The sequence below is a fragment of the Deltaproteobacteria bacterium HGW-Deltaproteobacteria-4 genome (assembly GCA_002841765.1).
Lineage (GTDB): Bacteria > Desulfobacterota > Desulfuromonadia > Desulfuromonadales > UBA2197 > UBA2197.
This window is the reverse complement of sequence record PHAV01000008.1, coordinates 1-115,343: the sequence shown is the minus strand read 5'-3', so window position 1 is coordinate 115,343 and position 115,343 is coordinate 1. Positions and strand designations below refer to the sequence as shown.

The 115,343-nt window shown below is 57.8% G+C and carries 98 protein-coding genes, 3 tRNA genes, 1 pseudogene and 2 riboswitches (1 of these 104 running past the window's edge); of the genes and pseudogenes, 70 read left to right on the top strand and 32 right to left on the bottom strand.

Annotation, left to right across the window (positions count from 1 at the left end):
• The 3 genes in view from CVU69_07150 to CVU69_07140 are tightly spaced (at most 28 nt apart) and all read left to right on the top strand, a layout consistent with a single transcriptional unit that may run on beyond the window.
• On the top strand, positions 1 to 252 hold the 3' portion of the coding sequence (locus CVU69_07150; GenBank protein PKN12547.1) for a twin-arginine translocase subunit TatB. The gene continues 120 nt to the left of window position 1, outside the view; 252 of the gene's 372 nt are visible here — the last part of the coding sequence; its start codon lies off the left edge, out of view; its stop codon occupies positions 250 to 252.
• Between the two features lie 23 nt (positions 253 to 275).
• Complete coding sequence (gene tatC, locus CVU69_07145; protein ID PKN12572.1) at positions 276 to 1,022, top strand: twin-arginine translocase subunit TatC; 747 nt, start codon at positions 276 to 278, stop codon at positions 1,020 to 1,022.
• A gap of 28 nt (positions 1,023 to 1,050) precedes the next feature.
• Entirely contained in the window at positions 1,051 to 1,242 is a 192-nt protein-coding gene (locus CVU69_07140) for a hypothetical protein (GenBank protein PKN12546.1), read from the top strand.
• A gap of 160 nt (positions 1,243 to 1,402) precedes the next feature.
• Here the strand turns inward: CVU69_07140 and CVU69_07135 are convergent, their stop codons facing one another.
• A complete protein-coding gene (locus tag CVU69_07135; GenBank protein ID PKN12571.1) occupies positions 1,403 to 2,539 on the bottom strand; it encodes a homoserine O-acetyltransferase in 1,137 nt (378 codons plus the stop codon).
• Positions 2,540 to 2,619: 80 nt separating this feature from the next.
• Positions 2,620 to 2,728, bottom strand: a riboswitch (SAM riboswitch).
• Positions 2,729 to 2,861: 133 nt separating this feature from the next.
• Here CVU69_07135 and CVU69_07130 point away from each other — a divergent pair.
• On the top strand, positions 2,862 to 3,314 hold the full coding sequence (locus CVU69_07130) for a universal stress protein (GenBank protein PKN12545.1): 453 nt from the start codon (positions 2,862 to 2,864) through the stop codon (positions 3,312 to 3,314).
• Positions 3,315 to 3,376: 62 nt separating this feature from the next.
• On the opposite strand, the gene CVU69_07125 is transcribed toward CVU69_07130, so the two are convergent.
• From CVU69_07125 to CVU69_07050, 16 genes are all read right to left on the bottom strand, one after another.
• On the bottom strand, positions 3,377 to 3,817 hold the full coding sequence (locus CVU69_07125; protein ID PKN12570.1) for a hypothetical protein: 441 nt from the start codon (positions 3,815 to 3,817) through the stop codon (positions 3,377 to 3,379).
• A 185-nt stretch (positions 3,818 to 4,002) separates the two neighbouring features.
• The gene (locus CVU69_07120) at positions 4,003 to 4,419 is read right to left on the bottom strand and encodes a hypothetical protein (protein PKN12569.1); all 417 of its coding nucleotides are present in this window, start codon (positions 4,417 to 4,419) and stop codon (positions 4,003 to 4,005) included.
• 29 nt (positions 4,420 to 4,448) lie between these two features.
• On the bottom strand, positions 4,449 to 5,186 hold the full coding sequence (locus CVU69_07115) for a 3-hydroxyacyl-ACP dehydratase (GenBank protein ID PKN12544.1): 738 nt from the start codon (positions 5,184 to 5,186) through the stop codon (positions 4,449 to 4,451).
• Between the two features lie 6 nt (positions 5,187 to 5,192).
• Positions 5,193 to 6,488 carry a 3-hydroxyacyl-ACP dehydratase gene (locus CVU69_07110; GenBank protein ID PKN12543.1) on the bottom strand — a complete coding sequence of 432 codons (1,296 nt, stop codon included), beginning with the start codon at positions 6,486 to 6,488 and terminating at the stop codon, positions 5,193 to 5,195.
• Positions 6,489 to 6,600: 112 nt separating this feature from the next.
• Positions 6,601 to 7,077 carry a hypothetical protein gene (locus tag CVU69_07105; GenBank protein PKN12542.1) on the bottom strand — a complete coding sequence of 159 codons (477 nt, stop codon included), beginning with the start codon at positions 7,075 to 7,077 and terminating at the stop codon, positions 6,601 to 6,603.
• Between the two features lie 57 nt (positions 7,078 to 7,134).
• Positions 7,135 to 7,590 carry a hypothetical protein gene (locus CVU69_07100; GenBank protein PKN12541.1) on the bottom strand — a complete coding sequence of 152 codons (456 nt, stop codon included), beginning with the start codon at positions 7,588 to 7,590 and terminating at the stop codon, positions 7,135 to 7,137.
• Positions 7,591 to 7,652: 62 nt separating this feature from the next.
• Positions 7,653 to 8,156, bottom strand: coding sequence for a sulfurtransferase (locus CVU69_07095; GenBank protein PKN12540.1), 504 nt, complete (start codon positions 8,154 to 8,156; stop codon positions 7,653 to 7,655).
• A 246-nt stretch (positions 8,157 to 8,402) separates the two neighbouring features.
• Positions 8,403 to 10,775: a hypothetical protein gene (locus CVU69_07090; protein ID PKN12539.1), complete on the bottom strand. Its 2,373-nt coding sequence runs from the start codon at positions 10,773 to 10,775 to the stop codon at positions 8,403 to 8,405.
• 201 nt (positions 10,776 to 10,976) lie between these two features.
• Positions 10,977 to 11,492 carry a GNAT family N-acetyltransferase gene (locus CVU69_07085; protein ID PKN12538.1) on the bottom strand — a complete coding sequence of 172 codons (516 nt, stop codon included), beginning with the start codon at positions 11,490 to 11,492 and terminating at the stop codon, positions 10,977 to 10,979.
• 20 nt (positions 11,493 to 11,512) lie between these two features.
• Entirely contained in the window at positions 11,513 to 12,934 is a 1,422-nt protein-coding gene (locus tag CVU69_07080) for a ribonuclease HI (protein ID PKN12537.1), read from the bottom strand.
• A 204-nt stretch (positions 12,935 to 13,138) separates the two neighbouring features.
• On the bottom strand, positions 13,139 to 16,714 hold the full coding sequence (nifJ, locus tag CVU69_07075; GenBank protein PKN12536.1) for a pyruvate:ferredoxin (flavodoxin) oxidoreductase: 3,576 nt from the start codon (positions 16,712 to 16,714) through the stop codon (positions 13,139 to 13,141).
• A gap of 109 nt (positions 16,715 to 16,823) precedes the next feature.
• A complete protein-coding gene (locus CVU69_07070) occupies positions 16,824 to 19,076 on the bottom strand; it encodes an NADP-dependent malic enzyme (GenBank protein PKN12535.1) in 2,253 nt (750 codons plus the stop codon).
• 18 nt (positions 19,077 to 19,094) lie between these two features.
• Positions 19,095 to 19,271: a CopG family transcriptional regulator gene (locus CVU69_07065; GenBank protein PKN12534.1), complete on the bottom strand. Its 177-nt coding sequence runs from the start codon at positions 19,269 to 19,271 to the stop codon at positions 19,095 to 19,097.
• Positions 19,272 to 19,389: 118 nt separating this feature from the next.
• A complete protein-coding gene (locus CVU69_07060) occupies positions 19,390 to 20,262 on the bottom strand; it encodes a succinate--CoA ligase subunit alpha (GenBank protein ID PKN12533.1) in 873 nt (290 codons plus the stop codon).
• Positions 20,259 to 21,440 carry an ADP-forming succinate--CoA ligase subunit beta gene (locus tag CVU69_07055; GenBank protein ID PKN12532.1) on the bottom strand — a complete coding sequence of 394 codons (1,182 nt, stop codon included), beginning with the start codon at positions 21,438 to 21,440 and terminating at the stop codon, positions 20,259 to 20,261. The genes CVU69_07060 and CVU69_07055 overlap by 4 nt, the downstream gene beginning before the upstream one ends.
• Before the next feature lie 174 nt (positions 21,441 to 21,614).
• Positions 21,615 to 22,178, bottom strand: a complete 564-nt coding sequence (locus CVU69_07050) for a Cro/Cl family transcriptional regulator (GenBank protein PKN12531.1) — start codon at positions 22,176 to 22,178, stop codon at positions 21,615 to 21,617.
• Positions 22,179 to 22,439: 261 nt separating this feature from the next.
• On the opposite strand from CVU69_07050, the gene CVU69_07045 reads away from it, so the two are divergent.
• From CVU69_07045 to CVU69_07035, 3 genes are read left to right on the top strand one after another with little or no spacing between them, the layout of a single operon-like run.
• The gene (locus tag CVU69_07045) at positions 22,440 to 22,787 is read left to right on the top strand and encodes a DUF4212 domain-containing protein (protein ID PKN12530.1); all 348 of its coding nucleotides are present in this window, start codon (positions 22,440 to 22,442) and stop codon (positions 22,785 to 22,787) included.
• Positions 22,777 to 24,456 carry a cation acetate symporter gene (locus CVU69_07040; protein PKN12529.1) on the top strand — a complete coding sequence of 560 codons (1,680 nt, stop codon included), beginning with the start codon at positions 22,777 to 22,779 and terminating at the stop codon, positions 24,454 to 24,456. Before CVU69_07045 ends, CVU69_07040 begins: the two co-directional genes overlap by 11 nt.
• A 26-nt stretch (positions 24,457 to 24,482) precedes the next feature.
• Positions 24,483 to 26,396: a cyclic nucleotide-binding protein gene (locus CVU69_07035; GenBank protein ID PKN12528.1), complete on the top strand. Its 1,914-nt coding sequence runs from the start codon at positions 24,483 to 24,485 to the stop codon at positions 26,394 to 26,396.
• Between the two features lie 56 nt (positions 26,397 to 26,452).
• Here CVU69_07035 and CVU69_07030 read toward each other — a convergent pair whose 3' ends face one another.
• On the bottom strand, positions 26,453 to 27,301 hold the full coding sequence (locus CVU69_07030) for a hypothetical protein (GenBank protein PKN12527.1): 849 nt from the start codon (positions 27,299 to 27,301) through the stop codon (positions 26,453 to 26,455).
• Positions 27,302 to 27,426: 125 nt separating this feature from the next.
• Here CVU69_07030 and CVU69_07025 point away from each other — a divergent pair, with 125 nt between their 5' ends.
• On the top strand, positions 27,427 to 28,701 hold the full coding sequence (locus tag CVU69_07025) for a serine--tRNA ligase (GenBank protein PKN12526.1): 1,275 nt from the start codon (positions 27,427 to 27,429) through the stop codon (positions 28,699 to 28,701).
• Between the two features lie 4 nt (positions 28,702 to 28,705).
• Positions 28,706 to 28,793, top strand: a tRNA-Ser gene (locus CVU69_07020).
• 42 nt (positions 28,794 to 28,835) lie between these two features.
• On the opposite strand, the gene CVU69_07015 is transcribed toward CVU69_07020, so the two are convergent.
• Entirely contained in the window at positions 28,836 to 30,359 is a 1,524-nt protein-coding gene (locus CVU69_07015) for a cell filamentation protein Fic (protein PKN12525.1), read from the bottom strand.
• A 1,549-nt stretch (positions 30,360 to 31,908) separates the two neighbouring features.
• On the opposite strand from CVU69_07015, the gene CVU69_07010 reads away from it, so the two are divergent.
• Positions 31,909 to 32,142, top strand: a complete 234-nt coding sequence (locus CVU69_07010) for a hypothetical protein (GenBank protein PKN12524.1) — start codon at positions 31,909 to 31,911, stop codon at positions 32,140 to 32,142.
• Here CVU69_07010 and CVU69_07005 read toward each other — a convergent pair.
• On the bottom strand, positions 32,126 to 33,103 hold the full coding sequence (locus CVU69_07005) for a calcium/sodium antiporter (protein ID PKN12523.1): 978 nt from the start codon (positions 33,101 to 33,103) through the stop codon (positions 32,126 to 32,128). The genes CVU69_07010 and CVU69_07005 overlap by 17 nt on opposite strands.
• Before the next feature lie 314 nt (positions 33,104 to 33,417).
• Positions 33,418 to 33,505, top strand: a riboswitch (cyclic di-GMP riboswitch).
• 1 nt (position 33,506) lies between these two features.
• Between CVU69_07005 and CVU69_07000 the strand changes: the two genes are divergently transcribed.
• The gene (locus tag CVU69_07000; GenBank protein ID PKN12522.1) at positions 33,507 to 34,466 is read left to right on the top strand and encodes a hypothetical protein; all 960 of its coding nucleotides are present in this window, start codon (positions 33,507 to 33,509) and stop codon (positions 34,464 to 34,466) included.
• 69 nt (positions 34,467 to 34,535) lie between these two features.
• On the opposite strand, the gene CVU69_06995 is transcribed toward CVU69_07000, so the two are convergent.
• On the bottom strand, positions 34,536 to 35,033 hold the full coding sequence (locus CVU69_06995) for a hypothetical protein (protein ID PKN12521.1): 498 nt from the start codon (positions 35,031 to 35,033) through the stop codon (positions 34,536 to 34,538).
• A gap of 380 nt (positions 35,034 to 35,413) precedes the next feature.
• Here CVU69_06995 and hrcA point away from each other — a divergent pair, with 380 nt between their 5' ends.
• From hrcA to CVU69_06830, 33 genes and pseudogenes are all read left to right on the top strand, one after another.
• Positions 35,414 to 36,457 carry a heat-inducible transcription repressor HrcA gene (gene hrcA / locus CVU69_06990; protein ID PKN12520.1) on the top strand — a complete coding sequence of 348 codons (1,044 nt, stop codon included), beginning with the start codon at positions 35,414 to 35,416 and terminating at the stop codon, positions 36,455 to 36,457.
• The gene (locus CVU69_06985; protein ID PKN12519.1) at positions 36,384 to 37,073 is read left to right on the top strand and encodes a nucleotide exchange factor GrpE; all 690 of its coding nucleotides are present in this window, start codon (positions 36,384 to 36,386) and stop codon (positions 37,071 to 37,073) included. The genes hrcA and CVU69_06985 overlap by 74 nt, the downstream gene beginning before the upstream one ends.
• A 52-nt stretch (positions 37,074 to 37,125) precedes the next feature.
• Positions 37,126 to 39,024, top strand: a complete 1,899-nt coding sequence (locus tag CVU69_06980) for a molecular chaperone DnaK (protein ID PKN12518.1) — start codon at positions 37,126 to 37,128, stop codon at positions 39,022 to 39,024.
• A gap of 81 nt (positions 39,025 to 39,105) precedes the next feature.
• A complete protein-coding gene (dnaJ, locus tag CVU69_06975; GenBank protein ID PKN12517.1) occupies positions 39,106 to 40,221 on the top strand; it encodes a molecular chaperone DnaJ in 1,116 nt (371 codons plus the stop codon).
• 15 nt (positions 40,222 to 40,236) lie between these two features.
• Positions 40,237 to 42,030, top strand: coding sequence for a hypothetical protein (locus tag CVU69_06970; GenBank protein PKN12516.1), 1,794 nt, complete (start codon positions 40,237 to 40,239; stop codon positions 42,028 to 42,030).
• A 94-nt stretch (positions 42,031 to 42,124) separates the two neighbouring features.
• Positions 42,125 to 43,411, top strand: a complete 1,287-nt coding sequence (gene hisZ / locus CVU69_06965) for an ATP phosphoribosyltransferase regulatory subunit (protein PKN12515.1) — start codon at positions 42,125 to 42,127, stop codon at positions 43,409 to 43,411.
• Positions 43,412 to 43,591: 180 nt separating this feature from the next.
• Positions 43,592 to 44,884, top strand: a complete 1,293-nt coding sequence (locus CVU69_06960; GenBank protein PKN12514.1) for an adenylosuccinate synthase — start codon at positions 43,592 to 43,594, stop codon at positions 44,882 to 44,884.
• 65 nt (positions 44,885 to 44,949) lie between these two features.
• A tRNA-Lys gene (locus CVU69_06955) sits at positions 44,950 to 45,025 on the top strand.
• 13 nt (positions 45,026 to 45,038) lie between these two features.
• Positions 45,039 to 45,115: transfer RNA gene (locus CVU69_06950), tRNA-Glu, on the top strand.
• Positions 45,116 to 45,348: 233 nt separating this feature from the next.
• A complete protein-coding gene (locus tag CVU69_06945) occupies positions 45,349 to 46,254 on the top strand; it encodes a sulfate adenylyltransferase subunit CysD (protein PKN12513.1) in 906 nt (301 codons plus the stop codon).
• A complete protein-coding gene (locus CVU69_06940; protein PKN12512.1) occupies positions 46,254 to 48,113 on the top strand; it encodes an adenylyl-sulfate kinase in 1,860 nt (619 codons plus the stop codon). The genes CVU69_06945 and CVU69_06940 overlap by 1 nt, the downstream gene beginning before the upstream one ends.
• Before the next feature lie 2 nt (positions 48,114 to 48,115).
• Complete coding sequence (locus tag CVU69_06935; GenBank protein ID PKN12511.1) at positions 48,116 to 48,904, top strand: hypothetical protein; 789 nt, start codon at positions 48,116 to 48,118, stop codon at positions 48,902 to 48,904.
• 133 nt (positions 48,905 to 49,037) lie between these two features.
• Positions 49,038 to 50,093, top strand: a complete 1,056-nt coding sequence (gene rfbB, locus CVU69_06930) for a dTDP-glucose 4,6-dehydratase (GenBank protein ID PKN12510.1) — start codon at positions 49,038 to 49,040, stop codon at positions 50,091 to 50,093.
• 1 nt (position 50,094) lies between these two features.
• Entirely contained in the window at positions 50,095 to 50,994 is a 900-nt protein-coding gene (rfbD, locus tag CVU69_06925; GenBank protein ID PKN12509.1) for a dTDP-4-dehydrorhamnose reductase, read from the top strand.
• Complete coding sequence (gene rfbA, locus CVU69_06920) at positions 50,988 to 51,875, top strand: glucose-1-phosphate thymidylyltransferase (protein PKN12508.1); 888 nt, start codon at positions 50,988 to 50,990, stop codon at positions 51,873 to 51,875. The genes rfbD and rfbA overlap by 7 nt, the downstream gene beginning before the upstream one ends.
• Positions 51,872 to 52,420 (top strand): dTDP-4-dehydrorhamnose 3,5-epimerase, encoded by a 549-nt coding sequence (rfbC, locus tag CVU69_06915; GenBank protein PKN12507.1) that lies wholly within the window; start codon positions 51,872 to 51,874, stop codon positions 52,418 to 52,420. Before rfbA ends, rfbC begins: the two co-directional genes overlap by 4 nt.
• Before the next feature lie 101 nt (positions 52,421 to 52,521).
• Complete coding sequence (gene rfbF / locus CVU69_06910; protein ID PKN12506.1) at positions 52,522 to 53,298, top strand: glucose-1-phosphate cytidylyltransferase; 777 nt, start codon at positions 52,522 to 52,524, stop codon at positions 53,296 to 53,298.
• Positions 53,295 to 54,386, top strand: a complete 1,092-nt coding sequence (gene rfbG, locus CVU69_06905; GenBank protein ID PKN12505.1) for a CDP-glucose 4,6-dehydratase — start codon at positions 53,295 to 53,297, stop codon at positions 54,384 to 54,386. Before rfbF ends, rfbG begins: the two co-directional genes overlap by 4 nt.
• Positions 54,383 to 55,723 (top strand): lipopolysaccharide biosynthesis protein RfbH, encoded by a 1,341-nt coding sequence (locus tag CVU69_06900; protein ID PKN12504.1) that lies wholly within the window; start codon positions 54,383 to 54,385, stop codon positions 55,721 to 55,723. The genes rfbG and CVU69_06900 overlap by 4 nt, the downstream gene beginning before the upstream one ends.
• A gap of 92 nt (positions 55,724 to 55,815) precedes the next feature.
• Complete coding sequence (locus CVU69_06895; GenBank protein PKN12503.1) at positions 55,816 to 56,733, top strand: NAD-dependent dehydratase; 918 nt, start codon at positions 55,816 to 55,818, stop codon at positions 56,731 to 56,733.
• Between the two features lie 54 nt (positions 56,734 to 56,787).
• Positions 56,788 to 57,888 (top strand): hypothetical protein, encoded by a 1,101-nt coding sequence (locus CVU69_06890; GenBank protein PKN12502.1) that lies wholly within the window; start codon positions 56,788 to 56,790, stop codon positions 57,886 to 57,888.
• Positions 57,836 to 58,095 (top strand): annotated as a pseudogene (locus tag CVU69_06885) (hypothetical protein). Before CVU69_06890 ends, CVU69_06885 begins: the two are co-directional and overlap by 53 nt.
• Positions 58,096 to 58,110: 15 nt before the next feature.
• A complete protein-coding gene (locus tag CVU69_06880; GenBank protein ID PKN12501.1) occupies positions 58,111 to 59,025 on the top strand; it encodes a glycosyltransferase family 2 protein in 915 nt (304 codons plus the stop codon).
• A gap of 2 nt (positions 59,026 to 59,027) precedes the next feature.
• Positions 59,028 to 60,146, top strand: a complete 1,119-nt coding sequence (locus tag CVU69_06875) for a glycosyl transferase (protein PKN12500.1) — start codon at positions 59,028 to 59,030, stop codon at positions 60,144 to 60,146.
• A 16-nt stretch (positions 60,147 to 60,162) separates the two neighbouring features.
• The gene (locus tag CVU69_06870; protein PKN12499.1) at positions 60,163 to 61,275 is read left to right on the top strand and encodes a glycosyl transferase; all 1,113 of its coding nucleotides are present in this window, start codon (positions 60,163 to 60,165) and stop codon (positions 61,273 to 61,275) included.
• Between the two features lie 46 nt (positions 61,276 to 61,321).
• Entirely contained in the window at positions 61,322 to 63,136 is a 1,815-nt protein-coding gene (asnB, locus tag CVU69_06865) for an asparagine synthase (glutamine-hydrolyzing) (GenBank protein PKN12498.1), read from the top strand.
• A gap of 7 nt (positions 63,137 to 63,143) precedes the next feature.
• Positions 63,144 to 64,262 carry a glycosyl transferase gene (locus CVU69_06860; protein ID PKN12497.1) on the top strand — a complete coding sequence of 373 codons (1,119 nt, stop codon included), beginning with the start codon at positions 63,144 to 63,146 and terminating at the stop codon, positions 64,260 to 64,262.
• A 14-nt stretch (positions 64,263 to 64,276) separates the two neighbouring features.
• Positions 64,277 to 64,927 (top strand): sulfotransferase, encoded by a 651-nt coding sequence (locus tag CVU69_06855; GenBank protein PKN12496.1) that lies wholly within the window; start codon positions 64,277 to 64,279, stop codon positions 64,925 to 64,927.
• A 22-nt stretch (positions 64,928 to 64,949) separates the two neighbouring features.
• Positions 64,950 to 66,050: an efflux RND transporter periplasmic adaptor subunit gene (locus CVU69_06850; GenBank protein PKN12495.1), complete on the top strand. Its 1,101-nt coding sequence runs from the start codon at positions 64,950 to 64,952 to the stop codon at positions 66,048 to 66,050.
• The gene (locus tag CVU69_06845) at positions 66,047 to 69,148 is read left to right on the top strand and encodes an AcrB/AcrD/AcrF family protein (protein PKN12494.1); all 3,102 of its coding nucleotides are present in this window, start codon (positions 66,047 to 66,049) and stop codon (positions 69,146 to 69,148) included. The genes CVU69_06850 and CVU69_06845 overlap by 4 nt, the downstream gene beginning before the upstream one ends.
• Before the next feature lie 97 nt (positions 69,149 to 69,245).
• Positions 69,246 to 70,055 carry an FdhC protein gene (locus CVU69_06840; GenBank protein ID PKN12493.1) on the top strand — a complete coding sequence of 270 codons (810 nt, stop codon included), beginning with the start codon at positions 69,246 to 69,248 and terminating at the stop codon, positions 70,053 to 70,055.
• A gap of 124 nt (positions 70,056 to 70,179) precedes the next feature.
• Complete coding sequence (locus tag CVU69_06835; protein ID PKN12492.1) at positions 70,180 to 71,466, top strand: TolC family protein; 1,287 nt, start codon at positions 70,180 to 70,182, stop codon at positions 71,464 to 71,466.
• A 100-nt stretch (positions 71,467 to 71,566) separates the two neighbouring features.
• A complete protein-coding gene (locus CVU69_06830) occupies positions 71,567 to 71,761 on the top strand; it encodes a hypothetical protein (protein ID PKN12491.1) in 195 nt (64 codons plus the stop codon).
• A gap of 185 nt (positions 71,762 to 71,946) precedes the next feature.
• Here the strand turns inward: CVU69_06830 and CVU69_06825 are convergent, their stop codons facing one another.
• A complete protein-coding gene (locus CVU69_06825; GenBank protein ID PKN12568.1) occupies positions 71,947 to 73,947 on the bottom strand; it encodes an excinuclease ABC subunit B in 2,001 nt (666 codons plus the stop codon).
• Between the two features lie 97 nt (positions 73,948 to 74,044).
• Positions 74,045 to 75,718 carry a B12-binding domain-containing radical SAM protein gene (locus tag CVU69_06820; GenBank protein ID PKN12490.1) on the bottom strand — a complete coding sequence of 558 codons (1,674 nt, stop codon included), beginning with the start codon at positions 75,716 to 75,718 and terminating at the stop codon, positions 74,045 to 74,047.
• A 156-nt stretch (positions 75,719 to 75,874) separates the two neighbouring features.
• Here CVU69_06820 and CVU69_06815 point away from each other — a divergent pair, with 156 nt between their 5' ends.
• The 3 genes from CVU69_06815 to CVU69_06805 all read left to right on the top strand — a co-directional run bounded on the left by CVU69_06815 (position 75,875) and on the right by CVU69_06805 (position 78,432).
• Positions 75,875 to 76,810 carry a nucleoside recognition family protein gene (locus CVU69_06815; protein ID PKN12489.1) on the top strand — a complete coding sequence of 312 codons (936 nt, stop codon included), beginning with the start codon at positions 75,875 to 75,877 and terminating at the stop codon, positions 76,808 to 76,810.
• 62 nt (positions 76,811 to 76,872) lie between these two features.
• Positions 76,873 to 77,538 carry a hypothetical protein gene (locus CVU69_06810; protein ID PKN12488.1) on the top strand — a complete coding sequence of 222 codons (666 nt, stop codon included), beginning with the start codon at positions 76,873 to 76,875 and terminating at the stop codon, positions 77,536 to 77,538.
• Positions 77,539 to 77,550: 12 nt separating this feature from the next.
• Positions 77,551 to 78,432, top strand: a complete 882-nt coding sequence (locus CVU69_06805) for a pseudouridine synthase (protein PKN12487.1) — start codon at positions 77,551 to 77,553, stop codon at positions 78,430 to 78,432.
• Between the two features lie 28 nt (positions 78,433 to 78,460).
• Here CVU69_06805 and CVU69_06800 read toward each other — a convergent pair whose 3' ends face one another.
• Together CVU69_06800 and CVU69_06795 are read right to left on the bottom strand one after the other, a co-directional pair.
• On the bottom strand, positions 78,461 to 79,126 hold the full coding sequence (locus CVU69_06800) for a two-component system response regulator BaeR (GenBank protein PKN12486.1): 666 nt from the start codon (positions 79,124 to 79,126) through the stop codon (positions 78,461 to 78,463).
• A complete protein-coding gene (locus CVU69_06795; protein ID PKN12485.1) occupies positions 79,123 to 80,565 on the bottom strand; it encodes a two-component sensor histidine kinase in 1,443 nt (480 codons plus the stop codon). Before CVU69_06795 ends, CVU69_06800 begins: the two co-directional genes overlap by 4 nt.
• 327 nt (positions 80,566 to 80,892) lie before the next feature.
• On the opposite strand from CVU69_06795, the gene CVU69_06790 reads away from it, so the two are divergent.
• From CVU69_06790 to CVU69_06770, 5 genes are all read left to right on the top strand, one after another.
• Positions 80,893 to 81,384 carry a hypothetical protein gene (locus CVU69_06790; GenBank protein ID PKN12484.1) on the top strand — a complete coding sequence of 164 codons (492 nt, stop codon included), beginning with the start codon at positions 80,893 to 80,895 and terminating at the stop codon, positions 81,382 to 81,384.
• Positions 81,385 to 81,463: 79 nt separating this feature from the next.
• Positions 81,464 to 82,804 (top strand): hypothetical protein, encoded by a 1,341-nt coding sequence (locus tag CVU69_06785; protein ID PKN12483.1) that lies wholly within the window; start codon positions 81,464 to 81,466, stop codon positions 82,802 to 82,804.
• On the top strand, positions 82,789 to 83,994 hold the full coding sequence (locus CVU69_06780; GenBank protein ID PKN12482.1) for an efflux RND transporter periplasmic adaptor subunit: 1,206 nt from the start codon (positions 82,789 to 82,791) through the stop codon (positions 83,992 to 83,994). Before CVU69_06785 ends, CVU69_06780 begins: the two co-directional genes overlap by 16 nt.
• Positions 83,995 to 83,996: 2 nt before the next feature.
• Positions 83,997 to 84,761 (top strand): macrolide ABC transporter ATP-binding protein, encoded by a 765-nt coding sequence (locus CVU69_06775; protein ID PKN12481.1) that lies wholly within the window; start codon positions 83,997 to 83,999, stop codon positions 84,759 to 84,761.
• The gene (locus CVU69_06770; GenBank protein ID PKN12480.1) at positions 84,748 to 85,965 is read left to right on the top strand and encodes a multidrug ABC transporter substrate-binding protein; all 1,218 of its coding nucleotides are present in this window, start codon (positions 84,748 to 84,750) and stop codon (positions 85,963 to 85,965) included. The genes CVU69_06775 and CVU69_06770 overlap by 14 nt, the downstream gene beginning before the upstream one ends.
• A gap of 189 nt (positions 85,966 to 86,154) precedes the next feature.
• On the opposite strand, the gene CVU69_06765 is transcribed toward CVU69_06770, so the two are convergent.
• From CVU69_06765 to CVU69_06755, 3 genes are all read right to left on the bottom strand, one after another.
• Positions 86,155 to 87,417: a DUF445 domain-containing protein gene (locus CVU69_06765; protein PKN12479.1), complete on the bottom strand. Its 1,263-nt coding sequence runs from the start codon at positions 87,415 to 87,417 to the stop codon at positions 86,155 to 86,157.
• 141 nt (positions 87,418 to 87,558) lie between these two features.
• The gene (locus tag CVU69_06760; GenBank protein PKN12478.1) at positions 87,559 to 88,566 is read right to left on the bottom strand and encodes an aldo/keto reductase; all 1,008 of its coding nucleotides are present in this window, start codon (positions 88,564 to 88,566) and stop codon (positions 87,559 to 87,561) included.
• 58 nt (positions 88,567 to 88,624) lie between these two features.
• Entirely contained in the window at positions 88,625 to 88,957 is a 333-nt protein-coding gene (locus CVU69_06755; GenBank protein PKN12477.1) for a hypothetical protein, read from the bottom strand.
• A 183-nt stretch (positions 88,958 to 89,140) separates the two neighbouring features.
• Between CVU69_06755 and CVU69_06750 the strand changes: the two genes are divergently transcribed.
• Entirely contained in the window at positions 89,141 to 90,469 is a 1,329-nt protein-coding gene (locus CVU69_06750; GenBank protein PKN12476.1) for a radical SAM protein, read from the top strand.
• A 140-nt stretch (positions 90,470 to 90,609) separates the two neighbouring features.
• The gene (locus tag CVU69_06745; GenBank protein ID PKN12475.1) at positions 90,610 to 91,128 is read left to right on the top strand and encodes a hypothetical protein; all 519 of its coding nucleotides are present in this window, start codon (positions 90,610 to 90,612) and stop codon (positions 91,126 to 91,128) included.
• Between the two features lie 62 nt (positions 91,129 to 91,190).
• Here CVU69_06745 and CVU69_06740 read toward each other — a convergent pair whose 3' ends face one another.
• On the bottom strand, positions 91,191 to 93,692 hold the full coding sequence (locus tag CVU69_06740) for a glycogen phosphorylase (protein ID PKN12474.1): 2,502 nt from the start codon (positions 93,690 to 93,692) through the stop codon (positions 91,191 to 91,193).
• Between the two features lie 6 nt (positions 93,693 to 93,698).
• Positions 93,699 to 94,694, bottom strand: coding sequence for a nucleotidyltransferase (locus CVU69_06735; protein PKN12473.1), 996 nt, complete (start codon positions 94,692 to 94,694; stop codon positions 93,699 to 93,701).
• Positions 94,695 to 94,799: 105 nt separating this feature from the next.
• On the opposite strand from CVU69_06735, the gene CVU69_06730 reads away from it, so the two are divergent.
• The 15 genes from CVU69_06730 (at position 94,800) to CVU69_06660 (ending at position 111,716) form a co-directional block, all read left to right on the top strand.
• The gene (locus tag CVU69_06730; protein PKN12472.1) at positions 94,800 to 95,660 is read left to right on the top strand and encodes an Hsp33 family molecular chaperone HslO; all 861 of its coding nucleotides are present in this window, start codon (positions 94,800 to 94,802) and stop codon (positions 95,658 to 95,660) included.
• 138 nt (positions 95,661 to 95,798) lie between these two features.
• Positions 95,799 to 97,061 carry a hypothetical protein gene (locus tag CVU69_06725; protein ID PKN12471.1) on the top strand — a complete coding sequence of 421 codons (1,263 nt, stop codon included), beginning with the start codon at positions 95,799 to 95,801 and terminating at the stop codon, positions 97,059 to 97,061.
• A complete protein-coding gene (locus CVU69_06720; protein PKN12470.1) occupies positions 97,058 to 99,235 on the top strand; it encodes a copper-translocating P-type ATPase in 2,178 nt (725 codons plus the stop codon). The genes CVU69_06725 and CVU69_06720 overlap by 4 nt, the downstream gene beginning before the upstream one ends.
• An 8-nt stretch (positions 99,236 to 99,243) precedes the next feature.
• Positions 99,244 to 99,450 carry a DUF2905 domain-containing protein gene (locus tag CVU69_06715; GenBank protein ID PKN12469.1) on the top strand — a complete coding sequence of 69 codons (207 nt, stop codon included), beginning with the start codon at positions 99,244 to 99,246 and terminating at the stop codon, positions 99,448 to 99,450.
• A gap of 103 nt (positions 99,451 to 99,553) precedes the next feature.
• Positions 99,554 to 99,844 carry a zinc/iron-chelating domain-containing protein gene (locus CVU69_06710; protein ID PKN12468.1) on the top strand — a complete coding sequence of 97 codons (291 nt, stop codon included), beginning with the start codon at positions 99,554 to 99,556 and terminating at the stop codon, positions 99,842 to 99,844.
• Positions 99,845 to 99,972: 128 nt separating this feature from the next.
• Complete coding sequence (locus tag CVU69_06705) at positions 99,973 to 101,124, top strand: MFS transporter (protein PKN12567.1); 1,152 nt, start codon at positions 99,973 to 99,975, stop codon at positions 101,122 to 101,124.
• A gap of 85 nt (positions 101,125 to 101,209) precedes the next feature.
• Positions 101,210 to 101,770, top strand: coding sequence for a hypothetical protein (locus CVU69_06700; protein PKN12467.1), 561 nt, complete (start codon positions 101,210 to 101,212; stop codon positions 101,768 to 101,770).
• Positions 101,771 to 101,811: 41 nt separating this feature from the next.
• Entirely contained in the window at positions 101,812 to 103,404 is a 1,593-nt protein-coding gene (locus CVU69_06695) for a peptidoglycan-binding protein (GenBank protein ID PKN12466.1), read from the top strand.
• A gap of 118 nt (positions 103,405 to 103,522) precedes the next feature.
• Positions 103,523 to 103,723: a hypothetical protein gene (locus CVU69_06690; GenBank protein PKN12566.1), complete on the top strand. Its 201-nt coding sequence runs from the start codon at positions 103,523 to 103,525 to the stop codon at positions 103,721 to 103,723.
• 29 nt (positions 103,724 to 103,752) lie between these two features.
• Positions 103,753 to 103,971 (top strand): dodecin flavoprotein, encoded by a 219-nt coding sequence (locus CVU69_06685; protein PKN12465.1) that lies wholly within the window; start codon positions 103,753 to 103,755, stop codon positions 103,969 to 103,971.
• Between the two features lie 240 nt (positions 103,972 to 104,211).
• The gene (locus CVU69_06680; protein PKN12464.1) at positions 104,212 to 104,580 is read left to right on the top strand and encodes a hypothetical protein; all 369 of its coding nucleotides are present in this window, start codon (positions 104,212 to 104,214) and stop codon (positions 104,578 to 104,580) included.
• Positions 104,570 to 105,733 carry a hypothetical protein gene (locus CVU69_06675; protein ID PKN12463.1) on the top strand — a complete coding sequence of 388 codons (1,164 nt, stop codon included), beginning with the start codon at positions 104,570 to 104,572 and terminating at the stop codon, positions 105,731 to 105,733. Before CVU69_06680 ends, CVU69_06675 begins: the two co-directional genes overlap by 11 nt.
• A gap of 189 nt (positions 105,734 to 105,922) precedes the next feature.
• Positions 105,923 to 107,494 carry a hypothetical protein gene (locus tag CVU69_06670; GenBank protein PKN12462.1) on the top strand — a complete coding sequence of 524 codons (1,572 nt, stop codon included), beginning with the start codon at positions 105,923 to 105,925 and terminating at the stop codon, positions 107,492 to 107,494.
• Positions 107,481 to 108,593: a hypothetical protein gene (locus CVU69_06665; GenBank protein ID PKN12461.1), complete on the top strand. Its 1,113-nt coding sequence runs from the start codon at positions 107,481 to 107,483 to the stop codon at positions 108,591 to 108,593. Before CVU69_06670 ends, CVU69_06665 begins: the two co-directional genes overlap by 14 nt.
• A 3-nt stretch (positions 108,594 to 108,596) precedes the next feature.
• Positions 108,597 to 111,716: an AcrB/AcrD/AcrF family protein gene (locus CVU69_06660; GenBank protein ID PKN12460.1), complete on the top strand. Its 3,120-nt coding sequence runs from the start codon at positions 108,597 to 108,599 to the stop codon at positions 111,714 to 111,716.
• Positions 111,717 to 112,245: 529 nt separating this feature from the next.
• Here the strand turns inward: CVU69_06660 and CVU69_06655 are convergent.
• Positions 112,246 to 112,986 (bottom strand): ATPase, encoded by a 741-nt coding sequence (locus CVU69_06655; protein ID PKN12459.1) that lies wholly within the window; start codon positions 112,984 to 112,986, stop codon positions 112,246 to 112,248.
• Positions 112,976 to 114,490, bottom strand: coding sequence for an IS21 family transposase (locus CVU69_06650; protein PKN12458.1), 1,515 nt, complete (start codon positions 114,488 to 114,490; stop codon positions 112,976 to 112,978). The genes CVU69_06655 and CVU69_06650 overlap by 11 nt, the downstream gene beginning before the upstream one ends.
• Positions 114,491 to 115,089: 599 nt before the next feature.
• Here CVU69_06650 and CVU69_06645 point away from each other — a divergent pair.
• Entirely contained in the window at positions 115,090 to 115,269 is a 180-nt protein-coding gene (locus CVU69_06645; protein ID PKN12457.1) for a hypothetical protein, read from the top strand.
• Positions 115,270 to 115,343 lie beyond the last annotated feature (74 nt).

The following is a 115,343-nucleotide window of genomic DNA, read 5'->3' as shown; positions in this document are numbered from 1 at the left end:
CGGTCCTATGACGAAGTGAAGAATAGCATCGAAAAAGATATGCGCTCTCTCAATGTGGAAGAGCATTTACGGCAGGGAAAGCGCAATCTTGAAGACATCTACAAAACCCCATGGGAGCAGGAACCGGGAAAACTCACCCCGCCTAATGCCGTCAAGGTCGAGGAGGCCGAAGTCACGACAGCTCCGCCCGAGCCGGTGCCCGAGAATAGTGTCGCAGAGAAGAAAACGGATGCGACGGAGCAGCAAAAATGAGCGTTGAGCAGCAGCTCCCTTTCATGGCCCACCTCTTCGAGCTGCGCCGCCGTCTGACCATTGCCGCCAGTAGTTGGCTGGTCGCCTTTGTTGTTTGCTACTACTTTTCTGAACCCCTTTACCTCTTTATCTCCAAGCCGCTCCGCGCTGTTCTGCCGGCCGGGAGCAAGATGGTCTTTCTCAGCCCGACGGAACCGCTATTTACCTACATGAAGATTGCTGCCGTTGCCGCGGTCCTCGTCGCTTTGCCGGTTATCCTGTGGCAGATCTGGGGTTTTATCGCCCCGGGGCTCTATAAAAATGAGAAACGCTTTGCTCTCCCCTTCGTGGCCTCCGCCTACTGCTCCTTCCTTGGCGGCGCCTACCTCGGTTTCACCTGGATCTTTCCTCTGGTCTTCAGTGTCCTGCTGTCAATGGGTCTTGCCGGTGGCGAAGTAACGGCGATGATCTCGATGGGGGAATACTTCTCCATCGCCTGGAAGCTCCTGCTCGCCTTTGGCGCCATCTTTGAAACCCCCATCGTTATCCTTATCTTTGCCCGTATGGGCGTGGTCGATGCCAAGTGGCTGTCGCAGAAGCGTAAATACTTTATTATTATCGCCTTTATTTTCGCCGGGATAGCCACCCCGGGCCCGGATGTTTTTTCGCAGACAGCTTTGGCTATCCCTTTTATCCTCCTGTTCGAAGTCGGGATTATTCTCGCCCGCTGCTTCGGCAAGAAGATGGCGGAGAAAATCCCGGTCGATGATGACGATGATGCAGCAACCTAACGTTCCTCACCATTAGCGGAGAACCGGTATGTCCAGGTCGGAGCCCCTTCTATCCCGTCAGGATGCCAATCCTCTCTGTAGCAAATGTGTGCGCCGCTGTCGCCAGCCGGCCACTGTCCTCCTCCTCGAATGTCCCCGTTTCCGCCCCTTCCCCTTCAAGATCCAGATCCGTCGCTATGAGCAACTCGACCTTTTCACCGAGGAAAACGAGCCTTCCTGATTTAAATCAAAACTATCGCGCTAAAACCTTACCACCCCTAACCCCTCCTACCAGAAGTAGGCGCTTTTAAGCGAAATAGGAGGGGGATTATAAGCTTTAAACTCCCCTCCTTTGTTAAGGAGGGGGCGGGGGTGGTGATTTTATTGCCGATTGCGAGTGTTCAGGTTTCAAGACGATCGAGAAAAGCGACGATATGGTGGGTGAACTTCTCCGGTTCAACGAGGAAGGAGTCATGACCGTAGTCGGAGTCGACGAGATGATACTCGACGTTCTTGCCGAGTTTCTGCAGAATGGTGACACACTCTTCGGTGTCGGCGGGGACGTAGAGCCAGTCGGAGGTAAAGGCGAACCACAGCGATGGACAGTCGAGCTGCGAGAAGGCTTCTTCTCGGCTGTCGAAGTTCCAGGCAACATCGTAAAGGTCAAGGGCTTTGGCGAGGTAGAGGAAGGAGTTGGTGTCGAAGCGCTCGACAAAATTCTTGCCGTTGTATTCAAGATAGCGCTCGATTTCGAACTGGCCGAAGAAGTCGAAAAGGCCATCGCGCAGCGAAAATTTGCGGTTGAATTTCATCCGCATCGAGACGTCGGAGAGGAAGGAGATATGGCCGACCGCCCGCGCCAGCGCCAAACCATCCGCAGGTGGGTGCTCGGGCTTGTAGTTCCCCTTCTTCCACATCGGATCGCTGAAGATCGCCTGCCGCGCCAGCGCGTTGAGGGCGATCGCCATCGGCGAGGTCCGCCCCGTCCCGGCAATCGGCACGATCGACTGCACCATCTGCGGATAATGGATCCCCCATTCGATTGCCTGCATCGCCCCCATGCTGCCGCCGATGACGCAGCGCAGGGTCGGGATGGCGAGACAGTCGAGCAGCAGCTTTTGCGCCCGCACCATATCGCGCACCATCAGCACCGGGAAGGTGAGATTGTAGGGTTTGCCGGTGCGGGGATTAATACTGGTCGGCCCGGTCGAACCTTTGCAGGAACCGATGACGTTGGAACAGATGACGAAATAACGATCGGTGTCGAGAACTTTTCCCGGTCCGATCATATCATCCCACCACCCCCCCTTGCGGTCCTCGGCGCGGTGCTTGCCGGCGGCGTGCGCGTCGCCGGTCCAGGCGTGGCAGACGAGAATGGTATTCGAGCGCGCCGGGTTGAGGGTGCCGTAGGTTTCGTAGGCCAGGCGCAGGGAACCGAGGAGACGACCGCTTTCAAGCTGCAGTTCGCCGTCAAAATCGGCAAATTCTGTGGTAACAATCCCGATCGCTTCGCTCACCCGTGGACCCCGTTCTTTCATCAGCGCCAAGTAAAAAGCCCCTTCTCCGGGGATGAGAAGGGGCCAAAGATAACGTTTGAGAGCGGTATCGTCCGGCTCCGTCCTCATTTTCCCCTGCAAGCAGGGAAGGAATTAGCACCTGACGTCCGCACAATGGACCGGTTGCTGTGGTTTCGTCGGGCCTTGTCCCTCCACCACTCTGAATAAAGACGATGCTGTCTTAAATTGTGTCGATAAATTTAATGGAATCGACCGGTAATGTCAAACAGTTTGATCCCTGTCGTTGACAGCCGCCACTTCATCGGCTAGATTGCGAATATTCTTAAGAAGAAAGGATCAGACGATGCTCAGTGTCGGCAAGAAGATTCTCGTACCGATCGACGGTTCTCCCCAGTCCGACAAAGCGGCGGAAGAAGCTGTGCGTCTGGCCCTGTCCGGTGACTCCACTTTCAAAAGCACCCTGCACGCTATCCTGGTGTTGCCGGGGATGCGCGCCCCCTCTTTTACCGATTTCTTCCCGTCCCTGCCGGCGACAGAACGCCCGGATTGGGAAGAGAATCGCAAACGGATCTTTTATGTTGTCGAGAAGGCGGCGGTGGAGACCTCTGTGCCGATCATCAGTCAGGTGGTTTACGGTGATGCCGCCGAAGAGATCCTTGCCTACGCTGATCAGGAAGAGATCGACGTCATCGTCATCGGTTCCTCCGGCGCCGGCCGGGTCAAGCGCACTCTTCTCGGCAGTGTCTCTACCAAGGTCGCCCTCCATGCCAGGCAGTCGGTTTATATCGTGCGGTGAGGTTGGTGAGGGGAAGAAGAATGATAGAGGACCGGGCAATATTCCCGGCCCTCTGTTTATTGTTAGCGTAGTCCCAGACGAGTCAGCAGGACCCCCAGGTAGCGGTTGACCGGGTTGCTGCGGGCAAGTATCGAGAGAGGCGGTCGGTTGCGTTTCCCCAGACGTTCCAACTGTTGCCGCAATTCCGGACATTCGCCCTTCGCCAACCCCTCACGCCAAATCTGCAACGCTTTGGTCTTATCTCCCTTGTTCAGATGAACTCTCCCCAGATTGAGGAAATGCATCGGATTGTCCGGCTCCACCGCCAGCGAGGCCTGACAAAGTTCCAGCCCTTTACGGTGCTGCCCGCGCTGTCTGGCGATGCAATAGCCAAGATAAGAATACCATTCCGGAGTGTCCCGCAACCGCAGCGCCTTCTCAATAAAGGCGAGTGCCGACTGGGTGTCCTCGGCTGCCAGGGCCGCCCGCGCCTGGGCAAACTCTTTTTCCGCACTCTTTTCCATACGATCCTGTTCCATCGATCCTCCCGTTTACAGGGCGCTCGCATCGGTTCTCTGTTTCCCGAACGGTCGGCAAATTAATTCAAGACGCGACTATACACAGTTTATCGTCAAAAACAAATATTGCGAGCAGGGAAGAGCGCCCAGGGGTTTGTCGTGGACAGGTCAAAAAGTTTCCATTGCCTTCTCTACCGCCCGGTGATGTACATCTCCGGGTGAGGCCATCCTTCCATCCCCTTTTCGAGGATAAAGAGCCGGTTTTCTTCGATACCTTTCTCTTTTAGATAATCATAGGTACTTTTTGCGCCGCCACCACCGCGCGGGCAGACAATAACCACGTCGTCCGTGCTGGCGTTGATCTGCGCCAGAGTCGTATTCAGGCGTTGCCGTTCCTCATCACTCTTGACCGGATAGGCGTTGGTTTCCAGGGCGCCTTTGAAGTGATGTTTGGCAAATCCGTTGGGGACCTGGATGTCGACGATAACGGTACTTTTTCCCTGCTCCTGCCACTCCTTGAACGTCTCCGTACCCACATACTGGTAATCGGCGGCAGCCGCCGCCGCGGCGACCACCAGCATCAACAGAACAGCGATAATCCTTTTCAACATAAATAATTCCTCCTCGACAATGAAGTCTATTGTTTGTGGAGCGCGGCACCAAGGGCGCCGATGATGGTCGGAGTTTGCGGCACAAGCACCGCCACACCGAGTTTTCGGGCCAGCGCCTGCACGATAAAGGGGTTATTGGCAACTCCGCCGGTAAAAATGATCTGATCGCCATGCCCGAGCCGTTGGAGCATTGCCGCCAGGCGGTCGACAACGGCAAGATGAATGGCCCGGGCGATGTCTTGAACAGGGACTCCCCGGTTTTTCAGCGAGATGACCTCACTTTCGGCAAAGACCGCGCACATGCTGTTGATCGGTACGTCCTGATCCGATTGGCCTGCGGCCGCACCAAATTCATCGAGGCGAAAGCCGAGGGTTGTTGCCATCATCTCCAGAAAGCGGCCGGTGCCAGCGGCACACTTGTCGTTCATCTGAAAGGTGGCGACCCGTCCCTGCTGTGTCAGAGCAATAACCTTGGAATCCTGCCCCCCCACATCGAGGATGGTTCGACACTCCGGAAAGTAGTGACGCGCACCCAAGGCATGGGCCTTTATTTCGGTGATGACTTCGTCGGCGAAGTGTTTGTGCGCCAGGTGCCGGCCGTAGCCGGTGGCGATAATGCGGGACGGGGTGAAGCGGGCGATCAGTTCGCACGATTGGGCATGCGGTTCAAAACCACTCTCTGCCACGGTATGATCGAGCAGCACCCCGTCCTTGACCACAACAACCTTGATGGTCCGTGACCCAAGGTCGATTCCGAGCTGCATAACTTGTTACCCCTGAATCTGTTCGATGAAGGCCTCGACCCGGGTCTGGAGTTGCCCCACATCCTCGGGGGAGTAATCCGACTCAATGGCCAGAAAGGGAATCCCCTCCTTTTCGCAGATCTGGCGCAGCTTCACCGCCTCGATATTATAGGTATGGCAGAACTGCAGGCAGTAATCGATAATCCCCTGTGCTCCGGACTCCCGGTATTCCTTGACCACCTGGGTCATCCGTTCATCGTTGGGGGTGAAGCAGGAGCAGTCGATCTGCATATAGCGGTCGGTGAGGTGCTCCAGTTGTTGTTCGACCGTTGTCGACGACTCATCGATCAGATCCTTGTAGTAGCGGGTGCCGATACAGCTCTCTTCGTTGACAACAATGGCGCCGGACTTCTCGATGATGTTGTGCAGCTTCCAGTTGGGGAGCGCCATGGGGGTGCCGGAAACCATGATGCGCGGGGTCGCAGCCGGGGCGACGGCCACACCACTGCTGATCCGCTTCTCCAGTTCGTCACACAGTTCGTTGACCTTCCCGGCGAAGCGGCCCGGTTCATCGTAAAAGGCGATCTGCTCGATCAGGAGCATGTCCAGACCGCTGATCGGGGCAGGATTGTGATGGCGGAGATTGTTGAGTCGCTGCAGGGCGCGGCGTTTGGCGTTGATCAGCTTGATGGCGCCGGCAATCTCGTCAAGGCCGGTTGCGTTGCCGGTAACCTTCTCGACCGCAGTCTTGAAGTCCTTGACCTCCTCCAGCCAGAGAACTCTGTCGCGTGGCCCTTTTTTCTGGGGAATCTCCATGACGTGGGTCGGCACATAATCGTTCAGAAGTTCCCATGTCTTCTTTTTGGCATCGCAGGTGGTCTCGCCGTAAACGAAATCGACGACTTGAAAATAGGGGCAGATGCGGCCGACCTTGAAGCCAAAGGCTGACTTGACCATCGGGCAGATATTGCGCGGAAGAATCTTCTCCGCGTCAGCAATGGAGCCCTGGGCGCCGCCGCACAGGCCGACGCAGACCCCGCCGGCCGCAACCACCAGTTCTTCCGGCACATAGACGCAGAAGGTGCCGATAACCGGCTTCCCCGCATCCTTGGCCGCCATCAGTTCATCGATACGACCGGTATGGATATTGACCATGCAGTCATTGAAGTAGGTCATCCCGTCAGGGCGGTTTTTCTGGCTCAAAAAAATACTGGTGTACGCCTGGGTCAACATCGACGGCATGTTTTTGAACCGTTCGACATCCATGTTCAGCCGGGCCCAGAGTTCCGGGTCCGATTTTACCGCAAATTGTTCTGTCTCCATTTGTCTCTCCTTGATCGGTTGGTTTGCCGTTATTTGTTTGGAAGTTTCCTGCCCAAGGTGAGAGCCAGCCGGCACGGGGCTTTGCCGCGCAAAATAAGCGGCGATGAACACCCTACCTGCTGCACAACCCCCGGAAGATGATCCGCAATTCCTTTTGTGAGAGCTCTTCGTGGTCATCCTCTGTCATTCTGTCCTCCGGAAAATCATCGTCGGCAGCAACGTTTGTGGCGGTTTCCGGCGCGGAGGGAACAATTGCCATCATTCCCTCCATCGCAAATGACGCCCCCCGGTTCCTTTCGAGCCAGCGGTCACAGTCGTCGTGGGTGCCGGCATGGAGGAGGAGTATCTTCTGCCCCTGCTTGATGCAGATCAGCCGATAACGCCGGCCAATACAGAATTTTCGGCAGCCCTCGATCCGCGCCTCTCCGTTTTTGGTCTTCCAGCGCTGTTCTAGACGGGACGAATTGTCCCGGGAAATATCCCGAATGAACTGTTCCGCCTTCTCGACGGCTATGACTGCTTCACCACCCCCTTGCCGCAACTCGTCAAGACAGCGATCGAAGCGATCAGTCCGATGGATGACTATCATTTTTCGCTCCTTTGATCATGAGCGGTAGGTGGTCGGCGGTAAGTGTCAGTATAAACCTCAGTCAATGCTTTCAAGGGTCAGGCCAAAGATGGTTGCGTTGCCATCAACCAGAAATTTGAGCGTATAGCCGTTTGCTTTGTATTTGAAGGGAGGGACATCTTCACGGAAACCGGCCTGCAGGATCTTCTCCTTGCCTTCTTGATAAGGTATTCCTGGCGTTATGCCAAAAAGGCTGGTGCTGGCATTTCGTGTGGTGATTTTTCGTATGGTTTTGTCAAAGCCGTAGCCAATGCTGACGTCCAGGGCATCAAAGCTCCGCTCGTAGCCTTTGAGGCAGGGCTCCTCAGTTGCGGCAACGCCATGGATCTGTCGATAGTCAACATCGCTAAAAAGCTCAACACCAAAGACATTTAATTGCCCGTTCAATTTGTTAACTACGCCCTGCTTGCCCAGGCATCCCGTTAAAAAAAGGCTCAAAAGAAGAATGCTCAGGAGTGATTTTTGAAATCTCATTGGCCCACAATTAAACGGGCCAGCCGCAGTGGCCGGCCCGTTTATCCGGTAAAATGACGCGATTATTTTGTCAGGGGCAGGCCGGCTTCCTGCCAGGCGGTTGTTCCGCCGGGATAGCGGTAGACATTCTTGAAGCCGTTTTCAACAAGGACTTTAGCGCCAAGATGGCTTCTTCTGCAGGCAACAAAGCCGCAATAGATAACGATCGGCTTTTCTTTGTCGACTCCGGCCACTTTCAGCAGGTTCTCCTTGTCGGACGGGGTCAGGTCTTTTTCCGACTTCGGCATGACACCGTTGATGGCGCCGGGGAGGGTGCCAATCTGCTTGTCATCATCAGCTGTAAGGGCGCTGATGATGGTTATTTCCTTGCCCTCAGCAAGCCATTTTTTTAATTCGTCGGTGCTGACAATGTTATAGCCCCCGTCTTTCACGTCAGTCACAAATTTCACTGCCGCCTTTTCAATGGGGATTTCCAACCCTTTGGACGAGGTTCCCGGGACTGCCGCACAACCGGCAAAGGCAAGGGACATGATGGCCGTAACCGTGAGCACAACGAATGATTTCATTTTCTTCCTCCTGTTGAGTTAATTGCGGGCGATGGTAGTAAAAGAAAAGATTAATGTCAAATGAGTAATTTCGATAGTTTTAATGATTTCGATCGTTTTTTTAAATATCTGATTAGAACTTCTTTGTGTTTCCTCTTCTTTCTCCAGAAAAGAAAAAGCCGTCCGGGAAATCTTCCCGGACGGCTTTTTATCAATCGCTAACCTACTGAAAACAGCTTGTTCCTCCACTGTCTCCCGCTTTTTGGCTCAGGCCTTGAAGGCGCCGACCTCTTCTTCGAGCGCGGCGGTCTGTTTCGTCAGAATCTCCACGACCTGATCGAGTTCGGTGGTGCGTGCCGCCGTGGCAACGGAGATCTCTCGTACGCTGGAGAAGGTTTCCACCATCTGACTGGTGCGCTGTGTCTGTTCGCGGGTCGCTTCGTCAATCCGCTCGATCATCGAGCGAATCCGCTCCATACTCAGACTGATCTGACGGCTCCCCTTGGTCTGTTCGCCGGTCGACAGTTTCCCTTGCGCCGCGACCTCCTTCATTGACTCGGAAGCACGGGCAACCTGACGAATTCCTTCGCTCTGCTGCTTGATTGCCGCAGCGATCTGTTCGAGCATCGAAGAGACCTGGTTGATCGAGTTGGTGATCTGGCGGCTGCCGCGGGACTGTTCCTGGGTGGCGCGAACAATGCCGGAGACCTGCTCCCGCGCCATCATGGTGCTGGTGCGAATCTTGTCGAGGGCATCACCGGCGCTCTTGGAGCGCTCGACTTCAAGGTGGACGCGCTCGCTTCCGGCGGCCATCGCCCGGACCGCATCACGGGTGCCATCCTGGAGATTGGTGATGATCGCGCCGATTTCACGGGTCGAGACCGCGGTGCGCTCAGCCAGTTCGCGGATCTCGTTGGCGACCACCGCAAAGCCCTTGCCGTGCTCGCCAGCCTGGGCGGCGATGATCGCGGCATTGAGGGAGAGGAGGCTGGTCTGGTCGGCGACTTCGTCGATGACGGTGAGGATCTTGCCGATGGCGCTGGACTTGTTGCCAAGATCCTGGATGACCAGGCTCGCCTTGTCGACCGATTCGCGGATAGCGATAATCCCCTGAATCGTTTCGTCGACCGCTTCCTTCCCTTTCTGGGCATCGACCGTCGCTTCTTCGGAGAGACGACTGGTCTTCCCGGCGTTCTCTTCGATCTCTTTGATCGAAGCATCGAGCTCGGTGATCGCGGAAGCGGTCACGTCTGTCGAGGAAGCGAGGATTTCGACATTCTCGGCGATCTGCTGGCTGGAGACCGACATCTCGCTGATCGAACTGGAGACGTCCTCGACAGTGGAAAAGAGCCTCTCCATCTGACTGGCGATCTCCTCGATGGTCGCGCCGAGTTCGAGGGTCGCCGAAGAACTCTCCTCGGCAGCTTCAACCAGCGAACCGGTACTCTCGGCGATCCCCGAAATCGAGTCTTCGATCGCCAGAACGGCGTGGTATGATTCCTCCAGCGACTGCGATTGCTGCACGGCTCCGGCATTGACCTCGCAAGAAGCGTGACGCAGCCGTTCGGTCGCTTCGGTCAGGTCGGTTGAGGCATCGCGCGTGCGCCGCACCATTTCACGTAAGCGTCCCACGAATTTATTGAAGTTTTCTGCCAGTTCACCGATTTCGTCCTGGGATTGAACTGGAATCACCCGTGTCAAATCCCCGTCCCCGGCGGCAATCTCCCTGAAATTATCCACCATCTGGTTGAGGGGCCGGGTCATTTTGGCGACGAGGACCAGCCCGATAGCAACTGCGATGACGCCGACGCCGAGCGTCAGCCACAACAGGAGTTTGCGCGTGGCGGCACTGGCGGCGAGAAGTTCCGACTGGTCAAAGGCGATGATCATCCCGCTGCCGGAGTGCTGGATCGCTTTGAAGTAGGCAATATAACTGATCCCTTCGAGCTCTATTTCCAGGGTCTTTCCCTGACGGAGTTCTCCGAGATCAAAGTTGCTGAGGTCCGGATGGGTCGTGGCGATGATCTCGTCTTCATGCACAAAGGCAATCTGAGCACCGCTCCCTGACTTGACAATGTTGGCGAAGCGCTCATTGAAGCGACTGATACCGACCACGTGGCCGATGATGCTGTCAGCGGAACGAACCGGATAAGCGGTGACGATCGAAAGCTGGCCGTCGAAAAGATCAACCTCATAGTAAGGGTCGTCATCCAGACTCGAACGAATGACCGGATGTTCCTTCCCGGAACGCATGAGGGGGGGCTCGTCTCTGGTGGCAATCGACAGCTGATCGCCGGCCGGAGTCAGCAATTCAAGGGTGTCGAAACGATAGTCGTGACGCAACGTTTCCAGTCTGGCGGTGAGTGCTGCCATCTCTCCCCCGGAAGCGACCGCAGCGAGGTCGTTCACCAACCCGGCATTCTGGGCGATTGATCGGAGATAGTTGAACTTTTCTGATTGGGTGTAGGTGGTGTTACGCTCGACGAAATTGCTGATATCAGTTTTGCGCATCTGCATCGATTTCTCGATTTGATTCTGGCTGAGCCGGGAGATGACAAACATCGTTAAGATGAGTGGGATCAGGGACAAACAGAGAAGAGGCAGAAGGATCTTGGTCCGGATTCGGATGTGGCTAAACATCGGGGGCCTCCTGGGGGGTAAGAGCGGCTAATTATAATCCCTCAATACGTCACTTTGTCAATCTTTAAAATAACTGGAAAAATAATTAGATAACTGCGGTTCCCCGGGAAAAGACCGCGTATTCCTGTGGGGATGAATGCAGCCACTGAAACAAAAAGAGGACAGGTCCGTAAGGAGGCGGATGCCCGGGGAGTGACAGTTTTAACGCCGCTTCTTCCCCTTGGGGCGTGCCGGTTTCCCCACGGTCATGAACTCCGCTTCATAGCCGACCGTGAAGGGCGTGGCGGCGCCATTGCGCAGGCTCAGGAAGTGGGCATTGTTCTTGTCAAAGGGGCAGATCGGTTGCGTACAGGGCTCAAAACCAAATTTTTTGTAATAACCGGGTTCGCCGAGGACAAAGAGGGGCTGGCTGCTGATCTCCTCCTGCCGCAGAGCAAAGCGGAGGAGTTCGCTGCCCACTCCCTGCTGTTGAAATTCGGGGGTGACCGCCATTGGCGCCAAGTGCAGGCCGCAGGCGTTCTTGCCGTGATAGGCGGGGGTAAAGGCAATGTAGGCGATGATCTTGTTGCGGTGCACCGAAACCCACTCATGCACGGTCTTGCCGTTTTTGTGGAGATTCTCCATCAAACTCGCTTCGTATTCGCTCTCGGGAAAGGCGAGGCGCAGCAGCGCGTAGACCCGGGGGCGGTTCTCTGCGGTTAATCTCTGGATTTTCATCGTTCGTATCCTTGTCGTGGTTAGCAGAGCTGAAGCTGGCCGTCCGCATCAGTAGGGAATTCCGAGTCGAGCCGGATTGCCACTGGCGCATGATAGACCGGAGCGGGCGGCAAAGGAACAATTTCCTCGCGCGCGCCGGCTGCTGTTTCCTGGATCCCCGCTTCCGCCGCCCGCTTCGCCAGCTTGTCGCAGCGCTCATTAAAGGGGTGGCCGGCATGGCCGCGTACCCATTCCCAGTGGACCTGATGCCTGGCAGCGAGGGCCGCCAGTTGCTGCCAAAGATCCTGATTGGCGAGGGCGTCGGGAGTCTCGAGGCGGCCGCTGCGCACCCAGCCCGCCAGCCATTCGCTCATCCCCCGCACCAGATACTGCGAATCGCTGTAAAGCCGCACCCGCTTGCGACCGTTCAGCGCTTCGAGGCCGCGGATCGCCGCGATCAACTCCATGCGCTGCGAGGTGGTACTCGGCTCGAAGCCGCTCAGCTCCTTCTCTGCGTCGCCGAAGCGCAGGATCGCTCCGTAGCCCCCTGGCCCGGAATCCCGCCCCGAGCCGTCACTGTAGATCTCGACGATCCCGGCTGGCGGCGGGGTGAAGGCGAGTTCGAGAGCGCTGAATTCCAGCTCGCGCAGGAGGGCGATGAGCTCGGGGAGGTACGGCGTCTGCCGTGTCAACCCGGTCAGGGGGATCTCCAGCGGGACGTCATAACGGACCGTGGCGAGGAGTTTCGAAAGCCGTGCCTGCTCTTCGTAGGCTGACAAAGCCTCGCGACGCTTCTTGCTGCCGACCAGGCTCTTCCACTTGAGGACCTCTTCCAGGGAACCGAAGCGCTGCACCAGACCGATGGCGGTCTTCTCGCCGATGCCGGGGACGCCGGGGATATTGTCGGAGGTGTCGCCGGCCAGGCCGAGGACATCTGCGACCAGTTCGGGGGGAACGCCGAAACGGTCGCGGACCTCCGGCAATCCGGAACGCTTCCCCTTCATGGTGTCGAGAAGGCTGATCCGGTCGCTGACAATCTGCAGGAGATCCTTGTCGCCGGTGACGATCGTGACATCGATCCCATCGGCGGCATAGGTGCGGGCGAGGGTGGCAATGACGTCATCGGCCTCAAAGCCGGGCGCTTCCAGGGTCGGGATGTTGAGGGCCGCGAGAATTTGGCGGATGTAAGGGAGCTGGGGGATGAGATCCGCCGGGACGGCGTCACGCTGCGCCTTGTAGGCAGGATAAAGGGCGCGGCGGAAAGTCTCCTCGCGCGGGCCATCAAGGACGACGGCGAGATAATCGGGGCGATGCTCCTGGAGGAGATCAAGGAGCAGCTTGGTGAAGCCGAGGATCGCATTGGTCGGCATGCCGCCGCTGGTGGCGAGCTCACGGATACCAAAATAGGCGCGGTAGATGTAACTGGAGCCATCGAGTAGATAGAGTTGGGGTGACGATTTCAACAGGTTCTCCTGAGAGGTTATTTTGTGGGGTAGAATTGCACATCTGAAAGATTCCGTAAAAAGAAAACGCCCGACGCGGTTGAAAACACCGGGTCGGGCATCTTTTTGCTCAGGACTTTTTATGGTTATGGTAGGGGCGGGTCTCGTGCCCGCCCGGTTCACGATCGAAAGCGGGCACCCACAAGGGGTGCCCCTACCTGCAATCTACTTTTCGTACTTCAGCGCCGCCAGCTTCTGGTAGTACTCGAAGCGGTTGGTCGTCCAGGCGCTCGCCTTCTTCATCAGCTCGGCGGCCACCTCGGGGTTCATCTTTTTCAGTACTTTGTAGCGATTCTCGCCGTAAGCAAAGTCCTCGAAGGAGGTGGTCGGTGCCTTGCTGTCGAGCTGCAGGGGGTTCTTCCCTTCGGCAGCGAGGGTCGGGTTGTAGCGGTACAGGGGCCAGTAGCCGGAGGAGACAACCTTCTTCTGCTCGTCGACGGCGGTGGTCATGTTGATGCCGTGGGCGATGCAGTGGGCGTAGGCGATAATGATCGAGGGGCCGTCATAAGCTTCGGCTTCAATAAAGGCCTTGACCACCTGGCCGGGGTTGGAAAGGGAGACGTTGGCAACATAGACGTAGCCGTAGGACATCGCCATCATCCCGAGGTCCTTCTTGGCCATGATCTTGCCACCGGCGGCGAACTGGGCGACAGCACCGATCGGCGTTGACTTCGAGGCCTGGCCGCCGGTGTTGGAGTAGACCTCGGTGTCGAGGACGAGGATGTTGACGTTCTTGCCTGAAGCGATGACATGGTCGAGGCCGCCGTAGCCGATGTCATAAGCCCAGCCGTCGCCGCCGACACACCACACCGACTTCTTGACCAGGTAATCGGTGAGGGGGAGGAGTTGAACCGCTGCCGGTTCGTTGCAGCCTTTGAGAGCGGCTTTCAAGGTGGCGACGCGCTGGCGCTGTGCTTCGATGCCACATTGGTCGGACTGATCCGCATCAAGAATCTCCTGCATCACCGGCAAGATGGCGGCGCAGGAAGGGCAGGCACAACTGTTGACCAGTCCAGTAAGGAGCTCGCGGGCCGATTCGGTGAACTTGTCGACCGCCAGGCGCATGCCGAAACCGAATTCGGCGTTGTCCTCGAAGAGGGAGTTCGACCACGCTGGTCCGCGGCCGTCGGCGCGTTGTGCCCAGGGGGTGGTCGGCAGGTTGCCGCCGTAGATCGAGGTGCAGCCGGTGGCGTTGGCGACGAGCATGCGGTCGCCGAAGAGCTGGGAAAGGAGCTTGAGGTAGGGCGTTTCACCGCAGCCGGCACAGGCGCCGGAGAATTCAAAGATCGGCCGCACCAGCTGGCTGCCACGCAGGGTGTCGAGTTTGACCGCGGTCGGATCGACGTCGGGGAGCCCGAGGAAGAAGTCAAAGTTGGCTGCTTCCGTGGCCCGCAGCGGCTGCTGGAACTGCATGTTGATCGCTTTGTGGCTCGGATCATCCTTGCTCTTGGCCGGACAGTTATGGACGCAGGCGCCGCAACCGGTGCAGTCTTCGGGCGCGACCTGCAGGGTGTACTTCAGTCCTTTGAATTCCGGGAGCTTGCAGTCCGTCGACTTGAAGGTGGCCGGAGCGTCTTTGAGTAGACTGCCGTCGTAGGCCTTCATGCGGATGGTAGCATGCGGGCAGACAAAGGAGCAGATCGCGCACTGGATACACAGGGTTTCGTCCCAGACCGGGATATCGACGGCAATGTTACGCTTTTCGTACTGCGAGGTCGCGGTGGGGAAGGTGCCGTCGATCGGCATCTTCGAGACCGGCAGGTCGTCGCCGAAGCCGGCGATAATCTTGCCGGTGACCTCCTGGACGAACTGCGGGGCATTTTTGGCGACGGCCGGCGGCATGGTGATAACGCTCATCGCCGTGGTCGGCACCACAACTTCGTAGATATTCTTCAACGCTTCGTCGACAGCGGCGTTGTTCATCGCCACGACTTTGTCGCCAGCCTTGCCGTAACTCTTTTTGATCGCGTCCTTGATCTCGCTGATCGCCTGCTTCAGGGGGATTATCCCGGAGATCTTGAAGAAAGCGGTCTGCATGATGACGTTGATGCGGGCGCCGAGTCCCAACTCTTCACCGAGCTTGATAGCGTCGATGACGTAGAACTTGAGCTTCTTGGCGATGATCTGCTGCTGCACTTCGATCGGCATCTTGTCCCAGACTTCATCCGCGGTAAAGGGAGAACAAAGGAGGAAGGTACCGCCCTGTTTGGCTTTGCTGACCATGTCGTACTTCTCCAAAAAAGTGAAGTTGTGACAGGCGATGAAGTCGGCGTTGTCGATGAGGTAGGGGGCATTGATGGCATTCTTGCCGAAGCGCAGGTGCGAGGTGGTGATGGTGCCGGCCTTCTTGGAGTCGTAGACAAAGTAGGCCTGGGCATTGTTGTCGGTGGTTTCGCCGATGATCTTGATGGTGTTCTTGTTGGCGCCGACCGTGCCGTCGGAACCGAGGCCGTAGAACATCGCTTCGTAGGTTCCGGCCATCGCGGTACGGAAGGAAGGATCGAAGTCGAGACTGGAATTCATGACATCATCGTTGATGCCGACAACAAAGTTCTTCTTCGGCTGCACGGTCTTGAGGTTGTCGAAGACCGCTTTGGCCATAGCCGGAGTGAACTCCTTGGAGCCGAGGCCGTAGCGGCCGCCGACGATGATCGGATATCCATCGATCTTGCAAGTGCCGTCCGACATGGCTTCGCCGATAGCAGTGCGCACATCCATGTACAACGGTTCGCCGAGGGCACCGGGCTCTTTGGTGCGGTCGAGGACGGCGATGCTCTTGACGGTCTTGGGCAGGGCCTTGATAAAGGCGGCCAGCGGGAAGGGGCGGTAAAGGTGAATCTTGACGACGCCGACCTTCTCCCCCTTGGCGATGAGGCTGTGGACGGTCTCCTGCACGGTGTCGGCGCCGGAGCCCATGACCACAACGATGCGTTCGGCATCGACATCACCGACGTAGTCGACGAGGCCATAGCTGCGGCCGGTGAGTTTGGCAAACTTCGCCATCTCTTCCGCAACAATGTCGACACAGGCCGGATAGAACTGGTTGACGGTCTCACGCCCCTGGAAGTAGACATCTGGATTCTGGGCGGTGCCGCGCATCACCGGGCGGTCCGGGGAAAGGCCGCGCGCCCGGTGGGCGTTGACCAATTGGTCATCGATCATCGCCCGCATGTCGGCAAAGGTCAGTTCCTCGACCTTCTGGACTTCGTGCGAGGTGCGGAAGCCGTCGAAGAAGTGCAGGAAGGGGATGCGGCTGCGCAGCGTCGCGGCCTGGGCAATCAGGGCGAAGTCCATGACTTCCTGGACGTTGTTGGAGCAGAGCATTGCCCAGCCGGTGGAACGGCAGGACATGACGTCGGAGTGGTCGCCGAAGATGGAGAGGGCCTGGGTGGCCAGGGCGCGGGCCGAGACATGGAAGACCGTTGAGGTGAGTTCACCGGCGATCTTGTACATGTTGGGGATCATCAACAACAGACCTTGGCTGGCGGTAAAGGTGGTGGTCAGGGCGCCGGCCTGCAGAGCGCCATGCACGGTGCCGGCGGCGCCGCCTTCGGATTGGAGTTCAGAGACCAGGGGGATCGTCCCCCAGATGTTCTTCTCACCGGCGGCGCTCTTGATATCGGAGATCTCCCCCATTACGGACGACGGGGTGATCGGGTAGATGGCGATGACTTCGTTGGTGGCATGTGCCACATGGGCGGCGGCGGTGTTGCCGTCGATCGTTACCATGTTTCTGTTCACTATGAGGCTCCTGTCCGAATATTTGGTAGGGGCGGTTCATGAACCGCCCGATTTTGGATCGGTCAAACGCAAGGGCGGTTCGTGAACCGCCCCTACAGTTTTATCCGCTTTAAAGATTCTGCACATCAACGACGGCAATCGCTGCCATCTTGACGATGTCCTCGACGCTGTCGCCGCGCTGCAGGACATGCACCGGTTTGTTCATGCCCATCAGGATCGGTCCGACCGCTTCAGCGCCGCCGAGGTGATGGAGGAGCTTGTAGCAGATGTTCCCGGAGTTGAGGTCGGGGAAGATCAGCACGTTGGCGGTCTGCTTGAGCTTGGAGAAGGTGAAGTCGCTGAGGAGCTCCTGGACGACAGCGGTGTCGGCCTGCATCTCCCCTTCAATGATCAGCTCCGGCGCCTGCGCTTTGACGATCTCCACCGCCCGTTTGATCTTCTTGGTCTGGACGTGATCGACGGAACCAAAGTTGGAGAAGGAGAGCATGGCAACGCGCGGCTCGATATCGAGCATGCGGACTTTGGCCGCCGCCAGGATCGCCGTCTCTGCCAGCTCTTCCGCGGTCGGGTCGATGGTGACGGTGGTGTCGGCGAGGAAATAGGCTCCCCCCTTCTCGAAGACCATCATGTAGAGGCCGTGGACGCTGGAGAGCCCTTCCTTCTTGCGAATGACCTCCAGTGCCGGCCTGATCGTCTCCGGGTAGTGGGTGTCGATGCCGCCGAGGAGGGAGTCGGCATCACCCATGCGCACCATCATCGAAGCAAAATGAACCCGCGATTTGCGGCGGAGGATGCGCTGACATTCGGAGATGGTCAATCCCTTGCGCTGGCGCAGGGCATAGAGTTCCTCTGCATAGCCGTCGGTCAAATCCGAAGTCGCCGGATCGATGATCGGGATGTTGAGGTCGATGTTGAGCTCGGCCAATTTTGAGCGGATGATTTGCGCATTGCCGATGAGGATCGGATGGGCAATCCCTTCCTCGATCAGGGTCTGGGCGGCGCGGAGGATCTTTTCGTTATCCCCTTCCGGGAAGACGATCTTGCGGGGGTCGCTCTTAGCCTTGTTGATGATCATGCGCATGATCTCTTTTGACCGGCCCTGGGTCGATTCGAGATGCTCGATATATTTGGCCATATCGGCAATCGGCTGGCGGGCGACACCGGTCTCCATCGCCGCTTGGGCAATCGCCGGAGCAACATGCAGGAGGACGCGGGGATCGAAAGGTTTGGGGATGATGTAGTTGGGACCGAAGGAGAATTTCTGGTTACCGTAGGCCTTGCAGACCGAGTCGGGACACTCCTCGCGGGCGAGTCTGGCGAGGGCGTGGACGGCAGCCAGCTTCATCTCTTCATTGATGCAGGTGGCACGCACGTCGAGGGCGCCGCGGAAGATGAAGGGAAAGCCGAGGACGTTATTGACCTGATTGGGGTAGTCAGAGCGGCCGGTAGCGATCATCACGTCAGGGCGGACCGCTTGAGCATCTTCCGGGGTAATCTCCGGGTCGGGGTTGGCCATGGCGAAGATGATCGGATTCGGCGCGAGGCTGGCGACCATCTCCTGGGTGAAGGCCCCTTTGGCAGAGAGGCCGAAGAGGACATCGGCGCCGTTAGCCGCTTCTTCCAGGGTGCGGAAATGGGTCTCGGCGGCAAAGAGTTCCTTGTAGGGGTTCATCCCTTCGACCCGCCCTTTGTAGATGACCCCTTTGGTATCGCACATAATCATGTTGTTCGGCTGGACACCAAGGGCGATGGCGAGCTTGGCGCAGGAGTTGGCCGAGGCGCCGGCGCCGTTGACGACGATGCGGATATCCTCGATCTTCTTGCCGACGAGGAAGAGGGCATTGAGCAGCGCTGCCGAGGAGATGATGGCGGTGCCGTGCTGGTCATCGTGGAAGACCGGGATGTTCATGGTCTTCTTGAGTTCCTCCTCGATGTAGAAGCACTCGGGAGCCTTGATGTCTTCGAGGTTGATGCCGCCGAAGGTCGGTTCCAGGAGCTGGCAGGCCTTGATGATTTCGTCCGGATCTTCGGTCTTGAGTTCGATATCGAAGACATCGATGTCGGCAAAACGTTTGAAGAGGATCCCTTTCCCCTCCATGACCGGCTTGCTCGCCAGCGCCCCGAGATTGCCGAGGCCGAGAACGGCGGTGCCGTTGGAGACGACCGCCACCAGGTTCCCCTTGGCGGTGTAGAGATAAGCATCATCCGGATTTTTCTCGATCGCCAGGCAGGGCTCGGCAACGCCGGGGGAATAGGCGAGGGAGAGGTCTTCCGCGGTCTGGCACGGTTTGGTCGAGGTAACCTGAATCTTTCCTTTGCGCCCCATGGAGTGATATTCGAGGGCTCCTAATTTATTGCTCATAATCTTTCCTTCGCTCTTTTAGCTGTTGGGGTAGCTGGTTTCGGGCGGGGCGATGGCGTGCAAAGCTTCGCGCAGCAAATCGGAAATACTCTTGTTGCTGCTGCGCGACTTCATCTCCAGACGCTGCAGTTCGTCACCGCTGATCCGGGTGGAGATGATGTGGTCCTTGCGGGGTTTTTTCTTCTCTTTTTTCATCGGAAACGATCTCACGGCATGAACAAATATCATGAATCGTAGGGGCGGTTCACGAACCGCCCTGGTCTCTGGGCAATTCATGAATTGCCCCTACAGCAATCAATAAATGCCATACATTTTAAGGCTTGTAGATCTTCAAAAGTGCCTGCGCCATCTCGGCCGGGCTGTCAGCGACACTGATGCCGCATTCGCGGAGAATCGCCACCTTCTCGGTGGCCGTCCCTTTGCCGCCGGAAATGATGGCGCCGGCATGCCCCATGCGCTTGCCGGGGGGGGCGGTCACGCCGGCGATGTAGGCGGCGACCGGTTTGGTCATGTGTTCGCGAACAAAGTAGGCCCCCTCTTCTTCCGAGGTGCCACCGATCTCGCCGATCATAATCACTGCTTCGGTCTCGGGATCGGCTTCGAAGAGGCGCAACACATCGAGATGGTTGGTGCCGTTGACCGGATCACCGCCGATGCCGACGCAGGTCGATTGACCGAGCCCCAGGCAGGTGAGCTGCCAGACCGCTTCGTAGGTGAGGGTGCCGGAACGGGAGACGACCCCGACCTTGCCGGGTTTGTGGATGTATCCGGGCATGATGCCGATCTTGCACTGGCCGGGGGTAATGACACCGGGGCAGTTGGGGCCGACGAGGCGACTCTTCTTCCCCTTCATGTAGTGCTTGACCTTGACCATATCGAGGACCGGAATCCCCTCGGTGATGCAGCAGATCAGATCGATCCCGGCATCGACCGCTTCCATGATTGAATCCGCCGCAAAAGGGGGCGGAACATAGATGACACTGGCGGTGGCGCCGGTCTGTTCCATCGCTTCCTTGACCGTATCGTAGACCGGAAAACCGTCGATGGAGCTGCCTCCCTTGCCGGGGGTGACGCCGCCGACCATCTGCGTGCCGTAGTCTCTGGCGCCCTGGGCATGAAAGAGGCCGGTGGCGCCGGTGATCCCCTGGGTGATAACTTTGGTGTTTCTATCGATCAGAATACTCATTGGATACTCCCTTCGGCGGCCGCAACCGCCGCTACGATCTTCTTCGCAGCATCGGCCATGCCGTCGGCGGCGACGATATTCAGCCCGCTCTCGGCCAGCATCTTTTTGCCGATCTCGACATTGGTCCCCTCAAGCCGGACGACGAGGGGGACCTGAAGCGAAACGATCTTGGCGGCTTCGATGACGCCGGTGGCGATAATGTCGCACTTCATGATGCCGCCGAAGATGTTGACGAGGATCCCTTTGACGTTGCTGTCGGAAAGGATGATCTTGAAAGCCTCGGTGACGCGTTCGATGGTCGCTCCCCCCCCGACGTCGAGGAAGTTGGCAGGATCGCCGCCGTAATGTTTGATGATGTCCATGGTCGCCATCGCCAGGCCGGCGCCGTTGACCAAGCAGCCGATATTGCCGGTGAGGGAGATGTAGGAAAGGTCGTGTTGCGACGCTTCGATCTCGTTGGGATCTTCTTCGTCGTAATCGCGCATGTCGCCGATCTGGAGGTGGCGGAAGATGGCGTTGTCGTCAAAGCCGAATTTGGCGTCGAGCGCGAGGAGGTTCCTTTCGGCGGTGATCACCAGCGGGTTGATCTCCAGCATCGAACAGTCGCAGCCGATAAAGGTGTTGTAGAGCCCTTGCAGGACCGTGACGGCTTTATTGACGAGCTTGCCGGTGAGACCGAGATTGAAGGCGATCTTGCGGCACTGAAAGCCGGTGAGGCCGACCAGCGGGTCGATCGCTTCGCTGAAGATCTTCTCCGGCGTTTTGGCGGCGACCTCTTCAATATCCATCCCCCCTTCGGTCGAAGCCATGACCGTCACCTTGGAGGTGGCGCGATCGACCAGTAAGCTGACGTAGAGTTCGCTGGCGATATTGCAGCCGTTCTCGACGAGGACACGGGTGACGACCTTCCCTTCCGGACCGGTCTGGTGGGTGCGCAGGGTCATGCCGAGCATGGCGCGGGCGGTATCGCGGACTTCATCGGCGCTGCGGGCGAGTTTGACGCCCCCCCCTTTGCCGCGGCCGCCGGCATGGATCTGGGCCTTGACCACCCACGGCCCTTCACCAAGGCGCTTGGCCCATTCGCGGGCGCTGGCGCCATTGTAACAGACGTGACCGTCCGGGACCGGGACGCCAAATTTACGCAGAATTGCTTTGGCCTGGTACTCATGAATGTTCATTTACAGCTCCTTGGGTAAAGGTTGATGCTGATATCTGGTCATGGATGTGTGGCCAGTCGGGGTTGTTATCGGCACGAAAATCGATCACCCCCAGCCCCTCCTTAACAAAGGAGGCGCGCTTAAAGCTTATAGTCCCCCTCCTTTGTTAAGGAGGGGTTAGGGGTGGTAAGGGGTCTAGCGCATGACCACGGCCATGACTTTCACTTCTTCGCCATCCCTGGAAAGGAGCCGGTGCTTGAGTTTGGCATCGAAATAAACGCCATCCCCTTCATTCAAAACGAGGCACTGCTCGTCAAGGAGGAGTTCGGCCGTCCCCTGCATGATAAACAGGAACTCCTCGCCGTCATGGCTGTAGGTGCTGGTATCCATGACCTTTTCGTTGAGGGTGAGGATAAAGGGCTCCATCTTCTTGTTGTATTTGCGCCGGGACAGAGATTCATAAAAGTAGCCGTGATTGGTGCCGTCCTGCGCCACCACCCGGGGGATGATCGTCCGCTCGTTGCGGCGGACGAGATCGAAACGGCATTCCTCTTCGTTTTCACTGAAAAAAATCCCGATCTTGACGCCAAAATAATCAGCGAGTCGGGAGAGGGTGGCGATTGGCGGGGAGATGTTGTTATTTTCAATCTGTGAGATCAGGGCCGTGGAGAAGCCGGTTTCATTGGCGACAGCCTGAAGGGTTAACTTCTTCGCCCGGCGTAACTCTTTGATTTTGGCGCCGATATTGTAATCAACCATGCGGGAGGTTCCTTTTGACTTGACGAACGGGCCAGGTGGCGAGGTGATTTTTATTTACCAATGATAAATACAATTTATTTAAAATAAATGTCAATGATATATTTATTTTTGGTAAATGTTATTTATCTAAAATGAAATATGGTAATTTATACCCGTTCAGGAGAAGATTATAGTTAATGCGTCGGAACATCGTCTTGATTTTGCACCTCCCCTCCCTTAAGATGCCCACACTTTTCCATCATTTTTCTAAAGGCTGTTGTCATGTCCGAACGGGTCACAATCAATCTGTTTCGTCCCGAAGGGGAGCGATTGCGCCAAGAGGTTGCCATCATCCGCATCGTCCTTCTCCTCTGGGCCCTGATCGCCTTTGGCCTCCCTCTCATCATCTGGCTCTGCGGCCTCGGCGATCCGCAGGGCTTCGGTGCTTCCTGGCTGACCCGAACGCGAATTTTCGGGGGCTTCCCGCTGCATTACTGGCTGGTTGCTCAGGGGGGGACGATCGCCTTTGTCCTCCTTTGCAAGCTTTATACGGAGCTGCTGGCGCGGGCCCTGCGCAAGATCGCACCGCCATGGCATGCAAATTCCGGGCAAGGAGGGGATGATGTTTAAGCTCCTAACCGCCAGCGTCCTGCTGCTGCCGACCACCCTCTTTGCCGCCGTCGGTCCGGAAGACTTCAGTGTCAGCTACAGCTTCAAGTTGATCCCGGCTCTGATTGTTCTCGGCACTTTTGTCCTTTATCTCCTCATCGGCCTGCTGAGCCGGGCCACCTCCCCCTCTGACTACTGGGTGGCCGGGCGGGGAATCGGCCCGATCGGCAATGGCGCGGCGATTGCTTCTGACTGGATGTCGGCGGCGTCCTTCATGGGGGTGGCCGGTCTCCTTTATCTGCGCGGCTGGTTCGGCCTCGGTTATATCCTCGGCTGGACCGGCGGCTATGTCCTTCTCCTCTGTCTCTTCGCCGCCCCGCTGCGTCGCTTCGGTAAGTTCACCATTGCCGAATTTCTCGGTGATCGTTACGACTCACACGGTGTCCGACTGGTCACGGCCACTGTCACGATTATTATCGCTGTCACCTACGCCGTGGCGCAGTTCAAGGGGATGGGACTGGTCTGCGGCTGGGTCTTCGGCATCGAGTACAAGCACAGTGTCTTCTTTGCCGCCGGCATTACCCTGGTCTACCTCCTCTTCTCGGGGATGACCGGCGTCACCCGCAACCAGCAGCTACAGTACGTCATCCTGATCACCGCTTTTGCTGTCCCCTTGTGGTTCCTGATCCGCAACGCCGGTGGCAGCGGCCTCTTTCCTCCCCTTGAATACGGTTCGATCCTTTCCGGGCTGATGGAGGGGAAGGTCAGCCCGACCGCCGGCGGCCAGCTCCTCGGCGAAGAGCTGGAAGGGTTGCGTCGTCTCTTCCTCCCATGGGGGAGCGGCGGTGATATCTATTCCTTTCTTGCCCTGGTCTTTACCCTGATGGTCGGCACTGCCGGGTTGCCGCATATTCTTGTCCGTTTCTATACCGTCCAGAATGAAAGTGTCGCCCGTTCGTCGGTCGTTTGGGGCCTTCTCTTTATCGGCCTCCTTTACTGGGCATCGCCGGTCTATGCGGTGATCGGTCGCTACTGGAATCCCCTCGGCGGCCAGGCGGTGGCGGATATGATCATCCTTTCCGCCCCGGAACAGGCGCAACTCGGCCCGATCTTCCTCGGTTATCTCGCCGCCGGTGCCCTGGCCGCAGGGATTTCGACGGTAGCGGCCCTGCTCATGGCGGCGGCTTCGGCGGTGGCCCACGATTGGTACAGTACCGTCCTCCACCCCGGCTGTTCGGAGAAGGAACAGTTGATTATCGGCCGGGTCTTTACCGTCGTCGTCTGTATTTTCGTTGTCGTCGTCGCCCTTAATCCGCCGGCGCTGATTGCCCAGATTGTCGCCATGGCCTTTGCTGTTGCCGGTGCGACGATCTTCCCGGCTCTGGTTCTGGCGATCTGGGACAGCGGCTCCAACCGTTATGGAGCCTTGGCCGGCATGATCTGGGGGCTGAGCATGACTTTGGTCGCTATGGTTGGCTGGATGGCCCGCATCCCCCTCTTTGCCGAAGGGGGGCTGCTCAGTGCCACCTCGTCCGCGTTAGTCATTACCCCGCTGGCGCTGCTCATCAATATTGTCGTGTCGCGCTTGACCAGTGATAAGGTGAGCGAGGCCTGTCTCGATCACAGTGACAGCATCCTGCGTCGTCTGCATCGTCTGCCGGAACGGGTCAGTGCTGCCAGGATCGATTGAATCTACTTCCGCCAAAGGCCCAGACCATGCCCCTGAAAAAACATCTACGCGAAACCGAACCCTTTGACCGCCTGTCGGAAGAGGGTTTTAGCGAGCTGGCGAGCACTGCCCGCAGCGAGGTCTATCCGGCCGGGACCTTTATTTTTCACCAGAAGGACCCCCCGACCGGCTGGCTTTATGTCATTCGCAGCGGACTGGTCGAGATCGTCGTCAATTCTCCCGGTGGCGGCGATATGGTCGTTGACTACCGCAAAGAAGGACAGTTCTTCGGCGGAACACCGATCTTCAGCGGCGAGACCTACACCGGCGGGGCCCGGGCAGCTCTGCGCACCGAATGCTGGTTGATCCCCGCAGCGACTTTGAAGGCGGTGGCGGCGCGGCATCCCCGCGTCGGCGCCTACTTTACCCGCATCGTCCTGTCCCGTATCCGCCAGCTTTACAGCCAGATTGTGACCACGCCGACGCAAGGGAGACCAGCGCAACTCGAAGCCTATCCCTTCAAGAAGCGCCTCTCCGAGATTATGACCACCCCGGTGTTCAGTGTGCCGATGACGCTGCCGGCCCTGGAGATCGCGCCGCTTTTGGCAACACACGGCTTCGGGCTGCTGGCCGTCGTCGATGCGCAGAATCGTCCGGTCGGATTAGTCAGTGAACGGGAGCTGGTCAACCATTTTCTGGTTGAGCAGCAAGACCCGCGGCAATGCACAGCCGGCGATCTCATGCAGGCCGTCCCCGCTCTTTTGCCGCCCAACGCCTATATGTTTGAAGCGATGGCCCTGATGCAGAGCCGCCGTCTCAAGGCGCTCTTCGTCGTCACCGATGGCGAACTGGCCGGCATCGTCACGCCACGCGATCTCTTGCATTATCGTAGCCAGAAGGAGATGCTCCTTTTGGGCAATGTCCGGGAAGAAGCGAGCCTGGCTGGTCTGGCGCTGATTCGCAACAGTCTCCCCACGCTGGTCCGCTCCTTCCTGGCCGAACATCGCGGTACGCCGGAGATTCTGGAAGTCCTGACTTATATCCATCACGGCATCATTCGCCGCACTTGCGAATTGACCCTGGCGCAGTTGGCGGCAAACGGGGAGGAGCCGCCGGCAGTGCGTTGGTCGCTGCTGGTCATGGGGAGCGCGGGACGGCGCGAGATGCTCCTCGCCCCGGATCAGGATCACGGCTTGATCTGGGAAGATCTCCCGGCCGGAGCCACGGCCCGCGCCGCCGAGGAGTTCTTTGCCCGCTTCGGTACTGCACTGACCGAGAATCTCCTGGCGGTCGGCTATCCCCTCTGCGAAGGGGGGGTGATGGCGAGTAACCCGCCCTGGCGCGGCACACTCCGCACCTGGAGGCGCCGGATTCAGGATTGGGTGAACGATCCCGAGCCGATGAAGATTCGCTCTTCCTCTATTTTTTTCGACTTTCTCCCCCTGTATGGTGAAGTTGACCTCGCCCATGATCTGCGCGTCGCCATTGCCAGTGAGATCGAGTCCTTCGAGGGGTTTTTGTATCAGATGATGACCCTCGATCTTCGGCACAAGGTCCCCTTGAGTCTCCTTGGGGGCTTTGTCCTGGAGAAGAGCGGCGAGCATCAGGGCGAGATTTCGATCAAGCAAGGCGGGCTGATCTATCTGGTCGATTGCATTCGCATCTTTGCCCTGGAGCGGCGGCTGCCGGTGACCCGCACCCTCGACCGGTTGAGCGGTCTGGAAGGGCTGAATGTCTTCGATAACGAGACCGCCGAACATGTGCGCGCGGCCTTTGAAGCCCTGAGTTATCTGCGCCTGCGCAATGAACTGGCCCAGGTCGATGTCGGCCAGTATCCCTCTTCTTATCTCAATCCCCTGAGTCTGGCCAAGCCGGAACGGGAACTCCTCAAGGAAGCGTTGCAAGCGGTCAGTAAGCTGCAGGACGCCACCCGCCGGCACTTTTCGCGCAGCGCTTTTTGAATCCACCACCCCCCAGCCCCCTCCTTTGTTAAGGAGGGGGCTGGGGGGTGGTCGGTTCAGCGTGAAAAACAGGTCAACAGGATCAAGAGTCCGGCAACCGCCAGATTGAGGGTGAGGGCAAAGAGGAGCAGAACCGTGAGGAGCGCGCCGAAGTGGGCGATGTTGAGACAGGCAGCAAGGGCGAAGTTGCCGAGCCAGAGGGTGGCGAGGTTAAAGACGAAGACGAGGATGGTCAGGGTGACAAGTCCGGAGCCGGCGCCTTGCAGATCGGCGGAGCTGAGGGTGACATGGCTGCCGATGCAGAAGAGGAGGTAGAGGCCGAGATAGAAATGCCAGTCGTTATAGAGACGGGCAACGTGGATCTGCGCGAAGAGGGCGAGGAGCGCCTGCCAGAACTCGCTGCCGAGGCGGAGTTGGCCGCGCCAGGTGACAAAGTCGGTCGGTACGGAGTGGATGGCGCGCAACGGTTGCCAGAGTTCGGTGCCGAAGAGGGCGAAGGAGACGAGAACGATCAGCGCCGAACCAAGCCAGATCGGGCCGCTACCGATAAAGAAGTTGCCGATATTGTGGTAAAGATTTTTCCGGTTCCAGCTGTGTTTGACATAGCCGAGGACACCGTTAGCGCGGGGACGAAAGAGAGATATGTCGCGGATTTTGTGGCCGAAGAGGACGCAGAAGAGGGCGTGGCCGAGTTCATGCACCACTGTCCCCGGAGCGGTCAGCCAGATATGAACCTTCTCGCCCATGAGCTTTGCGGCGCGGACACGAATCGTCGCCGCCAAAAGGTGCATCGCCGCGGCGATAAGCAGGATCGGGCCGAAGAGGAGCAGCAGCTGTTCAGCGCTGACCACGAGGGCCTGGCCGCTGTAGAAGAGTGCTGATTGTACGGAGGGAGGAATGGTCATGAATCTTGATAAACCGGATCGGTTTTTCTGTCAATCCTCCAGAGCGGGGAACGATTACACGGTTGACCTCCCAGCTCACAAGTGATAAAAAAGCGACTTCATCAGCCCGACCTCAGGATCCTTTGATGCTCGATCTAAAATATCTCCGTGAAAATCTTGATCAGGCCGAAGCGCGCCTTGCCACCCGCGGTGCTGCGGTCAATCTCTCCGCTTTTCGCGGTCTCGATCTGCGCCGTCGTGAACTCCTCGGCGAGTCTGAAACCCTCAAGGCTGAAAAGAATCGGGTCTCGGCCCTGATCGGCCAAAGCAAGGACAAGAGTGCCGTGCAGGGGGAGATCGCCCGCTCGAAGGAGGTCTCCAACTCCATCAAAGTCCTCGATGACGAACTGCGTGAAGTTGAGGCGGCCCTCGAAACGTTGATGCTGACAATCCCCAACCTGCCGCATGAAGCAACACCGGTCGGTCACTGCGAAGAGCAGAACTGTGAAATTAACCGGGTCGGCACGCCGCGTACTTTCTCTTTTCAAGCGAAACCGCACTGGGAAGTCGGCGAAGAGCTCGGGATCCTCGATTTCGAACGTGCCACCAAGATCGCCGGAACCCGTTTTTCGGTGCTGCGCGGCGCCGGAGCGCGTCTGGAGCGGGCGCTAGCTACCTATATGCTCGATCTGCACACCGAGCGGCACGGCTACACCGAGATCCTCCCCCCCTATATTGTCAATCGCGAAACGATGACCGGCACCGGCCAGCTGCCGAAATTTGAAGCGGATCTTTTTCACTTCGATGATCCCGACTTCTTCCTGATCCCCACGGCTGAAGTCCCGGTGACCAATCTCCATCGCGATGAAATCCTTTCCGGTGACGAGCTGCCGATTCGTTACGTGGCTCATACTCCCTGTTTTCGCAAGGAGGCCGGCTCCTACGGTAAAGATACCCGCGGTCTGATTCGCCAGCATCAGTTCAACAAGGTGGAGTTGGTCAAATTCGTCCGTCCCGAGGAGTCGGACGCCGAACTTGCCTCCCTCCTCGCTGATGCCGAGGCCGTGCTGCAGGGGCTGAATCTCCCTTACCGGATTGTCGATCTTTGCACTGCCGATATCGGTTTTTCGGCGGCACGCACCTTTGATCTCGAAGTCTGGCTCCCCGGCCAGGAAACTTATCGAGAAATCTCCTCCTGTTCCAATTTCCGTGACTTTCAGGCGCGGCGTGCTAATATTCGTTTCCGGCGCGAAGAAGGCGTCAAGCCGGAATTTGTTCATACCATCAACGGCTCGGGATTAGCGGTCGGCCGTACTCTCGTCGCTGTTCTCGAAAATTATCAGGAAGCCGACGGGTCCCTGACCATTCCTGCGGCCCTCCGTCCCTACATGGGCGGGCTGGAGCGGATCACCAAAAGTTAAGCAAGGAGAAGTGGCCGAGTGGTTTAAGGCAACGGTCTTGAAAACCGTCGTACCGAGAGGTACCGTGGGTTCGAATCCCACCTTCTCCTCCAGTAAAAGAAAAGGCTTAGTCAATAATGGCTAGGCCTTTTCTTTTACCTAATTGATTTAGCAATGAACGCTGCAAAAGGTTTTATATCATTACCCGAGCTGGCAGACTCCAGCGCCGTCATGTATTCATCTCGATGTTCGATTCGAATGATAGTCCAGTGGAATCCACCTGACGCCAGCATGGCATTCATGAGAAAACGGCCCAGTCGGCCGTTCCCATCAAAGTACGGGTGGATGAATACAAACAAAAAGTGACCAAGAACTGCGCGTACGGCCGCGCTTGGTTCAGCCTCTAACAGGGAACAGAGTTCTGGCATCATGTCGCGCACCGCTTCTTGTGACGGTGGTACATGCGACGCATTGCGAATGAATACTTTGTCAGCCCTGTATCCTGCCAGATCTGCTGGCTTCAGGAAGCCGGCATCAACATTCGGAGCAAAGAGATGCCGATACCAGGAACCGTGGTCGTCACGAAAAGCGGCACCGGGGTTCTTTCCTGCCAAGATATCTCTTATCGTTGTCTGCACTTCATTATGTGCCAGCCAGTACCCATGCGCCGACAAAGCGTTTTTCGCATCAGCATCTGATGCGTTTTGATCGGGGCTCCAGTCACCAGATGCAACTTTTTCAATAAGTTCCGCAGTGACACGATACCCCTCAATCGAGAGAGAGTGGTACGCATCGGATTTATAGCTTTCTTCGACGGCGTTCATGAACCTGTCAATGTCGGTCGGAATGCCAGGCTCTGGAGGAAAATAAGATATGACGTCTTCTCTCATCGCGTTCCACATTAGGCGCATGCGCAGGACGTAGGGCGACTGCACGCGATTAAATTGCATTGGTTTAGGTTCGGCGCTAAAGGGGTTTGTCTCGATGACTTGATATCCGGCGGAGCGCATCGTTGCGATCACGTCATTCGCTAAATTTTTACGGCCGGATGCTCTTAAGGCACCGGCAAGACGTCCGGCGACAACGCTGTGATTGCCAGCCAGGAGTTCTCGATTGAGATCTGACGCATCTCTGAGTTGGTGTAATGCAATTTGCGCATCTTGGGAAAAATTGACGTAAAACGATTCTGGTACGCGGATGAGCGCTAGCGGCAGACTGAGAGATCTTATGCCATCGATAATTTCAATTTTATCCCCTGGCGGAAGCTCCTTAACCTTATAGTCAATAACGGAACAGCCATTAGGCAGACTCAGCATGCCATTCTTGCCAAGGGGAGAGTGAACGATCATTTGTTTTGGTGTAAGCGTTGTCCTTGCATGCAAAAGGACCGAATAATCTGCCGACATGTGCCATTGTTCGCCAAACCGCTCATTGCAATATCCAGTAACAAAGTCTTTTATTGCGGCGAACCATGAGGTGCTGTCACCTGAACTTTCGCCAGGCTTCGATGGCATATACCAACCCTTAATAATTGGCCGCAGGAATCCATTCGAGACAAGGCTCTCGCGATGCTTCCTACTCAGGTCGCTTGATTTGATCACAGCCTTTTTGCTGTCCTGCAATTTTTTTAATGCGATGAGTGCTTCGGCGAGATAGCGCTGCGCAGGTGTCTGTTTCATGAGGAGTCCTTTTCATTTATCGATTATTATGAACGATGATATATAGATTTTTATGGTTAGTCAATTATAGATTATCATGTGTTGCTATTCTTAGACTATTGTGCGATTGCGAGGAACAGATCAAGGTCACGAGGACTGATCGAATGCAGTAATCTATTTTGGTAAATTATTGATTGACAATGAGAGCGGATTAAGGTGAATCTGTCGTGTCATTTATGCCATGTGGGGATCAGCGGAGGGTAGGCGATTAGTTGGAGCAAAGAGGCAGAAAGAGGATAATTTTTACGACGTCGTTGTGATCGGTGGTTAGTTTGCCGATTGTGACGGCGTTTTCTTGTTGATGTCTGCAACGTTAGGTTTTGATCGGTGCCGGCAAGGAGTTTCGCGGGTTGGTGGCAAGGGCTTTGGCGATTTGGCAATTGATCACTAGTGATGGGTAAAGACTTTTGACGAATTCAGGTAAAGTTCTAGGCTCGTGTCAATCGGCATTGAAAAATAACCAAAAATATGGGGATGTCCCTAATTTCATTTGGGGGAAGAGGTTGCGGACAGCTTGTAAAGAGGGTTAAGCTGGTCCGACCCAAGTTTCCAGGTTTCGATCAATGGGGTCGGATTGATGGTAGACGAACCGTCACGACACGGCAATGGCCGGCGTGGGGTGGCTTGACTTGTTTCTTTTTTAAAAGGAGTAACTATCATGCATAAACTACTGAAAATTTTCATCTTTTCCGGGATAGGCGCGGTTGCCGGCGCCGGCCTCGGTTATCTGGGGCAGTGCGCGGGCGGGACGTGAGGCGCGCTGGCCGGCCCCTGGTCAGGGGCCTTGCTTGGTTGTATTGTCGGTCTCGTGCTTGGCGCCATTCCGGGGGAGTCGCCGCCAGGTTCGTAGCCTGTTTTGTCCGTTCACATGTGTTAACCAGAAAAAAGTTTGACCCATTCATAGTCCATATCGGTGTCGAATTGTGACCCACCCCACTTTTATCCACACAATCTCTTAAGGGATCCGGGGAAGGTCAGGGACAGAGGTTTGGAGGAACGCCTTTTGTGGCGTCCTTACGGACAATTAACGTCAAAGCCCTTCGCTTTAGCCCCGTGAGATGGGATGAATAAGGGGCGACCGTACACCAGTCAACACCCGAATCGAATCCCGCATAACCTATCTGTCCAAATGCACAATCTACCATTGGTTATGCGGCTTCGAATTTTTACGTGAGAGCACGTGGCAGAAGTTTCCCCGCCGCAGTATAGTCCGAACCATCAAAGACACGCTGTGGCAGGCGGGCCAGAGATACTTCCTCTTCCTCCTTGTTTCACGACAAAGCCGGCAAGGGCCACTCCTCCCTGAGCCGGTTTTGTTGCGTTCAGTTCACACCTCTCGTCAGCCCCCTTATCAATCACACCCGAACAATCCCCCGCCTGTCTCTCAGAGTGTCCACACGTTGGTGCCGCCAGTGCCGCCGCTTATTACGACAGCTCCTACCGTATCCTCCCCCTGCTCGCCCTGATCCTCGCCACCCCCGGTCTCCCCTGGAAGCGTCGTCTTTCGGTCATGGCCATGGGTGTCGGCGTCTACCTGGCGATGGATTTTGTCAGCACCCTCATCTGGGGTGCTCCGCCGCCGAAGACTGCCTGGCCATCCACCGCCTCCCAGCCGCACCTGATCTACAGCTTGGTGTGGGAACTACTCGGTCACTGGATCCTCCCCTTTGTTCTGTGGATCGTTCCGGCGCACCGGGAGATCTTGGCAATGCTGCCAGAGTCGGGGTTCAGGTCGCCTGGCTGAAGACCGTCATCACCAGATAAGCTGTGTAGCCGATGTAGCAGGAGAGGAGGACCGCGCCTTCAAGGCGGTTGATCCGTCCCGGTCCGCGAAAGCCATAACTGAAGAGAAAGAGGAGGATGGTCAGCGCTGCCATGACCGTCATATCCCGGGATAAGACAGCTTGCTCCACCTTCAAGGGATGAATCACGCCGGCGATCCCGACCACGGCCAGGGTGTTGAAGAGGTTGGAGCCGATGACGTTGCCGAGGGCAATGTCATGCTCTTTCTTGCGGACGGCAACAAGTGAGGACGCCAACTCCGGGAGGGAGGTTCCCACCGCGATCACCGTCAGGCCGATGATCAGATCGCTCACACCGAGTTCCCGGGCAATGTTCACGGCACCCCAGACGAGAATCTGTGAACTGACGATGAGCAGTATCAGGCCGGCACCCAGCCAGAAGAGCGCCCTTCCCAGCGGCATATCCTGAACTCCCAGTTCCTTTTCAATCTCTCCCCCGAGCGTATCGGTCCGCTGCCGCAGTCCCTGGCGGACGGTCCAGACCATGAGACCGGCAAAGACCAGCAGATGCAGCCAGCCATCGAGTCGGGTCAATTCATGATCCCACAACAGAAAGAGAGCAAAACCGGTGACCGCCATCAGGATTGGCAATTCTTTGCGCAGCACCTGAGAGTGGACGGCAATGGGACTGAGCAGAGCGGTCAACCCGAGAATCAAGGCGATGTTGGTGACATTCGAGCCGTAGGCGTTGCCGAGGGCAATGCCGGGATTCCCCTGCCAGGAAGCCAGGGCCGAGACGACCATCTCCGGTGCCGAGGTGCCGAAACCGACAATCACCATGCCGATCAGCAGCGGCGGCATGCCAAAGTGGCGGGCGGTCACGGCCGCGCCCTCGACAAAACGATCGGCACCCCAGACCAGCAACACCAGGCCGAATACAACAGCGATAATTGAAAGAGTCATCAGCGAGACCTTTGTGATTCACTGCCTGGATGGGTGACAGCAAAAAAAGAGGTGAGGGGAGGCAAAAAAAGCAGCCCGCCCGGAAAAGATAAAGGCGATATTGTAGCCGGTTGCGTACGGATTTTGAAATCATTTACATAAAATCCAGTCAATAAATATGGTCAGTTTGGATTCATTTCAGCGTAGAGGAGTTTTTATTAATCATAAGTTGCTGAAAAATAATAAGAAATAATTCTACAGGGCATTGACTCGCACGAAAGTTTTCGGGCATATTAGATACGAAGTTTAAGGAAAAGAACAGACTTCCGATATGAATCTGAAAAAGGCAAATCCATCGAAAGGTGGAGGCGCAAAGTCACCGGTCTAAAGGGTTAGTACCCCCATGGCGGCGGGATTACCAGAGATGCTACCTGACATTTTTACCAATCTCCAGTTCTCCCGGACCAGTTCCGGGTCGAATAGCGACGTAAAGCTCAACACTTCCCCTCTCTCCATGATCGTTTCGACTCTTTTCGTCCTGCTGGCTATCCACTTTTGGGGGGGCGGAACTTCCTGGGCAGCTTCCTCCTCCCTGAAGGCGGCCTCCGGATTTGCCGATGCCGCCGGACTCCCCGGCGAACTCGGGAAAATCGTTTATCAAAAAAATACCGCGAGTAACATTCAGCTTTTTATCATCGGCAACAGCCATCGCAGCTCCGCCTCCGGGGAGAATGGCAGCCATACCGTTCCAGCTCAGATCCAGACTTACCGGATAGCGGAATGGCTCATCCGGCAACATCAGGTCGAACTCCTCCTTCCCGAAGGGTTCTTCGGCCGGCAGGAGCGGACGGGAATCCCCGATGCGATCGTCCGGCACGACGATCCGACTTTGGAAGAGGCCCTGGCCGATACATCGACTTTTATCAATGCTGATCTGCTGCTGCACAGGAATTACGGAATTGCCCTGCACCAGGTCGAGGACAGGGATTTGTATCGTAATGTCAGGGAGTTCCTCCTCTCCAACCTGAAAAGTGGCAACCGTTTCCTTGCTCCCTTTGGCCTGGAGCTTGGATACCTGCAGGAGCGTCGTTCCGCAGCCATCCTGCAAAAGATTCCCGCCGTCATCAATGCTGAGTATCGCCAAGGCCATATCGCGCAACCCCGGGCGATTCTGACCATCGGAGTGACGCACCTTGATGAGATGATAAAATTTCTCAAGACGGAAAGAATAGAGGTCTACGCTCCGCCCCTCGGCGCCAGCGGTTTTCAGGATTATCGTGAAGATTTGGACCTGATGGCCCAAGAGGTCGGAGTGACGGTCATCGTCCCCCGGGTCATACTCGCGGACCGGGAGATGATGTCTCTGGCCAATCTTCAGCCGTAATTGGACAGAAAAAAGCCAGGAGTATTTCATCCTGGCAAAATTTAATGGGTGGTCTGTCTGGTTTCCGGGTTATTTGTTTTCCGTGGCGCCGGGGCTCTGCGGCTCTTGCTCCATCCGCTCCATTGGCTTCATTGGCTTCATTGGCATTCTCTCAGGTTGATACTGTTGCTGTCTCTCTTCGCCGAATTCCGGCGACACTCCCATGAATTCCTGCTGTCCTACTTCGAGACCAAGAGCCTTGAGTGTCTGCTGGTCAGGCTGACCCGTTGCTGTCAAGCCTTCATGACTCTGGAAGTTGCGGATGGCGCCCATGGTCCTTGGGCCGATAATGCCGTCCACCGCTCCCACCGCGAAGCCCTTTTCATTTAAAGCTTTTTGCAGTTCACTGACCTTTTTTTCGTCCAGATTCAGGGCAGTTACCTGCTGGTGCGGCTGCATGGTTTCAGCGGCGCTACCGGACTGCTGCTCTTTTTCCATCTGCGAGCTCATACCCGCGGCCAATACCAGTCCTGCGGTGAAGAGGCAGCCAATGAAGGCCATGGCAGTGGTTGTGACGATATATCTCATTTATCTTTCTCCTTTTTCGATGGTTTGCGTGACCACCCAACACCCGAGAGGGGCGACTGTCTTTCAATGCTCGTCTTTACTTGTAACGCTTCGCGGGAACTTGTCAAGTTCTCGTAAGCAACTGATAAATAAATGTTCTTTAGTTTGATGACAAGTATCCTGTCTTGGTCGGTTGGTCGGTGCAAAAGGTTTCGGACCCATAGGATTTGCTCTCCTGGTCAGTAAAGTACCCATACTTTTATGCTGCATTCCTCCCCTTGACAAAGGGAAATCCCGTTGTTAAGTTGTGCCCCGTAGCACTCACCCTTGTCGAGTGCCAAGTCTTGGGCTGGAGCCACCGTCTCCGGCTTTTAAGTTTTTCAAGGGATAAGAGCCCCGCCATGACGATCGCGATGAATGAACGCAGCCGCAAGATCCTGGAAGCTATTGTCGAGGATTATATCGCTTCCGCCGAACCGGTTGGCTCGAAGTCGGTCAGCTGTCGTCATCAGATGGGTCTCTCGCCGGCCACAGTGCGCAATGTTATGGCTGATCTCGAGGGGATGGGGTATCTAGCGTCGCCGCACGCTTCGGCCGGCCGCATCCCCACGGACAAGGGCTATCGCTTTTATGTCGATACCCTGTTGCAGCTGCGGCCGCTCAAGGCGGAGGAACGGGAGCGGATCGAGCGGCAGTATGTTTCCAGCGACCGGCGCATTGATGAGGTTCTGCGTGAAGCTGTCAAGTCCCTGTCCCGGTTGTCCCGTTATGCCGGAATAGTGATGGCACCCCGCGTCGAAGCGACGGTCTTTCGTCATATCGATTTTGTCCCCCTCGCTCCCGGGCGGGTGCTGGTGATCTTTGTCAGTCGTTCCGGGGAGGTGCAGAACAAGATCATCGAGACCGGGATCAACCTGCCGGCAGCGACGCTGGAGCAGATGACCAACTACCTCAACCGGGTCATGAACGGTTTGCCACTCGATGCAGTGCGCGAAAAGATTGCGGCGGAGATGGCGCAGGCCAAGATCGAGCATGACGACCTGCAGCAGCGCGCCCTTGCCCTTTCCGGTCAGGCCCTGGCCGGGGAGGATGAAAATGACCGGGTCTATATCGAGGGGACGAGCAACATCCTGGATCAGCCCGAGTTTGCCGATGTTGAACGGATGCGGCAGCTTTACCGCGTCTTTGAACAAAAGAGTCAACTCGTCGACCTGCTTGATCGCAGTCGCCGGGCGCACGGCATTCAGATCTTTATCGGCAATGAAACCAGTCACAGCGCCATTGCCGGCTGTTCGCTGGTGACCGCCACCTACGAAACGCGGGAAGGGACGATCGGCTCCCTGGGTGTTATCGGCCCGAGCCGCATGCCCTATGGGCAGGTTATCCCGATTGTCGATTACACGGCGCGGATCGTCAGTCAGCTCCTCGAAGAAGAATATCAATAGATCCCGCCCAACACAGGAGAGTAGCGTGTTTAAAAAGAAAGAGAAGAAAGAAGAAGAGTCCACTGCTGAGACGGCCGTGGAAGGAGTGGAAGCCGCCGAGGATGCTGGTGCTGGCTCCGAGGCCTGCTGTCAGGAATTGACCGAGCAGCTTGCTGCCGCGCAGGCCGAAGCTCTGGAGAATCGCGATCACTACCTGCGCGCCCGTGCCGATCTTGATAATTATCGCAAGCGGGCACAGCGCGAGAAGGAAGATCTGTTAAAGTTTTCGAACGAGACTATCCTTCGTGAGCTTTTGCCGGTCATCGATAACCTGGAGCGAGCGTTGCAGCATACGGCGACGGACGGCGAGACCGGTCTGCTGCAAGGGGTAGAGTTGACCCTGGGACAGTTCGGCAAGGTGCTGGAGAAGTTCAATGTCGTGGCGATAGAGGCGGTCGGCGAGTCCTTCGATCCTGCACGCCATGAAGCGATGGGACAGATCGAGAGCGCCGATCAGCCGCCGAATACTGTCGTCCAACTCCTGCAAAAAGGCTACCTGCTCAATGACCGTCTGTTGCGCCCGGCAATGGTGCTGATCGCCAAAGCCCCGGCAACGCCGGCAGCGAGCGAAGAATAATATCCAAATAACCCCTTAAAAGCATCTGTTACCTCAACAAGGAGATTGAATCATGTCTAAAGTTATCGGAATCGACCTCGGCACCACCAACTCGTGTGTCTGCGTCATGGAAGGCGGCGAGCCGATCGTCATTGCCAATGCCGAAGGGGCAAGAACCACCCCGTCGATGATCGCCTTTACCGAAAGCGGCGAACGTCTCGTCGGCCAGCAGGCCAAGCGCCAGGCAGTCACCAATCCGGAAAATACCCTCTTTGCCATCAAGCGGCTGATCGGCCGCAAGTACGATACCGAAGCGGTGCAGAAGGATATCAAGATCAGCCCCTTCCATATCATCAAGGCCGACAACGGCGATGCCTGGATCGATGTGCGCGGCAAGAAGTACAGCCCGCCGGAGATCTCGGCAATGGTCCTGATGAAGATGAAGCAGACCGCTGAAGATTACCTTGGCGAGACCGTCACCGACGCGGTCATCACCGTCCCCGCCTACTTCAACGATTCGCAGCGCCAGGCGACCAAGGATGCCGGTAAGATCGCCGGTCTCAATGTTCTGCGCATCATTAACGAGCCGACTGCTGCTGCCCTCGCTTACGGTCTCGATAAGAAGAAGGAAGAGAAGATCGCGGTCTTTGACCTTGGTGGCGGCACCTTTGACGTCTCGATCCTTGAACTCGGCGACGGCGTCTTCGAGGTCAAATCGACCAACGGCGACACCTTTCTTGGTGGCGAAGACTTTGACCAGGTGATCATCGATTATGTTGCCGACGAGTTCAAGCGCGAGCAGGGGATCAATCTGCGCACCGACAAGATGGCACTGCAGCGCTTGAAAGAAGGGGCGGAGAAGGCCAAGTGCGAACTCTCTTCGTCGATGGAGACCGAAGTCAATCTCCCCTTTATCACCGCCGATGCCACCGGTCCGAAGCATTTGCTCGTCAAATTGACCCGGGCCAAACTCGAAAGTATCTGTGCCGGCCTCCTCGACCAGCTCGTCGAGCCCTGCAAGATCGCCCTGAAAGATGCCGGGCTCACTGCCTCCGAGATCGATGAAGTCATCCTCGTCGGCGGCATGACCCGTATGCCGGCCGTGCAGAAACGCGTGCAGGAAATCTTCGGTAAAGCTCCGAGCAAGGGGGTCAATCCGGATGAAGTCGTCGCTATCGGCGCGGCGATTCAGGGCGGCGTCTTGCGCGGCGATGTCAAGGATGTTCTCCTCCTCGACGTCACCCCCCTCTCCCTTGGCATCGAGACCCTCGGCGGGGTTCTGACCAAGCTGATTGAGAAGAATACCACCATCCCTTGCAAGAAGAGCCAGGTCTTCTCGACCGCCTCGGATAATCAGCCGGCAGTCTCAGTGCATGTCCTCCAGGGAGAGCGCGAGTTTGCACGTGACAACAAAACTCTCGGCAACTTTGAGCTGAGCGGCATCGTTCCGGCGCCGCGTGGGGTTCCGCAGATCGAGGTCACCTTCGATATCGATGCCAATGGTATCGTCCATGTCGGGGCCAAGGATCTCGGCACCGGCAAGGAGCAGTCGATCCGTATTACTTCTTCCTCGGGGCTGTCCAAGGAAGAAGTCGAAAAGATGGTGCGCGACGCCGAGGCGCATGCCGACGAGGACCGCAAAAAGCGGGAAGTGATCGAGGCGCGCAACCATGCCGACGGCCTGGTCTATTCGACGGAGAAGGCGCTGAAAGAGCATGGCGACAAGGTCGATGAAGCGACCCGGGCAGCGATTGAAGCGGCGATTGCCGAAGTGAAGACCGCCATGGAAGGCGAAGACGCCGAAGCGATCAAGAGCAAGAGCGAAGCCCTGGCGCAGTCGGCGCACAAACTCGCTGAAGCGATGTATGCGCAGGAGCAGGCGCAGAGCGCCGGCGCCGAGCCAGAGGCCGAGGGCGGCGACGAGAAGGTCGTGGAAGCCGAATACGAAGAAGTCGATAAAGATAAGAAGTAAGCAGAAAATCTTATGACGCTGAGGGGCGCAGCCTGCTGCGCCCCTGTTTGCATTCCATAGAACGAGAAGAGGACCCCTCCTTTGGCAGAAAAACGCGATTATTACGAAATTCTCGAGGTGAACAAAAACGCCAGCGAGACCGAGATTAAAAAGGCTTACCGCAAGCTGGCGATCAAGTACCATCCGGATAAAAACCCGGGGGATAAGGCGGCGGAAGACAAGTTCAAGGAGCTGACGGAAGCCTATTCCGTTCTCTCTGACGCTCAGAAACGGGCCGCCTACGATCAGTATGGTCATGCCGGTGTCGAGTCCCAAGGGGGCGGTTACAGCGGCGGCGCCGGGTTTGAAGATATTTTTGGTGATATTTTCGGGGATATCTTCGGCGGTGGCGGCCAGCGCGGACGGAGTAGTAATCAGCGCGGTCAGCGTGGTGATGATCTTCGCTACAACCTCAAAGTCACCTTTGACGAAGCGGCTTTTGGCACCGAAACCAAGCTGCAGATCCCGCGGCAGGAGAGCTGTGGAACCTGTAGCGGCTCCGGAGCCAAAAAAGGGACGAGCGCCAAGACCTGCAACACCTGTCGCGGCAGCGGCCAGGTTCGCTTCCAGCAGGGTTTCTTCACCATGGCCCGGCCCTGCCATGAATGTCGCGGCACCGGTAAAATTATCGAATCGCCCTGTCCCGATTGCCGGGGCACCGGTCGGGTGCGCGCCACCCACACCCTGTCGCTGAAGATTCCCGCCGGCGTCGAGACCGGCAGCCGCCTCAAACTCAGCGGCGAAGGGGAGAGTGGCGTGCAGGGCGGCCCCCCCGGTGACCTGTATGTCGTCATTGAGGTTAAGCCCCATGCCATCTTCGAGCGGCAAGGGCAGAACGTTATCTGTGAAGTGCCGATCTCCTTTCCGCAGGCGACCCTCGGTTGCGAACTGGAGGTGCCGACCCTCGATGGCAAGGTGAGGATGAAAGTCCCGGCCGGTACCCAGTCAGGCAAGACGTTGAAACTCACGGGCAAGGGTTTCCCCAGTCTGCAGGGCTATGGGCGGGGCGATCAACTCGTCGTGCTGCGCGTCGAGACCCCGACCAAGTTAACCTCCCGGCAGCGGGAGTTGCTTGAGGAGTTCTCCCGTGAAGGGGGCGAGAGCCTTTGTCCCTCGGAAAAGAGCTTCTTTGACAAGGTCAAGAAGATGTTCGATTAAAAGGAGAAATCTTTGATGCTCTCACTGCGTCTTTTCCTCGCAGGTCTCGCCTTGGGGTGCGCTCTTTTTCTCCCGGCATCAGGGCAGGCGACATCCCTTTGTGCTGAGGGTGCGGCGCAAAGCAGTGTGGCAACGGTGGCAAGTGCCGAGCTGCGCCGCATTGCAAAAATCTGTCTCAGTGAGGGACAGAAGGACGCGGCCCTCCTCCTGCTCGAACGGATTCCGCCGGCCGAGCAGTTGCCGGGTGATACCGTCGGGGTAGTGGCAACGCAGATTGCCCTCGGCCAGGCAGTCAAGGAAGGGATCGCCACCCTTTTAGTGATCGATCCAAGCACTCTCGAAGCCCCGGAGCGCGTGGAGCGATGGCAGGCTTTGCTCCAGGGGATGAAGGGGCAGGGGGAAAAATTCAACGCTTTGACGGTGATCGCACAATCTCTGCCGCTGGCGGTCGGGGCAGAGCGGGAAGAACTTTGTCATCAGGAACAAGGGTTACTGCAGGGCGCCAGTGCGGACGAACTTCGCAGCTTCGCCGGGCGCTCAGGGCCGACTGCGCTCCGCTACGACCTGCAAACGGAGCGAGCCCGTCGCGCTTTGCAAGCAGGTGAAACAGTCATGGCGCGCCAGTTTCTTGGCGAAGCGCTGAACGGGAGTCTCCCTTTTTGCCGGCGCAACGAAGCCTTGCAGATGCGCGATACGCTCGAAGGGGGGGTGTGGCTGCGGCGCGCTGTCGGTGTCATCCTTCCCTTGCAGGACAGATTCGCTTCCTTTGGCGAGGCGGTGCAGCGGGGAATCGACATGGCTCTGGCTGAACGCCCTCCCCAGGCGCAGCCGATTGCCTTTGTGGTGCGTGACGCCGGCAGCGATCCGGAAGAAAATCGTCGCGCTGTCGCCGCGCTCGTCCATGAAGAGCGGGTGATGGCGATTATCGGCCCTTTGACCGGCGGCGCCGCGGTTGCCGCTGGTGCCGAGGCGGAAAGGTTACAGATTCCCCTGCTGACTTTGGCGCAGAAGGAGGGGGTGCCGGAGATCGGCGATTACGTCTTCCGCACGGCCCTCACCAGTCACCAACAGGTCGAAACCCTGGTTCGTTACGCCAGCGCCGGCAGCAAGCGCAAGCGTTTTGCTGTCCTCGCTCCGGACAATCGTCTTGGTCAGGAGTTTGCCGATCTCTTTAGTCAGGCTGTCCGTCGCCATGGCGGGACGGTGGTCGCCCGGCAGAGTTACAGCGATAGGGACAGTGATTTCCGCACACCCATCAAGCTGCTCAAGGGGGAGAATCCTGCCATCCCCGACACTAACAGCAAGGAGTCGAGCCGATTGGTGGTGCGTAGCGCACCTCTCCCGTTTGATGTCCTCTTTATCCCCGACGTTGGCGAACGCGTCGCCCTGATCGCTTCCTATCTGGCGTATTACGGTGTTGAAAATATTCAACTCCTCGGGACCAGCGCTTGGAATAGCCCTGAACTGCTGGAACGCTCCGCTCGTTATGTCGATGGCGCTATCTTTACCGTCGGCTTTTATGCGGGGAGCGACCAGCCCCGCGTTCGCGATTTTGTGGCGCGTTATGGCGAGCGCTACGGGGAAGAACCGAGCATTCTCGAAGCCCAGGGTTATGACCTCGCCCGCCTTCTTATCGCCCTCCTCGAAGGGGGGAAGATCCGTAGTCGTAGCGAACTGCGCAGTGCCTTGGCGCAGGTGAAGAATTTTCCCGCCGTCAGCGGTGACTTGGCCTTCGATCCCCTGGGCGATGGTATGAAAAAGCCGGTACTGCTGCGTATCCAGGACGGCGCTTTGATTGCGGCCGAATAGTCTTTATGAAATAGTTCTTCTTGACAGCTCTTGCCGCTGTTGCTAGGCTGTCACCCTTGTCAACCAAGCCTGAATCAGAGCGGATTATTCGTTCATGACCCTTCCCGAGATCACTAGCGAGCCCCTTCTCCCCCGTGGCGTCAAGGATTTTCTGCCGGCCAAAGCCGCTAAAATTGCCTTCCTCGCCGAGACGGCCCTTGAACTTTTCCGCCGCTGGGGTTTCCGCCCGGTCGTCCCTCCCAGTCTTGAATATCTTGATGTTCTCGAGCGCGGCATGGGGCACGGTCTGCGCGACAAAACTTTCCGTTTTGACGATCGTCAGGATGGCAAGCTCATCGCCTTCTCTCCGGATATGACCCCGCAGGTGGCGCGGATCGTGGCAACACGGATGCACGAAATGCCGCTGCCGCTACGCCTCTGTTACAGTGGCCGGGTGCTGCGCCATGCCGAGCAGCAGTCGGGCAAGGATCGCGAAATCTTTCAGGCCGGAGTTGAGCTTATCGGTCTGCAAAGTCCCGAGGCTGATGCCGAGATGATCGCCATGGCCATCGAGTCCCTCAAGGCTTTTGGTGCCACGACCTTTACCATTGATGTCGGTCAGGTCGAATTTTATCGCGGCGTCATGGCCCAACTCGATCTCCCCGAGCCTGATCTGCGCGCTCTGCAGGCGCTGATTGCCCGCAAAGAGGTGACCGGTCTGACCCGTCTCCTTGATACCCTGACCCTGCCGGCGACTGTGCGTGAAGAAGTGCTGGTGCTGCCGCGCCTCTTTGGCGGCCGCGAAGTCCTGGAAAAAGCAGCGGCGACGGTGCATAATGAACGTTCCTGTCAAGCGCTCGTCAACCTCCGTCAGGTTCTGGCCGTTCTTGAGACCTATGGTCTTGAAGAATATGTGACCTTCGACCTCGGCGAACTGCGCGGCCTCGATTATCACAGCGGCATCACCTTTCAGGGCTTTCTCCCCGGTCTCGGCCGCGCGGTCTGTCAGGGGGGGCGTTACGATCATCTCACCGCCCGCTACGGCTATCCTGCCGCTGCCACCGGTTTTGCTTTCGATCTCCTGAATCTCCTCTCTGCCCTTGATCTTGTTCTCGAGCACGCGGCCGAGCAGACCACCGATGTCCTCCTTTTCCAGAGTGGCGCCGATAAGCAGGCGGCGCAGAAGATTGCGCAGGCTCTGCGCGAACGGGGTTATTCTGCGGCCCGGGACATCATCCCCCGCAGCCTGGAAGAATCGATTGCTTATGCGAAGCGCATGTCTTTTCGTCATGTGCTGGTGGTTGACGCACAACAACCGGAGGTGCGGGTGATCTGGGTGGATGACGGGCACGAACGCACGATTCCGTTGCAGGCGATCCTTGATGGTGATGTCGCGCTATAGAGATTAAAATCGACCACCCCCAGCCCCTCCTTAACAAAGGAGGGGAGCTTAAAGCTTGTAATCCCCCTCCTTATTCAAGGAGGGGTTAGGGGTGGTAAGGTCAGCCTGAAAGTTTATTGGAATTAATCCCCCCTCCTTGGCACTTTTGAGTAGGGATCAACCATTACCGGAGAAGAGCTCATGGCGAATGTCGTTATTGTAGGAGCCCAGTGGGGCGATGAAGGGAAGGGCAAGGTCGTTGACATCTATACCGAGCATGCCAACGCTGTGGTCCGCTACCAAGGGGGGAACAACGCCGGGCATACTCTGGTGGTCGGCAATGAAAAGACGGTTCTCCACCTCATCCCTTCCGGCATTCTTCATACCGGCAAGCGCTGTGTGATTGGCAACGGCGTTGTCCTCGATCCCAAGGTCTTCCTTGAAGAGATCGTCAAGCTCAAGGCCAAGGGCTATATGAAGGACGACAACCAGTTGGTGGTCGACGGCAATATTCACGTCATCATGCCGTATCATAAAGCCATTGACATCGCCCGGGAAAGTTCCAAGACCGAGCGCAAAATCGGCACCACCGGGCGCGGTATCGGCCCGACCTATGAAGACAAGATCGGCCGTCGCGGCATCCGTTTACGCGATCTCGTCAAGCCCGAGACCTTTGCCGCCAAAGTCCGGGAAGTTCTCCCCGAGAAGAACTTCCTCCTCGAAAAATTTCTGGGTCAGCCGCCCCTCGACGAAGCGGCTATTATCGCCGAATATACGGTTTATGCCCGCGAGCTTGAAAAATACCTCGGCTGTTCCTCGGCAATCCTTAATGATGCGATTGAGCAGAAACAGAATATTCTCTTTGAAGGGGCGCAGGGGAGCCTCCTCGATGTCGATCACGGCACCTATCCCTATGTCACCTCCTCATCGACGATGGCCGGCGGCGCCTGTACCGGTACTGGCGTCGGGCCGCGTTTTATCGATGCGGTCATCGGCATCTCCAAAGCCTATTGCACCCGCGTCGGTGAAGGCCCCTTCCCGACCGAGCTCAATGATGCCATGGGCGAGGAGCTGCGCCGCGTCGGCAGCGAATTCGGCGCCACCACCGGTCGGCCGCGTCGCACCGGCTGGTTCGATGCGGTCGCCCTGCGTGAAGCGGTGCGCGGTAACGGCATGACCGGTCTGGCGATTACCAAGCTTGACGTCCTCAACGATCTTGAAGAGATCAAGGTCTGTACCTCCTACGCTTACGGCGGGAAGGAACTGAGCGAGTTCCCGCGCGATCCGGAAGTCCTGGCGGAGTGTGTGCCGGTTTATACCTCCTTTCCCGGCTGGAAGGGGGACATCTCCGAGATCAAGACCTATGACGCCCTGCCGCAGAGCGCCCGCGATTATCTCGACAAGCTGGTGGAGTTGACCGGCTGCCCGGTGGTTCTGGTCTCGGTCGGCCCGCGTCGCGACCAGACTATTCAGCTTGCTAATCCTTTTTGCTAAAGTTTGATGTGAAGATTTTTTTCGTTGACAATCGAAGAAGCTTCCCTTATAACAGCCTCTCTTGTGAGCCGGTAGCTCAGTCGGTAGAGCATCTGACTTTTAATCAGATGGTCGTGGGTTCGACCCCCGCCCGGCTCACCATTTTAAAATTACTGTCCCCATCGTCTAGCCGGCCCAGGACATCGGCCTTTCACGTCGGTAACAGGGGTTCGAATCCCCTTGGGGACGCCAAAAATCAGCCCTCTTGCCTCCTCGGCAGGGGGCTTTTTGTCTTTGGTGCCACGACCGGGCATATTTAACAGGGATCAAGGGGATGAAGGGGATAAAACCTTTATCGATAAGAGTATTCGTACTTTGTTTTGAGTCAAAAAAACATTTTGACTTTATTCTCTGTACCCCTTTCATCCCTGTAAATGATTTGTTCTCCGGTGAGGAGATTAGTAACTTATTTACACAGCAGATTCATGCAAAGGGATGCCATGAACTTCAACCAGCTCGAAGCCGAGAGTATTGAAATCATCCGCGAGGCGGTGGCCGGGGCAAAACACCCGGTCATGCTCTACTCCATCGGCAAAGATTCCTCTGTCATGCTCCATCTGGCGCAGAAGGCTTTTTATCCGGCGCCGCCGCCCTTTCCCCTGTTGCATGTCGATACCACCTGGAAATTCCGTGAGATGTACATCCACCGCGAACGTATGGTCGCGGAAGCAGGGATGACGCTGTTGACCTATACCAACGCCGAAGGGAAGGCCGCCGGCATCACCCCCTTTACGCACGGCTCTTCCTACTACACCGATGTCATGAAGACCGAAGCCTTGAAGCAGGCCCTCGATCATTACAACTTCGATGTTATTTTCGGCGGCGCCCGCCGTGATGAAGAGAAGTCGCGGGCCAAGGAGCGGATCTTCTCCTTCCGCTCACCCGGTCATCGCTGGGATCCCAAGAAGCAGCGCCCTGAGCTCTGGAACCTGTACAATACCCACATTCGCAAAGAGGAGAGCCTGCGCGTCTTCCCCCTCTCCAATTGGACGGAGCAGGATATCTGGCAGTACATCGAAACGGAAGAGATCCCTATCGTCCCCCTTTACTTTGCCAAGGAACGGCCGGTGGTCATGCGGAACGGCACTTGGATTCTTGTCGATGACGAACGCCTCCCTCTTGAACCCGGTGAAGTGCCGGAGATGCGCTGTGTCCGTTTTCGCACGCTCGGTTGTTACCCCCTGACCGGAGCGATGGAGAGCAACGCAACGACGTTGGCGGAAGTCATCGCCGAGACCATGTGTGCCCGCGATTCGGAACGGCAGGGGCGCTTAATCGATTCGGATCAGCCCGGTTCGATGGAGAAGAAAAAGCAAGAGGGGTATTTCTGATGGGCACTGAAATTTCCGAGAATAGCGCGATCCGGCCGACCCTGCGTTTCATCACCTGCGGCAGCGTCGACGACGGCAAGTCGACCCTGATCGGCCGCCTGTTGCACGAATCGAAGTCGATCTTCGATGATCAGATGACCGCATTGGCAAGTGATTCTCGGCAGTTCGGCACTCAGGGGGAGAAGATCGATTTTGCCCTGCTGGTCGACGGTTTGCAAGCCGAGCGCGAGCAGGGGATCACTATTGACGTCGCTTATCGCTTCTTTGCCACCGATAAGCGCCGCTTTATCGTCGCCGATACCCCCGGTCACGAACAGTACACCCGCAATATGGCGACCGGCGCTTCGACTGCTGATTTGGCGATCATTCTTATTGATGCCCGCAAGGGGGTGCTGACCCAGACTCGCCGCCACAGCCGCATTGTGGCGATGATGGGGATCCGTCAGGTGGTCCTCGCCGTCAACAAGATGGATCTGGTGGCGTTCGACCCGGAGGTCTTTGCCGGGATCGTCGCCGAGTTTCACGAATTTGCCAAAAGTTTCGGCTTTACCGTTGTGCAGGCCATCCCCTTGAGTGCGCTTGACGGCGACAATATCATGACGTCGAGCCCGCAGACCCCCTGGTATGACGGCCCGAGCCTTATGGACTATCTTGATCGCGTCGATGTTGCCAGCGTTGCCAGTGCCATGACCGGAGATTTCCGTTTGCCGGTGCAGTGGGTCAATCGCCCCAATCTCGACTTTCGCGGTTTTTGCGGCCGCATCGCCCAAGGGGTGGTCCGGCCTGGCGATGCCGTACGTATCCTCCCTTCCGGGGTGACGAGTCGCGTCAAGGAGATTGTCGTCAAATCGGGAAGTCTGGAACGGGCCGGGGCCGGTGAGTCAGTCACTCTGACCCTCAGCGACGAAGTCGATGTCAGCCGCGGCGATATGATCGTCGCAGCCGTTAATCCGCCGCAGGTCTCCGACCAGTTTGAGGTGCGCCTCCTCTGGATGTCCGAGCAGTCGCTGGTGGCGGGGCGCCCTTACCTCCTCAAGATGCATACCAAGGAGGTGACAGCGACAGTGACGACGATCAAGTACCGTGAAGACGTCAACAGTGGTGCCCACCTTGCCGCCAAAACTTTGGCACTCAATGAAATTGCCGTCGTTAATCTCAGTCTCAGTCAAGCGGTGGCCTTTGAGCCTTACAGCCAGAACCGCATCCTCGGCGGATTGATTCTGATCGACAAATTCACGCACGAAACCGTCGGTGCCGGTATGATCGATTTTGCCCTGCGCCGGGCAACAAATATTCACTGGCAATCCCTCGAAGTAAATCAAGAAGCGCGGGCTGCGATCAAGCATCAGCAGCCTTCCTGCATCTGGTTTACCGGTCTCTCCGGCTCAGGGAAATCGACGATCGCTAACCTTCTCGAAAAGTGCCTCCTTTCCGAAGGGCGGCATACTTATCTTCTCGATGGTGACAATGTCCGCCATGGGCTCAATCGCGATCTCGGTTTCACTGAAGCCGACCGCGTCGAGAATATCCGTCGCATCGCCGAAGTCGCCAAGCTTATGGTCGATGCTGGGCTCATCGTCCTCGTCTCCTTCATCTCTCCTTACCGGGCAGAGCGACGGATGGCGCGGGAGCTCTTTGCCGAAGGAGAGTTTATCGAAGTCTTCGTTGATACGCCGCTGGAGGAATGCGAACGTCGCGATCCCAAGGGGCTCTACGCCAAGGCGCGCCGGGGCGAATTGCAGAACTTCACCGGCATTGACAGCAGCTATGAAGCGCCGGAAAATCCGGAAATTCATCTCCTCAGCAGTGAACTGTCAGCAGATCTCAGCATGCAGCAGATTCTCGAAAGACTGGGATAGTTATGGATTGGGCACAAGTACTCGCTGGTGCCGTGACCGGCCTGACGGTCGGCTTGACCGGCGTCGGCGGCGGCGCGCTGATGACGCCGATCCTCCTTCTGGTCTTCGGCATCGCTCCGGCGGCGGCGGTCGGGACGGACTTATGGTTTGCCGCGATCACCAAGCTGGCGGCGACGCGGATCCATCACGGGCACGGGCTCATCGACTGGCAGGTAGTCAAGCGTCTGTGGCTAGGGAGTCTCCCCGCTGTAGCGGCTACCTTGATCTTTATGAAGATGAGCGCGGTCCACGCGCAGGGTTTTCAATCGATTAAAGAGGTGATAGCTATTGCCGTCATCCTCACCGCCGGAGGATTGCTGCTGCAAAAGCGCCTGCATCGTTTCGGTACGCGCTTTCGCATCACCGATGCCGCCCACTTCAAATCGCTGCAAGCGCCTCTGACGGTGCTGGCCGGTGCCCTTCTTGGCGTTTTGGTGACTTTGACCTCTGTCGGGGCAGGCGCCTTAGGGGCCGTATTCATGGCCTACCTTTACCCTCTCCGCCTAACTCCGCCCCGCTTGGTGGCGACGGATATCGTCCACGCCATCCCGCTCGCCATCTTTGCTGGCCTCGGGCACCTGTTGATCGGCAATGTCAATTTTCTCCTTTTAGCCAATCTGCTCTGCGGTTCGATTCCCGGCGTGATCGTCGGTGCCATGCTCTCTGCCCGGCTGCCGCATGGACTCCTGCGGACCACGCTGGCGGTGGTCCTTTTGGCGATTGGGATGAAACTGTGGTTGACGGCGAGGTAGTTACTATTGTGATTAATTGGGCAGTTAACCTGCTAGCCAACCAGTTTTTGTTGTAATTTTAGTGGTGAACGACTATAAAAATAGTTTGGTATTTTGTGAAGTTGACTACTGTTCAGGAGGATCGGGGCTAATAATGAAAAAGATATTGGTGAGCGGCGGCTGCGGTTTCATCGGTTCGAACTTCGTGCGGCTGGCGTTGCAGCAACTCGGTGACTGCCGGTTGGTTAATCTTGACAAGCTCACCTATGCCGGAAATCCGCGCAATCTGAGCGATGTCGAGGCGGATCCCCGTTACCGTTTCGTCAAAGGGGATATTTGTGATAGCGCCCTGATCAGCGAGCTCTTTGCCGCCGAGGAGATCGATACGGTTGTTCACTTTGCTGCCGAGTCGCACGTCGACCGTAGCATCACCGGTCCTGCCGAGTTCATTCACACCAATATCGTCGGCACCTTCACCCTCCTCGAAGGGGCCAGAAAAGCCTGGCTGGGGCGTAGTGACGTTCGCTTCCTCCATGTCTCCACCGACGAAGTCTACGGCTCCCTCGGTGACACCGGCTTTTTCACCGAAACCACCCCCTACGACCCCCGCTCCCCCTACTCGGCGAGCAAAGCCTCCTCTGACCATCTGGTCAGCGCCTACCATCACACCTATGGCCTGCCGACCCTGATCACCAACTGCTCCAACAACTACGGGCCCTACCATTTCCCCGAGAAGTTGATCCCGCTCATCCTCAGTAACGCCCTGCACGGCAAGGAGTTGCCGGTCTACGGCGACGGCACCAATGTCCGCGACTGGCTCTACGTCGTCGATCACTGCGCCGCCATTCTGCGCGTCCTGCAAGCCGGCAGGGTCGGTGAGACCTACAATATCGGCGGCAATAACGAGAAGCAGAATCTTGAAGTGGTCCACACCATCTGTGACCTCCTTGACGCCAAGGTCGGGCTATTGCCGGAGGGTCAACCCCGTCGTTCCCTGATCCGCTTCGTCACCGATCGCCCCGGTCACGACCGTCGTTATGCCATCGATGCCAGCAAAATTCGTAACGAGCTTGGCTGGGAACCGTCACTGACCTTCGAACAGGGGATCGACCAGACCCTCGACTGGTATCTGGAACATCGCGACTGGGTAGAGGAGATCACCAGCGGCGTCTATCGTGATTACTACCAGCAGCAGTACGGGACTCATTAGGATGGCGGTAAAGCGTCTCGCCCTGATAGGTGCGAATGGTATGCTCGCCCGTAAGGTTCGTGAGTTGGCGCCGTTCGACTATGAAGTCAGCAATTACGATCTTCCCGATTTTGATCTGACTAACAGCCCGCAGGTGCTGGACGAGATTGTCCGTCTGCAGCCGGCTGTGATCGTCAACTGCGCCGCTTTTACCAATGTCGACGGCTGCGAAAGCCAGGAAGAGCTGGCGACTCGCGTCAACGGCGTTGGCCCCGGCTTTCTGGCTGAGGCGGCACAAGCGGTCGGCGCAATCCTGGTACATATCTCCACCGACTACGTCTTTAGCGGCGACAAGGGGAGTCCATACACCGAGAGCGATCCGACCGGCCCCCTCTCCGCCTACGGCCGCTCCAAACTTGCCGGCGAAGCCGCCATTATCGCGAGCGGCCTGTCCCGCTACTTCATCCTGCGTACCAGCTGGCTCTACGGCCCCGGCGGCAAGAATTTCGTTGAGACCATGCTTCGCCTTGCCGCCGAGCGCGACGAGCTGCGCGTTGTCGCCGACCAGATCGGCTCACCGACCTACACCGGTGATTTGGCTCAAGGGATCTTTTATCTCCTTGCGCTTCCTGCTTCCTCGAAAAATTATGGCCTTTATCATTTCAGTAATCTCGGGGAAACATCGTGGCATGGTTTTGCCGAAGAGATCATCAACCAAGCTAGGATATTGGGAGTTCCGTGCAAGGTCAAAAGGGTGGTGCCGATCATGACATCGGATTACCCTCTCCCGGCGACCAGACCGGCCTATTCCGTCTTTGCCAAAGAGAAATATCTCCGGCGAACCGGAGCGCTCATACCGGACTGGCAGGAGAGCTTGAATTTATATTTAGATGAGCGAAGTAAAGAGGAGTTACCATTATGATAAAAAAAGGGATCGTTCTCGCCGGCGGTGCCGGCAGCCGTCTTTATCCATTGACGTTAGTCGCGAGCAAACAGTTGCAGCCGGTCTATGATAAGCCGATGATCTACTATCCGCTCTCGACGCTGATGCTGGCGGGGATCAACGATATTCTCATCATCTCGACTCCGCACGACACCCCACGTTTTCAGGAGTTGCTCGGGGACGGCAGCCGCTTCGGTATCCGCCTTTCCTATGCGGTCCAGGCCGAACCGAAGGGGATCGCCCAGGCCTTTCTGGTCGGCGAGGAGTTTATTGCCGGTGATCCGGTCTGTCTGATCCTCGGCGATAATATCTTTTACGGCAAGATGGGGATCGACCGCATCATGGCCGAATTCAGCCGCGGCGCCATGGTCTTCGGCTATCCGGTCACCGATCCCGAGCGCTATGGCGTCGTCGAGTTCGACAAGGCCGGCCAGGTCCTCTCCATCGAAGAAAAACCGGCTCATCCCAAGTCGCACTTCGCCGTCCCCGGCCTTTATCTCTATGATGGACAGGTGGTGGAGATTACCCGCAACATGAAGCCGTCTTTACGCGGTGAATTGGAGATAACCGATGTCAACCTTGAATATCTGCGCCGTGGCCAGCTCACCGTCGAATGTCTCGGCCGCGGCATCGCCTGGCTCGATACCGGTACTCACCAGAGTCTTCTCGAAGCGAGCCACTTCATCGGTACTCTGGAACAACGCCAGGGGTTGAAGATCGCCTGCCTCGAAGAGATCGCTTTGCGCAAAGGGTTTGTCGATCAAAAAAGGTTTGCCGAAATCGTCGCTGCGACACCAAAATCGAGCTACCGCGAGTACCTTGAGCGGGTTTTGGGTGAGAGTGTTGGTGAAATAATATGAATGTCATCCCAACCGCCATCCCCGATGTCCTTATTCTCGAACCGAAGGTCTTCGGCGACAGTCGCGGCTTTTTCTTCGAAAGCTATAACGAGAAAGTTTTTCGCGAAGCCACCGGAGTCACTGCGCAATTTGTCCAGGATAATCACTCCCGCTCGGCGCGCGGTGTGCTGCGCGGCCTCCATTATCAGGTCGAGCAGCCGCAGGGGAAGCTGGTGCGTTGCACGCAAGGCGAAGTCTTTGACGTTGCCGTCGATATCCGTCGCGACTCGCCGACCTTTGGCCAATGGGTGGGGGAAACCCTTTCCGCCGAAAACAAACGGCAGATGTGGATACCGCCCGGTCTTGCCCATGGTTTTCTCGTGTTGTCTGATTCGGCGGATTTTCTATACAAAACCACTGAATATTATGCGCCGCAGCACGAGAGGAGCATTCTGTGGAGTGATCCGGATCTTGGCATTGAGTGGCCCCTCATAGCGCCACCCCTTCTGGCAGCTAAAGATGCTGCTGCTTCACTTTTTTGTGAACTGGGATGCTCTGACAGGTAGGGAGGTATTTTTTAGTTTCTATCCTCCGCCGATCGATGTCGTGAGTTTTCCTGTGGAAAATTTCAACCCGCCTCGACTCAGCACAGAGGAATGGAGAATATATGAAAGTCGTTATTTTAGCTGGTGGTTACGGAACCCGTATCAGTGAAGAATCGCATCTCAAGCCGAAGCCGATGATTGCAATCGGTGATCAGCCGATTCTTTGGCATATCATGAAGATCTATTCTCATTATGGCTTCAATGATTTTGTCATTTGTCTGGGTTACAAGGGCTACAGCATTAAAGAATATTTCGCTCACTATTACCTGCATGAATCCGATGTGACCTTCGATTTCCGTAACGGCAATGAGCGCATGATCCATTCCCACTCTGCCGAACCGTGGAAGGTGACGCTGGTTGATACCGGAACGGAGACGATGACGGGTGGTCGTATCAAACGAGTTCAACGCTATATTGGCAACGAACCCTTCCTGCTGACCTATGGCGATGGCGTCGGGGATGTGGACATCAACGCGTTGGTCGCATCCCACCAAAAGCATGGAAAATTAGCCACAGTCACTTCCGTTCAACCTTCGGGGCGTTTTGGGGCTTTAGACCTGTCGCAAGACAATCTGGTAAAAGGGTTTCAGGAAAAGCCCAGAGGTGATGGGTCCTGGATCAATGGTGGTTTCTTCGTAATGCAGTCAGAAGTCTTTGATGTGATTGACGGCGACAGCACCATCCTCGAGCGGGAGCCGCTGGAGCGCCTGGCGACCGCCGGCGAACTCGTCGCCTATAAGCATTCCGGGTTTTGGCAACCGATGGATACGCTACGCGACAAAAACCACCTGGAAGATCTTTGGAAAAGTGGCAAAGCGCCTTGGAAGGTTTGGGCATGACGGCCGCGGCAAATTTCTGGAGGGGAAAAAGAGTCTTTGTCACCGGTCATACCGGTTTCAAGGGTTCGTGGCTTTGTCTGTGGCTGCATCACCTTGGTGCAAGCGTGACCGGTTATGCTCTTGCTCCGCCGACCGAGCCGAGCCTCTTTGCGCTGGCCGGGGTCGAATCGTTGCTGGCGCGTTTGGTGATTGCTGACATCCGTGACAGCGAGCGGCTGCGTCAAGAGTTAATCACGTCGGAACCGGAAATCATCATCCATTTGGCGGCCCAGCCTTTGGTGCGTGATTCTTATAAGATTCCGGTGGAAACCTACGCCACAAATGTCATGGGGACCGTCCACCTCCTCGAAGCCGTGCGACAGTGCCCATCAGTCCGGGCGGTGGTCAACGTCACCACCGACAAATGCTACGAAAATCGCGAGTGGGTCTGGGGATACCGCGAAAATGAGGCGATGGGCGGTTACGATCCTTACTCCAGCAGCAAGGGCTGTGCGGAGTTAGTCTCGGCGGCTTATCGCCAATCCTTTTTTAATGCGCAGGATTATTCGAGCCACGGTGTCGCGCTGGCCACGGCGCGAGCGGGGAACGTCATCGGCGGCGGCGATTGGGCTGCTGACCGGCTGATTCCCGATATCATTCGTTCCCTGTTGGCAAACGAAGCAGTACGCATCCGCAACCCGCACGCGATTCGTCCTTGGCAGCATGTTCTTGAACCTCTTTCCGGATATCTGCGGCTGGCGCAATGTCTCTATGAGCAAGGGGCAGATTACGGCGAAGGGTGGAACTTTGGCCCGACCGACGATGACGCCAAACCGGTGGAGTGGATCGTCCAACGGATGTGCGATCTTCATGGCAACGGTGCACGCTACGAGATTGATAGTGGTGATCATCCCCACGAAGCTCATTATCTCAAGCTCGACTGTTCCAAGGCGAAAATGCGACTTGACTGGCAGCCGCGCTGGGATTTAAGCACGACACTAATTTCGATATTGCACTGGGTGAAAGTCTATTCTGCTGATGGTGATATCCGCCGGTGTTGTTTAGAGCAGATTACCTCTTATGAAAACCTGTCACAGGAGTCGTTGTGAAGAACGAAGTCGAAGTCCAATTACGCAAAGAGGCAATAGCGGCAGCCATCGTCTACTATCAGCATGCGCATAATCAGAAAAAGACGTTTACCACGGGTGATCGCATCCCCTATGCCGGACGTGTTTTCGACGAAGCTGAAATAACCAATCTTATCGATTCGTCCCTCGATTTCTGGTTGACCACCGGTCGCTATGCGGAAAAGTTCGAACAGGAATTTGCCCAGTTTCTTGGCGTCCAGCACTGCTCCCTCACCAACTCCGGATCGTCCGCCAATCTTCTCGCCTTCATGGGGTTGACTTCTCCCAAACTGGGAGCCCGCCGCATCAAGCCCGGTGATGAGGTTATTTCTGTCGCCGCCGCATTCCCGACGACCGTTGCACCCATCATCCAGTACGGCGCCGTGCCCGTCTTTGTCGATGTTTCCTTGCCGACCTACAACATCGATGTCTCGCAACTCGATGCAGCGCTTTCTGAAAAGACCAAGGCGGTCATGGTGGCCCACACCCTGGGCAACCCTTTCGATCTGTCGGCAGTGAAATCTTTCTGCGACAAGCACAACTTGTGGCTGATCGAAGATAACTGCGATGCCCTGGGTTCGCGCTATCTTCACAACGGCGTCTGGAAATACACCGGCACCATCGGCCACATCGGCACGTCGAGTTTTTATCCTCCCCATCATATGACCATGGGCGAAGGGGGGGCGGTCTACACTGATGACAGCCAGTTAAATCGTTTGGTGGAATCGTTTCGCGACTGGGGCCGCGATTGCTGGTGCCCGTCAGGTAAAGATAATACCTGCGGCAACCGTTTCGGGCAGCAGTTTGGCGAACTCCCTTTCGGCTACGATCATAAGTATGTTTATTCGCATTTCGGGTACAATTTGAAGGTAACCGATATGCAGGCCGCGATTGGCTGCGCGCAGTTGGAAAAACTTCCTGGTTTTATTGAGGCGCGTCAGAAGAACTGGAAGCTGTTGCGTGCCGGTTTGGCCGGTTTGGAAGACAAGTTCGTCCTCCCCGAAGCAACGGAGAATTCTGACCCTTCCTGGTTTGGCTTCTTGCTGACGGTGCGTCCCGGAACGGGGCTGAACCGGGACAAGGTGGTCAATCATCTCGAACGCAAGGGGATTCAGACCCGCATGCTCTTTGCCGGCAATCTGATCAAGCATCCCTGTTTTGACGAGATGAGAAAGAGTGGAGAAGGGTACCGGGTCGTTGGCGATTTGAAAGTCACTGACCAAATTATGAACGATACTTTCTGGATCGGAGTCTACCCGGGGATGACTGAAGCGATGATCGGTTATATGCTAAAAGAAATCGAGGCCATTTGCAGGTGATATTTAATAAGGTTGAAACTCTAATCCCTGGATGCCGGATTCAAGGCCTTTGACGATTTTTATTCACCTTTTACCTGGAGCCAGCAGAACGGATGAGTGAAAAGACCGCGTTAATAACCGGAGGCACCGGGTTTGTCGGTTCGAACCTATGTCGACGGCTTGTTCAGGAGGGATGGGGTGTCCATATTATTGCTATCCCCAATGATAATTACACCCTGCTGGATGATATCAAAGGTCACGTTGCCATTCATGTCCATGATGGAAGCACGGACTGCATGAATACAATCCTGGAGGGAGTGAAACCCGATGTAGTTTTTCACCTCGCGTCGCTTGTTCTTTCGGAACAGATTTCGAAAGACATTGAGAGATTGATCGTCAGCAATGTCCTCTTTGGCACGCAACTGCTGGAAGCAATGGCCAGTCAAGGGGCGACAAAGATCGTCAACACTGGAACATCCTGGCAACACTACGAAAACAAGTCCTATTCCCCTGTAAATCTGTATGCCGCCACTAAGCAGGCTTTTGAAGATATTTTACAGTATTACGTTGAGGCGAAAGGTGTTGCTGCAATAACACTCAAGCTGTTTGACACCTACGGGCCAAACGACCCCCGCCCAAAACTTTTCCAGCTTCTCGATAAAGCGGCTAAAGAGGGAATCTCCCTGGCCATGTCTTTTGGCGAGCAATTGATCGATCTTGTTCACATTGATGATGTGGTTCAAGCGTTTGTTGCCGCAGCAGAACGATTACAAAGCGGAGTTGTAAAAGAACATGAAAGTTTTGGGGTTTCTTCAAATAATGCAATTCCACTTAAAGTGCTTGTTGAAACGTACGGACGTTTGATTGGAAAGTCGTTGCCGATTGAATGGGGGGGGAGACCGTATCGTCTTCGTGAAGTCATGGTCCCTTGGAGTTGTGGGGCTGTTTTGCCTGGGTGGGTGCCGAAGATAGGATCTGAAGAAGGAATGAAGCAGCTTGTAGTTTATGGAGAAAGGGATAAATACAAATAAAAAAAGTTCAAAAAAGTCAGATTTTTATTTCAAAGTATTATTTAGGAATTTTTAATCAAATTATATAAAAAAATATTTTTAAAAAGGTGGTCGCAAGTGGAAAAATTACTAACTATTGCTATACCAACGTATAATAGGGCAAATTATTTAGATCTATGCCTTGAAAATATTTGTAAAGAAACAAATAAATATTCAAATATCGTAGAAATAATTGTATCTGATAATTGTTCTGATGATAATACTAGTGAAGTAGTAGAAAAATATATTAAATCAGGAAATAAGATAATATATATAAAAAATGAAAAAAATATAGGTATGGATAGAAATTTTTTACAGTGCCTTGAAAAATCAATTGCTAAATATTTTTTAATGATAGGGGATGATGATGTTTTATTGCCAGGTTCATTAGATAAAATATTTAATTACATTTCAGACGATGACTATGGAGTTGTTTATTTGAATAGCTATCCGTTTTATGAAAAATATGATGTAATCCAGAAAAATAGAAAATCAGCAAACAATAATTATGCGAAAATTTATACAAATAAAAATTATTTCATTGATGATATAAATTATATGATGACATTTATTTCTGGAAATATAGTAAACAAAAAATATATAGACAATAATATTAACTATGATAAATTGATTAAGTCTGAAATAATTCAATTTTATTGGTATATGTCAGCGATTATGAATGCTGGAAAAAATATTTATATTAAAGATTATTGTATTGCTGCAAAATCAGAAAATACAGGTGGATATTCTATATGCAATGTATTTTGTGCTAATTTGTTTAATGCTCTAGATTATTTCGGGGAAAAAGGATTGTCACATAATGTAGTTAATAGATTTAAGAAGAAAATGCTGTGTGATTTTCTGCCAATTTTTATTATAAAACATAAAAAAAGTTCTGGAAGTTTTTCAGAGGATGATTATTTTAAACTATTATACCCAATAAATAAGAATAATATTGTTTTTTGGTTAGTTACAGTACCGATAATAAAATTACCTTTGCCTTTTGCAAAATTATGGAAAAAAATTGCAAATAACTTAATTAAAAATTACGAAAAAATATTTGTAAAGAAGAAAATTTTATTTGATGAGGATAAGGGATTTTATATTTCTGACCAATCGACTAGAGATGCCAAGTAGAAGAAGTTTGAGTTCCAATGATAAAGTCGTTATTGGCGACAATGTATGGCAAGGTGAATTCGTTACTATTTTGGCAGCCGTCACAATCGGAGAGGACTCAATAATCGGTGCCAATTCGGTAGTAAATAGAGATGTTCCGGCGTATTCGATTGCCTTTGGTGCCAGGAAAAAGTGGTTAAAAAGTATAATTTTGAAATAAATCAGTAAGTGAAGGTCTGATAAATGAGCGAACAATTGAAGATATCGGTTATCGTTAACAGTTACAATTATGACCGGTACATCAGCGAGACACTTGACAGCGTTGTGGCACAGACATTGCCGGTTGACGAGATCGTCATCGTCGATGACGGATCGACCGATGCTTCTTGCGCGGTCATTGTCGATTATGTCGAACAACATAGTCACATGAAATTTATCCGCAAGGAAAACGGTGGGCAACTCTCTGCCTTTAATGTCGCCGCTCAACATGTGACCGGCGACATAGTTTTCTTTATTGACTCGGATGACATCTGGCGTAGTGATTACATCGAAAGAATTGTTGAAATTTATAGATCAAAAACGGTTGATTTCGTTTTTTGCGCTTACGAAGAATTTGGCGAGTCGAATGAGGTTGTAAGGAAATATGCTAGAGATAAAGACCTCGGATATTCTGTGGCTTATACATATTTCAGGAAAAAGTTTATTGGGGGGCCAACGGCGACTATTTCGCTCCGTTCCTCAACGTTCTTTAAAATTTTTCCAGTAGACCTTGAAGAAGATTGGAGAATAAGTGCCGATTTGCCATTGGTCGTTGGTGCATCCTTGGCTGGGGCCAGAAAATATTATTGTGCATCTCCTTTAGTTTTATACCGAATCCATAAAAAAAACGCACACAAAGTCCACGTTAAAAATTCAGATTACGACTACAAGTTTTATTACAATCGAGAAAAAACACTCAATTATTTCACCGCTAAGTTTTTTCTGAATGAAAATTCATATGCCAATATGATTGAGAAAGAGATTTCTACTTCAGGGATCGATATTGATAACAAAACTCTCAAGAAATACTTGAAAATTGTTTATGCTCAAAAAAAACCACTATCCTGGAAAATTAAGAATTATCTGAAAATCGTCAAAAAGTTGGGCAGAAACTCTTAGCCATGAAAAAAATTTGTTTTTACTGCTCCTCTTTTCAAAACGGCGGAGTCGAAAAAGTAACGATCCAGCTTTGCAATGAGTTGGCGACCAAAGGTTTTCAGGTCGATCTTGTCATTGGCAAAAAGAATCAAAGCAACATGCTTGATCGCCTTGATGCCAAGGTGAAATTGGTAAGCTTGGGAACATCGAATAAAATACTCAGTATTTTAATGATGGCTCTATATTTAATACGAAAAACCCCTGATATCGTCATCGCTGACCGTTATCATTCTTTCGTTTATGCCGCTTATGCCAAGAGGTTGATCGCTTTTAAGACAGAAATTGTCATGACCATTCACAGCCAAATGTCGCTCTCCTTTGGAGTTGAATTTAAACGAACAAAAAAACAAGAGAAAAAATATTCCGAGTTTATGACTCTGGGTAAATATTGCGTTAGGGTCATAGCTGTATCGCAAGGCACAGCCGGGGACTTTTTGACGGTTTTCCCCGGGTTTGCCAATAAAATTTCTGTCATTTACAACCCCGTGGCCGTCGATGAAATCCAATCACTGGCAGAACAATGGCAAGACAACTTGTCTTTGTTGTCTGGTAAAAAGCATGTCATTATCAGTGTCGGTCGGTTAGAAGCGGAAAAAGGATATGCAATCCTGTTGCGGGCTTTTTCCGAAATCGAAAATTGCCATGATTCTTTGCTGGTCATCTGCGGTGAAGGCCGGGAAAGAAAAAATCTTGAAAAACTGGCACAACAATTAGGCCTGCAAGATAACGTTTATCTCCCTGGATTCGTTGCAAATCCGTATTCTTATCTGGCGCATGCCGATTTATTCGTCTTGTCTTCCCGGAGTGAAGCCTTCGGTGTCGTCCTCGTCGAGGCTTTGGCAGTCGGAATTCCCGTCGTTTCAACGGATTGCCCTTCGTACGGTCCCCGCGAGATATTGTTAAACGGCGAGATTGGCAAGCTTGTTCCCGTTGATGACGTCTCTGCCCTTGCTCGCGCAATATCCGAAAGTCTGAACGATCATCCCGGTAAAGAACTTTTGATTAACAGAGCCATGAATTTTTCTCTGCAGAAATCCGTCGATCAGTATATTAAAGTCCTGAAGCTTGATCAGTCACCATAAGCATCGTGAGATAAAGATGTCCTTTGAAAACAAGCCGCGAATTGCAATTTTTCTTGCCACCTCCGGCCACAGCGGGGTCGACAAGATCGCCAGGAATCTGGTTCCAGCCCTCGCACGCCGTGGTTATCAGGTCGATATCCTCAAGATTCGCGGTCATGGCCCGCATCTTGAAGAACTTCCTCCCGGTGTCCGAATCATTGACCTCGGCACCAGCCATGTCTACTCGGCAATTCCCGCCATTGCCCGATATCTGAAGCAGGAGCGGCCGGCCGTGCTCCTTGCCGACAAGTACCGGGTCATTCACACAGCTTATTTTGCCAAAGTCCTTTCGGGGGTCTCGACCCGGCTGATTTTCAGTATGGGGGCGACGATCTCTATCGATTTGGCCGGGCGTTCGGGGTTTGAGCGCTGGTATCAGCGGCAGTTCATCAAGCATTTCTATCCCCGCGCTGCCAAAGTTATTGTGACCAGCAAGGGGGTGGCGGATGATATGGCTGCTTATGGCGGGATCGCGCGCAGTTGCATTGAGGTTGTCCCTTGTCCGGTCATCTCCGCTGAACTGTTGCAGACGCGTCCGGAGCAGCCTGAGCATCCCTGGTTTCAGGCGGGCGAGCCGCCGGTGATTCTTGGTGTCGGGGAATTGAGCAAACGCAAGGATTTCGAGACCCTCATCCGTGCCTTTGCCTTGGTGCGCGCCGGGCGCTCCTGCCGTCTGGTTATCCTCGGACGGGGCCGGCAGCACGATCATTTGATCGCCCTGGCTCGCGAACTCAGGGTCGGCGAGGATGTCGATCTTGCCGGGTTTCAGCCGAATCCCTACGCTTTCATGGCGCATGCCGCCCTCTTCGCCTTTACTTCCCGGCATGAGGGCCTCGGTTTTGTTGTAATCGAAGCTCTGGCGGTGGGGACACCGGTTATTTCGACCGACTGCCCGAGCGGTCCGCGGGAAATTCTTCAGGATGGCAAGTACGGCGAACTCGTTGCGGTCGGCGCGGTCGATGCGCTGGCGAGCGCCATCAATAAATTATTGGCTGCCCCGCCTCGGGATCCGGATTTTTTACGCCAAGCCGCCCTCCCTTACGAGATCGAGCGCAGCACCGATGCCTATTTGCGGGTCTTTGGACTTTAGGACTGATAGAATCAGATAAGCTTTTTTGCTTGGTTAAAGGTTAACTATGTGCGGAATCGCCGGAATCCTCAGTCAGAACCATCCCCCCAGCGAAGCGGAGCTGCGGCGCCAGGCGCACTTTCTTGCCCATCGCGGTCCGGACGATCACGGCCTCCTGATCTGGCAGGGGCACGGGGTGGTGCAGACGCGCCTCTCGATCATCGATCTTGCCGGCGGGCACCAGCCGATCTGCTCGGCGGACGGCCGCTTTATCCTCGTCGCCAATGGCGAGATCTACAACTTTGTCGAGCTGCGCCAGGAGTTAGAAGCGCAGGGGTGCGTCTTTGTCACCCACTCCGACAGCGAGATGATCATCCATGCCTATGCGATCTACGGCGACGACTTTGCCAAGCGTCTGCACGGTATGTTCGCTTTCTGCCTCATCGACAAACTCCGCAACCGCGTCATCCTCGGCCGTGATCGCCTCGGCATCAAACCCCTCTTTTACAGTCAAGAAGGGGGGCGCCTCCTCTTTGCTTCCGAGCTCAAGGGGATCATCGCCGCCCGCAGTGCCGCTCCCGAGGTCGAGGTGGAAGCGCTCCTGCAATATCTGCAAAGCCAGTTCAATACCGGAGAGAAGGCGATCGTCCAGGGGATCCACCGTCTGCCGCCGGCGACGACGCTGACCTTTGAAGCCGACGGTTCGACGGTGCTGCGCCCCTACTGGAGTGCGACCGATGTCCGCACCGTCGACTGTTCGATGGAGGAAGCGCTTGAAAGCTTTGCGCCCCTCATCGAGACGGTGATGCGCGAACATGTCCGCTCCGACGTCCCCTGTGGACTCTTCCTTTCCGGCGGCGTCGATTCGGCTCTCCTCCTTGCCCTTTTGACCAAGCATCAGGAACAGCCGGTGCGGACCTTTTCCGTCGGCTTCCCTGATTCGCAAATGGAAGGGGAGCTCGCCGGCGCCGAATACATCGCCAAATATTTCAACAGCCGCCATACCTCGATCCCGCTGCACGGTGCCGAAGTCCTTGGTCGGCTGCCGATTGCCATCTGGGCGGCGGACGATTTGATGCGCGATTATGCTTCGCTGCCGACGGCGATTCTGGCCGAGCATGCCGCCAAAGAACTCAAGGTGGTCTTCTCCGGCGAAGGGGGGGATGAAGCCTTTGCCGGTTATGGCCGCTACCGCAAAGGGGGCATTGAGCGTTTCTTTCAGAATCTTGTCCGCCCCGGCAGCGGCGGTTTTCGCACCAGCCCACAACTGAATCCCCTTTGGACGTCGCGCCTTCTCGGTGCGGAGCTGCAGGCTGCGACGTCAGCGATCCGCCGCCCCTTTATTCAGGCCTGGAACGAAACGCCGCGCGAATGGAGCCATCTGCAGCGCTGCCAGTATACCGACCTGATGACCGCCATGCCCGACAACCTGCTGGTCAAGGCCGATCGCATGCTCATGGCCTTTGGGGTTGAAGGGCGCGTCCCCTTTCTTGATCACCGCATCATTGAGTTCGGCCTGAGTCTGCCGGATCAGCTCAAGACCGATCGCCGCCAGGGGAAGCTTTTCCTTAAGCGCTGGGCAGAGAAGAGCATTCCGGCCGAGCATCTTTATCGCAAGAAGCGCGGCTTCCATGTGCCGATGGGGGAGTGGTTGACTCCCGCCTTTGTTGCCGCCGCCGAAGGTAAACTGCTGGCGAACCGGGGGATCCGGGAGTGGTTTCATCCTGCCGGCGTCAGCGCCCTTTGTGCTGCTCAGCGCCAGCGCGGCGGCCGCGATCGGGAGCTTTGGTCTCTGATCCAGTTTGCCATCTGGCACCGTTTCTTTATCGACGACTTCGGTGCCAAGCCGGGTGCGAACGACGACCCTCTCCTCTGGCTGTAAGGTGAACATGGAAAAGAACCCAGCCAAAAAGATCGCCATCTTCGCCTCTTTCTCCGGCGCCGGCGGCGTCGAACGGATGCTCCTCAACCTTGCCGGGGGGCTGGCCGCCGACGGCTGCGCGGTCGATCTGGTCGTGGCGCGTTCGACCAGCAAGCACCTGCAACAGCTCCCTGAGGGTGTGCGTCTGGTCAAGCTCGGCACCTCCCACACTTTTACCAGCCTCTTCCGCCTCGCCGCTTATCTCAAGCGTGAGCGCCCTGATGCCCTCCTCGCCGCCAAGGAGCGCGCCTGCCGCACCGCTGTCCTCGCCCGGCGCCTGAGCGGCGTGCCGGTACGCCTCGGTTTCCGCCTCGGCACCACCGTCTCGGCGGCTTTCGAGAATAAGGCGCCCTGGCGCTTTGCCCTTTGGTGCTGGCCGATGCCCTGGTTTTATCGCCAGGCCGATGCAGTGATTGCAGTCTCGGAAGGGGTGCGGCAGGATCTCCTCAAGATCACGCAGTTGCCGCCCGAGCGCTTTCATGTGGTGCGCAATCCGGTGATCACGGCGGCGATGGAGGTGCAGAGTAAGGTCGAACTCGACGATCCCTGGTTTGCCCCCGGCGCGCCGCCGGTGATCATGGGGGTGGGACGACTGACCGAGCAGAAGGATTTCTTTACGCTGCTGCAGGCCTTTGCTTTGCTGCGCGCCAGCCGCCCCTGTCGCCTCCTCATCCTCGGTGAGGGGAGTGACCGCCCGGCTCTCGAAGCCCTCGCCGCTGAACTCGGGGTCACGGCCGATCTGCGTCTCCCCGGTTTCGAAGCGAATCCCTACCGCTATCTGCGCCGGGCGCAACTCTTTGTCCTCTCCTCCCGCTGGGAAGGTTCGCCCAATGCCCTCACCGAGGCCATGGCCCTGGGAATCCCGGTGGTGGCGGCCGATTGTCCGAGTGGCCCCAATGAACTTCTCCCCGGCGACGGGGTCGGTGAGCTGGTGCCGATGGGTGATCCGACGATTATGGCGGCGGCCATGCAGCGCCTGCTCGATAGCCCGCCGCCGGCCGCCGCGATTCGTGCTGCCGTTGCCGACTATAACGTCAGCCGCAGCGCCCAACACTATCGTCGCCTGCTTCTCGGCGAATCCAGTTAAGAAGGATTTTTAATATGCTCATCTGCCACCGTCACCACTTCCTCTTTGTCCATATCGCCAAGACCGCCGGCACCAGTGTCCGTTCGACCCTCAATCGTCTGCGCTGGCGCGATCCTTACTTTGTTCCCCAGTTCATCTGTAGTCGTATCAGTGGCCTGACCGGGCATCGCATCGCTTGCAAAATTCCCCGCCATGCCAAGGTCATCGCCGCTTACGAGATGCTGCCGCGCGAGGTCTTTAACAGCCTCTTCAAGTTCGCCTTTGTCCGCAACCCCTGGGATCTGCAGGTCAGCTCCTACCACCACCTCAAGCGCGAGCGGCCCCATCTGGTCGGCGACCGCGATTTCGAGACCTTCCTCCGCTACAAGCTCGATCCCGCCCGCCCTTACCAATACCATCTCGATACCTCGATCGAACTCCAATCGGATTACCTGATCGATCTGCACGGCAAGGTGCTGGTCGACTTTATCGGTCGTTTCGAGACGTTGGGCGATGACTTCATCACTATCTGCGAGCGTATCGGTGTCAAGCCACCGGCTCTCGAACACAAGCGCCAAGCCAAAGATCGCGGCGGTTATCAGAAGTACTACACCCCTGAGACCGCTGCCCTCGTCGCCCGGCACTTTGCCGCCGATATTGCGATGTTCGGATATACCTTCGAATAATTGTTCACGCAGGAGTTTCACGATGACCGCGTCGCTTCGTCCCCTCCTCCTCATTGCTCTCCTCCTTTGCAGCGCCTGCAACAAAAACGATTCGGCTGTACCGACAGAAAAACCGGCGATTGCCGTCGAGACGGCAATCGCTGCCCCGGCGCTCCTGACCGATGCCATCCATGTCACCGGTACCCTCGCCGCCAGGAATGCCGCCGAGATCAAGAGCGAGCTGGCCGGGCTCTATACCGAGGTCTACGTCACCGAATGGGTGGCGGTGCGCAAGGGGCAGCCCCTGGCGCGGATTCAGGCCGCCGAGACCGCAACTCTGGTCAAGCGCGCTGAGGCCGGAGCGTTGCAGGCTCGGGTCGAAGCCGATCGTGTTCAGCGCGAAGCCGGGCGAATGGAGAAGCTCAAGGGCGCCGGGCTGGCGACCCAGCAGCAGCTTGACGATGCGCTGAGCATGGCCGCAGCCGCCGACGCCCTGCGCCAGGCGGCCGCTGAGGAGTTGGCGCAGCTGCGGCTACGCCTGGAGAAGAGTCTGATTCGCGCCCCGATCGACGGGGTGGTGGCGATGCGTGCCGTCAATGTCGGCGACCTGGCCGGCGCCGATTCGGGAGGGAATGTCATCTTCCGCATCGTCGATAATCGCATCCTCGATCTGACCGTCACCGTCCCCTCGACCGACTTTGGCCGGGTCGCGGTCGGCCAGCTCCTCGACTTTAGCTGCGACGGTCTCCCGGGTCGCACCTTTAGCGGCACGATCAAGTATCTCAACCCGAGCGTTAACCCGGCGGATCGCTCGTTGCAACTGATGGCCGAGATCGACAACCGCGATGGCCGTCTCCGTGACGGTCTCTTCGTCAAGGGGGAGATTCTCATTGGCCAGCGAGAGAATGTTCTCCTCGTCCCCCGCACCGTCCTCTCCGGGCTCGACCTCGCTGCCGGCAGTGCGGTCCTCTTTGTCGTCAACGGTGACCAGGCCGAACGCCGCGCCGTCAGCATCGGCACCCTGAGTGGCGACCATGTTGAGATCGTCAGTGGCCTCCAGGCCGGCGAGTACTACGTTAGCCGCGGCGCTTTCAATCTGAGCGACGGCGACAAGGTCAGCGTCGCCACGGTCAAACAGCCATGATCCTCTCCGACCTCTCGATTAAACGCCCGATCTTTGCTGCGGTGATGATGCTCGTTCTCGTCACCCTAGGTCTCTTCTCCTACCGCCAGCTCTCGGTGGAGATGTTCCCCAACGTCGAAATCCCGGTCGTCTCCATTGTCACCAAATTCCCCGGCGCCGCCCCCGAGACGGTCGAGCGCGAAGTCTCCAAACGCATTGAAGAGGCGGTCAACCAGATTGCCGGAGTCAAGCACGTCCTTTCCTATTCGCGGGAAGGGGTCTCCACCGTCGTTGTCGAATTCCGTCTGGAGGAGAAGCTCGGCGAGGTGACTCAGGAAGCACGCGCCAAGATCGCCTCGATCCGCGGCGAACTCCCGGAGGCCGTCGAAGAACCGATTATCCAGAAACTCGATTTCAACGCCATGCCGGTGGCGGCCCTGGCGGTGCAGTCCGAAACGTTGTCGCCGCGCGAATTGACGACCCTGGTCGAGAAGAAGATCAAGCGACGCTTCGAAAGTGTCGCCGGGGTCGGCAAGGTCGATATGATCGGCGGGGCGAAGCGGGAAGTGACGATCGAACTCGATCCAATCCGTCTCGACAGCCTCGGCCTTGGCGTCAACGAGGTGGTCGCGGGGTTGCAGAGCGAGAATACCAATACCCCCCTCGGCCGTCTGACCCAGCCGGGGGGAGAATACCCCCTGCGTATCGACGGCAAACCCGGCAGCGCCGGGGGATATCAGCAAATGGTTGTGGTGGAGCGGGGCGGCCGTGGCATCCCCCTGAGCGAGATAGCCACTGTCACCGACGGGGTCGAAGAGAAGCGACGCCTCGCTCTCGTCAATGGCGCCCCCGCCATCGGGCTTGATATCTACAAGCAGTCCGGCGCCAACCAGGTGGAGCTGGTCGACAACGTCAAGAAGATTATGACCCGGATGCAGAGCGAACTCCCCCCCGGCGTCACCCTGACCCTGGTGCGGGACGGCTCGATCATGACCCGCGAATCCCTCGCCGACGTCAAGGAGACCCTCCTTATCGGCGGTCTCCTCACGGTGATTATCGTCTTCTGTTTCATCAACTCCTGGCGCTCGACGGTGATCACCGGCATCACCTTGCCGATTTCGGTCATCTCCTCCTTTATCATCATGAATGCCCTGGGAATGACCCTCAACGTCATGACCCTGATGGCCCTTTCCCTCGCCATCGGTCTTTTGATCGATGATGCCATTGTCGTGCGTGAGAATATCGTCCGCCATTTGGAGAAGGGGAAGAATCACCTCGAAGCGGCGCGTTTCGGCACCAACGAGATCGGTCTGGCGGTCTTTGCCACGACCATGTCGATCATTGCCGTCTTTATTCCGGTCGCTTACATGCGCGGGATCGTCGGTCGTTTCTTCTTTGAATTCGGCATGACCGTCGCCTTTGCCGTCCTCGTCTCCCTCTTTGTCTCCTTCACCCTCGACCCGATGCTCTCCTCGCGCTGGCACGATCCATCAATCCATAATCATGGCCGGCGCAAGGGGATCGCCAAACTCCTGGAGCGTTTCAACGACTGGTTCGAAGTCAGCGCCGACAAGTACCGCGCCGCGATCAGCTGGGCGCTCGGCCACCGCAAAAGCATCGTTGCCATGGCCATCGCCGCCTTTGTCAGCGGCATCCTGATCTTCGGCACCCTCGAATCGTCCTTTATGGCCCAGTACGATAAAGGGGAGTTTCAGGTCGCTTTCAAGACCGCCCCCGACGCCGGCATGGCCGAGACGGAAGATCGCCTTGATGCCGTGCTCGCGGCGCTGCAGCCCCTGGCGGAGATCGATCATACCTATGCCACCATCGGCGCCGGTGACAGCGGTACGGTGCGCGACGGTCTCCTTTACGTCAAACTCAAAGAGCGGAAGGAGCGGCAACGCGATCAGTTTGTTATCCAGCAGGAGGTGCGGCAGCGCCTGCAACAGATTGCCGGCATCACCTTCTCCATCGAGGAGGTCGGTCAGATCGGCGGGGCGCAAAAGCCTCTCAACGTCAACCTCAAGGGGGATGATCTGGTCATCCTCAAGGAACTCGGCGCCAAGCTCAAGGAGGAGTTGTACCAGGTGCCGGGGATCGTCGATCTCGCCGTGACTCTGGAGCACGACATCCCCGAATACCGCCTGCAGATTGACCGCGAGCGCGCCCTCTCAGCCGGCGTCACCTCGGCGGAGGTGGTGGCGGCGCTGTCACGTCTGGTCGGCGGCGAGGCGGTGACGACTTTCGAGGATGAAGACGGTGATGCCGTCGACCTGCGCGTGCGCCTGCCGGCCGGTCTGCGCGAGAATCCCGAGCAGATCCTCAATCTCAGGCTTGCGGTCAGTGACGCTAGCGGCGGCAGGAAGCTCGTCCCGCTGGCGGCCTTTGCCAGCTACAGCGTCGCCGCCACCCCTTCGGAGATCAACCGCCGCGACCTGTCCCGGCAGGTGACAGTCTCCGCCAACCTCGATAATCTCCCCATCGGCACGGCGGTCAAGCATGTTGAAGCGGCGTCAGCGCAGATTGCCATGCCCCCCGGCTACACCATCAACCTTTCCGGCGAAGCCGAGGACATGGCCGAATCCTTCGGCTACATGGGGGAATCTCTCCTCCTCGCCATTATCTTTGTCTACCTGATTCTCGCCGCCCAGTTTGAATCGTTTTTTGAACCCTTCGCCATCATGCTCTCCCTGCCTCTCGCCATCGTCGGCATGGCGGGGATGCTCAAACTTACCGGCGACACCATTAACATCATGTCCCTGATCGGCTTGATCATGCTCATGGGGCTGGTGACCAAGAATGCCATCCTCCTCGTCGATTACGCCAAGATCCTGCAGCAGCGCGACGGTCTGGCGCGCCGCGAGGCGGTGGTCGAAGCGGGGCGGACGCGTCTGCGGCCGATCATCATGACTACTCTGGCGATGATCTTTGGCATGCTCCCCCTCTTCCTCGCCATCGGTTCCGGCGCCGAGATGCGCGCGCCGCTCGCCCGCGCCGTGGTCGGCGGACTCATCACCTCGACGGTGCTGACCCTCATCGTCGTGCCGGTCGTTTACACCCTGGTCGATGACTTTGCGCTGTGGCTGAAGCGGAAGTGGAGCGGCGCCAAGGCGCATTAAGACAAGACGGGCGACCCATCGGGTCGCCCCTACGATGAAAACCCCGGTAGGGGCGACCCGATGGGTCGCCCGATGACGACACCTAATGAGGGAAACCATGGAAAAACGCTTCCTCACCCCGCAAGAGACGATCGGCGCGATCATCGCCAACGGCCGCCGTGTCCTTGCCCAGTCCCTGGGGCGCACCTTCGTCCTCAGCCTCCTTGCCGGTTTCTACATCTCTTTCGGCGCCCAACTGGCGACGGTCGTCACCAGCGATGCTGCTGCTCATCTCGGCAGTGGCGTGGCCCGCCTCCTCGGCGGCAGCGTCTTCTCCATCGGCCTGATGCTGGTGGTCATCTGCGGGGCGGAACTCTTCACCGGCAACAGCTTCCTCGCCTCCTCGGTCCTTGACGGCGAGATCAGCTTGATTAAGATGCTGGAAAATTGGGGGGTGGTGATCATCGGCAATCTCCTCGGCGCGGTCTTTTTTGCCTGGATGATGGCGGAGAGTCGTCTCTGGGAAAGCGGTAACGTCGGCGTCCACGCTGTGAATATCGCCACGATCAAGTGCAATCTCCCCTTCTGGGTCGCCTTTCTCCGCGGTGTTCTCTGTAACTGGCTGGTCTGTCTTGCAGTCTTTATGGCGACGGCGGCCCGCGACATCCCCGGGAAAATCCTGGCCTGCTATGTGCCGATCATGACCTTTGTCGCCAGCGGCTTCGAACATTCCGTCGCCAACATGTACTTCATCCCCAGCGGTCTGCTGATCAAGGGTGTCTTTCCTGCGGTCGATCCCAGCCTCACCTGGTCGAATTTTCTCCTCGCCAATCTGGTACCGGTGACCCTCGGCAATATCGTCGGCGGCGTCCTCTTTGTCGCTTTGGCTTACTGGTATGTGCATAGCAGGCCAAAGAGTGAAAAATAAGCGGCTCTTTAGCTCCCCTCCTTTTTTAAGGAGGGGCTGGGGGTGGTAAGGTTTTTGGCTAACCACCCCCCGACCCCCTCCTTAAAAAAGGAGGGGGAGTGAAAGGAATAATTGAGGTAATTTTATGAAACGTCATCTCCCCATTCTTTTTCTGTCCATCCTCCTCACCACCCCCGCTCATGCCGAACCGCGGCACCTGACCCTCGAAGAAGCTCTCACCCTCGCTGCCGAACAGAATTATGCGGTCAAGCAGGCGCAGGAGAGCCGTGCCGGTCTCGATGGCCGCTATGTCGAAGAACGGGCCGCCGCCCTGCCGCAGTTGACGGCCAGTGCCGGGATCGGTTTGTCGCGCGATGCCAGTCAGGAAGTCTTCGGCGCCGGCGCCCGCCAGCAGAGCAGCAGTGCGGAGATCTCTCTGACGCAGCCCCTCTTTACATGGGGGAAGATCGGCGCCGGGATTCGGGCGGCAAAAGTCGCGCAGCAAAGCGGCGATCAGTCGATCCTCAGTGCCCGTCAGGAAGCGCATCGCGATGTCACCATCGCCTTTGTCGATCTCCTCCTGGCTAACGAATTGCAACGTCTTGCCGGGGAGAATCTCCTGCAGAAGGAGCGTCATCGGCAGGAGGCGGAACGTCGCTACGCACTTGGGGTTGCCACCGATTACGATGTCCTCGCTGCCACGGTGGCGCAGGAGAATGCCCGTCCCGAGATCATCCGCGCCGCCAACCGCGTGCGTAGTGTCGGGCTGCGGCTCGCTTACCTCCTTGCCCTCCCGGAAGAAGTGGTGGCTGAGGGGACCCTGGCGGTGACGATCAGCGCCCCGCTCTCCTTTGCTGACGCTTTCGCCAGCGCCGTGGCGCACCGTCCCGAGCTCGCCGATCTCCGTCTCCGCCAGCAGGTGCAGACAGAGATCATCCGCATCTACGGAGCCGAGAACAAGCCGCGTCTCGATCTGCGTGGTGCTGCCGGCTGGCGGCGTCTCGAACTCGACAATGCCGCCGGGGATGAAGGGAATGGAGCGGCCTGGAATGCCGGCGTCTATCTGACCTGGCCCTTCTTTGACGGTCTGCGCACCGCAGGAAAAATTGCGCAAGCGCACAGTGATCTGCGCGGCCTCTCGATCAGTGAGCGGGCCCTCGTCGATGCTATTGGTCTGGAGGTGGAGACGGCTCGTAACGGCATCATCGACGCTGCGGCGATCGTGGCGGCGCTGCAGGGGACGGTCGGGCAGGCGGAGCGGTTGTTGAGGATGGCGGAGCAGGGATTCGAATACGGGGTCAAGACGCGGCTGGATGTTGATGATGCGCAGTTGAATCTGTTGCAGGCGCAGACGTCATTGGCGCAGGGGGAGCGGGATTATCGGGCGGCCGAGGCGGAGTTTGTCTGGGCGATGGGAAAGGCGGGGGAGTAGGGGCGTCTTGTGCCCGCCCGCTTTTGAGGTTCAAGACCGCAGGGTCGCGGCCCCGCTCGCCGCCTTCCTTTTTGTCAGCCAACAAAAAGGAAGCGAAAAAATGGCTTGTGGCGATGAGCTCGGCATGTCTGTTGCCGGCTTTCAGAGCTGTCAAGGGGCGTTGCCGAAACGAACCAGGGTGATCTTCTTAACGCGGAAGGCGGGGGCCTATGGATTCGGCCCCTTGGGGGATGCCTGCTGCAGAGAGTTGATTGGAGCAGAAGGTGAGCATTCACCGCCTTTGGTGCCCGCATAAGAATCGGGCACCGCTCTTCGTGCCGAGGTGTGCCGCCCGAGTCAGTGCATCGATGGTGAGTTGATCAGAAGAAGACCGGCGAAAGAGATGCCCTCCGCAGGAGAAAGGCATTTTTTGCCTACTTTTTGTTGCCGCATGGACAAAAAGTAGGGCGTCTGGCGGGACGCGACCCGCCGGTTTATATCTCATCCCCCCATCGCCAGCTCCTCCTTCTCCAGCAAAATCATCTGATCCCTCAATTGTGCCGCCTTCTCAAACTCCAGATTCCCCGCCGCCTTGAGCATCTCCTTCTTCACCTTCTCGATCTCCTTACGCAACGCTTTCGGGCTGCGGTAGACACCGCTCGTCTCGGCGGCGATCAAACTTGGATCGAGATCACTGCCGGCGGTGAGATCGTCGAGGATGGTGCGTAGCGACTTGGTCGTCGAGCGCGGAGTGATGTGATGCTCCTCGTTGTATGCGATCTGGGTGGTGCGGCGGCGGGCGGTTTCGTCGAGACAGGCGCGCATCGAGCGGGTGATCTGGTCGGCGTACATGATCACCCGACCGTCGAGGTTGCGGGCGGCGCGGCCGCAGGTCTGGATCAGGGAGCGCTCGGAGCGGAGGAAGCCCTCCTTGTCGGCATCGAGGATCGCCACCAGCGCCACCTCGGGGAGGTCGAGCCCTTCGCGCAGCAGGTTGATGCCGATGAGGATGTCGAAGACCCCGAGGCGGAGATCGCGGAGGATCTCCATCCGTTCGACAGTGTCGATATCGGAGTGGAGGTAGCGGACGCGAAAGGCTAGCTCTTCGAGGTAGGTGGTGAGGTCCTCCGCCATCCGTTTGGTCAGGGTGGTGACCAGGACCCGCTCCCCCTTGGCGACGGCGTCGCGCAGTTCAGCGATGAGATCGTCGACCTGGCCGCTCGCCGGGCGGACTTCGATCGGCGGATCAATGAGGCCGGTCGGCCGCACCAGCTGTTCGACGATCACCCCCTGCGCTTTCTCCAGTTCATAGTTCGCCGGGGTCGCCGAGACGTAGATCGTCTGGAGATTCTTCGCCTCGAACTCCCCGAAGGTGAGGGGGCGGTTGTCGAGGGCGGCGGGGAGGCGGAAGCCGTAGTTGACGAGATTCTCTTTGCGCGAGCGGTCGCCGCGATACATCGCCCCGACCTGCGAGACCGAGACGTGGCTCTCATCGATAAAGAGGATGGCATCCTTGGGGAAGTAGTCAAAGAGGGTCGCCGGCGCCTCGCCGGGCTTACGGTTTTCTAGGAAGCGCGAATAGTTCTCGATGCCGGTGCAGTAGCCGATCTCCTCGATCATCTCCAGATCGAACATGGTGCGCTGTTCGATCCGCTGCGCTTCGACCAGAAGATTCCGTTCGCGGAAGTACTGGATGCGTTCGCGCAGCTCGTCCTGAATCTCGGTGATGGCGCGATCGAGGGTCGGTTTGGTCGCCACGTAATGGCTGGCTGGGAAGATGGCGGTGCGGGGGAGCTTGTCGATGATCTTCCCCAGGAGGGGGTCGATTTCGTGCAGGGCTTCGACCTCGTCGCCGAAGAAGGTGACGCGGATCGCCCGCTTCTCTTCGTAGGGGGGGAAGATCTCCACCGAATCGCCGCGCACGCGGAAGGTGCCGCGATGGAAGTCGATGTCGTTGCGGCTGTATTGGATCTCGACCAGGCGTCTGAGCAGGGCGTCGCGGCCGAATTCCATCCCCTCTTCGAACTGAATGAGCATCCCCGAATAGGCCTCCGGCGCGCCGAGGCCGTAGATGCAGGAGACCGAGGCGACGATGAGGACGTCGCGGCGGGTGAGGAGGGAGCGGGTGGCGCTGTGGCGGAGCTTGTCGATCTCTTCGTTGATCGCCGAATCCTTGTCGATAAAGGTGTCGGTGCTGACGATGTAGGCTTCGGGCTGGTAGTAGTCGTAGTAGGAGACGAAGTACTCGATGGCGTTCTCGGGGAAGAGCTCCTTGAATTCGCCGTAGAGCTGCGCCGCGAGGGTCTTGTTATGGGCGAGGACCAGGGTCGGGCGCTGCACCTGGGCGACGACGTTGGCCATGGTGAAGGTCTTGCCGGATCCGGTGACGCCGAGGAGGACCTGATGGTGGTCGCCGCGGCGCAGCCCTTCGGTCAGTTCGGCAATGGCGCGGGGTTGGTCGCCGGCCGGTTGGTAGGGGGATTTGAGCTCGAATTTGGCCATGGGAGGAGAATAGCATGAAGGGGCGTATTTTTTGTAGGGGCGCAATGCTTGCGCCCGTTTTGTATTGAGAATAGAAGCGGGCGCAAGCATTGCGCCCCTACGAGATCACAACCTCTTCACGCACCTCCAGCCCCTGCCCCGGCGCCGTGTAGTAAAGGAAGAGGCGCACAATGCGACCGTCTGCGGCGAAGACCGCCGCCGTATGCTGAAGCTTGATCCTCTGACCGCGAATTGCATCGGTCGCCAGCCGCACTTGCTCACGCACAGCCTTTGCCTCTTCGGAGTTGAGGTCGGTATTGACGAACCACGGCACCTGCCCGGCGGCGATCCGTTCGCTGCCGAGCAGGTCACGAGCGAGGGCGTCGAGGAGGTGCGGCGCTTCCTGCCGCAAATAATCAGCCAGCCGCAGGAAGACCTCGCGCAGGCCGACCGGATGGCGGAAGTAGTCGTGCTGCCGCCAGTAGGCCTCCAGAGCGGCGAGGCTGGCGGCGAGGGAGTTGTTCCCCTCGGTGAGTCCGGCAATGGTCCCGCTAAACTTGTGGCTGTTGACGAGGAGGTCGAGGAGGCGACTGATGCCCCGCAACTTTTCGAGAGCGTTAAAATCAAGGAGCGGGGTGGAAAGGACGCTGTAAGGGGGATGCGGATCAAAAGCGATGCCGAGCGATGCGGCGTCGCGGCGCAGCGGCGCACCGGGGAGGAGCTTGACCGGCTCGATCTGTAGTGCATGGGGGTGAAGAGTGGCGACGCGGTCAAGGGAGTGGAGGAAATCGTCGTACCCTTCGGCGGGGAGGCCGTAGATGAGATCGAGGTGGAGGTGGATCGACGTTTCGCTGCGCAGGCGGCGCACGTTCCTTTCGAGCTTCTCCAGATCGGCGTTGCGGCTGATGGCGGCCAAAGTCGCCGGCAAGGTTGACTGAACGCCGATCTCGAACTGGAAGGTCTCGGGCGGCACCGTCGCCAGCAGGATCAGCGATGCCTCGTCAAGGAGGTGGGCGCCGATCTCGAAATGAAAGTGGCTTTTGCGGTTATGCTGGAGGATGAAGGACCAGATGGCGCGGCTGCGCGCCCCGTTGTAATTGAAGGTACGATCGACAAACTTGATCTGCGGCACGCCGGCTTCGAGGAGGATCTTCAGGTCCGCCTGTATCCGTGCCAGCGAGAAGGAGCGGACTTTCGGGTCGAGTGCGCTCATGCAGAAGGCGCAGTTGTAAGGGCAGCCGCGGCTCGATTCGTAATAGACCAGCCCGCGTCGGAGATCGACCTGTCCGGCGGCAAAGGGGGAGGGGAGAGTGTCGAGATCGTCGGCAGGGGCCGCGAAAGGGCCTTCGATCAACTCGTTGTCACAACGGAGCAGAAGGTTGGGAATTCCCGCGCCATTCTCGCCTCGCGCCCAGGCAGCAAGGAGGGAGGGAAAAGGAATCTCCCCTTCGCCGCGGATCAGGGCGCTGATACCGGGATGACGGTGGAGGAGGTCGCTCTCTTCATAAGACAGCTCCGGTCCACCGACAACAATGCGCAGTTGCGGTCGCACTACCGCCAGAGCATCGATGAGCTCCAGGGTCGCCGAACGATTCCAGATGTAGACGGAGAAGGCGATAACATCCGGCTCCTGGGCAAGGAGGACGGCGAGAATCTGCTCCTTCGGTTCGTGGACAGTGAACTCGCAGATCCGCACTTCGCCGCAATCGCTGGCGCAGGCTGCGGCCAGGCAGGGGAGGGCGAGGCTGGCGTGAATGTATTTGCTGTGCAGGGTGGTGAGGAGAGTCAGCATCGCCGGAGGATAAACGATAATCAGCAGGTGGCAAAGGGAAAAGACGCATTGACAGAATCTGCACTGTCGATAGAATGACGCACCACCCCCGCCCTGTCGGGCACCCCCTCCTTGGTTAAGGAGGGGGCCGGGGGGTGGTGGTTTTGGAGGTGTTTAATGGAAGAATTCATCAAAATTATCCTCGTTTCGGGGAAATCAGCTCTCGATCTCGCCCTCTATATCCTTTTGCCGGTCCTCGTCATCATGATGGCGCTGATGAAGGTGATCGAAGCGCGCGGGATTCTCGCTCTTGTCGCCCGTGGTCTGCAGCCCATCCTTAAGCTGGTCGGCATCCCCGGCGCCGGCGTCTTTGCCATGCTCCAGCTCCTCCTTGTCAGTTTCGCCGCCCCCCTCGCCACCCTGACGATCATGGAGAAGGACCACACTGCCCGCCGGCAGATCGCCGCGACTCTGGCGATGGTCTTCACTATGTCGCAAGCCAATGTCGTCTTCCCTCTGGTGACGGTCGGTCTCGACCTTGGCGTGATTATGATGACCTCGCTGCTCGGTGGTCTTACAGCTGCAGCTGCCACCTATTATGTCTTTGCCCGCTCCAGCGGTGCCGAAGATCTGACGCATGGGGATTTGCCGCCGGCGGAGAAGAGGTCAAAGACCACGACCTTCAATCTGATGATCCTTGGCGGTCAGGAAGCGATCCAGATTATTCTCGGCGCCATCCCTATCCTTGTGCTGGCGCTCTTTCTGGTCAATGTCTTCACGGCGATCGGCGCCATTGCCCTGCTCGAAGGCCTCCTTGCCCCCTTCTTCGACATGATCGGCTTTCCGGCGGTGGCGGTCCTGCCGATTGCGACCAAATATCTGGCCGGCGGCACGGCGATGATGGGGGTGATGCTCAACCTTCTCAAGGAAGGGGTGATGACCCCGCTGGAGATGAATCGCATGGCCGGTTTTCTCATCAACCCCTGCGATCTCGTCGGCGTTGCTGTCCTGATCTCGGCCGGCAGACGCTGTGCCTCTGTCGTCCGTCCGGCGATTGCCGGGGCGGTGGTCGGGGTGCTGCTGCGGGCGGGACTGCATCTGCTGATTTTCTGAAGAGAGAAAGAGTCCTCTCGCAGTATTTTTTATTGAAATCAATGGCCGGAAGGGAGAGAAAGATGTCGGAAAAGTTGAAAGAGTATGCATTAAAAGGGGCGGGAATTGCGGTGATCGTCCTACTGTTACTGCAGGCTCTACCCTTTTTACAACCGGACAATCCGCCGGTGGTTAATGAGCCGGTTTGGGACCGTCCTGAGACCCGCGTTCTGGCCAAGCGGGCCTGCTTCGATTGTCATTCGAATGAAACCGTCTGGCCCTGGTACGCCAGGGTGGCGCCGATGAGCTGGCTGGTCGTTTATGATGTGCGGCAAGGGCGGGCCGCGTTTAATTTTTCGAACTGGCATGCCGGGGATATGCCGGGAAGAAAAGCGGATGAAGAGATTCGCACCGGGAAAATGCCCCTGCCCCGCTATCTTTTGCTCCATCCGGAAGCGCGCCTGACAGACGCTGAAAAAGCCGAACTGCGAGCGGGGCTGTTGAAGACGATGACGGACAAGGGACGTGAGGCAACGGCTGTCACCGGAAAGGATTTAACCGAGGCCGGTGCAATCCTGCTTTATGCCCGCTGCTCGGTTTGTCATAGTGCCGACCGGGCTAAACGGGAGCGCAAGTCCCGGAAACAGTGGGAGGAGACGGTTACGCGGATGATGGCTAACGGTGCGCTGCTCTCAGAGGAAGAAAAGGTTGTACTCATCGATTATCTGGCCAGGACTTATGGCCAGTAAGAAGGAATAAGCATCGGGATTTCATCTCATCCATCGACCGTTACCCTGCCGCAGATTGCAACGCCCTACCCGTCGCTCCTGGAATTCCTGAGCCGTAGATTCCCGCATATTTCCAGGGAAATCTGGGTGCAGCGCCTGGTTGCCGGCAAGATCCTGGACGCGGCGGGAGCGCCGCTTACCTTGGTCAGCAGCTATCAACCTCATCTGCAGCTCCGCTATTTCCGTGAGGTGGAGAATGAGTCGCAAATTCCCTTTTTGGAGTCAATCCTTTATCAGGATGACGATCTTCTTGTTGCCGACAAGCCGCATTTCCTCCCCGTAACCCCGGGGGGTCGCTATGTTGAGGAGTGCCTGCTGAGTCGTTTGCGCCGCAGTACCGGCAACGCCGATTTGGTGCCGCTGCACCGCATCGATCGCGAAACCGCGGGAATCGTCCTCTTCTCCGTCACCAAGAAGACGCGTGGCTGCTACGCCCGGCTCTGGTTGCAGGGAGAAGTTGAGAAGCACTATCAGGCGCTCTCGGCCGGCCGGCCCGGTTCGGAAGGTTCCGTTTGGTTGGTGGAAAACCGTATTGAGCGCGGAGACCCGTCCTTCCGGATGCAGGTCGCCCCCGGAGAAGTCAATGCCCGCTCTCTGATTACTCTGCTGGAATGCAACAACGGCATCGCCCGCTTTCTGCTGCAGCCGCTGACCGGGAAGACCCATCAACTGCGGCTGCACCTTAGCGGCCTCGGCTGCGGCATCCTCAACGATCGCTTTTATCCGGAGCTGCAAGCGGAGAGGGCCGACAACTTTGCGACCCCGTTGCAACTGCTGGCCCAGATGGTCAGGTTTAAGGATCCCCTCAGCGGGGCAAGGCGGGAGTTCTTCTCGGAACGGGAGTTGTCACCGTAAAAAGTAGCGAGCGGTTGTGAGCGCCGGGTCAAGCGTCAAAGGTGTAACCGACACCATAAACCGAGCGGATCAGTTCGGTGCCGGCGGTGATCGTCAACAATTTGCGCCGCAGCTTCTTGATGTGGCTGTCGATGGTCCGATCGCTGACGCTGCGCTGGTCGGGGTAGATGCGGTCCATGAGCTGCTGCCGTGAGTAGATGCGGCCGGGAGAGGCAACGAGAAAGCGCAGCAGTTGGAACTCCACCGCGGTCAGTTCGACGCTTTGTCCTTCCCATTCCGCACAATAACGCCCTTCATCAAGATGGAGTCCCGGTACCGGCGAAGTGTTGCCGTTGCTGCGGCGCAGCACCGCCCGCACCCGCGCCACCACCTCGCGCGGGCTGTAGGGCTTGCAGATGTAGTCGTCCGCCCCGAGTTCGAGGCCGAGGAGGCGGTCTATCTCCTCGACGCGGGCGGTGGTCATGATCACCGGCACAGAGCTGAAGGTGCGCAGCTCGCGACAGATCTCCATCCCGTCCCGCCCCGGCAGCATCAGATCGAGGAGGATCAGGTCGGGAGCGCGCTCCCGCACCGCCGGGATGGCGTCGCGACCATTACTGATCATGCTGACGGCAAATCCCGCCTGTTGCAGATAATCGCGCAGCAACTCCGCCAACTTCGCTTCGTCCTCAACGATTAAAATCTCCTGGCTCATGTCGCCTCCATCGTCAACGGCAGGGTCAAGGTCAAACACAGACCTCCAAGGGGGGAAGGGTGCGCGATGAGTGTTCCCTGGTGCGCTTCGGCAATATTGCGGCAGATGGTGAGGCCGAGTCCGGCTCCGCCGGTTTCCCGGTTGCGGGAGGACTCCACCCGGTAAAGGCGCTCGAAGAGTCGTTCCATTTCCGCCGCCGTCACCGTCGGGGCACTGTCGCAAAGTTCTATCTGCAAACTCGAGCCGCTCCGTTCCATCCGCAGTTTCAGAACGCCGGGGGCATCGGTGTATTTGAGGGCGTTGTCGAGGAGATTGGAGAAGAGTTGATGGAGGCGCTGCGGGTCGGCGAGGATTTCTACATCGGAGCCGGGGACGAACTCTTTGCCTAGCGTGATCCCCTTGGCGGCAAAGAGCGGTCGTAAAGGCTCCAGAGCGGCCAGCAGCACAGCTTGGGGAGCGAGGAGTTCCTTGCGGTACTGGAGCGCACCGAGGTCGGAGAGGGAGAGCTGGTAAAGGTCGTCAACCAGGCGTCCGAGGCGCAGCGCTTCGCCATGCAGGGAGGAAAGGGCCGCAGGCGTCAGCGGGCGTACTCCGTCCTGCAGCGCTTCAATCTCGCCGCGCAACACCGTCAACGGCGTGCGCAGTTCGTGGGAGATGTCGGCAATCCATTGCCGTCGTGCGGTTTCGTTTTGCTGCAAGGTCAGGGCGAGGAGGTTGAAGTCGCTCGCGAGTTGTCCGAGTTCATCCTGCGATGTCACCGCTATCCTCTCCGTGGAGGTCCCGGTGGCCAGCCGCCGGGTGGCAGCAGCGATTTCGCGCAGCGGGCGCACCAGGCGCCGCGCCAGTGGCAAAGAGAAGAGGGCGGCGACCAGCAGTGTCAGTCCCGCCACCTGTGCCAGCCCGAGTTTCTGCTCCTTGAGGAAACGCAATTGATGAGCATCGGCCAGGTTCTTTTGAGGCAGTAGGCCGAGAGTGCCGATCTTCTGTCCTTGATAATGCAAGGGAATCATCCCTTCAGCCGGCAGGGGCTGGGGCGGCCCGGCGAGATGGCGTCCGGCACTGTCGAGGAGCTGCACCCGCAGTTCGAAGAGATGGGCCATTCCCGGCGGGGGCGGTTCCGGTCGCTCGCGCCGCCGTTCCAGCCGGCGTTCAAGGCGGTCAAGATGTTTTGGCCGGATCTGCCCCTCCGGCAGGGTGTTGACCATCAAACGCAGCAGGCTTTTGGGCTCGTCGCGGATGAAATCCCAACTCCCCGCGGTGGCGTAGCTGCGCTCCACTTCAGCGGCAAGCAGTTCCAGTCGCTCCTGATCGAGGGTGTTGACATAGCGGAGAAAGCCCCGGTCGATGTTCCAGTGCATAATGAAGAACATGCCGCACGCCACCAGGGCGGAGGCGGTCAGGAGCACCAGGAAAAGCCGTGAAGTCAGCCCGAGTTTCATTGTAGATCCTTTGAATATAAAAAAGACAATTGAACACGGATAGCACGGATGGAACGGATAAAAGACAGATAAAGCAAGGCGCTTCGGTCGTGTTTGATCCGTGAAAATCCGTTCAATCAGATTTGATCCGTGTGCTGGATGCATTTACTCTTCCTTTCTTAGTAGCACAACTGCTGCCGTTCAATCCATCGCCGGCAGACGGCTTTTGCGCATTTCCACATTCCTTCCACATTTCCTGCACATTCCCCTGTTATCGTTACTGCAACAAAACGAGGGGTCTTGAACCCCGCAGCCTTTCCAGCCCGTAACACCAAAAGGAGAAGAACCATGAAAAAACGCATCCTCATCGTCACCCTTTCCCTCCTCACCCTCCTCGGCTCGGCCCTTTATGTCGCGGCCTCTCCCTCCGGCGGCCCCTGCGGCGGGCCGTGTGATGGTCGTTGTGACGCCCCCGGCACCGGGAAGGAGCGCGCTGGCGGCCACTTTCTTGAACGTATGACCAAGATCCTTGATCTGACCGAAGCGCAGCAGGCGAGTATCAAGAAAGTGCAGGCGGCGGAGCAGGAAAAGACCGCGGCCCTGCATGAAAAGAAGCGGGAGATTCGTCAGCAACTGCGGCAGGCGGAGGGAGCAAAACCCTTTGACGAAAATGCGGTCAGAGTTTTAGCCGAGCAAAGCGGTGCTATCGAGACAGAACTGACCATTGTTCGGGCTCGGAGGCATAGTCAGATCGATGCCCTTCTGACGCCGGAACAGCGGAATTTAGCCGCCAAGCTTCGCCCTGAACCGGGAGAAAAGCGCAAGGGCGGTCGCCGCTAAGGAATGAACCCGGCGACAATCTCTGGTGTCATGTCCGTTTGAGCGCTGAGATTGTCGCCGGCACCACAAAAGGAGTCCCATGTTGAGACATCGTCCCTTTTCCCTCGTTTTCGTCCTCTTCCTCTTGGCGTTCTCCGTCAGCACGGGATCTGCTGCGGCTGAAGTCCAGAGCCTGACCTTGAGCCAGGCAGTGCAGTTGGCCCGGCAGCGTAATCCCGATCTCCTCATGATGAAGAATCAGGTCGCCACTGCCGCCGAGTCCCTGCGCCTGAAGGAGACGGCTCTGCAGCCGTCCCTCGACCTCAACATTTCGGCGAGTGAGCGTTTCACCGAATCATCCGTTACTGTCGACGGGAAGAGTGATGCAATCGCTTCGTCGCTGAATTCGAGTTTGAATCTGTACCGGGGCGGGGCGGATCTGGCGGGGCGCCGTAGCGCTTCCTTTTCCCTGGCGGCTGACCGCTACACCTTGCGACGCAGCGAGCAGACTCTGCTCCTGACGATCAGCAGCGGGTATATGCAGGCCCTGACCGATCGGGCCCTGATCGTGGTGGAGGAGGAGAACGTCGCGGTGAACCGCCAACTCGAAGAGCGCATCTCTGCCCTGGTCGACGCCGGCGTCAATCCGATCAGTGATCTTTACCAGCAGCAGGCCGCGACCGCTCAGTCTCGCCTCAATCTCCTTAGTGCCGAGCGTAACGCCACGGTCAGTCGCATGCAGCTCCTGCAAGCGATCGGCATCATGCCGGATACCGAGGTGGATCTGAAGGGGCCGTCGGCTCCACAGCTCTTCCTCACCGAGATAACCCTCCCGGCGTCAGGCGGAACGCGCCCCGATCTCCTCGCCACAGTCGAAGCGCAGGCCGCAGCGCAGGCGCGCATTGAGCAGGCTCAGGCCGGACGTTGGCCGACGATCGATCTCACTGCCGCTCTCGGCAGCAGTTATAACAGTCATAGCAGCGGCAGCTTTTCCAACCAGTTCAGCGATGATAATCGTTATGCCAGCATCGGCGTTAGCCTCAACCTCCCCTTCTTCGATCGCGGGCAGAATCGTTACAGTGTGGCGACCGCGCAGATCGCCGCGCAGAACAGCCGTCTGGATGCCGAGAAGCTCAAGCTGGCGGTGACCGGAGATATTGCCCAGGCGGAAGCGGAGCTGCGCATGGTCCGGCAACAGGTCGAAGTGACGACCCGCCAATTGCAGTCGGCACAGGAAGCATGGGCGGCGCAGTCGGAACGCTACCGCGTCGGCGCCAGCAAGTTGATCGAAGTGACCCAGGCCCGCACCTCTTTGGTTACGGCTAAGTACGATGAAATCAAAGCGCACTACGCCCTCCTCACCCGCAGCATGGCACTGTTCCAGGCGCGCGGCGATGATGCGGCGATGGAAGCGCTGCTGAATGAATGGGAGAAGCAATAATGGAATCGGCTTTATTCACGAAGAAAAGACTCCTCTGGGGGAGTGCCACCCTGATCCTGATTGTCCTCCTTTGGGGGGGCTATTCCTGGCAGCAGGGACAGAGTCAAGCGACGGCGCGACCTGACTACCTCTTTGCCACCATCGAACGCGGCACTCTGGAGAATATCATCTCCAGTACCGGCACCCTCGCTGCTGTGGAGACCGTCGACGTCGGCACCCAGATCTCCGGGACCATCGACAAACTTCTCGTCGACTTTAACGATCCGGTGAAAAAAGGGCAGATTCTTGCAGTCCTCGATCAATCCCTCTATCAGGCGGCGAAGTCGGATGCCGAGGCCGGAGTGAATCGGGCCAAAGCCACTTTGCAGCAAGCGGAGGAAGATTTTGCACGCAACCAGCCCTTGGTCGCCAAGGGATATCTTTCTGCCCAGGAGTTCCTTCCGACCCGTACCGCCGTCGAAATCGCCCGTGCCGACTTGCAGTCAGCCAAAGCGGTCCTGATCCGGGCGCAGAGTAATCTCGACTACACGGTGATTCGCGCGCCGATTAACGGGACGATTATTACCCGCAGTGTCGATGCCGGCCAGACCGTCGCTGCCAGTCTCAATACCCCGACCCTCTTTGTCATCGCTAACGATCTCAAACAGATGCAGATCGAAGCCAATGTCGACGAAAGCGATATCGGGCTGATTCAGCAAGGACAGAAGGTGCGCTTTACCGTCCAGGCCTGGCCGGATGAACGCTTTGACGGGATTGTCAGTCAGATCCGCCGCCAGCCGACAACGATCTCCAACGTCGTCAACTACACGGTGGTGGTGCGCGCCGCCAATGATCAGGGACTCCTCCTGCCGGGGATGACCGCGACCGCCGATTTTATCGTTGAGCAGGCGGAGGATGCGCTCCTTGTTCCCAATGCGGCCCTCCGTTTTGTGCCGGCCGCGGGGGAAAAACTAGCGGTCCTTCCGAGCGGCGCGGGGCGTCTCTACATTCTTGACCCGCAGAAGAATCTGCAGATGCTGCAAGTCAGCACCGGTGTCAGTGACGGCAGTAAAGTTGTCGTCAGCAGCGCTGCGGTGCAGGACGGGATGAAAGTCGTCAGTGGTGTGGCCCCGGCGGCAAAGGAAGGGAAGAAGGGGCTCATGTCTCGCCTGCTGCCCGCGCCGCCTGGTGGCGGCGGCGGAGGCCGCTGATCATGGAGACTCAGATAGATCCCGTAGAAATCATCCGTCTGCAGGGGATCGGCAAGCGCTTTGATCTCGGAGAGACCAGCGTCAACGCCCTGCGCGATGTTTCGCTGACCATCAATTCCGGCGAGTTCGTGGCGATTATCGGTGCCTCCGGTTCAGGCAAGTCAACGTTGATGAATATCCTCGGCTGTCTCGATCAGCCGAGCAGTGGTGAATATGTTCTCGAAGGGGTGGAGATCAACCGCCTCAATAAAAAAGAGCTTGCCGACATCCGTAACCGTCGTATCGGCTTCGTCTTTCAAGGCTTTAATCTCTTGGCGCGGACGACAGCACTGGAGAATGTTGAGCTTCCTCTCCTCTATGATCGCAGTGGTCGCCAGCGTTCGGCTCGGGCCTATGCCGAGGCGGCGCTGCAACGGGTCGGTCTCGGTGACCGCATGGAACATCAGCCGACCCAGCTCTCCGGCGGCCAGCAGCAGCGGGTGGCGATCGCCCGTGCCCTGGTCAACGAGCCGGCGATCATCCTCGCCGACGAACCGACCGGTGCTCTCGACAGTCGCACCAGCCTCGAAGTCCTTGCGATCTTTCAAGCCCTCAACGCCCAAGGGATCACCGTGATTATCGTCACTCATGAAGCCGATATTGCCGCCCACGCCAAGCGGTTGATCGAAGTCCGTGACGGCCGGATTCTTCGCGATGAAGTCGTCGTCAAGCGCCTGATTGCAACGGAGACCTTGAGTCGCCTGGGAGGTAGCGATGAAGTGGAGTAATCTCATCCTGGTGGCTCTGCGCGGCATCGCCAAGAACAAGATGCGCAGCTTACTGACCATGCTCGGCATGATCATCGGCGTCGGTGCCGTCATCGCTTTGGTCGCCCTCGGCTCCGGTTCGCAAGCGGACATCCAGAGTCAGGTCGCCGGCCTTGGTACCAACCTCCTGATGATCCGTCCAGTGAGCACTCAGAGTGCCGGGGTCCGCGCCGCCAGCGGCAGTATGAGCAACCTGTCGCTGGCGGATGTTGCCAAACTCAAACAGCATGCCACTCTCCTGAGCGGGGTCTCGGGGGTGGTGCGGGTCCAGGAACAGGTGATCGCCGGGCGGACGAACTGGAATACAACGGTCATGGGGGTGGGGGTCGATTATCAAGGGATTCGCAACTATACCCTGGAGAGTGGCGCCTACTTTACGGAACGGGATGTCAAGACCAGCAGCAAGGTAGCGATCCTTGGCAAGACCGTCGCCGATGCACTCTTCCCCGGCCAGGATCCTATCGGGGTGCAGATGCGCATCCGCAATGTCCCCTTCAAGATCATCGGCGTCCTCGCCAGCAAGGGGGAGAGCTCCATGGGTTCAGATCAGGACGACATCATCCTCGCCCCGGTGACGACGATCCTTTATCGCCTCAGTGACGGCAAGACCGTGCGCGATATCGTGGCCAGTGCCCGTTCTGAGGAGGAGATGGCGGCGGCGAAGATCGAGATCATTACCCTGATGCGCGAAGCCCATCGTCTGCCAGTCGGCAGTGACGACGATGTCCTTATCCGCGATCAGTCTGAAATTAACACCATGGCGACGAAGATTACCAGCACGCTGACCATGCTGTTGAGCGCCGTCGCCGGCGTTTCGCTCCTCGTCGGCGGCATCGGCATCATGAATATCATGCTCGTCTCGGTCACCGAGCGCACCCGCGAGATCGGCATCCGCATGGCGGTCGGCGCCCGCCCCGGCGATATTCTTATCCAGTTCCTCATCGAAGCGGTTATCCTCAGCCTCATCGGCGGAATGATCGGCATCGCCTGCGGTATCGGCAGCGCCTCCCTCCTCGGCGCTCTCCTCGGCTCGTCGGTCGTCGTCTCGCCGGGGATCGTTATCGGTTCTGTTGGATTCACTGCATTGGTTGGTATCTTCTTCGGCTTCTATCCGGCGCGCAAAGCTTCCCAGCTCAATCCCATTGAGGCGTTACGCTTCGAGTAGGGGGACAAACCGACCACCCCCCAGCCCCTCCTTAAGCAAGGAGGGGAGCTTAAAGCCTGAAATCCCCCTCCTATTTTAGGAGGGGTTAGGGGTGGCAAGGTCTCAGCTTAAAGGTTTATTGAAGTAAAAAGCCCGCCCGGTCACTGCGACCGGGCGGGCTTTTTACTTCTGCAATGGATGTGCGCGGGATCAGCGCAGCAGCAGGCCGATGGCATGCAGCACCAGGCCGATGAGGCCGCCGACCAAGGTGCCGTTCATGCGGATGAACTGGAGGTCGGAGCCGATACTCAACTCAATTTCGTTGACATACTCCTCCGTCTCCCAGGCCTGCATCGTCTCGGTGATATGCTTGGCAATGGCGCTGCGCAGCGGGTCTCCATAGGTGATGATCAGCTTTTCGAGGTGTTCGTTCAGCGACTCCTGCAGCTCCGGATTGGTCGCCAACGCTCCGGCCATGCCGCCGATCGCTTCGGCGATCTTCTCCCGGACTTTGGAACCGTCCTGCTGCAGGTCGTGGCGCAGCCACTCCTTGAGGTCGCCGACGAGGCTCTGCACGTAAGCGCTGAGCAGGTCGTTATGGGCGATCTCCAGCTTGATCGTTTCGACCTGCGCCCGTAATCCCTCGTCGAATTGCAGCCGGCGTATCAATTCGCCGACGGTGCGATCGAAGGACTGGCGGAGTTTATGTTCAGGATCAGTGCTGACCTCCTGCAGGTATTCGTTGAGCCGGCGCACGATCTTCTCCCCCGCCCCTTGAGAAAACTCCTCGCGGTTGGGGATGAACATGCTGATCATCGGATACTCTTTTTTAATCATGTTGTCGATCGCCACGGCGAGACCGGCCTGCGCCTCCGGGGTCGAAATCCAGGCTGCCCCGCGGCGGAGGAGATCGTCGAGGACGACCTGGTGGCGGTTCTTGTGGCGCAGGGTGTCGAGGACCACCCCGGCCGAGGTCGAGAGGTCGAACTTTTCGACCTGATCGGAGAGGGCGGCGCGCACCACCTTCTGCACCCGCTCGTCATCGAGAAAGTCGAGGGACTCGGCGAGGACGCGGCTCATTCCCCGGGCCACCAGCTCGGCATTGACGGGGTCGACAAGGTAGCTGCTCAGCCGTCCGGCCGGATTGTAGGCGCGCAGCTTGGCGGTCAGGGTTGCAGGTGCAAGGAACTTGTCGCGGATAAAGTCGGCGAGATTTCCGGCAATCGTCTCCTTCTTGTTCTTGATGATCGCCGTATGGGGGATCGGCAGACCGAGGGGGTGGCGAAAGAGCGCGACCACGGCAAACCAGTCGGCAAAGGCGCCGACCATCGCCGCCTCGGCAAAGGCGCCGACCCACTCCCAGGCCCCGAGTTCGTGACGGCTGCGGGCGATGATAAAGAGGAGTGCCGCGCCGACCATGAGGCCGGTGGCGATGGTTTTGTTGCGGTTGAGGGTTTGTCTTCTATTCTCCATGCAGGGGCTCCATTTTGTTTCTTTTGATTGGTGGGCACAAAAATGACCCGCCGTCTTGTTTGAGGGGGTCATTCTTGTCTGGACAAGGTATAGCAGATTTTAAATGAAAATGCCTCCTTGGGACTTTGCTGCTTTGAAAATTTAGCGGTTAAGGAAGGCCATCATGTAGGCCGGGTAGCGCTCGCCGCTCGCCGTCCCTTTGGGGAGCGCCTCGGCAATCTCCGTCATCTCGTCGGCGCTGATTTTGACTCTGGCGGCGGCGATATTCTCTTCCAGATATTTGCGGCGTTTGGTCCCTGGAATCGGTACGATATCCTCCCCTTGCGCCATGACCCAGGCGAGGGCGAGCTGGCCGGGGGTGATCCCCTTGTGATGGGCAATCGCCTTGATTCGCGCTACGACTTCGAGATTCTTTTGGAAGTTCTCCCCTTGAAAGCGGGGGGAGTTGCGACGGTAGTCGTCGGCGGGGAAGTCGTCGGGGCTCTTCAGTTCGCCGGTCAAAAAGCCGCGGCCCAAGGGGCTGTAGGCAACGAGGCCGATGCCGAGTTCGCGCAGGGTCGGGAGGACGTCGTCCTCAAGGTCACGACTCCAGAGGGAGTATTCGCTCTGCAGGGTACTGATCGGGTGGACAGCATGGGCGCGGCGGATGGTGGCGACCCCGGCTTCTGAGAGGCCGAGAAAGCGGACCTTGCCGGCAGTGACGAGGTCGGCCATCGCCCCGACCGTCTCTTCGATCGGCACATCGGCATCGACACGGTGCTGGTAGTAAAGGTCGATATGGTCGATCCCCAGCCGCTGCAGCGAAGCGTCGCAGGCGGCGCGGACATACTCCGGCCGGCCGTTGATGCCGGTGACCGGCGCCCAGCCTCCCCCTGCGGCAGGGGTACTGCTGCGCATGATGCCGAACTTGGTGGCGACGATCGCCTGCTGGCGCCGCCCCTTGAGGGCGCCGCCGATCAGCTCTTCATTGGTGCAGGGGCCATACATGTCGGAGGTGTCGAGGAAATTGACGCCGAGATCGAGGGCGCGGTGAATGGTGGCAATCGACTCCACTTCGTTGCGTTCGCCGTAGAAGTCGGACATCCCCATGCAGCCGAGGCCCTGGGCCGAGACGGTTAATCCTTGGGATCCGAGTTTGCGCTGTTCCATGATTCAAGCTCCTTGGGTGATTTTGTAGCAATTCCTTAAAGTTTTTCGATTGGTCCTCTTACTTCAGCAGCCATTGATGCACCAGCGCTCCCAAACCCCAGGCCGCGAAGCTGGCAATCAGGACGATGCTCAGGGAGCACTCCTTGCGGAAGCAAAGGAAGGCGACGAGAAAGAAGAGGAGGGTTGGCAGCAGTCCCCAAAAGGCGCCGCGGCTGAAAGTCTGCATGACCTGCGGGTTGCCCTGGCTCTCGACATAGACCCAGACCAGCACCAGTACCCCGGTCAACGGCATGACCCCAATCAGCCCGGCGGCGGAGGGGAAGCGTTTGGCCACGCCGGTGGCGGTGAGGATAATGGCGACGCTGAGGGCGATTTTGAGCAGGGTTTGCATCATGACATCCTTCGAAAATCTGGCAAGACAGTTTTTCACGCAACGGCGCACCAAAAGTAGGCGTTTTTAAACGACGACGCAACGAAAATCAAAGCATATTGAGTCAAAAATTGCCGTGCAAGCCATCATGTGCTAGTCTTCCCTCTTCAAAATGATCACTGCTGGAGAATGGTAAAACAATACATGAACAAGAATAAAACCATCCTTGCCGTCGTCGCTGACGAAGGCGGCGAGGTCTTTGAACATCCTGATCTCCTCCTCGCCGGGATGAACGGCACGGTCTGCCGCGCTCCCCGGCCGGACGAGCTTATCCCTCTCCCCGAGGGGAGCCGCCTCTTTACCATTCCCGGCACGCCGCCGATCGGCTTTGACCGTAAAAGCGGTGTCCTCAAGACCCTTGACCGGCTGCCGCGCAGCTGGGGCGGCGGCAAGATCCAGGCGGTCAGCACCTTCCTGACCCCGGCCTTTACCCGCACCCTCCTCCCGGCGGCCGATTATGACCGCAAGGCAGTGACTCTCCCCCTCTGGTCGTACACTGCGGTCGGCTGGTGTGTCGAGGAAGAACGCTTCTACGCGGCGGCGGTGCGGGTAGATCGCAATCCGCAGTGGAATCCCGAACACTTCGACGACCGCCAGCTCGATCCGCTGGTGCGGGCGACCATCGCGGCGCATCCGCAGAACCGCCTTTACGAGCAGCTCTCGCGTTGTGCCGTCGATTACCACTGCTTTGCCGCCAAGAACCTCTTCTTCCGCCGCTGGGAAGCGCCGCTGCCGACCTCACCGATCTGCAACTCCCGCTGCCTCGGCTGTATCTCGCTGCAGGAGTCGGACTGCTGCCCGGCGAGTCAGGACCGCATCAGCTTTGTGCCGAGCGTCGAGGAGCTCTGCGAGGTTGCCATCCCCCATTTGCAGCAGGCTGAAAACTCCATTGTCTCCTTTGGCCAGGGGTGCGAAGGGGATCCGATCCTGCAATGGCCAACGATCAGCGCCGCTGTCCGCCAGATGCGGCTGGCGACGAGTCGCGGCACGATCCACTTCAATTCCAATGCCTCCCTGCCGGATGCGGTCGACGAACTTGCGGCGGCCGGGATCGACTCGATCCGCGTCTCCCTTAACTCGGCACAGGAAGAGCTCTACAACGCTTACTACCGGCCCAAGGGCTACACCTTTGCCAGTGTCGTTGACTCCATCGGTCGGGCGAAAAAGGCCGGTCTCTTCACCATGCTCAACTATCTCGTCTATCCGGGAGTGAATGACCGGGAAGAAGAGATCGCTGCCCTTCTCCAATTGGTGCAGGCAACCGGGGTCGACCTTATCCAGATGCGCAATCTCAGTATCGATCCGGTCATGTACCGCGATGCCTTGCAGATCTCGGGAGAGGGGATCGGCATGACAGCGATGCTGGCGCGGATCAAGGCGGAGGTGCCGCGCATTCAGTTCGGCTACTTCAACCGCACCAAAGAGAATTTTTATCCGTCCGGCTATGAAAGCGACTGGCCGCTGCCGCCGTAAAGTTGGTCGGGCAACACCTTACCACCCCCGGCCCCTCCTTGAATAAGGAGGGGAGCTTAAAGCTTATCGCCCCCCTCCTTTGTTAAGGAGGGGCTGGGGGTGGTCGATTTGAATGCCACTAGAACTAACAGGAGAAATTGATGGCCAGAATATGTACTGATGCTACGGAAGAAGTTTACAGCAGCCGCACGGCCCGCAAGGAAGCGGCGCATGCTGTCACTGACCTCGCGCATCAAATTGCCGAGTTGCCGGAAGCAACCTTTCGGCGTCTGCAGCTCAACGATGAAACCCGCGCCGCCTTTGTCGTTGCCCGCGGCCTCAAGGCGAGCAGCGCCCGCGCCCGGCAGTTGCGCCACCTCGGGGCACTGTTGCGCGAAGATGAAGAGATGTTGTCGGGGATTCACCAGACTTTGGAGGGGAATGACCAGCGCCAACTCGCTGACAACAAACTCTTTCATGATCTCGAAGGCTTGCGCGACCGTCTCCTCGCCGAGGAGGGTGCGAGCGTAGCATTGGAGGAAGCGCGTACTGCCTTCCCGCTTCTCGATCCGGTCGCACTGAAAAGTGCCATGGCGAAATATCGCAAGGACGGCGACAAAAAGGCTTTTCGGACGGTTTTTCGCTTACTGCGTGAAGCTGCAGCCAAAGAGACCGCGTAATAAAACGGGGCGCAGCATCTCAGCTGCGCCCCGTCAATCCTTTCCCCCTCCTTCTCGTCTCGCTACTTCGGCAACACGTCCGGCACCAGCTTCCAGATATCCCGATTATATTCCGCGATGGTGCGATCCGTGGAGAAGTGACCGCTGCGGGCGCTGTTGAGGATACTCATGCGTGTCCAGCGCGGCTTGTCCTGATAAGCGAGGGCGATCTGGTGCTGCGCCGCCACATAACTGCCGAAGTCGGCGAGGGTCAGCCAGGGATCACCGGGGCTGGTGAGGGTGGTGAGGAGTGGTTCGAAGATGCCCGGTTCTAACTGGTTAAAGTGACCGCTTCCCAGCAGTTGCATGACCCTCCCCAGGTTTTCATCAGCGGCAATGATTTGCTGGGGGTTATAGTTGTGGCGGGTTGCTTCAACTTCGCTGGCGGTCAGGCCGAAGAGGAAGAAGTTTTCTTCCCCCGCCTCCTCGCGGATTTCAATGTTGGCACCGTCGAGGGTGCCGATGGTGATAGCGCCGTTCATCATGAACTTCATGTTGCCGGTTCCGGAAGCTTCTTTGCCGGCCGTGGAAATCTGTTCGGAGAGATCAGCCCCCGGTGCAATGATCTCCATCGCCGTCACTCGGTAGTCGGGGAGGAAAGCAACCCTGAGACGGTGCGCTGTCGCCGGATCGCTGTTGATTACCGTCGCGACGTTGTTGATCAGTTTGATGATCAACTTGGCGATGGCGTAGCCCGGTGCGGCTTTACCGCCGATGAGGACACAGCGCGGCGTCCAAGCGTTGACATCTCCCCGCTTGATCCGGTCATAAAGATGGATGACATGCAGGACATTGAGGAGCTGGCGCTTGTATTCATGAATCCGTTTGACCTGCACGTCAAAGAGGCTGGCCGGTTCAAAGAGGATACCGCATTCCTGGCGCACCAGTTCGGCGAGGCGCTCTTTGTTTCCCTGCTTGACCCCTTGCCAGTGCGCCTGAAAGGCGGGATCATCGGCCAGAGGGGCAAGTTTCTGGAGTTTGCCGAGATCGGCAACCCAGTCCGCACCGATAGTCTGATCGATGAGTCCGGCCAGGCCGGGATTGCAGCCGGCAAGCCAGCGCCGTGGGGTGACGCCATTCGTTTTGTTGTTGAACTTGTCCGGCCAGAGTTCGTAAAAGTCGCGAAAGAGGCCGGCAATCAACAGTTGTGAATGGAGGGCGGCAACACCATTAACGGAAAAACTGCCGACGATCGCCAGATAGGCCATGCGTACCTGGGGGGTCTCTCCCTCCTCGATGATCGACATGCGGCGCAGGCGCTCACGGTCGCCGGGCCAGTGCCGCGCGACTTCGGCGAGAAAGCGGGCATTGATTTCGTAGATGATTTCGAGGAGTCGGGGGAGGAGCTTACCGAAGAGCGGGACCGGCCAACGCTCCAGCGCTTCGGGAAGGAGGGTGTGATTGGTATAGGCCATGGTATGGCTGGTTATCGCCCAGGCTTCGTCCCAGCCCAGCCCGTTTTCATCGATGAGCAGGCGCATCAGCTCGGGGACGGCACAGCTCGGGTGGGTATCGTTAAGCTGAAAACAGTTTTTGTCGGCAAAACCCGAAAAGTCCTGACCGTGGCGACCGGTCCAGCGGTCCATAGCATCCTTGAGGCTGGCAGAGGCGAGGAAGTATTGCTGCTTTAGTCGTAAGAGTTTCCCTGACTCACTGGAGTCATTCGGGTACAGGACCATAGTGATATTTTCGGCAGCATTCTTTTGCGCGACCGCTTCCGGATAGTTGCCGGCATTAAAGTCCCCGAGATTGAACTCTTCCGTCGCCTCTGCTTTCCACAAGCGCAGGGTGTTGACCGTGCCGTTTTGAAAGCCGGGAATCGGGAGATCATAGGGGATGGCGACAATGTCGCTGGTCTCGACCCAGCGCACGGAAATTTCACCGTCGGGGGCGCGGCTCGATTCGGTTCGTCCGCCGAACTTGATCCGCTGGGCATATTCCGAGCGTTCAATTTCCCAGGGATTCCCGTGCCGCAGCCAGTGCTCCGGTTCTTCCACCTGGCGGCCATCGACGATCGTCTGGCGAAACATGCCGTACTCATAGCGCATGCCATAACCGACGACCGGCAGTTGCAGGGTGGCGCAGCTGTCGAGGAAGCAAGCGGCGAGGCGACCTAGACCACCGTTGCCGAGGCCGGCATCCGGTTCGGAGTCGACGAGGTCTTCGATGTCGAGGGAAAAACCGCTCAGCCCTTTTTTAACTTCCGCGGTGACCCCGAGGTTAAGCATGGCATTACTGAGGAGGCGACCCATGAGAAATTCGAGAGAAAGGTAGAAGGTGGTGCGGCTGTTATTCTCCTCTTCGGCGCGGCGGGTCGCTTTCCAGCGCTCCATGAGGCGATCGCGGAGCATGAGCGCCAGGGCGCTATAGGCATAATGCGCCGAACGGCAATGGGCGTCGCGCCCGAGGTGGTTGCTGTAGTAATAGCGGAAATCGCTGGTCAAGGCTTCAGCATCGAGCTGCAGGGGTGGAAGCTGCGTCAGGAGCGGATCCGGGCAGATCAGGGAGGTCGGGCGGCTGGACATAAGGACTTAACCTTCCATTTCGATGATCGAATGATCACCGATGTTCATTTTACGGGCAGTGCTGCTGAGACGGACGGAATCGCCGAGAATGCTCCCATTCAGGAGCATCCCGGTCACTTCACTATTGAGGTTGATGATCGAATCGCGGATGATGCTGCCGCTGATGACCGAACCGGCAGCGACCGAAACATTGGGACCAAGAATGCTGTTGCGGACGAGGGCCCCCTCGGCAATATGGACCGGGTCGATGAGGACGGAGTTGACTGCTTCGCCGTGACAATGGTGGCGGCCGTCGAGGAGATAGCGGTTGGTTTCGAGGAGGGTCTCGGGCTTGCCGCAGTCGAGCCAGGCATCGATCTCCGGCGCGCAGAAGGTCAGGCCGTCGTGAATCATGCGCATGAAGACCGCGGGCAGGTAGTACTCCCCCTTGACGGTGTCGCCGGCATCGACCGAGGTCTGGATATAGTTCATGAAGCGGACGCCGTCGCTCAGGTAGTAAAGGCCGACCTGGGCAAGGCGGGAGATCGGCGTCTCCGGTTTTTCGACCATATCGACGATGATCCCGTCCTTGACGACATTGACGCCGAAGCGCTGGTAATCTTCAACCACATGCGAGTAAATGAGGCCGTCGCACTCCTTGGCAAGTTCCGGGATGCGGCTCAGGTCGGCGACAAAGATGGTATCGTTGAAGACGATAAGGAGGTCGTCGCCGGGCGACAGGTAGGGGGCGGCGAGGAGGACGGCGTGGGCCGGACCGAGACGTTCCTTTTGCACCACATAACGGCAGGTCAGCTGCGGAAAGGATTTTTTCATCTGCGCGGCAATCTGATCGCCGTGCTCGTCGGTGATGAAGATAAATTCCTCGACCTGCAGATGAGTCAGACGGCCGATAATATGTTCGAGAACGGTCTTGCCGGCAACATGCACCAGCGATTTTGCTTTGGTATGGGTGTGCGGGCGCAGGCGCGTCCCTTTCCCGGCAACAGGGAGAATAACTTTCATTGCAGGCACTCCTTGGTGTAAATAGTAATTCAGTTGGCTGGAAAGTCAAAAGATCGGGTGCAGCAAGCGATGCCCCATCAAACAAAAAATCTGGAGAATAAAATTATGGCCGACCATCTGGTACGAATTATGACAAAGGACGGCTCGCTGCGCGCCTGTGCCGCCGAGACGACAATGCTGGTCGATGCCATCTGTCAGCGCCAGGGGACCGATCTTACTGCATCGGTCGCTCTCGGTCGCCTCGTCACCGGTGCCGCCCTCTTCGGTTCGCTGCTCAAGGATGAGCAGCGCCTGGCTCTGCAGATCGAGGCGAACGGCCCGCTGCAAAAACTCTCGGCCGAGACCGATGCCAACGGCCGGGTGCGCGCCTCCATTCGCCAACCGCTGAGCAATCTCCCTCCCCGCAACGAGCGTTTCGATGTTGCCGGCGCCATCGGCAAGGCCGGATTTCTCCATGTCAGCAAGGATCTCGGTTTCGGGGAGCCGTATCGCGGCATGGTGCAGTTGGTCAGCAGTGAAGTTGCTGAGGATCTCGCCTGGTATCTCACCACTTCGGAGCAGATCCCCTCCAGCGTCGGACTCGGGGTGCTGCCCAGTGAAGACGGCCATATAGCCGTGGCCGGAGGTTTCCTTATTCAGGCGCTGCCCGGGGCGGATGATGTGCAACTCGCGGAGCTGGAAAGTCGCCTGCTTGCCCTGCCGCCACTGACTTCGCTGCTGCGTGAAGGGCTGACTCCGGAAGCGATTCTGGACCGCATCTTCAGCGGCATTGAAACCATCCACCAGGCGACCCTGCCGCTGGTATTTGATTGCAGTTGCAGCCGCCGGCAGGCTCTGGCGATTCTGGCTCTGCTGCCGGAGGAGGAGCGCCGTCCCCTCCTTGCAGAGAAGGAGATCACCGTGACTTGCGAATTCTGTCGGGAACATTATTCTTTTACAGCAGAGGAACTTACCGGCAAGGGTTGAAGCCGGCGAAAGTATAACAAAGCAGTGAATGATTGTCGCTCCCTTTTCCATGCAAGCAGGTGCATTTTGCCTTGAACTCTGCTATAAAGATCCTCCCGCGTCAGCTTTGCGCGGAGTTTAGTCGAAGTTGAGACGATTATGGACGAAGAGTTCGACGATTTTGATGATATTTTCGGCGAAGAAGCCGACGAAGACGATATCACTCTGGCCCAGGAGGCTCTCGATCGCGGCGACAACACCACCGCTCTCGAACTGGCCGAAGAATATCTGGAAGACCACCCCTTTGATTTTGATGCGCTGAATCTTTGTGCCGTCGCTGCGGCCAACCTGAATGATACCGGCAAGGCGCTGGTGATCTATCAGCGTGCCCTGCGCCTCGACCCGAAGAACGGTGCCCTGCACCACAACTACGGGGTCCTGCTGCAGCGGCTCGGTTCCAACCATGAAGCGATCAATCATTTCCGCCGCTCCATCGAGTTGCAGCCCGATTTCCCCGAAGCCTATATCAATCTCGGCAACTCCCTCGACGAAGAAGGCAAGGTGGAAGAAGCGCTGCACTGTTACGACGAAGCGCTGCGCCGTCTCCCTGATGCCTCCGATGCTTATTACAACCGCGGTTTTGCGCTCAATCGTCTCGGCCGCTTCGCAGAAGCAATCGAGAGCTTCGACAAGGCGTTGCTGATTAATCCGCAAGATGCCGCCAGCCACAACGGCCGCGGCTTTGCCCTCGCCGGTCTGGAGCGGGAGGCAGAAGCACTGCAGGCATACAACCGAGCGATCAGCCGTGATGCGACGGTTGCCAACTTCTACTTTAACCGCGCCCACACTTTGCAGCGCCAGGGACAGCGCGAAGAAGCGCTGCGTGATCTCGATGCGGCGTTAAAGATCGATGCCAACTTCTTTGATGCCCTCATCGAGCGGGGGATGCTCCTGCTCGAACTCGGCCGCTTTGAGGAGGCGCGCAAATCTCTCGACGCCGCTCATCGTGCCGACCCTGATCATCCCGAACCCTTCTTTTACCGCTCGGTCATCCTTGAACGCAAAGGAGATATCCCTGGCGCCCTCGTTGCCATCGAGGAGAGTCTCAAGCGCGATCCTGATTCCGATTACGCCCTTAATAATAAGGGGAATCTCCTCCTCGACCTGTCCCGGGTTGAGGAAGCCCTCCTCTGTTTCGAAACGATTATCGCTCGCAACGATCAATACGCTCTGGCGCATTACAACCGCGCCTGTGTTTATGCCCTGCGCAATGACCCCGAAGAAGCGGCCGGATCGCTGGCGCGGGCGATTGCCCTTGATCCCCGCTTTCTCGAAGAGGCCCGCAAGGATCCTGATTTTGATGCCCTCCGGGCGACGCCGCCTCTGGCTGCCCTGCTGTTGGTGCCGGAGAGTGATTCATGAGTGAACTGCGACTGCGCATCGGCGGCATGCACTGCGTCAACTGCGCCGGAAAGATCGAGAAGGAGATTGCCGCTCTTCATGGCGTCGATGCGGCGACCGTCAACTTTGCCAGTGAAACGTTACATGTCGATTACACAGCGGCGACCATCTCCCCGGAGATGATCGCCGCTCGCGTCTCCGGCCTCGGCTATACCTCGTCATCCCTGGAGAGTGATTCGCCAGCCGGCGAGGAAGCCCGCCGCGACTTATACTGGCTGATCTTCTCGGCAATACTGACGACGCCGGTGGCCCTCCTCATGTTTGCCGGTGGACATGAAGGGGTTGGCCTCTGGATCAGCGCTCTGCTCGCGACGATCGTGCAGTTCAGCGCCGGACTGACTTTTTACACCGGCGCCTGGAATGCCTTGCGCAACCGCAGCACCAACATGGATGTCCTTGTCGCGCTCGGCATCTCTGCCGCCTGGGGCTATTCGATCCTCGCCCTACTCGGTTTCCTCGGCCCGCACGCCCATAACTTCTTCGAAACCGGTGCGATGCTCGTCACCTTTATCCGTGCCGGAAAATGGCTCGAAGCCCGGGCGCGCGGCCGGGCGAGTCGGGCGCTGCGCGAACTCCTTACCCTGCAGCCGGATACGGCGCGCCTGCTGCGCGACGGTGTTGAGAGTGAAGTTGCGACCCGCACCTTGCAGATCGGCGACCTGATTCTGGTGAAAGCCGGCGAGCGGATTGCCGTCGACGGGGTCATCGAAAGCGGCGAAGGGGCGATCGACGAAGCGATGCTCACCGGCGAAGCTGCCCCGGTCGCCAAGGGGCCGGGGGAAAGCGTCAGCGGTGCGACGATCAACCGTAGCGGTCTCCTGACCATCCGCGCCACTGCCGTCGGTGCCGGGACGGTTCTGTCGCGCATCGTCCGCATGGTCGAAGACGCCCAGGCAGACAAGGCGCCGATCCAGCGCCTCGTTGACAAGGTATCGTCCATCTTTGTCCCGGTCGTCATTGTCCTTGCCCTCCTCACTCTGGCTGGGTGGCTCCTCGTTGGCGCCGAGTTTGTCTTTGCCCTGCAACTCTCCATCGCCGTCGTCGTCATCGCCTGTCCCTGCGCCCTCGGCCTGGCGACGCCGACCGCGATCATGGTCGGCAGTTCCATCGGTCTGGGGAGCGGTATCCTCTTCAAGCGCGCCTCTGCCCTGGAGAATGTCGCCCGCATCGACACCGTCCTCTTCGACAAGACCGGCACCCTGACCAGCGGCAGTTTCGGGGTCACCGATCTCCTCCCGGTCAGCGGGATTGATGCAGAGGAACTGCTGCGCATCGCTCTCTCCATCGAATCGAGCAGTACACATCCCCTGGCGACGGCGGTCGTTGCCCATGCTGTCGGCAGCAATTTCGCTCCGCTGGTTCTCACCGATGTCAGCGAAGTCGGCGGCCACGGCCTCATAGCTCAGAGTGAAGGCGCCGCCCTCGTCGCGGGAAATCGCCGCCTCTGTGAGCGCGAGGGAATCGATCTCTCTCCCCTCGCCGCTGCAGAAGCGCGGCTGGCCGGGGAGGGGAAGGCGATGGTTTTTATCGCCCGCAATCAACAACTCCTCGGTCTCATCGCCCTCGCCGACACGGTCAAGCCGGAAGCAATCGAGGCGATCCGCCGCCTGCATGCCCTCGGCCTAAAAACCGCGCTGATCACCGGCGATCGCAAGGATGCAGCGCAGACGGTTGCCGCCACCCTCGGCATCAGCGAGGTCGAGGCGGAAGTCCTTCCTGGCGACAAGCTGACGGTGGTGCGGCGCTGGCAGGCCGCAGGGAAAAGGGTGGCGATGGTCGGCGACGGCATCAATGACGCCCCGGCCCTGGCGGCGGCCGATATCGGCATTGCCATCGGCAGCGGCACCGACGTCGCCAAGGAGACCGGTGACATCGTCCTGGTGCGCGGCGATCTCCTCGACGTCGAGCGCGCCATCCGTCTTGGCCGCGCCACCCTGAGCAAGATTCGCCAGAACCTCTTCTGGGCCTTCTTCTACAATATCGTCGGCATCCCCGTTGCCGCCGGCCTCCTTTACCCGCACTTCGGCCTGATCCTCAAACCCGAATTTGCCGGACTGGCGATGGCTTTTTCGAGTGTTTCGGTGGTTAGTAACAGTTTGTTGTTGAACGGGATCAGGAAGAAGTTGCGGGGGTAGAGGCCACCATGTCCCGCACCCTGATCATCGCCGGCTGCCTGCTTCTCGCCCTCGGGGTGCTGTTGCACTTCGTCCCCGGTGCCCTGAACTGGTTCGGGCGTCTGCCGGGGGATATTCGTATCGAAGGGGAGAGGAGCAAGGTCTTTATCCCGATTACCTCGATGCTGATAGTCAGTGTCCTTCTTTCGTTGCTCCTTGCCCTCTTCCGGCGCTGACGGCTGGTCCACTCCCCGAGGTTCAGCTACGATCAATCTGTGGTCGCCGGTCCCGGCCGGCAGCCGGTTATTCATTCGCCTGTGGAGCCATTACACGCAAACTATGATCATTGAAGAACTCCCCGAACATGATCCAACGGTGACCTGTGCCAACTGTCAGGCCTGCTGCTGCCGCTTGCAAGTCATGCTCATTACCGAGACTGGCGTCCCCGCGAATTTGATTGTGAAAGACAAGACGGGGGTCGAGTTCATGGCGCAAGGGGAGGATGGCTGGTGCGTGGCTGTCGACCGCAAAACGATGAAGTGTACGATTTACGAAGTGCGGCCCTGGGTTTGCCGGGAATTTGCGGCGGGTGATTACGAGTGTCTTGACGAGCGCGCTGCCCATTTGTAGCTTTATAAATACATCATGGAGCCAGGTTGGTGAACCCTGAGAGTCTAGTCCATCCGCATGGTCCCCGTGCCCTGCTGAAGACGATCCGCGCTTTACCGCTGGGGATCTGGGCGCTTGGGTTCGGATCGATGTTCATGGACATCTCCTCCGAGCTGATCCACAGCCTGTTGCCGGTCTTCATGGTCACCACCCTCGGTGCTTCGATGGTCACCATCGGCATCCTCGAAGGGGTGGCGGAAGCGACCGCCGCCATCACCAAGGTCTTCTCCGGCGCCCTCAGCGACTACCTCGGCAAGCGCAAATTTCTCCTCGTCTCCGGTTACGCCCTCGCCGCCTTCACCAAGCCTATCTTCCCCCTCGCCACCTCGATCAGTTGGGTCTTTGGCGCACGCTTTGTCGACCGCGTCGGTAAGGGCATCCGTGGTGCGCCGCGTGATGCCCTGGTCGCCGATATCTCCCCGCCACAGCTGCGCGGTGCTGCCTACGGGTTGCGCCAGGCCCTTGATTCTGTCGGTGCCCTGCTCGGGCCGCTCCTCGCGGTCGCTGGCATGATCTGGTTCGCTGGCGACATCCGGGCAGTGTTGTGGGTCGCCGTCCTGCCGGCCTTCATTGCCGTAGGGCTGCTCATCGTCTTTGTCCGCGAACCGGAACGTGCCGCCCCCGGTCGCCCCGCTAGGCTGCCGCTTCATCCGCTGGAGATCCGCCGTCTGCCATGGCGCTACTGGCTGGTCGTCCTCCTTGGCGGCGTCTTTACCCTGGCGCGCTTCAGTGAAGCCTTTCTGGTGCTGCGCGCCCAGGATGTCGGACTTAGCCTCGGCCTGGTGCCGCTGGTGATGATCGTCATGAATGTTTTTTACGCCACCGTCGCCTATCCGGCCGGGGCCGCTGCCGATCGGATGCGGCCCCGCACCCTCCTGCTCATCGGCCTGGCGCTGCTGATCGCCGCCGATCTCATTCTCGCATCGGCCACCACTCCTCTCGCCGCCTTTGCGGGCGCCGCCCTCTGGGGATTGCACATGGCCTTTACCCAGGGGTTGTTTGCCAAGCTCGTCGCCGACAATGCGCCGGCCGAGCTGCGCGGCACCGCCTTCGGCGTCTTCAATCTGGTCAGCGGGGGCGCGCTGTTGCTGGCGAGTGTCATTGCCGGCGCCCTGTGGAGCATCTGGGGGGCGAGCGCCACCTTTGTCGTTGGCTGCATCTTTGCCGTTATCGCCGCCCTGGGTTTGCTTTTCTATCACCCGGTGCCGTCTGTGCAAACCGGGCGCGAACGCCTTTCTTAGACAGTCAAAGAACGCGAGGGGTTGACGGGAAGGCCGTAAATCTGTTATAAAAAACATCGATTAATCAATTCATTAGAGGGTTATGATGTTTTTTTCTGTTCCCCGTAGCCGCCGCGATTTTTTCAAAATCTCTTTTTTCGCAACGACGCTGGCCCTTTTGCGTCCCCGATTGAGCTGGGGGAAATTTGCCAGCATGCCATTGTCTTCCCCCCTTTCCCTCCTCAACACTCACACCGGCGAGCGTCTTAACGTTGCCTACCGCACCCCCGCCGGTGCTTACGATCCGACCGCCCTCGGCGAGCTTGACCACTTGCTGCGTTGCCACCACACCAATGAGATTCACCCCATCGACCCCCGTACCCTTGACTACCTCGCTCTTCTCGATCAGCAACTCGGCGGCGGCCACGATATTCATATCATCTCGGCCTATCGCTCTCCCCGCTACAATGCTCTGCTGGAGAGCAAGGGTCGCGGGGTTGCCCGCAAAAGTCTCCATCTGCAGGGTCGCGCTCTTGATGTCCGCATCCCCGGTGTGCAACTCGCCCGTCTCAAGGAGGCGGCCCTCCTCCTGGGACGCGGCGGCGTCGGCTATTACCCCCGCTCCGATTTCGTCCATATCGATTCCGGTCCCGTTCGGCGCTGGTAATTCGTCCTTGCAAAGTTGTCCATTACCGTTACACTTGCGGCATGATTCGCTTTGCCTTCTTGTTTTCTTTCATTGCCTTGTTACTTTCCCCTGCTTTTGCCGCCGACAACGAGATCGCGCCGCAGTTGCGCCGCGTCTCTGTCGCCCGCAGCGTCGGCACAGAGACACTGCGCTATAGTTCCTCTCTGGCGCGCTTCTATCAAGATCGCCAGTTTCAGCCTGCCTGGAGCGATGGCTACCAGCTTCTGCCGTCAGCTGCAGAACTCCTCGCCTCCCTCCCGGCGGCGGCCGGGGAAGGGCTTGATCCTCGCACCTACCACCTTTTTGTCCTCACCGACCTTTTTCAGCGGTTTTCTTCCGCTCCGACCCCGCAAATTGCCGCCGAGCTCGACCTCCTGCTCAGCGATGCCTTCATGTCCCTTTCTTCCCATTACCTGAACGGCCGTACTGTTCCTGCTCAGGTCGATCGTGACTGGCATATCCCCCGCGAACAGGCCGATCCGTTACGGATGCTCAACCAGGCGCTGACCAGCGGTCGCATCAACGACTCCCTGCAGGCCCTCCTCCCTCCAGTTCCTGCCTACGCTGCCCTGCGTCGCGCCTGGCAGGATCTGCAGCTTCTCGCCGCTGTCGGCGGCTGGCCGCGGCTGACCTTCAAACCCCCGCTGCGGCCCGGTGCGAGTGGAGCGGAGGTGGTGGCGCTGCGGCAGCGCTTAGTCGTGAGCGGCGATCTTCCGGCCGCCGAGGGGCAGGGTGAAATTTTCGACACTGGCCTCGAAGCGGCGGTGTGGCGCTTTCAGAGCCGGCACGGACTGCTCGCCGACCGCATCGTCGGCCCCCAGACCCTTGCCGCCCTCAATGTCCCGGCGTCAGAACGGGCCCGCCAGCTTGCCGTCAATCTCGAACGCTGGCGCTGGCTGCCGCGCTTCTTTGGCGAACGCCATCTGCGCGTCAATCTCCCCGCCTTCCACCTCGAATTGATCGAGAACGGCGAGAGCATTCTGGATATGCGCGTTATCGTTGGCCGCCAACTGCGTCAGACGCCGGCCTTTGTCGGGAGCATGACCTACCTCGTCCTCAACCCCTATTGGGAGGTGCCACGGAATCTTGCCGTTCTTGATCTCATCCCCAAGATTCAGGCAGATGTCGGCTATCTGGACAAAAACGGCATCAAGGTCTTCACCCGTCCCGGCGGGACGCTGCTCAATCCCGCTGCGATTAATTGGCAGCAGCTCGGGGCGGGAAACTTCCCTTATCACCTCCGCCAGGATCCCGGTCCGAAGAACGCCCTCGGCCGCATCAAATTTATGTTTCCCAACCGTTACACGGTCTACCTGCACGACACCCCGACCCCCAAGCTCTTTGAACGTGAGGAGCGCTCCTTCAGCTCTGGCTGCATCCGCATCGAAAAGCCCTTCGCGCTGGCGCAGCTGTTGCTGCGCGGCACCCCGCTGGCGTCCCCCGCCAGCTTTGACGCAGCATTGCAGGATGCGGTCAGCGCTGTCGTCCTCCTGCCGACCCCGGTCCCGGTCTACCTCCTCTACTTTACCGCCTGGGTCGAGGTGGACGGCACCCTCAATTTCCGGAACGATCTTTATAAGCGCGACCACCGTCTTGCCGCCGCTCTGCAATAATCCCGGCCTTAACATTTTCCCGTTGCCAATCCTCTGTTTTGTGTTTGAATAAGAGAGAGTTGAGGCTCTGCTGGCAAATCGAGATCCAAGGAGGATGAGTATGGAATGCGATAGCATTATGCACAAGTTGCACATGTGCGCTTTAGCGGCGAAGGAGAACGAAGCTCTGGTAAAAAGTCTGGCAGAGAACCCCACCGTTGAATGCGAAAATTGCGGGGCAAAGGCCCACGATCCGAAGAATGTCTGCAGCCCGCGGCAACTTCCCGACATCGCCTGGCTGGGTGACGGTGGCGATCAGTGTAAGGGTTGCGGCAGCTGAGCAAGTCGGCAGCACGAAAGGAGAACGTCATGTACGGCAGAGAGCGGATTTATAAGAAGGTGGAGATCATCGGGGTCTCGTCCAAGGGGATCGAGGCTGCCATCGAGACGGCTTTGCGCAAGGCGCAAAGCACGCTGGATAAAATTTCCTGGTTCGAGGTGCAGGATATCCGCGGCCATGTCGGTGAGAACGGGAAGGTCGCCGAATATCAGGTGGTGATCAAGGTCTCCTTTGAATTAAAGGAGTAGGTGGAGCTTTCACCGCCCGGGGACTTGACATCGTCATTCCCCAGTTTAAAGTTTTAACAGTCCGTCACTTTAGAGGGAAAGGAGCGCAGCCATGAAGATAAAAAAGGTCAAACAGGCGGCCAAAGGCATGTGTAAATGCAGTCAAACATGCTGACTTCCAAGGAACTTTACAACTAAAGGGCCGACAGCATTCACTGTCGGCCCATTTTTTTCGTGTTGCGAGGGTCTATGTCGAAAACTATGGTGCAAAGCTATCTCTGTCACCCCTTTTGTTCTTTTTTCCGTGCCGGCGTTAAAGAAGAGATGGCCTGTCAGGGCGCCCTGGTTCTGGCGGAGTTGGTGCTGCGCGGCTGTCTGGTTCCGGCGACCCTCCCCTCTCCCGGGGAAAAAGCGCGCCGGCGCTGGCAGAAGGAGGACTTGGAGCTGGAAAGGCTCCTTTGTCGCCCTTGTCCCTTTGCCGTTGACGGTTGTGACTTTCACTCGGACCGCCGCTCCGCAGAGACCGAGCCGTGCGGCGGCTATCTCCTCCTCCAGCTTCTCAGGGAGCGCGGCAGACTAAGCGGCTCCGTGCTTGCGGCGGCGGCGGAAGGTGCGGCACATGTGGCGTGACGGTTATCTGCGCCTCCACCCCCAGGCCTCCCTGAAGCGTCTGGAACAGCCCTGTCTTTATCATTGCGGGGAGGACGAACTCTATGAGCTCGACGAAAGTGCCCTGAGCTTTCTGGCGCGCTGTGACGGTACGCGCCGGGGACGGGAGCTGACCACGGATGCGACGTTTGTGAGCTACTGTCTCGACGAAGGGCTGCTCGAAGCCCTGCCGCGCCCTGATCCGGCGCCGGAGTCGATCATCGTCGCTGCCTGTCCGGCGCCGTCTCTGCGCTATCTTGAACTGCAACTGACGCACCGCTGCAACCTGCGCTGTTGCCACTGCTATCTTGGGCCGCCGCGGCCGGAGGAGTTAGCCCTCGCAGAGGCGTTAGCCATCACGCGCGAATTCGCCGCCCACGGCGGGCTGCGCCTGCTCATTTCCGGTGGCGAACCCCTCCTTTACCCAGCCTTGCGGGAATTTGTCGAAGAGACCAAGGGGCTGCGGCTGCGCCGGGTGCTGCTGACCAATGCAACCCTGCTCACCGCTGCAACCATGCGCTGGCTGCAGGTTGAAGAGCTGCAGGTCAGCCTCGATGGCTGGCGCCGCGGCCATGACCGGCTGCGGGGAGCCGGGAGCTTTGACCGTACCAGGCGGGGCCTGGCGGCTGCCCGGGCTGCCGGAATTCCCCTCTCCATCGCCACCATGGTCCATCAAGAGAATGTCGCTGAGTTCCCCCGCCTGGAGCGCTTTATCCAGAAGATCGGTGCCCGGCAATGGGGGATCGATCTTCTCTGTCCGGCCGGAAATCTCCTTGACTATCCACAGCTCCTTGTTCCTGTCGAACAGGGTGTCCCCCTGCTGCAGCGCGCCTACGGCGGCGGCTATCACGGCGCTTCGGACGGCTTTGCCTGTGGCCGCTACCTGTTAACGGTCCTCCCCTCAGGCAAGGCGGTGAAGTGCGGTTTCTACGCCGGAGAGTCCCTCGGTGATGCCCGCCAGGGGCTCCTCGCCTGCTGGCGGCAGCTCCGGCATATCTCTACCGCCAGCCTTGAGTGCCGGGGCTGTCCTGTCCTCGTCGATTGTGCCGGCGGCTGCCGTTTCCGCGCCGGGTCGCCGCTGGCCCCTGATCGTGTCATGTGCGCCCTGCATGGGGTGCCGCCACCGAGCGGGTGAGAAAAATCCGCCTTTCGCACCAGTGGGTTCGCGGGGGTTAATCTTGACAATCAAAATAGTATTTTCAATACTGGGAAGGCATTATCCGGTAATCATGATTCCCGAGAAAATCAATTTGACCGGCCGGTCATCAGACAACTTTCCCGCCTGGCGAAGGAAGCTGACAGTGAGTCAAGGAGAAGAGCATCGATGCTGCGAGCCATAGCTTCTGTCACGTTTTTGTTGGCGATTGTCCTTGCCGCCGGGCCGGTCATGGCGGAGAGTCTCGCCGATCCGGGGCGGCTCCTTTCCCTGCAGGAGGTGCTTTACCGCGGGTTGGAGCGCAATTTCGTCCTGCAGGCCGAGCGACTTAATGTCCCCATAAGCCGCGAGGATGTCACGGCCGAAACGGCGCGTTTCGACCCGGTTGTCGATGCCGTCGTCTCCGCGACCGGAGAAAGAACCCCCACGGCCTCCGATTCCTTCGACGATGACTATGCCCGCCGCCGGCTGTACGGGGCGGCAATCGGCCTCAGTAAGGAGTTTCGCAGCGGTCTTGACGCCCGCCTGGCGCTGGAGAATGCCCGGCTGAGCAGCAATGCCCTCTCCTCCGCTCTTGACCCGGAATATCGTACGTTCCTGCTTCTCGATTTTACCCAGCCGTTGCTGCGGGACTTTGGCCGTGCCGTCAACAGCGCGGACCTGCAAGTCGCCAACCAGCGACTGCAACAGGCCCGCTTCGGCTATCTCGACCAGGCCCAGCGCCTCGTCGAAGCGCTTGAGTTGACCTATTTCGAGCTGGCGCGGGCGCATGAAATCCTGCGCTTGCGGATCGAGTCACGGGAACTGGCGAGCGAGCTCCTCGACGGCAACCGTCAAAAGTTCGAGGCCGGCATCGTGCCGATTACCGAAGTGCAGGAAGCCGAGACCGCCGGCGCCGCCCGCGATGAGCAGGTGGTCTTCGCCCGCCAGCAGATGGAGATTGCCGCCAACCGACTCAAGAATCTCCTTGAAATCAGTCACGACGACCCCTTCGTCGCCGAGTTGCTACGCACCGAGACCCTGCCCGGCACCGAGCAGCTCTGGCCGCCGCTGGAGACGGCCCTGAACACCGCACTGCTGGCGCGCCCCGACCTCGAACGCCAACGTCTGGAGATCGTCAGTCGCGATATCCGCCTCGCATTTTTCCAGAACCAGAAGCTGCCGCGCCTCGACCTCGAAACCTCCCTCGGCGTCAATGGACTTTCCGGTGAGCTTGAGAGCCCGGCGAGCGCGGGCGCTCAGGCCAACCGTGGAGATTACTGGCGTTCCCTCGATCAGGCAGCGAGTGGTGACGGCTATGTCTGGTTTGCCGGCTTGCGCTTTGACTACCCCCTGGACAACCGCGCCGCCGCTGCCCGCTACCGGCGGGCCGGCCATGAAAAACGCCAGGCCCTGTACCGCTTGAAGAGTTTGGAGAGTACAGTGGAGACCGAGGTACGCAACGCTTTCACTGCTGTCGAACGCGGCTTTGAGCGGGTGCAGGTGGCGGAGCGTTTTCAGCAGCTTGCTGATATCACTCTGAGTCAGGAGATGGAGCGCCTGCGCGAGGGGCTGACCGATACCTTCCGCATCCTCGATTTTCAGGACAGTGTCATCGAGGCCCGGGTGCGCAAAGCCAACGCCCTGGTCGACTTCAATCAGGGCTTGAGCAGTCTTTTCCGCGCCATGGGTGCTAATCTGGAGCGCCGCAATATCGTTCACCCCCTCGAAGACAAGGAGAACCTGCATGTCCGCAACTGAGCGCCCTTTCCTCCCCCTGCTGGCACTCCTTCTTGTACTGCTGGGCGGCTGTGGCGAGAAAAAGAGTGAGGCCCCCCGTCCGGAAGCGCCGGCGGTGCCGGTGCTGCTCGGGGAAGTTACGACCCGGCGGGTGGAATTGATCCTTGAACAGGTCGGCACGTTGACCGCCCGTCACGATGTCTCCCTGCGCAGCGAAAGCGAGGGACGGGTGGTGGAGATAGCTTTTCGTGAGGGGCAGCCGGTTCGCAAGGGGGAGGTGCTGGTGCGCCTCGATGCGGCCAGGGTTCGCGCCAATATTGTCAACTTCGAAGCCCAGATCAGCGAACTCAATGCCCGCCTTGAGAACAAGCTGCGCACCCTGGAGCGCAACCGGCCGCTGCTGGATAAAAAACTGATTTCTCAGCTGCAGTTCGACAACCTCGAAACCGAAATCGCCGAGGTGCGGGCGCAGATCGCGCAGGCCCGGGCCAATCTCGTCGGGGAGGAGGTGCGGCTGGCCGATACCGTGATCCGTGCCCCCTTCGACGGCGTGGCCGGTGTCCGCACCCTGTCGTCGGGCGACTATCTCAAGGTCGGCGACCCAGTGGTGACGGTGGTCGATCTCGACCCGCTCGAGATCTCTTTTCAGGTGACGGAGAAGTTCAAGCCCAAATTCTCTCTCGGGCAGACCGTCAACCTGCAGGTGGCGCCTTACCCGGACCGGACCTTCAGCGGCCGGATTTCCTTCCTTTCCCCACGCGTTGACGAAGCGACCCGCACCTTTCAGGTCAAGGCGCAGGTTGATAACGGCGCAAAACTGCTCAGCCCTGGTCTCTTCGCCCGGGTGACGGTGATCACCGATGTCTTTGCCGAGGCTGTCACCGTCCCTTGGGAAAGCATCATCCAGACCGAGCAGGAGACTTATCTTTACACCGTGCAGGACAACATCGCCCGCAAGGTGCCGGTGCGCCTCGGCCGGATCACCCCGCAATGGGCGCAACTCCTCGACAGCGAGCTGGTGCCGGGGAGCGCGGTGATCCTGGAAGGGAAGTTCGCCAGCCGCGACGGCGGGAGAGTCGCGCCGAAGTCTCCGTCCGCCCCCGGCGGCGCGCAGGAGTAAGCGATGTTTCTCCCCGATATTTCGATCAAACGGCCAGTCACCGCCACCATGCTGGTGCTGGCGCTGGTGATCTTCGGACTCATCGGCGTTTCGCGTCTCGGCGTCTCCCTTTATCCGCAGATCGACGATCCGGTGGTGACCGTCTCCACCTTCTGGCAGAACGCCCGACCTGAAGAGGTCGATAACGAGATCACTGATATCCTAGAAGATGCAGTGAGCGGTGTCAGCGGCATCAAGCACATCGTCTCCGAAAGCCTGGAGGGGCGCTCGCGAATTACCATCACCTTTGATCTCGGCAAGGATATCGACGTTGCTGCCCAGGAGGTGCGCGACAAGATTTCAGCCCGGCTGCGCCGTCTCCCTGGCGATGCCGACATCCCGGTGGTCGACAAACTCGACATCAACGCCCAGCCGATCATCTGGCTGGCGGTCACTGGCCAGCGCGCCATCGAGGATTTGACCTATTTCGCCGACGTGCAGATCCGGCCCCTGTTGCAGAAGATCGAGGGGGTCGGCGAAGTCAGTGTCGGTGCCGGCCGGGAAAAACAGATCCATGTCCGCCTGATGCGTGAACGCCTGGCGGCTTACCGCATCGGCGTCGACGAGGTCATCGACGCTATCCGCCGCCAGCACCTGGAGGTTCCCGGCGGCAAGATCGACTCGCTGGACAAAGAATTCCTCCTCCGCACCGTCGGCGAATTTGAATCCGCCGCCGCGTTCAACGATTTGATCGTCACTCACCGTGACGGCGCGCCGATCCGACTCGGACTCATCGGCGCCGTTGAGGCCGGCCGCGACGAGTCCCGCCCCGCCGGCCGCTTTACCCAGGGAGGGGAGACGCTGAAGACCGCCGCTCTGCGCGTTTCGCCGCGCTCGGGAGCCAACGAGGTGGCGATTGCCCGGCAAGTCAAGAAGGCCCTCCCGGAAATCCGCCGTATCCTCCCGGAAGGGATGGATATCCACATCGCCACCGACACCACCCGCTTTATCGAACAGTCGATTTCCGAGATCAAGATCCAGTTGATCTTCGGTGGGATTGCCGCCGCTCTGGTCATCCTCCTCTTTTTGCAGAATATCCGCACCACCCTGATCAGCGCAGTGGCCATTCCGACCTCGATTATCGCCACCTTTGCCTGTCTCTACACCCTCGGCTTCACCCTGAACAACATGACCATGCTCGGGCTGGTGCTGGCGGTCGGTCTGGTCATCGACGATGCCATTGTCATGGTCGAGAATATCTATCGCCACCGCTCCGATCTCGGCAAGGGGCCGATGCAGGCCGCTTTTGAAGGTTCGCATGAAATCTCCTTTGCCATCATTGCCACCACCCTGGTCATGGCCGGGGTCTTTTTGCCGGTGGCCTTCATGGGCGGGATGATCGGCCGTTTCTTCTACGAATTCGCGGTGACCGTCGCTTTTGCTGTCGTCTGTTCGACCTTCGTGGCGATGACCGTCGTCCCGATGCTCTGCTCGCGCTTTCTCAACCTCAGTTCCAGTAATTTTCAGCTGTTCCGCATTTTCGACCGGATCATGGCCGTAGCGGCAAATTTCTACCGCTGGAGTATGCGACGGATTCTGCAGCAGCGCGCCAGCATGATCGTCGTCGCCGCCCTGGCTCTCGGCGGCGGCATCTGGCTTTATGCGCTGCTCGGTCAGGAACTCGTCACTCAGGAAGATCAAGGGCGCTTCATGGTGCGCATGCAGACGCCTTTGTCCTACTCCATGGAGAAGACTGACGACGTCTTGAGGCGCGTGGAGACGCGCCTCAAGGAGATTCCGGAAATCAGTCATTTCTTTTCCTTTACCGGTTTTGGCGGCGCCAACCGTGCCGTCGCCTTCGTCACTTTGGTGCCGCGCAGCGAGCGCAGCCGTTCACAGCAGCAGGTGCAGAGCGAGGTGCGGCAGTTTTTGCGCCAGCTCCCCGACGTCCGCGGCAACGCTACCGCTATCTCTCCTCTCGGTGGCGGACAGCGGGCTGAAGATGTACAACTGGTCATCCAGGGGCCGGAAATCGCCGTTCTCGACAGTGCTTCCCGTCAGTTGATGGCCAAAATCGAGGACTCCCCGGGCTACTCCGGCGTCTCCCGCGACCTGGAGATCGGCAAACCCGAGGTGCGGGTGCGGATCGATCGCGAAAAAGCCGCCGAAGCCGGGATCAATGTCGAAAATATCGCCGCTACCGTCGGCGCTCTCCTTGGCGGCATCGAAGTCGCCACCTTCAAGGAGGGGGGGAAGAGTTATGAGATCCGCTTGCGCCTGCAGGCGGAACAGCGCCAGATCCCCGGGGACGTACAGCGGATCTTTCTGCGCGGCAATGACGGTGAACTTTTTGATGTCAGCGGGTTCGTCACCCTTGAAGAAGGGGTCGGACCGAGCGTTATCAACCGCCTCGACCGCCAGCGTTCCGCCAGCGTCTTTGCCACCCTCGAAGGGGGGAAACTTCTCGGCACCGCCATTCCCGAGGTGCAGGCGATGGCCGATGCCATCCTCCCCGCAGGCTACGTCACCAAATTTTCCGGCAGTGCTGAAACTCTCGGCGAAACCGGCAAGTATGTGCTCTTCGCCTTTCTTCTCGCCACCATCCTGACCTACATGGTCCTTGCTGCCCAGTTTGAGAGCTTCACTCAACCGATGGCGATCATGATGGGGCTGCCACTCTCCTTTATCGGTGCCTTTGGTCTCCTCTTTCTTTTTGGCAACACGATCAACCTTTACTCGATGATCGGTCTGGTGCTGCTGATCGGCCTGGCGGCCAAAAACGGGATCCTCCTGATCGACTATACCAACCAGTTGCGGCACACCGGCATGTCCCTCGACGCTGCGCTGGTCGAAGCCGGCGCCACCCGCTTGCGGCCGATCCTGATGACCGCCATCTCCACGATTGCCGGAGTCATCCCCGTCGTCCTCGGCATCGGCGAAGGGAGCGAAAGCCGCCAGCCGATGGCGGTCGCCATCGCCGGGGGTCTCTTCTCCTCGACGCTGCTGACGCTGGCGGTGGTGCCGGTGATCTACAGTTATCTCGATCAGTTCAGTCGCTGGTCGGGGTTTGAAAGATTCAAAGGCTGGATTCTGGTGCGGGAAAAGGGGGATGCTACGGCAAATGACACCGATCAGGCGCCATAAACTAGGGTGCGCACCTGTTGTGTGCGACCGCTTTTCATTCGGTTAAACCGACCAAGTTCCGGGGGTTGCGCCCCCGACGACGCCTTACTCTTTTTGCTTGCCAAAAATGAGTAAGCAGCAAAAGGGCGCCCCAATCGCCTGGCCCGCTGCGCGGGTTCCCTGCGCCCGGCAGACGTTTGGCGGGCGGACAAAACTCGCTGCGCTCAAACATTTGTCCACCTTTATCGCCAAACGTTCACCGCGCTCCGGTGGCGGCGAAAGGGGGAAACCCGGACCCCGAAAACAGAGATCTGGTAGGGGCGGCCCTTGTGGCCGCCCGCCTTTGCCCGCCGTAGGGGCGAAAAATTTTTCGCCCGATTTGGTTTTAGGCCCCCCTCCTTGCTTAAGGAGGGGCTGGGGGTGGTCGGTGTAATGCTCCTCTCGCTTTGTCGTTAACCAACCGCGACCGCGGCTTTTTTAAATGGTGGTGTGTCAATCGGCATTGAAAATTGACCCCCCATCGGCGTCCAAAATTGACCCACCCCAGCGGTTAGTTTTTGTCTGAAGTTCTTGTCTTGATTCTCCAGCTTTCATTCCCTGTTTCGATGATGTCGCAGTGATGGGTAACCCTATCCAAGAGAGCTGTCGTCATCTTGTTGTCACTGAAGACCTGCGGCCATTCCCCGAATGTCAGGTTGGTCGTGATAATGAGAGATGTCCTCTCGTAAAGCTTCGAGATCAGGTGGAAGAGGAGTTGCCCGCCACTCTTTGAAAACGGCAGGTAACCCAGTTCATCCAGAATCACGAAGTCCTGCCTTGTCAGGCTTTCTGCCAGCCTGCCACCCCGGTTGTTGAGTTTCTCCTGCTCCAGCCTGTTGGCCAGATCGACGAGATTGAAGAACTTTCCCCGTCGGCCGTTTCTGATTGCCTGGCGCCCCATGGCAACGGCCAGGTGCGTCTTGCCGGTACCGGTCCCGCCGACCAGGATGACATTGCCATGCTCGGCCAGAAAGCGCCCTTCCAGGAGGGAATGGATGTGAACCTCGTCGACCGGCGAGCTATTGAAGTCGAATCGGTCCAGATCCTTGGTGACCGGGAACTTTGCCAGCCCCATCTGGTAGCGGATACTTCTGGCCTTGCGCTCGGCAAGTTCTGCCTCCAGAAGATTAAGCAGGATCTTATCCGGAGTGGAGCGCTGCTTGATCCCGGTCGCCAGCACTTCGTCGATGACCCCCCTCATGCCGTAAAGGTTTAAAGCGCTCATGGCCGTGACAATGCGCTCACGCAGCATGAGCACCTCCCACAAGCAAAAGATCGTAACGACGGCAATCCGCGATGGGGGGCATCTTGAGAACCGGAAGCTGAGGAACATCGCAATCCGTCGTCGGTGGGGTCGGCTCCGCTGTCCGTGACAGGATGTTCAGGATGACCCCCTGGCTAATGCTGTTTGCCGCTACGGCCTCCGCACAGGCGTTGATCACTTCGTCAAGCCCATGGGTGAGGACGGCCGACAGAACTCCCACGAACTGTTTGTCGCCATCAGGCCGATGGTTCATGGCCTTTCTGACTTGGGCGAGCGGCAACGGCAGGTCCCAATCCTTGAAGGGGAGACCATTCCTGAGTGCTCCGGGTTTGCGTTTAAGAACCTCAAGGTAGTGCCAGGGGTCGAAGATCGTCTTGTCTCGGCCGAACTCCCGCTTGTGCACTCCGACGGTCTGTCCGTCCGCCAACAGGACGATCTGATCGGCATAGGCCCGAACCGAGGCGGTCTTGCCCACGGCTGAGGCGTGGACGCTGTAACGGTTGCGGTCGAAATTGACCAGAGTGGTGAAGGAGACCTTGGCGGGTGTTTCCTGGTAACTGTCGAAAGGGGCTTTGACGCTGATCAGATGTTCCCGTTCGGCGGCAAAGACCTCTGCAACACTCTTGTCCAGAATCTCCGGGTGCTTACGACTGGCGGCAAAACCAAGGCATTGCTCTGTCAGCCATTCGTTGAGCTCGTCCAGGCTGGCAAACTTGCGCCGCTGATTGAAGAAGCGCTGCCTGACGGTGCCGACCTGCTTCTCGATCTGTCCCTTCTCCCATCCGGCGGCCGGGGTGCAGGCTACCGGCTCGAACAGGTAGTGGGAAGCCAGAGAGAGGAAGCGCCGGTTGAACACCCGCTCCTTTCCCATCAGGACCTTGGTCACGACGGTCTTCAGGTTGTCGTAGACCCCCTTACGGCAGACTCCGCCGTAAAAATCGAAGGCCCGTACATGCGCATCCAGCAGAATCTCCAGGGTCTCCCGCATATAGGCGACACAGAACGGCATGCGACTGTGACTGAGGCGGAACTGTGCAACCTTGATCTTGACGTTCACCCCGCCAAGTTCTATCTGCTCGTAACCCCAATCAAACTGGAAAGCTTCACCTGGGGCAAAGCAGAGCGGGATGAATGCTTTGATCTCTCGGCCGGCATTCGTCTTCCGCCAATCCTGGACATAGCGGCGCACACTGTCGTAGCCACCACCAAATCCTTCCCGCTGCAACTGCTCGAACAAGAGTTGCGCTGATCTGCGCTGCCGAACGGGTTTGGCACTGTCTTCAGTGAGATGCCCTGCCAACTGCACCTTGAAGGGTTCCAGCCTTGGTCTGGGCTGAGTCTTCCGTTCATAAGTGAACTCGGTGGAGTCGGTTCTGATGATCTTGCGGATGGTGTTTCGGGACAGATTGAAATCACGGGCAATCTCTCTGATTGGCTTGTGATCCCGGTGGTAGGCAAGGCGAACCTTTCGGATGGATTCCACTAACAGCATCTCCTTTTGGGTGCCTCCTCTCTCAGATGATTCCGAGAGAATGGAGGAGGATGCTGGGGTGGGTCAATTTTGGACGCCGATTACCCCTTTAGGTGGGTCATTATTGCATGCCGATTAACATGCTATTAAAGATGTAATCATCATTACTGCCGTTATTTGGGGGTTAACAGCTTTTGCACCACCTCGGTTTGTCCTTATCGGTGCTTCTGGTGTAGGTCTCGTCGTTCTTGTCCTTGGCATAATAAAAATTTATAGAAATACGCACAGTTGTTTGAGTGGGGGTGCAGATAAAAAGAGTCTTACCGTAAAGCTGTTTATTGCCATGGCTGTTGCCAGTATGTCTCTTCTGTTTTGGGGGCAAATTTTCGTGCTTAAAAAATGGAATTTGTTTACTGTAGATGCTGATGGAGTCATCGCATTGTGGGCGATTAATACCGGCATTTATGTTTACTTGCTTCTTTGTAAACCGAGTAAAAATTCATTGCGAGATGCACAAAGTTGCCAAGTATAGAGATGATTCCTGAAATGAAGTCGCCAGAACAGCGCACGCACATAACCTGTGCGGATTCGAACGGAACCTACTCAAAAGGGTGCGAATGATGAGCGAAACAGTGCAAAAAGGTTTGGACGAAAAATATTGCTCGGAATGTGGCTCGATTATTAAAGCCAAGGCCGAGATCTGCCCCAAATGCGGGGTGCGGCAGTCCTCCCCTTTTGCGAACCTGGGCGCGGTCGCCCCCAACGGTAAAAGCAAGGGGCCTGTAAAGGATTTTGTGTAAATGGGTTTGTCGGTTAATAAGTCGGCATCCTGTCGCCGAAGATGATCGCAAACTGATTGAGTGCCGATTTCCAG

Excerpts from the sequence above, each read along its gene's own strand:
- tatC (PKN12572.1), top strand. The coding sequence starts at position 276 with ATGGCCCACCTCTTCGAGCTGCGCCGCCGTCTGACCATTGCCGCCAGT.
- CVU69_07140 (PKN12546.1), top strand. The coding sequence starts at position 1,051 with ATGTCCAGGTCGGAGCCCCTTCTATCCCGTCAGGATGCCAATCCTCTC.
- CVU69_07135 (PKN12571.1), bottom strand. The coding sequence starts at position 2,539 with ATGAAAGAACGGGGTCCACGGGTGAGCGAAGCGATCGGGATTGTTACC.
- CVU69_07130 (PKN12545.1), top strand. The coding sequence starts at position 2,862 with ATGCTCAGTGTCGGCAAGAAGATTCTCGTACCGATCGACGGTTCTCCC.
- CVU69_07125 (PKN12570.1), bottom strand. The coding sequence starts at position 3,817 with ATGGAAAAGAGTGCGGAAAAAGAGTTTGCCCAGGCGCGGGCGGCCCTG.
- CVU69_07115 (PKN12544.1), bottom strand. The coding sequence starts at position 5,186 with ATGCAGCTCGGAATCGACCTTGGGTCACGGACCATCAAGGTTGTTGTG.
- CVU69_07110 (PKN12543.1), bottom strand. The coding sequence starts at position 6,488 with ATGGAGACAGAACAATTTGCGGTAAAATCGGACCCGGAACTCTGGGCC.
- CVU69_07105 (PKN12542.1), bottom strand. The coding sequence starts at position 7,077 with ATGATAGTCATCCATCGGACTGATCGCTTCGATCGCTGTCTTGACGAG.
- CVU69_07100 (PKN12541.1), bottom strand. The coding sequence starts at position 7,590 with ATGAGATTTCAAAAATCACTCCTGAGCATTCTTCTTTTGAGCCTTTTT.
- CVU69_07095 (PKN12540.1), bottom strand. The coding sequence starts at position 8,156 with ATGAAATCATTCGTTGTGCTCACGGTTACGGCCATCATGTCCCTTGCC.
- CVU69_07090 (PKN12539.1), bottom strand. The coding sequence starts at position 10,775 with ATGTTTAGCCACATCCGAATCCGGACCAAGATCCTTCTGCCTCTTCTC.
- CVU69_07085 (PKN12538.1), bottom strand. The coding sequence starts at position 11,492 with ATGAAAATCCAGAGATTAACCGCAGAGAACCGCCCCCGGGTCTACGCG.
- CVU69_07070 (PKN12535.1), bottom strand. The coding sequence starts at position 19,076 with ATGAGCAATAAATTAGGAGCCCTCGAATATCACTCCATGGGGCGCAAA.
- CVU69_07065 (PKN12534.1), bottom strand. The coding sequence starts at position 19,271 with ATGAAAAAAGAGAAGAAAAAACCCCGCAAGGACCACATCATCTCCACC.
- CVU69_07060 (PKN12533.1), bottom strand. The coding sequence starts at position 20,262 with ATGAGTATTCTGATCGATAGAAACACCAAAGTTATCACCCAGGGGATC.
- CVU69_07055 (PKN12532.1), bottom strand. The coding sequence starts at position 21,440 with ATGAACATTCATGAGTACCAGGCCAAAGCAATTCTGCGTAAATTTGGC.
- CVU69_07050 (PKN12531.1), bottom strand. The coding sequence starts at position 22,178 with ATGGTTGATTACAATATCGGCGCCAAAATCAAAGAGTTACGCCGGGCG.
- CVU69_07045 (PKN12530.1), top strand. The coding sequence starts at position 22,440 with ATGTCCGAACGGGTCACAATCAATCTGTTTCGTCCCGAAGGGGAGCGA.
- CVU69_07040 (PKN12529.1), top strand. The coding sequence starts at position 22,777 with ATGATGTTTAAGCTCCTAACCGCCAGCGTCCTGCTGCTGCCGACCACC.
- CVU69_07035 (PKN12528.1), top strand. The coding sequence starts at position 24,483 with ATGCCCCTGAAAAAACATCTACGCGAAACCGAACCCTTTGACCGCCTG.
- CVU69_07030 (PKN12527.1), bottom strand. The coding sequence starts at position 27,301 with ATGACCATTCCTCCCTCCGTACAATCAGCACTCTTCTACAGCGGCCAG.
- CVU69_07025 (PKN12526.1), top strand. The coding sequence starts at position 27,427 with ATGCTCGATCTAAAATATCTCCGTGAAAATCTTGATCAGGCCGAAGCG.
- CVU69_07015 (PKN12525.1), bottom strand. The coding sequence starts at position 30,359 with ATGAAACAGACACCTGCGCAGCGCTATCTCGCCGAAGCACTCATCGCA.
- CVU69_07010 (PKN12524.1), top strand. The coding sequence starts at position 31,909 with ATGGCCATGGGTGTCGGCGTCTACCTGGCGATGGATTTTGTCAGCACC.
- CVU69_07005 (PKN12523.1), bottom strand. The coding sequence starts at position 33,103 with ATGACTCTTTCAATTATCGCTGTTGTATTCGGCCTGGTGTTGCTGGTC.
- CVU69_07000 (PKN12522.1), top strand. The coding sequence starts at position 33,507 with ATGCTACCTGACATTTTTACCAATCTCCAGTTCTCCCGGACCAGTTCC.
- CVU69_06995 (PKN12521.1), bottom strand. The coding sequence starts at position 35,033 with ATGAGATATATCGTCACAACCACTGCCATGGCCTTCATTGGCTGCCTC.
- hrcA (PKN12520.1), top strand. The coding sequence starts at position 35,414 with ATGACGATCGCGATGAATGAACGCAGCCGCAAGATCCTGGAAGCTATT.
- CVU69_06985 (PKN12519.1), top strand. The coding sequence starts at position 36,384 with ATGGGCAGGTTATCCCGATTGTCGATTACACGGCGCGGATCGTCAGTC.
- CVU69_06980 (PKN12518.1), top strand. The coding sequence starts at position 37,126 with ATGTCTAAAGTTATCGGAATCGACCTCGGCACCACCAACTCGTGTGTC.
- CVU69_06970 (PKN12516.1), top strand. The coding sequence starts at position 40,237 with ATGCTCTCACTGCGTCTTTTCCTCGCAGGTCTCGCCTTGGGGTGCGCT.
- hisZ (PKN12515.1), top strand. The coding sequence starts at position 42,125 with ATGACCCTTCCCGAGATCACTAGCGAGCCCCTTCTCCCCCGTGGCGTC.
- CVU69_06960 (PKN12514.1), top strand. The coding sequence starts at position 43,592 with ATGGCGAATGTCGTTATTGTAGGAGCCCAGTGGGGCGATGAAGGGAAG.
- CVU69_06945 (PKN12513.1), top strand. The coding sequence starts at position 45,349 with ATGCAAAGGGATGCCATGAACTTCAACCAGCTCGAAGCCGAGAGTATT.
- CVU69_06940 (PKN12512.1), top strand. The coding sequence starts at position 46,254 with ATGGGCACTGAAATTTCCGAGAATAGCGCGATCCGGCCGACCCTGCGT.
- CVU69_06935 (PKN12511.1), top strand. The coding sequence starts at position 48,116 with ATGGATTGGGCACAAGTACTCGCTGGTGCCGTGACCGGCCTGACGGTC.
- rfbB (PKN12510.1), top strand. The coding sequence starts at position 49,038 with ATGAAAAAGATATTGGTGAGCGGCGGCTGCGGTTTCATCGGTTCGAAC.
- rfbD (PKN12509.1), top strand. The coding sequence starts at position 50,095 with ATGGCGGTAAAGCGTCTCGCCCTGATAGGTGCGAATGGTATGCTCGCC.
- rfbC (PKN12507.1), top strand. The coding sequence starts at position 51,872 with ATGAATGTCATCCCAACCGCCATCCCCGATGTCCTTATTCTCGAACCG.
- rfbF (PKN12506.1), top strand. The coding sequence starts at position 52,522 with ATGAAAGTCGTTATTTTAGCTGGTGGTTACGGAACCCGTATCAGTGAA.
- rfbG (PKN12505.1), top strand. The coding sequence starts at position 53,295 with ATGACGGCCGCGGCAAATTTCTGGAGGGGAAAAAGAGTCTTTGTCACC.
- CVU69_06895 (PKN12503.1), top strand. The coding sequence starts at position 55,816 with ATGAGTGAAAAGACCGCGTTAATAACCGGAGGCACCGGGTTTGTCGGT.
- CVU69_06880 (PKN12501.1), top strand. The coding sequence starts at position 58,111 with ATGAGCGAACAATTGAAGATATCGGTTATCGTTAACAGTTACAATTAT.
- CVU69_06875 (PKN12500.1), top strand. The coding sequence starts at position 59,028 with ATGAAAAAAATTTGTTTTTACTGCTCCTCTTTTCAAAACGGCGGAGTC.
- CVU69_06870 (PKN12499.1), top strand. The coding sequence starts at position 60,163 with ATGTCCTTTGAAAACAAGCCGCGAATTGCAATTTTTCTTGCCACCTCC.
- asnB (PKN12498.1), top strand. The coding sequence starts at position 61,322 with ATGTGCGGAATCGCCGGAATCCTCAGTCAGAACCATCCCCCCAGCGAA.
- CVU69_06860 (PKN12497.1), top strand. The coding sequence starts at position 63,144 with ATGGAAAAGAACCCAGCCAAAAAGATCGCCATCTTCGCCTCTTTCTCC.
- CVU69_06855 (PKN12496.1), top strand. The coding sequence starts at position 64,277 with ATGCTCATCTGCCACCGTCACCACTTCCTCTTTGTCCATATCGCCAAG.
- CVU69_06850 (PKN12495.1), top strand. The coding sequence starts at position 64,950 with ATGACCGCGTCGCTTCGTCCCCTCCTCCTCATTGCTCTCCTCCTTTGC.
- CVU69_06845 (PKN12494.1), top strand. The coding sequence starts at position 66,047 with ATGATCCTCTCCGACCTCTCGATTAAACGCCCGATCTTTGCTGCGGTG.
- CVU69_06840 (PKN12493.1), top strand. The coding sequence starts at position 69,246 with ATGGAAAAACGCTTCCTCACCCCGCAAGAGACGATCGGCGCGATCATC.
- CVU69_06835 (PKN12492.1), top strand. The coding sequence starts at position 70,180 with ATGAAACGTCATCTCCCCATTCTTTTTCTGTCCATCCTCCTCACCACC.
- CVU69_06830 (PKN12491.1), top strand. The coding sequence starts at position 71,567 with ATGGCTTGTGGCGATGAGCTCGGCATGTCTGTTGCCGGCTTTCAGAGC.
- CVU69_06825 (PKN12568.1), bottom strand. The coding sequence starts at position 73,947 with ATGGCCAAATTCGAGCTCAAATCCCCCTACCAACCGGCCGGCGACCAA.
- CVU69_06820 (PKN12490.1), bottom strand. The coding sequence starts at position 75,718 with ATGCTGACTCTCCTCACCACCCTGCACAGCAAATACATTCACGCCAGC.
- CVU69_06815 (PKN12489.1), top strand. The coding sequence starts at position 75,875 with ATGGAAGAATTCATCAAAATTATCCTCGTTTCGGGGAAATCAGCTCTC.
- CVU69_06810 (PKN12488.1), top strand. The coding sequence starts at position 76,873 with ATGTCGGAAAAGTTGAAAGAGTATGCATTAAAAGGGGCGGGAATTGCG.
- CVU69_06800 (PKN12486.1), bottom strand. The coding sequence starts at position 79,126 with ATGAGCCAGGAGATTTTAATCGTTGAGGACGAAGCGAAGTTGGCGGAG.
- CVU69_06795 (PKN12485.1), bottom strand. The coding sequence starts at position 80,565 with ATGAAACTCGGGCTGACTTCACGGCTTTTCCTGGTGCTCCTGACCGCC.
- CVU69_06790 (PKN12484.1), top strand. The coding sequence starts at position 80,893 with ATGAAAAAACGCATCCTCATCGTCACCCTTTCCCTCCTCACCCTCCTC.
- CVU69_06785 (PKN12483.1), top strand. The coding sequence starts at position 81,464 with ATGTTGAGACATCGTCCCTTTTCCCTCGTTTTCGTCCTCTTCCTCTTG.
- CVU69_06780 (PKN12482.1), top strand. The coding sequence starts at position 82,789 with ATGGGAGAAGCAATAATGGAATCGGCTTTATTCACGAAGAAAAGACTC.
- CVU69_06775 (PKN12481.1), top strand. The coding sequence starts at position 83,997 with ATGGAGACTCAGATAGATCCCGTAGAAATCATCCGTCTGCAGGGGATC.
- CVU69_06770 (PKN12480.1), top strand. The coding sequence starts at position 84,748 with ATGAAGTGGAGTAATCTCATCCTGGTGGCTCTGCGCGGCATCGCCAAG.
- CVU69_06765 (PKN12479.1), bottom strand. The coding sequence starts at position 87,417 with ATGGAGAATAGAAGACAAACCCTCAACCGCAACAAAACCATCGCCACC.
- CVU69_06760 (PKN12478.1), bottom strand. The coding sequence starts at position 88,566 with ATGGAACAGCGCAAACTCGGATCCCAAGGATTAACCGTCTCGGCCCAG.
- CVU69_06755 (PKN12477.1), bottom strand. The coding sequence starts at position 88,957 with ATGCAAACCCTGCTCAAAATCGCCCTCAGCGTCGCCATTATCCTCACC.
- CVU69_06750 (PKN12476.1), top strand. The coding sequence starts at position 89,141 with ATGAACAAGAATAAAACCATCCTTGCCGTCGTCGCTGACGAAGGCGGC.
- CVU69_06745 (PKN12475.1), top strand. The coding sequence starts at position 90,610 with ATGGCCAGAATATGTACTGATGCTACGGAAGAAGTTTACAGCAGCCGC.
- CVU69_06740 (PKN12474.1), bottom strand. The coding sequence starts at position 93,692 with ATGTCCAGCCGCCCGACCTCCCTGATCTGCCCGGATCCGCTCCTGACG.
- CVU69_06735 (PKN12473.1), bottom strand. The coding sequence starts at position 94,694 with ATGAAAGTTATTCTCCCTGTTGCCGGGAAAGGGACGCGCCTGCGCCCG.
- CVU69_06730 (PKN12472.1), top strand. The coding sequence starts at position 94,800 with ATGGCCGACCATCTGGTACGAATTATGACAAAGGACGGCTCGCTGCGC.
- CVU69_06725 (PKN12471.1), top strand. The coding sequence starts at position 95,799 with ATGGACGAAGAGTTCGACGATTTTGATGATATTTTCGGCGAAGAAGCC.
- CVU69_06720 (PKN12470.1), top strand. The coding sequence starts at position 97,058 with ATGAGTGAACTGCGACTGCGCATCGGCGGCATGCACTGCGTCAACTGC.
- CVU69_06715 (PKN12469.1), top strand. The coding sequence starts at position 99,244 with ATGTCCCGCACCCTGATCATCGCCGGCTGCCTGCTTCTCGCCCTCGGG.
- CVU69_06710 (PKN12468.1), top strand. The coding sequence starts at position 99,554 with ATGATCATTGAAGAACTCCCCGAACATGATCCAACGGTGACCTGTGCC.
- CVU69_06705 (PKN12567.1), top strand. The coding sequence starts at position 99,973 with ATGTTCATGGACATCTCCTCCGAGCTGATCCACAGCCTGTTGCCGGTC.
- CVU69_06700 (PKN12467.1), top strand. The coding sequence starts at position 101,210 with ATGTTTTTTTCTGTTCCCCGTAGCCGCCGCGATTTTTTCAAAATCTCT.
- CVU69_06695 (PKN12466.1), top strand. The coding sequence starts at position 101,812 with ATGATTCGCTTTGCCTTCTTGTTTTCTTTCATTGCCTTGTTACTTTCC.
- CVU69_06690 (PKN12566.1), top strand. The coding sequence starts at position 103,523 with ATGCACAAGTTGCACATGTGCGCTTTAGCGGCGAAGGAGAACGAAGCT.
- CVU69_06685 (PKN12465.1), top strand. The coding sequence starts at position 103,753 with ATGTACGGCAGAGAGCGGATTTATAAGAAGGTGGAGATCATCGGGGTC.
- CVU69_06680 (PKN12464.1), top strand. The coding sequence starts at position 104,212 with ATGGTGCAAAGCTATCTCTGTCACCCCTTTTGTTCTTTTTTCCGTGCC.
- CVU69_06675 (PKN12463.1), top strand. The coding sequence starts at position 104,570 with ATGTGGCGTGACGGTTATCTGCGCCTCCACCCCCAGGCCTCCCTGAAG.
- CVU69_06670 (PKN12462.1), top strand. The coding sequence starts at position 105,923 with ATGCTGCGAGCCATAGCTTCTGTCACGTTTTTGTTGGCGATTGTCCTT.
- CVU69_06665 (PKN12461.1), top strand. The coding sequence starts at position 107,481 with ATGTCCGCAACTGAGCGCCCTTTCCTCCCCCTGCTGGCACTCCTTCTT.
- CVU69_06660 (PKN12460.1), top strand. The coding sequence starts at position 108,597 with ATGTTTCTCCCCGATATTTCGATCAAACGGCCAGTCACCGCCACCATG.
- CVU69_06655 (PKN12459.1), bottom strand. The coding sequence starts at position 112,986 with ATGCTGCGTGAGCGCATTGTCACGGCCATGAGCGCTTTAAACCTTTAC.
- CVU69_06650 (PKN12458.1), bottom strand. The coding sequence starts at position 114,490 with ATGCTGTTAGTGGAATCCATCCGAAAGGTTCGCCTTGCCTACCACCGG.
- CVU69_06645 (PKN12457.1), top strand. The coding sequence starts at position 115,090 with ATGAGCGAAACAGTGCAAAAAGGTTTGGACGAAAAATATTGCTCGGAA.